This is a genomic window from Streptomyces sp. NPDC001514, from assembly GCF_053597075.1.
This window is the reverse complement of sequence record NZ_JBSFHO010000034.1, coordinates 1-96,989: the sequence shown is the minus strand read 5'-3', so window position 1 is coordinate 96,989 and position 96,989 is coordinate 1. Positions and strand designations below refer to the sequence as shown.

Genomic DNA, 96,989 nt, shown 5'->3' with positions numbered 1-96,989 from the left:
CCGCCGAGTCCTGGCGGTCCAGCGTGCGCGCGGCCAAATGGGCGGCGTTGGCCGGGAACACGGCGGGCCTGGCCTCGCAGATCGCGTTCCTCACGGTCCTCGCCGTCGGCGGCTCACGGGTGGCTTCCGGGGCGATCGACGTGGGCACGCTGATCGCCTTCCTGATGTACGTCTTCTATCTGATGCCGCCGATCCAGCAACTCGTCGGTGCCCTCACCGAATACCAGGTCGGCGCCGCGGCGGTGGGCCGCATCCAGGAGGCCCAACGGCTGCCGACCGAACCGGTGAGCGCCCCTGCGGCACTGCCGGCGTCCGGGGCCGAGCCTGCTCGACTGGCCTTCCGGGACGTGCACTTCCGTTACGCACCGGATCTGCCCCCGGTGCACCACGGGGTGAGTTTCACCGTTCCGCCCCGCGGAATGACCGCCTTCGTCGGCCCGTCGGGGGCGGGCAAGACCACGGTCTTCTCCCTCATCGAGCGGTTCTACGAGCCGACGTCCGGCACGATCCTCCTCGACGACCGGGACCTGATGTCCTGGAGGATCCCGCACCTGCGGGCCGCGATCGGTTACGTCGAGCAGGACGCGCCCGTGCTGTCGGGGTCGCTCCGCGACAACCTGCTGCTCGGCGCGCCGGATGCCGCCGACGACGATCTGCGGGAGGTCCTGCGTACCACCCGTCTCGACGGCCTCGTCGCCCGGCTGCCCAAGGGCCTCGACACCCTGGTCGGCCACCGCGGCACGAAACTCTCCGGGGGCGAGCGCCAGCGTGTCGCCATCGCCCGCGCCCTGCTGCGCCGTCCGCGACTGCTCCTCCTCGACGAAGCCACGTCGCAGCTCGACGCCGTCAACGAGGCCGCCCTGCGGGACACCGTCGCCGAGGTCGCCCGCACCACGACGGTGCTCGTGGTCGCGCACCGGCTGTCCACGGTGACGCTGGCCGACCGGATCGTCGTCATGGACGGCGGCACGGTCCAGGCCATCGGCACGCACTCCGAGCTGGTCGGCTCGGATCCGCTGTACGCCGAACTCGCCACGACCCAGTTCCTGGCCGCCGCCGACTGAGCGGACCCGAGAGCGTCGCGCCGCACAGCACGCCGCTGCGGATCGGTCAGCTGCCGGTGACCGGTTCGGGCAGGAGCTCCTCGACGCGACCGATCCGCACGCCGAGCGCGGCGAGCTGCTCCAGTGCCGCACGGTGCTCGTCCTGGCTGCGGCTCGCGGTCGCATCGGCGGCGACAGCCACCTGGTAGCCGAGCGCCTTCGCCGTCGCGGCGGTCGCGGCGACCCCGTGCGCGGTGGAAAGGCCGGCCAGGACCAGCTTGGTGACGCCGGTTCCGCGCAGGTGGTCGTCGAGGCCGGTGCCCTCGAAGGCGTCCAGCCCGTTCTTGGTCACCAGATGGTCCCCTGCGCGGGGTTCGAGGCCGGGGACCAGCCGGTTGGGAGCGGCGCCGACACCACCGTCGGCGCCGTCGGCCCGTACGTACCGGACGAGGATCACGTCGGAGGAGCCGGCGTTCGCGTAGTGATCGCGCAATTTCCTGCAGGCGCCGGCCACGATGTCTCCCGCGACCGGCTCCCACGGCATGTCGACGATCCACTGCTGCAGATCGATCAGGACAAGTGCCGTGCGTGCGCTGGTCATTCTTCCCCCGTGGCCGATGATCGGCGGTCCCACGGCACGTTATCAGGAGGGGAAGGCACAGCCCGGTGCGCCGACCCGGCCCTTCTCGTCAGGCGTTGGGGTCGAAGGGAATGCCGGCCGGCTTGGCCTCCGCGAGGTGGGAGTTGAAGTTGCCGTCCTTGAGGCCGAAGTGGGCACTGCCGAAGTCGGTCTGGCTCAGCTTGTCGCGGAGACCCGCGGGGTAACCGTTCCAGCCGACCAGCGTGGGGAACTGCCAAGCGTGGAGGTGGTTCTCCGGCGGCTCGTCGTTGGAGTTCGCGGGGCGGAAGCAGTGGGTGCTCAAGCCGTCCTTGTGGTACACGATCTTGGGGTGCGTCCCGTCCCACCGGATCTGGGCACGGCCGTAGATGTTGAAATCGCCGTGCGCGGACGTGGAGACGTACTGGGCCTGGTTGTTCTGCACCCACACCACGACGTGCTCCCAGTCGTGGCGGTGTCCACCGAGGCTGATGCCGGGCACGGCCTGGTCCTTCTCGAAATAGAGGCCGTAGATGATCGCGCACCAGCCGTTGTTGCACTTGTAGCGTGCGTATCCGTTGGTGTTGCCGAGGTCCCATGAGTCGCGGCACTGGCCGTTGAGGGCCCCGGTCGGGTTGAGACCGGGGTTGATGGTCCCGTCGGGGCCGATGGCGGGAGTGGAATAGCAGCCGTCCGTGTCGTAGTCGTAGGCCGGTTGGAACGTCTGCTCCAGACCGTCGGCGTTGGCGGGCAAGCCCGGCGGAGGGGCGGCGAAAGCGCTGCCCGGAAAGGCGATGACCAGCGCGACGGCGCTGCCGACGACAAGCGAGGCCTTGCGTATGCGCGAGCTTCTCTTCACTGCGTCCTCCTGATCGACCGCGGCGTGGGACACACGGTCCGTCCGGCTGGCATGCCCACCTCAACCTCTAGACCCTCGTGTACGCACCGTGCGCGGGCAAGTGTCAGAGCGATGAAAGGTCGGCCAATACACGGGAGTTGCTGAGCGCGGCCACGACGAAGGGCCCGACTCCGGCGAGTCGGGCCCTTCGCCCCGGGCCTCCTGAGGCGGCGTCAGCCAGCTGCCGCGGCCGCCCGGTAGGCCGCGGTGAGCCTGGCCACCGCACCCGTCAGGTCGCCCGTCAGCAGCAAGTGGTCGGCCTCCGCGAACGGCTTGGCCACCGCGGGGGTGATGTTCTGGCCGATCCGGTGCTGGGCGATCTCGCGCGCCTTGGTCGCGATGACGCGGCCCGCATCCGACCCTGCGCCCCCGCCCGCCCTCTCGACGAGCTCGGCGGCGGCCGCCAGGGCCTTGAGGGTGCGCTCACCGCCGGCCGGGGCCGGGGCGAGCGTCGTGAGTCCCCAGCCGTACGGGAACTGCGGGTCGTACGCCGTGTCCCCGACGTTGATCGGGAGCTGGGCCTGGGACCTGGGCCAGGTGACCGGGAGTTGGCCGGTGAAGGCGCGCTTTCCGTACAGCACGTCCGCCACACCGTCGCCCTCGGTGCCCGGCAGCCAGGAGGCGACCAGGGCGTCGATGGTGCCGAGGCGGTCGCCGATGAGCTGCGGGCGGCCGGAGACCACGAGGACGACGCACTTCATGGCTGCGCACACCTTGTCGACGGCGGCCTTGTCGGCGGCCGACAGTTCCAGGTCGTGGCCGTTGCCGACATCGCCGATGCCCTCCGCGTACGGGGTTTCGCCGACCACGACGACGCCCACGTCATGGCCGTCGAGGGGTGCCGAGGCGTCCTTCGAGAACGTGACGGTGTCGGGCGCGGCCTTCTTCATCGCGGCCAGGATCGTCGTGCCGTCGGTGGTCGTCCCCGAAGAGCCCTGCCAGGTGATCGTCCAGCCGCCGGCCTGGTTGCCCAGGTCGTCGGCGTTGGACCCGGCCACGTACACCTTCTGTGAGGGCCTCAGCGGAAGCACGCCGCCGGCGTTCTTCAGCAGTACCTGGGACTTGGCCGCCGCCTCCCTGGCCACCGCCCGGTGCTCCGCCGAGCCGATCTTCGCCATTCCCGATGTGTCGGCGTAGGGCGTCTCGAAGAGACCGAGCGCGAACTTCTGCTCCAGGATGCGGGACACCGCGTCGTTCACCCGGGACTCCGGGATACGGCCCGCCTCGACCTCCGCGACGAGCGTGCGGTGGAAGTCCTGGTACGCCGTCGGCACCATGATCATGTCGAGGCCGGCGTTGACCGACGTGCGCACATCGCTCGCGTAGTCGCCCGGGATCTGGTCGATGGCCTGCCAGTCGCTGATGACGAAGCCCTTGAAGCCCATCCGGTCCTTCAGGACACCGTTGATCAGCTCGGCGTTGGCGTGCATCTTCACCGGGCCCGCGTCGTCGCCGACGATGTCGACGGAGGAGTACGAGGGCATGACGGTGCCCACCCCGCGCTTGACCGCATCGGCGAACGGGGCGAGATGGACGGCCTCCAGCTCCGCGCGCGTGACCTTGGTTATGCCCTGGTCGATCGTGTACGAGCCGGTGGTGGACGAGCCGAACTCGGTGCCACCGTCCCCGGCGTAGTGCTTGGCCGTGGCCAGGACCTTGTCGTTCCGCTTCAGGTCCTTGCCGTTCGCGGCGCCCTGCATTCCGCGGATGACGGTCTCCATGGCGGTGACCAGCGCCGGGTCCTCGCCGTAGGCCTCGTACGACCGGCCCCAACGCTCGTCGCGGGTCACGCACAGGCAGGGCGCGAAGTCCCAGGGGATGCCGGTGGCGCGCACTTCCGCGGCCGTGACGGCGCCCGTCCGCTCGGCGAGGCGGGGGTCGCGGCCTGCTCCGATGCCGATGTTGTGGGGCATGATCGTGGCGCCGACAACGTTGTTGTGGCCGTGGACGGCGTCCACCCCGTAGATCAGCGGGATCTGGAAGCGGGTGGCCTGCGCGCGCAGCTGGTACGCGTCGATCATCTTCGCCCAGGCCTCGGGGGCGTTGGGCGTCGGAACCGAACCGCCGCCGGAGAGCAGCGAGCCGAGGTCGTAGGCCGCGATGTCGCCCTGTGCCTTGAGCGCGTTGCGCTCGGCCTGGGTCATCTGACCGGCCTTCTCGGCCAGGGTCATACGGGAGAGGAGGTCGGCGACCCGCTTCTTCACGGGGAGCCGCGCGTTCAGGTACGGCAGACCGTGCGCGTCGATCACGACCTGCGGGTTCTCGGCGGGTGCCTTGGCCCCGGAGACCGTCAGCTTCAGCGGGACCGTCTCCGCGGCCTCGGCCGAGCCGTCCTTCAGGGTGGGGACGGTGACGGTGCGGGAGGTCCCGGAGGGCGTACCCGCGGGGAAGGTGACCGTACCGGTCACCGCTCGGTAGTCCTCGCCTGCGGTCGCGGTGCCACCGTCGGTGGCGTACTCGACGGTCACCGGCTCCTCGAGGGGAGCGGAGCCCGTGGTCGCGACTCCGATCCGGACATCGGCCGAGCCGCCCTCCTGTACCGGGTGAACGGCGGCGTCGGTGACGACCTTGGCCGTGAGCACCGGGTCGGCCTTGCCGTACAGCTCCACACCGTCGACGGCGAACTCGCCCTGCTGCCCGACCGGGAGGGTGAGGGCGTAGCCCCAGATCTCGTTCAGGCCGAGCACCTGGTCGATGCCGCCGACGGGCTGGTAGTCGGTGCGGTACTCGAACTGGGAGAAGGGGATCTCCACGAGGTGCCAGCCCTCCCAGTCGTCGGTGAAGGACGTGGTCCAGAGCTCGGACGCCTCACCGTTGGCACCCCCGTCCTTGAGCTCGAAGTTGATGCGCTTGCCGGAGCCGGGCGGCAGGGGCGCGGTGTTCTGGCCGTACCACCAGAAGCGGATGCCCTTGTGGGCGGTCCAGTCGTGGGCGGGCTTGTCGAAGGCGAAGTCGTGGGTGAATCCGCCCCAGCCGCTGATGTTGTACGAGCCCTTGAGGACCTTGGCGCCCTCGGGGGCGTCGGAACGCTCCTCGAAGGCCAGTTGCGGACGGTCGTCGGCGTCGCTGCCCCAGGTGAAGATGCCGTCGGCGGGCGGATCGGCGAAGGGCACCTCGCCCTCGAAGCGGTCGACCGGGACGGGGGGCGGCTCGTCCGCCGCGGCCGTGGCCGCGGCGGCGAGCGGGAGCAGTCCGGTGAGGACACATGCGGACACGAGCATGGCGGTTCTCCTGAACCGGGGTCTTGCCTGGTGCATGAGGCTTCCTCCGAGGACGACGCCGGCTTGGCTACACGGGGCGTGAGTCAACTGGCCTGGACCAGTGACGTCAAGACTTCACACCAAACCCGCGAGTAGACCAACTCCCGGGGGGCTGTGCGCAGTTGTCCGTTCAGCACTTGAACACACGGCCTGTCCAGCGGGTCCGTCCGTCGAAAGACCGACAAGCCGGGAACCACTCGCCGAGCTGTTCCGACTCATGAAGCGCAGCGCGCCGGAGCTGCCGGAAGACCGGCCGCACCGCGCTGACCCGAGCACGGAAAGGCGGGACATGGGCGGGCTGGACGTACACATGCGGCAGGTCGCCTGCCGTCACGGCCGGGTGGCGGCCGTCGCCGGGGTCGATCTGCGGATCGCCGCCGGCGAGCGTGTGGCGCTGACCGGTACGAACGGTTCCGGCAAGTCCACACTGCTGCGGGCGGTCCTCGGCCTGCACCGGCAGGTGTCAGGCTCCGTCGAGGTCGGGGGGCGCGGCACCCGCTCGGCGGCCGACTGGGCCTGGCGGCGCCGGGTCTGCGCCTGGATACCGCAGAAGCCGGCCGCCGGACGCTTCCCGCTGCTCGGCGGTGAGCTGCCGGTCAGCAGCACGGCACCACGCGAAGCGACGGAGGCGGCGGAGCGGCTGGGGCGTGCGCTCGCTGACCGGGCGTCCCCTGCACACCCTCTCCGGCGGTCAGCTGCAGCGGATGTACCTGGCGCGGGCGATCGGCAGCGTCGCCGCGGAGCCGGCCTGCTGCTCACGGACGAGCCGACCGCCACGCGCGACCAGCCGTTCCTCGGTCCGCGACAGGGCGGCCTCGCCGCCGCGCACGAGCGCGGCGTCGATGTTGATCTCGCTCATGTCGTTGACGTGACCGCGACGCGCAGGCCCTCGCGGTTGCTCAGGACATGGTTGAGCAGAGTGGTCTTGCCCGCCCCGAGGGAGCCGGACAGGACCGTGACGGGCAGTCGGTCGCTCATGCCCGTCAGCCTTCAGGGCGCAGCAGACCGCGCTCGTAGGCCTTGGCCAGCCGCTGCGGCACCAGATGGGAGGTGCCGTCGACGGTGACCGGCACCAGCTGCGGCGTGGTGGCCTTCCACTGGGCGCGGCGGTGACGGGTGTTGCTGCGGGACATCTTCCGCTTGGGTACGGCCATGGTTCCTCGGTCCTCTCTGGGCGGTGCAACGACGAGGCTATATGAAAATGGATCCCATTTCCAATACGCCCCCGGCGCACCTCGGGAGGCACGGGCCTCGCGCACGGAGAAGCGATGCACCGTCAGATGACAATGAAAACGATTGTCGATAACGTGTGGTGCGCGTCGAGGCGGACAGCCCACCGGGCGAGTGCCGACGACGTGTCAGGAATCCAACGCGCGCCGTGAGAAGGGGAAGCCGTGGCCCGTCTGCTGATGGTCGAGAGCTGGGTCGGATCGATGAGCAGACTGCTCCCACGTGCGATCCGCGAGGGCGGGCACGAGTTCACCTTCCTCACCCGAGATCTGCACCACTACCTGCGTTCCGCTCCTGAGGGCACCGCGCACCCGCTGCTCTCGGCGCACAACGTGCTCACCAGCGACACCAACGACGTCGAGGCACTGCTGCCCTTCGTCGAGCGCGTTCACAGCGCCCTGGGCTTCGACGGGGTGATCACCTCCTGCGACTACTACCTCCCGACGGCCGCGCGGATCGCCGGCCGTCTGGGGCTGCCGGGGCCCGATTCCCTGTCGGTCGAGAACGCCTGCCGCAAGGACGCGACCCGCCGTGTCCTGGCCGACGCAGGAGTACCGGGGCCGCGCTTCGCCGTCTGCGGGGACCGGGCCGAGGCCGTCGAAGCGGCGCGGGAGATCGGCTATCCGCTCGTGCTCAAGCCCCTGGACCTGTGCGCCGGGATGTTCGTACGACGCGTCGACGACGAGTCGGAACTGGTCCGCGCCTACCGGGCGGCGGCGAACTTCCCCGTCAATGCGCGGGGGCAGCGCCGTGCCCCTGGCGTCCTGCTCGAAGAACTTCTCCCAGGGCCGGAAGTCAGCGTCGAAACCGTGTCGTTCGCCGGGACGGCGCACGTGGTCGGGGTGACCGACAAGAGCGTCGGCGGGGCACCGGCCTTCATCGAGACCGGCCATATGTTCCCCGCAGTGCTCGCGGCCGCGGACGCCGAGGCGGCCGCGGACACGGCACTTCGGGCACTGAAGGCCCTCGGCCTGGACGGGGTCGTGGCCCACACCGAGATCAAACTGACCGCCGACGGACCACGTGTGGTGGAGGTCAACCCCCGCCCCGCCGGCAATCGCATCACCGAACTCGTCCGGCACGTCACGGGGATCGACCTCGCCGCTGCCTGCGTCGACGTGGCCCTCGGCCGCAAACCCGACCTGCGCCGACGGGCCACCGGTCTGCGCAGCGCGGCCATCGGGTTCCTGGTGCCGGACACCGGAGGAGTACTCGAGTCCATAGGCGGTGCCGACGAGGTACGCAGGGCGGCAGGTCTGCTGGAGCTCCAGCTTTCCGAGCCCGGCACGGTGGTCAGGGCCGCAGGCAGCAACAACGAGTACCTGGGCCATGTCATGGCCGGTGACGCCGAGGGCCTCGGGGCCCGCGGCCGGGTCGAAGGCCTGCTCTCGGCGCTCTGTCCGCGGGTGGTGCGCCGATGACCGCCCTCACCGGTACGGACACCACGGCGTCCTCGTACGACGAACTCGTCGACCGCGTGCGCGGCGGCCTCCTCGGCCCGGATCCGAAGACCCAGCGGATCGCCGTGGCGTTCACCACGCGCCAGGCCGTACGCCATGACGGACGCAGCGGCGGCTACCGGAACGAGGTGCTGAGCCTGCGTCTGGCCGAAGCCGTGGGCTCGTGCGCGGTCGAGCCCGGCGGGCTGCCCGACGGTGCCGTCGACGACTGCGTCGGAGCGGACGTCGCCCGGCTGCTGGAGCACGAACTGCTGCCGGTACGGGTGGCCGCGCTGGACGCCTACCTGATGCATGTCCTCCCCCATGGGCCGGCGAGCGGCGCAGTACCCCGTCCGCTGCCCGCCGGCAGTTCGCTGGAGAAGTCCCGGGCGAGGGCAAGGGCCGTCGTGGATCTGCTCGATGCCGCCCCGGGCTGCACGGTGCTCGTCGTGGGCGTCGTGAACTCCCTGCTGGAGGCGCTGCGCGCCCGTGGTCTGGCGTACGTACCGTGCGACCTCAAAGGCGGCATGACGGAGTGGGGCGAGCCGGTACGGACCGACGCGCCGACGGAACTGGACGGCTGCGACGCCGTCCTCGCCTCCGGCATGACACTCGGCAACGGAAGCTTCGAGCCGCTGCGGCGGCACGCGTTGCGGCACGGCAAGCCGCTGGTGATGTTCGCCCAGACCGGCAGCGCGGTGCTGCCCCGTCTCATCGGGGCCGGGGTCAGCGCGGTGAGCGCCGAGCCGTACCCCTTCTTCTGGCTCGACGGCGGTCCGGGGACCGTCCACTGCTACGGCGGCCATGAGCGCGGGGCCGCCCTGTGACCACGGCCGTTCTCAGCCCCGCGGGCAACCGGGAACTTCTCGCCCTGCTCGGCCGGACCCCGCTCGCCCGGATCACCGTCGATCTGCCCTGCCCGCAGCCCGGCTTCTGGGGCAAGCTCGAAGGGCTCGGCGTCGGCGGCATGAAGGCGCGTGCCGCCGTGTCGATGCTCCTCGGAGCCAGGGAACGCGGTGAACTGCGGCCCGGGGCCCCCGTGGTGGAGTCCACGTCCGGCACACTCGGCATCGGGCTGGCCTTCGCCGGTCAGGCCCTGGGGCATCCGATCGTGCTCGTCGGTGACGCCGAACTGGAGCCCCCGATGCGGCAGCTGCTGCGCGCGTACGGCGCCCGGCTGGAGCTGGTCGACCGCCCGGCGGCCGAGGGCGGATGGCAGGCCGCCCGGCTGACCCGGTTGCGCGAACTGCTGGCATCGCTGCCGGACGCCTATTGGCCCGATCAGTACAACAACCCCGACAACGTCGCCGGTTACGCGTCACTCGCCGCCGAACTGGCCGTACAGCTCGACCATCTCGACGTGCTGGTGTGCAGCGTCGGCACGGGCGGCCACAGCGCCGGTGTCGTCGGCCCCCTGCGGCGGCACTGGCCCGGTCTGCGGCTGATCGGCGTCGACGCCACCGGCTCGACCATCTTCGGCCAGCCCGCGAGGCCCCGGCTGATGCGCGGCCTGGGCAGCAGCATCCATCCGCGCAACGTCGCCTACGAGGCGTTCGACGAGGTCCACTGGGTCGGCCCGGCCGAGGCCGTCGACGCCTGCCGCAGGCTGGCCCGGGGCAACTTCGTCAGCGGTGGCTGGAGCACCGGAGCGGTCGCTCTCGTCGCGGCCTGGGCCGCCCGGATCCACTCGGGAGCCGTCGTCGCAGCGGTCTTCCCCGACGGACCGCACCGCTATCTCGGCAGCGTCTACGACGACGACTTCGTCGCCACCCATGGCCTCGAACCGGCCACCGCCGCCACCCGGCCGGTCGAGATTCCGCACCCGAGGGCCGTGGAGGCCTCCGGCTGGGCCCGGTGCCGGGCGGTGGCCGACCCCTTGCGGCAGCACACCCCGGCCACAGAGGCAGGGGACCACGCGGGCCCCGCCGACGATCAGACCGCCCGGCGGAACGACCAGCAGCACGACCAGGAAGAGGTCCGGTGAAGATCAGCCGGCGCACCGTACGGCTCGAACTCTCCGAGCCCCTGCGCATATCCCGCTCGACGATGACGGCCCGCGACGCCGTCTGGCTGTCCATCGAGCACCAGGGCCGGCGCGGCCACGGCGAAGTCGTCGCAAGCGTGTACTACGGCCTCGACGCCACAACCATCGCGCGGCTGCTGGACGAGGCGGCCCTGGACCTGGCCAGGTTCGGCGATCCGGAGACCGCCCTTGACGCCCTGCGCACCGGCGCGTTGCCGGCGAACGGCACTCCCCCCGCCGTGACCGCGGCGATCGAGTCGGCCCTGTTCGACCTGGCCGGCAAGCGCGCGGATCTCCCGGTCCACCGGCTCCTCGGCACATCCGCCGCGCCCTCCGCGGCGACCGCCCGCACGATCGGCATCACCTCGCCGGGGCAGGCCGGGGCCCACGCCGGCCGGCTGGTACGCGACGGCTTCACGATGCTCAAGATCAAGGGCGGCTCCCCCGACCCCGAGGACGACCTGGCACGCGTACGGGCCGTGCGTGCCGCGGCCCCCCACGCACGGCTGCTCCTCGACCCCAACGGGGCCTGGACCGTCGCCACGACGGAGCGGCTGCTGCCCCGCCTCGCGGAGCTGGGAATCGAGGCCGTCGAGCAGCCCCTCGCACCCGGTGACCCCGAGGCGCTGGCGAAACTCGCCGAACGCTCGCCGCTGCCGGTCATCGCCGACGAGGACGCGGTGGGCGAGGAGGACGCCCGCCGCCTCGCCGGCCGTGTGCAGGGCATCAACGTCAAGCTCGCCAAGTGCGGCGGCGTCACCGCGGCCCTGCGGATCGCCGAACTGATCGCCGGCACCGGCACCGAGCTGATGCTCGGCTGTCTGACCGCCAGCACGCTCGGCATCGCACCCGCCGTGCATCTGGCCGACCGCGCCCGGTGGACCGACCTCGACGGGCATCTGCTGCTCGCCCACGACCCCTGGACCGGCATCGGTGGCACCGACGGCACGGTACGGACGAGCGCGCGCCCTGGTCTCGGCGTGCGCCCGCGCACCGAGGAGGACCGCGCGTGAAGACGTGGCACGAGATACGCGGCTTCCCCCTCGCGATACGGCTCCTCCTGGTCAACCAGCTCGGCGTCAACACCGGCTTCTACCTGCTCGTCCCCTATCTCGCCGTACATCTGGGCAAGGACCTGGGGCTGTCGGCCGCTGTCGTCGGCATCGTGCTCGGCGTGCGCAACCTCAGCCAGCAGGGCCTGTTCCTCATCGGCGGAACGGCGTCGGACCGGCTGGGAGCGCGCGGCGTCATCATCGCCGGATGCGCGCTGCGCACCGTCGGCTTCGGGCTCTTCGCACTCGGCGACGGGCTGACGGTCCTGCTGGCCGCCTCCGTGCTCAGCGGACTGGCCGGGGCGTTGTTCAATCCGGCCGTGCGGGCGTATCTCGCCCTGGAGGCGGGAGAGCGCAAGGCCGAGGCATTCGCCCTGTTCAACGTCTTCGCGACCACCGGCGCGCTGGTGGGGCCGCTGCTCGGCAGCGCCCTGCTGCTCGTCGACTTCCGTGCTGCCGCACTCACCGCGTCCGGGCTCTTCGCGGTGCTCACGATCGCCCAGGCCATGGTGCTTCCGACCCGCGCGGTCGCACCTTCCGCGAACAGTGTCCTCGCGGACTGGCGAGAGGTGGTGGGCAACCGCCGCTTCGTGGGGTTCGCCCTGGCCATGGTCGGCATGTTCACCATGGAGAACCAGCTGTATCTGCTGCTGCCCGAGGGCGCGCGCCGGGCCACCGGCTGGGACGGCGCGGCGGGCATCGTCTTCCTCGTCGGCACCCTCACGAACCTCTGGCTGCAGCTGCGCATCACGCAGGCGCTGAAGAAGCGGGGCAGCCGGGCGCGGTGGATCGGCGCCGGTCTCGCTCTGATGGGGCTGGCCTTCGTCCCGCCGATGGTGGTGGCCGATGCCGTGGCGGCGGACGCCGGCCTCGCCGGCGTGGTCGTCCGCTCGCTCCCCGTTCTGACCGGTGCGCTGCTGCTCCACCTGGGCGTCATGATCGCCCAGCCGTTCGTGATGGAGCTGATCCCCCGCTTCGGCCGCCCGGAGCTCACCGGCACCTACTTCGGGCTGTTCTACGTGGTCTCGGGCATCGCGGCGGCTGTGGGCAACGCGATCGTCGGCTGGGCCATGGACACCGGTGAACACACCCGGGCTTCCTGGCTGCCCTGGGCGTGCTGCCTGGTCTTCGGGCTCGCCTCGGCCGCGGGCGTGGCGTGGCTGCACCGCCTCCGGGTCCTTCCCGCCCCCGTGGCGCCCGTACCCGTACGGGCGTGAGGAGACAGTGATGAGCAACGCAAACCTGCTGACCGACAACCCGGCCCTGTACGAGGCACGCTTCCCCGACGAGAGGCGGTTGGCCGGCCGCTGGGCCGAGGACTGCCTGCGCCGGCACGGGGCCGGTCCCCGGGTCCTGGACCTCGGCTGCGGCACCGGCCGGGACGCCGCGTACCTGCACGGGGCCGGCCGTACGGTCGTGGGCGCCGACCTGTCCGAGGCGATGCTGGAGCACGCCCGTGCGCACCACCCCGGTCCGGAGTACGTACGCGCCGACCTGCGCCGCTTCGACCTCGACGAGCGTTCCTTCGATGCCGTGGTGTGCCTGGACAGCGCCCTGCTCTACTGCCACACCAACGAGGAGCTCGACGGCTTCCTGGCCTCCTGCCGCCGGACGCTGGCGCCCGGCGGGCTGCTCGTCGCGGAGATGCGCAACGGGGCCTACTACCTCGGCCGTACCGATCTGCTCGACACCGCCACCGTCCACGACGTCACCTGGCAGGGCATCACCTACCGCTCCACCACCACCCTGCGCCTGGACCGGACCGCGCAACTGCTGCGCCGCACCCGGGTGTGGACCGCCGACGGCGGGGCGCCGCCCGTCGAGCAGTACTCCGCATGGCGGCTGCTGTTCCCCCAGGAGCTGCGGCATGTCCTCGCCGCCCACGGCTTCGACGTACTCGGCCTGTACGAACGGCCGGGTCCGCGCACGGAGCCGCCCTGGCGGGAGGGGGACCCGCCCGCCGCCACAGCCGACGCCGACCGACTGCATCTCGTCGCCCGTCTGCGGCACTCCGACCCACCCCTGCCATCCCCCACGCCGACAACCGCTCGCACAACAAGGACACCCTCATGAACGACGTCCCCGTCAACGACTCCCGCTTCCCCGGCCTGCACCGCCGGGGCTTCCTCTCCGCCGCCGGAGGTGCGGCCGGCCTCGGTGCGCTCGCCCTCGCCGGCTGCGCCGGCTCCGGAACCCCGGCAGCCGACTCCGCCAAGGGCGACGGCAAGCCCAGGCACGGCGGGCGCCTGCGCGCCGCCTTCGCAGGCGGCGGCGCGAGCGAGACCCTCGACCCGCACCTGGCCAACCTCTTCGCCGACGCGGCCCGCGCCAAGGCCCTCTTCGACAAGCTCGCCGACTACGGACCCGATCTCTCCGCCCGGCCCAGGCTCGCCGCCGGCTGGGTGCCGAACGCCGGCCTGGACCGCTGGAAGATCACGCTCCGCAAGGCCTCCTTCCACAACGGCAAGCCGGTGACCGCCCAGGACGTCCTCTACAGCTACCGCCGTATCACCGACCCCGGGAAGGCGTACCGCGCCAAGGCGTCGCTGGAGCCCATCGACCTCAAGGCCAGCCGTGCCCTGGACGAGCTGACCGTCGAATTCGTCCTCAAGCGCCCGACCGCCGAATTCCCCAACGTGCTGGCCACGTTGGGCGCGTACATCGTCCCCGACGGCGCCGAGGAGTTCGACAGGAAGCCGATCGGCAGCGGGCCGTTCCGCTTCGTCTCCTTCGCCCCCGGCAAGTCCGCCGTGTTCAAGCGCAACGACGCCTACTGGGACGGCGCCCCCTACCTCGACGAGCTGGAGTTCATCGTCGCCAACGAGGAGTCCGCGCGCATCAACGCCCTTCTCGGCAGACAGGTCGAGTACGCCCACGAGCTGGCCCCTGCCACCGCACGCGCCCACGAGAACCAGGGCCGGATCCAGATCGTCCGGCTGCGCAACAGCGCCATGCAGGGCTTCGTGATGAAGACCGACCGGCCGCCCTTCGACGACAAGCGGGTCCGTGAGGCGTTCTTCCTGATCGCCGACCGCAGGGAACTGGTCGACGGCGCACTGTCCGGCGCGGGTGAGATCGGCAACGATCTGTTCGGCAGGGGCTACGAGTACTACGCCGACAGCCTGCCGCAGCGCGAACAGGACCTCGACCGCGCCCGCACGCTGCTGAAGCAGGCCGGCGCCGAGAAGCTGAAGGTCACCCTCGACACCTCCCCGGTCGCCGCCGGGTTCACCGAAGCCGCGGCGATCTTCCGCGACCAGGCGGCCGAGGCAGGAGTGACCATCGAGATCAGGACCGGGAGCAAGGACAGCTACTGGAAGGACATCCTCGACTCCGGGACCTTCGCCTCCTACCGCTCCGGCGCCATGCCCATCGAATCCCACATCTCCCAGCGCCTCCTCACGGGTTCGACCACCAACGCGACCCACTGGCGGCACAAGGACTTCGACGCCCTCTACCAGCAAGCACAGTCCACCAAGGACAAGAAGGCCCGCGCCGCCGTCTACGAGCGCATGCAGCGCCGGCTGCACGCCGAGGGCGGCTTCCTGATCTGGGGCTTCGCCGACTGGATCCTCGGCACCGCCCGTAACGTGCGTGGCGTCGAACAGAAGGCACCCGCCAACAGCCTCGACTGGGCCCGCTTCGACAAGGTCTGGCTCGCGTGACCGGACTACGGTCCTGGGTCGCCCGGCGGCTGCTGCTCGGCGTGGCGCAGACGGCAGCCGTCGTGCTGCTCGTCTTCGCCCTCACCGAGGCGCTGCCGGGTGACGCCGCCGTGGCGCTCGCCGGGGATCAGCCCGACCCCGAGCGGATCGCGGCCATCCGCGAGGCGATGCACCTGGACCGGCCGGCGCACGAACGTCTCGCCGACTGGGCTTGCGGGCTGTTCCGCGGCGACTTCGGCACATCCCTGGTCTCCGGGCGGCCCGTCGGCTCGTACATCGGGGCCGGCTTCGGACCGACCCTGCTGCTCGCGACCCTGACCGTCGCGCTGCTGGTACCGGCCGGAGTCGGCCTCGGCGTCCTGGCCGCCCGGCGCGTCGGGCGGCTCGCGGACCGGCTCGTCAGCTCGGTGACCCTCGGCGTGTACGCGGTCCCGGAGTTCGCCTTCGGCGTTCTGCTGGTCACGGTCTTCGCCCTGCGGCTCGGCTGGCTGCCTCCGACGGCCGTCGGATACGGCACGGACCTGCTCGCACACCCCGCGGCACTGGTGCTCCCCGTCCTCGTCCTGCTGTCCCGTCCTGTGTGCTCATTGGCCCGCCTTGTACGGGCCGGCATGATCGACGCGCTGGCCTCGCCGTACGTCACCCAAGCCCGCCGCTACGGAATCTCCGGCGCGCGCATCCGTTACGCGCACGCGCTGCCCAATGCGATCGCGCCCGCCGCCCAGCAGCTCGCCCGCACGGTCGACTGGCTGCTGTGCGGGGTGATCGTCGTGGAGGCCCTCTTCGTGATCCCCGGGCTCGGCACCGTACTGATGAACGCCGTCGCGGAACGGGACGTCCCCGTGGTGCAGGGCCTCGCAGTGGTCTTCGGGCTCACCGCCGTCGTCCTCAACCTCGGCGCCGACCTGGTCACCCACCGCTTCGCGCCCCGGGCGGGGGTGGCGGCATGAGACCGCGTCTCACGCTCGGTGTGGTCGTCGTCGGCGCACCGCTCGCCCTCGCCCTCCTGGGGCCGCTGTTCGCCGGTGATCCCGGGCAGCGCTCCGCCTCCTTCACCCTGGGCGGCGGGCACTGGCTCGGCACGGACTTCGTCGGCCGGGACGTATGGCGACAGGTGCTGCTCGGTGGCCGGTCGGTGGTTCTCGTCGCGCTCGCCGCGACGGCCCTGACCTATGTGGTGGCGCTGCCGGCCGGGCTCATCGGCGCGCTCACCCACCGGACGTGGCTCGAAGAGCTGCTGATGCGGCCCCTGGATGTGCTGCTCGCCGTGCCGTCGCTGCTGCTGATCCTGCTGGTGGCCTCCGTCATGTCGCCCGGGGCGGTGGGGCTCGCACTGCTCGTCGCGCTCGTCAACATCCCCGACGCCGCGCGGATCGTGCGCGCCGCAGCGGCGGAGGCGGCCTCCCGACCGGCGGTCGAGGCGCTGCGCATGCAGGGCGAGACGTGGTGGCGCATGGCCATCGGGTACGTCGTCAGGTCGGTCGCCCGCACGCTCACCGCCGACGCGGGCGTACGGCTGACGGGCGTGCTGTACCTCGTGTCCACGGCGGCGTTCCTCGGCGTCGGCGTCGCCCCGGACGCCTCCGACTGGGCGGTGATGGTGGACCGCAACCGCACGGGGCTGATCGTGCAGCCGTGGGCCGTCGTCGTGCCCGCTCTGCTCATCGTCGCCCTGACCATGGGCGGCAACCTGCTCTTCGACGCCGCACTCGAAAAGAGGAAACGGACGTGACCGCGGTTGCGGAGATCAAGGACCTGCGCGTCGAGATCGGGGGCCGGGCGATCGTCGACGGAGTGAACCTCACGGTCCTGCCCGGCAGGGTCACCGCACTGGTGGGCGCGTCCGGAAGCGGCAAGACGACCACGGGCCTCGCACTGCTCGGCGAATTCCCGGCGGATGCGCGGGTGACCGGCGACGTACGCGTGACGGGCGACGTACGGATGACGGGCGACGTACGCGCGACCGGCGACGTACGCGCGACCGGCGACGTACGCGCGACCGGCGGCCTCGTCGGATACGTACCCCAGCACCCGGGCGCCGTCCTCAACCCCGCCCGCCGGGCAGGCGCCCTGCTGCGGGACATCGCCCGGAACCAGGTGCGGCACCTGCCGCGCACCGAGCGCCGGGCCGCGGCCACGGACCGCATCCGGCAGGCCCTTTCGTCGGCCCAGCTGCCCGACGGAGAGAACCTGCTCGGCCGCTATCCGCATCAGCTCTCGGGCGGCCAGCAGCAGCGAGTCGTCCTCGCCCAGGCATTACTGCTCGGCGCCAGGGTGATCGTCGCGGACGAACCGACCACCGGGCAGGACGTGGTGACGAAACGGCGCATCGTCGACCAACTCGCGGCCCTCGCCCGGCAGGGCATCGCCGTGGTCCTGCTCAGCCACGATCTGGACGTCGTCCGTGCCCTCGCCGACGAGGTGCTGGTCATGCATGGCGGCCGAGTGGTGGAGTCGGGTCCTGCGGAGCGGGTGTGGCTCACCCCCCGGCATCCGTGGACCGTCCAACTCCTCGCAGCGGGCAGAAGGGTGGGTGACAACCCGTCGGCGCGTAAAGGGGACGCGGTACTTCAGGTACGTGACCTCGCCGCGCGTCACCACGACACGACAGTGCTGCGCGTCCCTGAACTCATCGTCCGTACGGGCGAGTGCCTGGCCGTCATCGGCCGCTCCGGCAGCGGCAAGACCACCCTCGCCCGCTGCCTGGCCGGACTCCACCGGAACTACAGGGGCGATGTCCTGCTGGGCGGCACCCCGCTCCCGCGCAGCCTGCGCGCCCGGACCCGTGAACAACTGTCAGCGGTCCAGTACGTCTTCCAGGACGCGAAGGCCGCCTTCGACGACCACCGACCGGTACTGGACCAGGTGGCACGCACGGCGGTGCGGCTGCGCGGGACGGACCCGGCGGAGGCTCGGCACGAAGCCCTGAGCACCCTGAACGACCTCGGCCTCGGCGAGGAGCAGGTACGGCGCAGACCCGGTCGGCTGTCCGGCGGCGAACTCCAGCGGGCCGCACTCGCCCGGGCACTGCTCGCCCGGCCACGCGTGCTGATCTGCGACGAGATCACCTCCGGTCTTGACACGGTCTCCCGGCGCAGCCTTCTCGACCTGCTCGCCGACCTCCTGCGCGACCGTCAGGATCTGGCCCTGGTCCTGATCACCCACGACCTCGACACCGCGGCGGATGCCTCCCGGATCGTCGTACTGGACACCGGCGAGCTCATCGACCAGGGACCGGCGCAGCAGGTGCTCACCTCATCGCGGCACGATGCGAGTGCCGAGCGCGAGCAGGGCAGCCGACGCGGACAGCGCGGCCGGCAGGAGGAAGAGCTGCGGGTGGCCGCCCAGCGGTACAGCGAGGGCGGCGGCGATCGTGGCGGGGACCGCCGGGAGGGCCGAGACGGCGATGAGGACGAGTAGCGGAAACGGCCGGGGCACCACGGCGAGCGCCGCGGTGGCGGCACCGCCTGCCGCGATGAGCCCCGCTGCTCGGGCGGTGACGTCGGTGCGGCGGGCGACGCCTGCGTAGAGAGTGCGGCCGAGGGACTGCCCGGCGCCGCCGAGGCCCAGGGCCCACGCCGCGGCTGTCGTACGCGCGCCGCGTTCGGTGAGCAGAGGAACGAGGGCGATGACGACGGCGTACATTGCCGCGAGGGAACGCACCTGCTCGTAACCGGTCAGGGCGAGGAACGTCGGGGCGCGGCCGTACGACTTCATCCCCACCGGATAGACGCCCTCCTCAAGGTGGGAGAGCTCGTTCACGCCGTGCGGATGGACGGTGCCGGTCGGGTACGCCGCCGCGTCCGGGCGGACCCAGCCGATGGGCGCGAGCAGCTTCTCGGCCGCCGGGTCGACGACCTCGCCCCAGGGACGCGCACTCTCTCCACTTTGATTCGACATGTGTCAACATAGATGTATGTCGAATGTCGAGATGCTGCCACTGCTGGAGTCCGAGGCCCCCGCGGCCGTGGCCCCGTGCTGCCCGCCGCTGACCGAACGCCCCTTCACGGCGGAGGAGGCCGAGCGGACGGCGAAGATGTTCAAGGCGCTCGGCGATCCGGTCCGGCTGCGCCTGTTCTCCGCGGTCGCGTCCCACGAAGGCGGCGAGGCGTGCGTGTGCGACATCTCCGACGTCGGCGTCTCCCAGCCCACCGTCTCGCACCACCTGAAGAAGCTGAAAGAGGCCGGACTGCTGACCTCCGAGCGCCGTGGGACATGGGTGTACTACCGCGTCGAGTCGTCCGTGCTCGCCGCGATGGGGCGTCTGCTCGCGACCGCCTGACTGCCACCGCAAGCGCCACCGCGAGGCCGGTGTTACGACACCTACTGTTCGCCTCGACTTCGCCCTGGGATTCCGCATATCGCTGAATATCTATACGTCTGGCGAAGAGGCATCGCATCGGCGCGCCGATCTGCCCGGCGCCTCAGCATCGGTGGCTCGCATGCCATCACGGGAGACCAGGAGTGCAGCGTGCAGCATCGACGCGCGGACCGCAGACGATTCCGACCGATCGGAGCGGCTGTTGCTGCGGCCGCGTGTGCGGTGACCGGCGCGGTGGCATTCGTCGTCAGCGAGGTCGGTGACTCCGCCGACAGCAAGGACCCCGCCGTCACGCTGCCGCCCCCGGCTCGGATCGCATGTGCCGAAGCGGGGCAGGTGTCCGGTTCCGGTTCGACGGCACAGAAGAACGCGATGGAGCGCTGGATCAAGGAATACCGGCGGGCGTGTCCGTCGGTGCAGATCGCCTACAACCCCTTGGGCTCCGGCGCAGGCATTGCCCAGTTCATGCGACAGGCCACCGCATTCGGCGGCACCGACGGCGCACTGAAGCCCGCGGACGTCGAGCGGTCGAAGAAGCAGTGCCCGGGCGGCAAGGCGATCGATCTGCCGATGGTCGGCGGTCCGATCGCCATCGGCTACAACCTCTCCGGCGTGGGCGATCTCGTGCTGGACGCCGGGACGCTGGCGAAGATCTTCGATTCGGAGATCACCAACTGGTCCCACCCGGCGATCAAGAAGCTCAACCCCCGGGTCCGACTGCCCGACCTGCCGATCCAGGCGATCCATCGCTCCGACGACTCGGGCACGACGCAGAACCTCAACGCCTATCTGTCCGGCGCCGCCCCGGACGAATGGCCGTACCCGAAGGAGAAGGCCTGGCAGGGCAAGGGCGGCCATTCCGCGGCCGGCTCCGACGGAGTGGCAACCGGTGTACGCAACGCCGAAGGGACGATCGGCTACTTCGAGCTCTCCTTCGCCACCAAGCTGAAGATCCCCACCGTCAGGATCGACACCGGAGCCTCGCACCCCATCGAGGCCAGCCCCGACACCGCGTCGGCCGGCATCGCCAGCGCCGAGTTCGTGGGCAAGGACGACGACCTGACGCTGAAGTTCGACTACGCGACAAGCGCCGAAGGCGCCTATCCCATCGTCCTGGTCACCTACGAAATCGTCTGCGACAAGGGCAACCCGCCGGATTCGCTGCCGGCGCTGAAGTCCTTCCTCGCCTACACGGCCAGCGAGGAAGGGCAGAAGATCCTTCCCAGCATTCACTACGCGCCGCTGCCCGAGAACGTCGTATCGCGGGTACGGGAGGTCATCGCCACGCTGTCCTGAGACGGCGTCGGCCACGGCACTCATGCCGTCGGACCGTTCGACACCGTCGGCGGCGAGCCCGGACCGCCCGCCGCCGATCACGACCACCTGGGTTGCGGCGGTCACGCCTCCCGCTGGGAACCGGCCTTGCCGCGCATGAAGATGAGCGCCACCAGCGCCAGCCCCACGAGCCCACCGGCCAGTTGGGCGGCGACGAAGCCCGGCACCGATGCGGGCGCGATGCCTGCGAAGGTGTCGGTGAAGGCGCGGCCGACGGTCACCGCCGGGTTGGCGAAGGACGTGGACGACGTGAACCAGTAGGCCGCGCCGATGTACGAGGCGACCGCGACCGGCGCGAAACGGAGCCGGTCGGTGCGGGCGAGGCCGAAGATCAGCAGGACGAGTCCGGCGGTGGCCACGACCTCGCCCAGCAGCAGATTTCCGGCCGAGCGGTCGTGCGTGGACCATTTCACGAGCGGCTCGCCGAACATCGCATCGGCCAGCAGGGCACCCGCGATCGCCCCGGCAATCTGCGCGGGTATGTACACGGCCGCTTCGCGCGCGGTGACGCCGGCGCCGCCACGGCGGGCGGTCCACCACTCGGCCAGCGTGACAGCGGGGTTGAAGTGGGCTCCGGAGACCGGGCCGAGCAGGGTGATCAGTACGCCGAGCCCGAAGACGGTGGCGATCGAATTCGCGAGCAGCTGGAGGCCGACGTCCTGGGTGAGCTCGGTCGCCTGGATGCCGGAGCCGACCACGACCGCGACGAGGGCGGCGGTGCCGACGAGTTCGGCGGCGGCACGGGCGACCAGCGGCGCACCAGGCGGCGTCGCGCCCGGGGCGGACTGCGGTTCGGCCGACGGCTCGCCGGATTCCGCGAGGGTCTTGGGTACGGCCTCAGCGGTGCTCAACAGGACTCCTCGATACGTGCAGCGGCGACGGGCGCGGGGATCAGGGGCAGGACCGCTTGATGTTCGCTTCGGCAGTGGCGCGCGCGGTCTCCGCGAGGTCAGTGAACTGGCCGGCGAGTGACGCGATGACGTCGGGGCGGAGCCGGTAGTAGGTGAAGCGTCCGCACGGCTCCGTCTCCACGACACCGGCCTCGCGCAGCACTCTCAGGTGGTTGGAGAGGTTGGTCTGCCTGGCCCCGGTCTCTTCCACGAGGTGTGTGGTGCAGAGGGTCTCGTGGGCGAGCAGGGTCACGATCTGGAGCCTGAGCGGGTCGGCCAGCACCCGGATCAGTTCAGTGTCGACTGACGTCAGCATGGACTGATACTGTCACATCAGCGATGGATGACACCACCACGTACTGATTTCATGCGTGCCTGATTCGTCATGCGACCTCCTCCATGAGACAAGAAGGACCTGCGATGGCCGAGAAGCCCTCAGTCCTGTTCGTCTGCGTCCACAACGCCGGCCGTTCCCAGATGGCTGCCGGGTGGCTGACCCACTTGGCCGGCGACCGTGTCGAGGTCCGCTCGGCGGGCTCCGCTCCGGCCGACCAGGTCAACCCGGCCGCGGTCGAGGCCATGCGCGAGGTCGACATCGACATCTCCGCAGAGACCCCGAAGATCCTGACCGTGGACGCGGTCAAGGAGTCCGACGTCTGCATCACCATGGGCTGCGGCGACACCTGCCCGGTCTTCCCCGGCAAGCGCTACCTGGACTGGAAGCTGGACGACCCTGCGGGCCAGGGCGTCGAGGCCGTACGCCCGATCCGCGACGAGATCAAGAAGCTCGTCGAGGGCCTCGTCGAGGAGCTTGTCCCGGAGAAGTCCGCATGAGCGAGCAGACCGGGACCGGCGAGATCCGGGACGTCCTCGTCATCGGCTCCGGCCCTGCCGGCTGAACCGCCGCCCCCTGCACGGCCCGCGCGCAGCTCAGGCCCCTGGTCTTCACCGCCTGACCGGCGCATCCACAGGCCGTCGACCGGGACCTCGACGGCGTCATCGGCTGACCCGTCGTACCGGCGGCGGTCCTGCACGAAAGCCCAGGAGGGGCGGGCATCGGACGGCGTACGTCAGCCGAAGCGGCCGGAGATGTAGTCCTCGGTCCGCTGGTCGGACGGGTTGCTGAAGAGATTGCCCGTCTCGTCGTACTCGACCAGACGGCCGTGCCGCACTCCGTTCGCGTCGACGTCGGCGGTGAAGAAGGCGGTGCGCTCCGAAACGCGCGCCGCCTGCTGCATGTTGTGGGTCACGACGACGATCGTGAACTCCTGTGCCAGATGCTCCATGAGGTCCTCGATCTTCGCGGTGGCGATCGGGTCGAGGGATGAGCAGGGCTCGTCCATGAGGATCACCTCGGGCTTGACCGCGATGGTCCGGGCGATGCACAGCCGCTGCTGCTGGCCGCCGGAGAGCGCGAGCGCGGAGGTCTTCAGCTTGTCCTTCACCTCGTCCCACAGCGCGGCGTGGGTGAGGGTCTCCTCGACCAGGTCGTCCAAGTTGCCCTTGAAGCCGCCCACCCGGGGGCCGTAGGCGATGTTGTCGTAGATGGACTTCGGGAACGGGTTGGGCTTCTGGAAGACCATGCCGATGCGCCGGCGGACCTCGATGGGGTCGACCTGTCGGCCGTAGAGATCCTCGTTGTGGTAGCGGATCTTGCCGACCACGCGGGCGGTGGGCAGGAGGTCGTTCATCCGGTTGAAGCAGCGCAGCACGGTGGACTTGCCGCACCCCGAGGGGCCGATCATCGCGGTGATCTGGCGGGGCCCGATGGTCATGTTGACGTCGCGTACGGCCTCGTGATCGCCGTAGAAGACCGAGAGGCTGCCGACTTCGAAGACCGCGCCGGCCACGGGCGGCGGCGCGGCGGGGTGGGCGACGTGCGGGGGCCTGGTGCCGCCGGAGGCGTGGGAGGGAGGGGTCATGGTGGTCTCCACCTCGGAGTCAGCGGTCGCTTCTGAGGGGTCGGGGATCGGCTGATCGGGCATCGGCTGATCGGGTATCGGTGACACGGCGCGCTCACCAATGGCGGGAGAAGTGGTTGCGCAGCCAGATCGCCAGGGAGTTCATGGCCAGCAGGATCACGAGCAGAACGACGATCGCTGCGGAGGCGAGTGCGGTGAACTCGGCGCGGGACTGGCTGATCCAGTTGAAGATCTGGATCGGCAGGACGGTGAACGGGCTCTGCACTCCGGTCGGGTTGAACGTGATGAAGGTCAGCCCGCCGAGCAGCAGCAGCGGTGCGGCCTCGCCGATGGCGCGGGACAGCGCGAGGATCGAGCCTGTCGCCATGCCGGGTACGGCCGCGGGCAGTACCTGGCGCCAGACGGTCTGCCACTGGGTGGCGCCGAGGGCGAGGGACGCCTGACGGATGGACTGCGGTACGGCGCGGATCGCCTCCCGGGAGGAGATGATCACAATGGGCAGGACCAGGAGCGACAGCGTCAGGGACGCGGTCAGCACGGTCTGGCCGAAGCCCAGGCCGCGGGAGATCACGCCCAGACCCAGGATGCCGTAGACGATCGAGGGAACGGCCGCCAGGTTCTGGATGTTGATCTCGACGGCCCGGTTCCACCACCGGTCGCGGTCGGCGTACTCCTCCAGGTAGATCGCGGTGAGAACGCCGGTGGGCAGGCAATAGAGCGCCGTGAAGGCGATGACCCAGATCGTGCCGGTGATCGCCGACTGGGCGCCGGCGTTCGACGGATCGATGATGTCGGGGAAGTTGGTCAGGAGCTTCAGATTCAGCCGGGGCCAGCCCTCCACGATCACGTAGAGGAGCAGGCCGACGAGGAAGACCACACCGATGGCCAGCGACGCCCACAGGCTGAGCTGGAAGAACTTCTCCCGCAGGGGCGTTCCGCGCCCCTTGAGCCGCGGCACGCCAGGAGCGGGGGCGTTCGTCGTGGTGGCGGTGTCGGAGTTCATTCGTACACCTCGCGGTACCTGCGGACCAGGCGGATGCTGATCAGGTTCATCACCAGCGTGATGACGAACAGCAGCAGGCCCACCGCGAAGATCGTCTGATAGCCGGTGGAGCCGGTGGGCAGGTCCCCGATGCCGGCCGCGGCGATGAACGCGGTCATGGTCTGCATGCCTTCGAGCGGATTGAACGACAGGTTCGGACGTCCGCCGGCCGCGATGGCCACGATCATCGTCTCGCCGATCGCCCGTGAGATCCCGAGCACGATGGCGGCCACGATGCCCGAGAGCGCGGCGGGGAAGACGACGCGGGTCGAGACCTGCATACGCGAGGAGCCGAGAGCGTAGGCGCCGTCGCGCAGGGCGTGGGGCACGGCGTTCATGGAGTCCTCGGCGAGCGAGGCGATCGTCGGGATGATCATGATGCCCATGACGAAGCCCGCCGACAGGGCGTTGAAGACCTGCGGGCCCCGGCCGCCCGGCCAGATCTCCTGCAGCAGTGGCGTAATGGCCTTCAGGGCGAAGAAGCCGTAGACGACGGTGGGGATGCCCGCGAGCACCTCCAGCACCGGCTTGAGGATGCCACGGACCCGGCGGCCCGCGTACTCGCTCAGGTACACCGCCGAGCCCAGCCCGAGCGGCACGGCCACGAACAGGGCGATGAACGTGACCATCAACGTGGCCGTCACCAGTGGGATGACGCCGAACTGCGGCGGCTGGAACAGCGGCGCCCAATCGGTACCGGTGATGAAGTCGCCGAAGTTCACCTTGCCGAAGAACTCGACGACCGGCGGGATCAGGGCGATGACGATACCGACGGTGGTCAGCACCGAGACCAGGGAGGCGGCCACGAGCAGGACGCGGATGGCCCTTTCGCCGTGGCGCGGCTGGGCCCGCTTCAGGAAGCCGGGACTCCCCGCAGCGGCCCGCCGCCCGAAACCCCGGGAGGTCATGACGCGTGCTGCTTCCGCAGCGTCGCCAGGTCCTTCTTCAGCTCGGCCTCCTGCTGGGAGTTGAGCGGCACGAACTGGGCGGCCTTGGCGATGTCGGCGTTGTTCTCGACGTAGTACTCGACGAACGCCTCGACTTCCTTCCTGTCGAGCGCGGCGGCGTTGGGGTAGATGAACAGCGGGCGGGACAGCGGCTTGTAGGTGCCGTCCTGGACGGTGGTCCGGGTGGGCTCGACGCAGCCGTCGCCGCCGTCGATCTTCAGGACCTTCAGCTTGCCCTTGTTCTCCTCGTAGTACGACAGGCCGAAGTAGCCCATGCCGCCCTTGGAGCCGGACACGCCCTGGACGGTGACGTTGTCGTCCTCACTGGGCGAGTAGTCGGTACGGGACCTGCCCTCTTCACCGTTGACGGCCTGAGTGAAGTAGTCGAAGGTTCCGGAGTCCGTCCCGGGGCCGAACAGCTCCAGCTCGACGTCCGGGAACGCGGGGTCGACCTGCTTCCAGTTGGTGACCTTGGAACCGGGCGCCCAGATCTTCTTCAGCTGCTCGACGGTGAGGCAGTCGGCGAAGTCGTTGTCCTTGCTCACGACCACCGACAGGCCGTCGTTGGCGACCTGGAACTCCTCGTACTTGATGCCGTTCCTGGCACAGAGGTCCTTCTCCTCGTCCTTGATCGGACGGGAGGCGTCGGAGATGTCGGTCTCGCCGGCGCAGAACTTCTCGAATCCGCCGCCGGTGCCGGAAGTGCCGACCGTGACCTTGACGCCGCGGTTCTCCTGCTGGAAGAGCTGGGCCGCCGCCGTGGAGAGCGGGGCCACCGTGCTGGATCCGTCCACCGTGATCGTGCCGGCGAGCTTGTCGCCATCGCCGCCGCCCTGAGAGCCCGCGTCGGCACCGCCGCACGCGCTCGCAGCCAGCATGACAGCCGCCGCCAGAGCCACGGGAGCCGCGGCCCGGCGCACTGATGGGGGGAGGTTCACGTCGACTCTCGATCCTCGTGTCTGCCGGCGGGACCGGCCGTGCGGATGAGGTGGGGTGGGCGGAACGGTTCGGACGTCAACCGAAGCTCGCCGCTGTGCATGCCAGGTCCACGGACGTCCGCCCGGCAATGGTCACGGCCATTTCTTCGACTGCCTATTTATGGACAAACTGCCCCATAACTTCACGCCACAATACTTGCCTGCATCCAGGCGGCCGGAACCATTGCTCCCGGAATTTCGCGAATCCGGGCATGTCGGGTCGGTGCGGTGACTCCCCGTCGCCGGAACGCCGGCCTCGGCGTCGGCCGATGGATCCCGCGTCAGACGGTTGCGGGGTCGATGATGTCGCGCACCCGGCGCAGCCCGTCCAGGTTCACGGAGTACCAGACCCATGTGCCGCGGCGTTCGCGGTCCAGCAGCCCGGCCTCCGTCATGAGCTTCAGATGATGGCTCACGGTCGGCTGGCGCAGGCCGAGGCACTCGGTCAGATCGCAGACGCACGCCTCGCCGCCGGGCGCCCTCTCGATCAGCCTCAGCAGCTGCAGCCGGGTGGGGTCGGCGATGGCTTTCAGCATGACGGCGAGCCGCTCGGCTTCCCCCCGGTCGATGAGCAGGCAGGAGAGCCCGGGACCGCACGCCTCCGCGTTCTCCACCGCCGTCTCCACAGCCGTCTCCGCCGCGCCGTACGCAGTGATAGCCATCTATTCACCATAAGGGCCTTGGGGGTACGCGCCCGATGCCCGAAGAGGCGATCGGCCGGCCGTTCACCGAGGGTTCACCTGCCTTCCAGCCCGGGCAGGACATAGATGGATGCCTATGATCCGAGGTGGGGTCGGGTGGTGCGGTGATGGAGCGCATCACCCGGCGGCTGTGCGCGCGGTACGGGCATGTGCACTCCCGACAGACCGCCGAGGCATACGTCGACGACTGCGCACTGCTGCTGAGGTGCCCGCACGGATGGGTACGCACGTGCCCGTACCGATCGAACGCTTCGCCGACCAGCGCCTCGGCGCTCTGGCCAAGGCGTCCGGGCTGAGTGCGAAGCCCGTGCCCGGTGTGCTGTTCGTCTGCGCCGAGAACGCCGGCCGGTCCCAGCTCGCCGCGGCGTGCTGCGCCGACGGGCCGGAGCGGCGGTGTCGGTGCACTCGGCGGGATCCGCGCCGGGGCGCGACATCTCCCCCGTCGTACGGAAGCGGGGTCGGTGGCCGACGGCCCGACCTGGACATCGCGGCCGGCCATCATTGATCAGCCCATGACACATTGCCTGATCTCGAAACCGGCTCCCGTGAGCAGTGACTCACGGATAATGACGATCAGCCGAGTGGCGAAGCGGATGCAACCACCCACAGGGATCGGTGGCCGATGACGTCCGTGTCGACTGAGGGACGAACCATGCATATAGGGGTGTACCTCGCACACCCGCGTCCGGGGAGCTTCAACCACGCCGTATTCGATGCCGTGGTGGAGGAGTTGCGCGGGCGAGGGTGCCATGTCTCGGCGCATGACCTCTGCGCCGAAGGATTCACACCGCTGCTGACCGCCGACGAGACGGGCACGGTCCGGTCAGCGCCACCCGCGCACGACTCACAGGTGGCGCTGCACCGAGCAGAGGTGGCCACACTCGATGCCATGGTGTTCGTCCACCCGAACTGGTGGGGTATGCCACCCGCTGTCCTCACCGGCTGGGTGCAGCGCGTACTTGCGCCCGGCGTCGCCTACAAGCTGGGTACCGCGGAGGGCGAGCCCACGGGGCTCCTGAAGGCAGGCAGAGCCCTCGTCCTGAACACCTCCGACACCCCCGCCGACCGTGAAGAGAGCGAGTTCGGCGACCCGCTGCAAAGGATCTGGTCGGCCTGCGTCCTGCCCTACGCAGGAGTTGACGATGTGCGCCGGGTCGTCTTCCGGACCGTCACCGACTCGACCGATGAAGCACGCGCGGCGTGGCTGGACCAGGCACGCCGGCAAGCGGCCGCGCTGCTGGTCTGAACTGTGCCGTACGGGGCGCCGTGCACCGCCACGGCGGCCACTGCCGTGCCCTCAGGGCAGCAGAGCCGAAATCGTCGAGGAGGCGACATAGGCGAGCCCGTCGTACTCTCGGCCCAGCACAGTAGGGGTCATATCGAAGCGGTACGTCACGCGGGGGACCGATGCGCCGAACGACCGCATGAACTGTCGCTCGTAGAGCCACTGCCTGACCGCGGGCAGCGCCCGGCCGGCGCGGAGGTCGATCAGGTGGTCCTCGGGTGTGGCCGCGGCGAGTTGGGCCTCGACGGACTTCGGGCCCGCCGAGCCGATCCTGTGCCTCCGGGGCGGCCGCGTCGCAGAGTTCCCCGGTCGGGCACGAAAGGCCCCCTCGCCGAACAGCAGACCGAGGGCGTAGTAGCGCTCACCGTAGTGCTTCCTGAGGTACTGCCCCATGGCCGACACGTCTGTGGCGTAGCGACCGTTCGCAATATGGCTGTTATGGGCCCATACGGCCACCTTTCCCGCGGACCGCTCCTTGAGGGAGATCACGTTCTCCGCCATGTAGCGGTCCCGGGTGGCCAGGGCGCCAGCCTCCGCAGTGTCGCCGCGCAGGGGTCGGGTGGCGACGTCAGCCGCTGCCACGATGATGCGCGCATGGCCGAGCGCACGATCGACCGTGTCGGCACCCACGCGTCCGGTGAGTTCGGGCTTGTGCTCTTCGAGGAACCGCGCCAGTTCACGCGCCTCGGCGAGGGTCTCCTTCCCGTGGATCACCCAGGCTCCCGGCCTGGCGTCCACCAGTGCGGCGAGGCGGCCGCTCATGATGTCCGCCCGTTCGGACGCCATCGTGCGCAGCAGTGCGCTGAGCGCGACGAGGGAGGGTGCGCATCGCTGCGGGTCGATACCGACGAAGCGCACGGCACCTTCCCGCGGTGACGTGCGGTTGTGTTCGCGCATCCACTCGACGACGGCGAGCATTTCGCGGGTCCGCCATGTCCAGAAGCCGAGGCCTGCGAGAGCGTCGGCGGCGTCACCGATGCCGTGCAGCACATGGTCGTTCACCGCCTGCGCGGCCGAGACGCTGGCTTCCATGGCCAGGGCTGTGAATCCCATTTCCCGGACGAGGAACCGCAGTATTCGGTGCTTGAGCTGAAAGAACTCGGCAGTCCCGTGCGTGGCCTCGCCCATGCCCAGGACGCACACGTCATTCAGTACGTCCCGCAGCGGCTCGAGATCGTGGTCCGATGTCCCGGCGTGAAGGCTCTCCAACGGTAAAGCGTTCTCTTTGAGCCACCGTTGCACTTCTTCAGCCATCACATCTTCCATCCGCGTCACCTCTGGCTCCGCGATGCCGCGGAGAGGTTCCGTCTTCCGTACCGGTCCGGCAGGGCGGCACGAGACTATTGCTGGTCGGGGGCTGTGTCGACGATCCGGGGTGGGGGCCGGTGTCGAGCGTCGAGGCAGTCCCTCACCCGGACACCAGCGGAAGGTGCCCGTGGGGCTCCAGGCCGAACGCCACCACGGCGCCGACGTCGGTCACCAGCCAGTTCTCCGCGTGGGCGTCGCGGCCCGGGACGGTCCCCGACCCCGCCGCCATCCGGACCCGCTCCCACCAGGCCCGCGAACCAGCTGCCGGCCCTCGCCGAGGCCGGACGGCCGTAGAGGCGGCAGTGGCCAAGGCCGCGCCTCTCAGGGAGAGGCCCTACACCGGCCCGCTGCAGACGCGGTGCACATCTACTACTACGCCCGCCGAGCGGGCACTGCGGCGGTGGGTGACCCGTCGAACCGGGACAGACGGCCGACGGATATGTTCCCCCTGAAGGCGTCTCCTCGTCGGCAGCGGCTTACCGGGTTCGAAGGCAGGCACTGCGAGGGAGTGCGCCGACGCGTTCGGCGAGGGGATGGGAGAGGGACAGCATGCTGGAGACGGTGGGCCTTTCGGCCGCCGAGGCCGACGTGTACCGCGCGCTCGTCGTCGCTGTCGCAATGTCGGCGCGGGAGATCTCCGCCACGACGGGCCTGGACGAGGGGACCGCCGAGCGGTTGCTCGTCGCCTTGGACGAGAAGGGCCTGGCCCGCGGTCTGGAGGGAGAGCCGGGACGGTTCGCCGCCAACCCGCCCGATGTGGCTCTACTCCCGCGGCTCGAACGCCGCGTCGACGACCTCGAGAAGGCGCGCACCGCCATCTCCGAGCTCATGGAGACCTACCGCCGCAGCGCCTGGGCGCGCGGCGCGGGCGAGGTGGTCGAGATCGTCACGGGAGCCGCGGCGCTGCGCCAGCGCCTGCGGCAGGTCCAGGACAGCGCCCGCCACGAACTTCTGTGGTTCTGCAAGGCGCAGTACGTCGCGATGCCGTCGGGTACGAACCAGGCCGAGTTCGACGCCCTGGCCCGTGGCGTCGGCTACCGCGTCCTGTACGAGCAGGCGTTCTTCGACGACTCCGGCTCCGTTGACAACGTAGTCAGAGCCGTGCGCGCCGGGGAGGACGCCCGCGCAGTGCCCGCACTGCCGCTGCGGATGGCGATCGCCGACCGGTCCGTCGCCATCTGCCCCCTGGCACCGGCGGGTTCCGCGGGCAGCCCGCGCGATGTGACGGCGGCCGTCGTCCGCGGCAGCAGCCTGCTGGAGGCGCTCGTCGCCCTCTTCGAGCGCTACTGGGAGGTCGGGGCACCGCTGCGGGTGACCCCGGAGGGCCAGATCGGCGAGACCGGTCTGACGGCCGACGACGCCTCGATCACTCCCGAGGACCAGCACCTGCTGTCGCTGATGGTCGCGGGCATCACCGACGAATCGATCGCCGGACAGCTCGGCGTCAGCAAGCGCACCGTCCAGCGGCGCATCCAGAGCCTGATGAACCTCGCCGGCGTCGCGACCCGTATGCAGCTCGGCTGGCAGGCCGCCCGCCGCAACTGGATCTGAGAACGGCGGTGCGGCCGGCGTGCTTCGCCGGCCGCACCTCCTTCCGGACGGTGCCGCGATCCCCACCCCCACGCGGGCGATCGCGTCACCACACACCGTCCGGGGCCCTCGGCTACCGCACGCCGAACGCGCGGACCACCGTCTGCTCGACCTCGTTGCCCGCGCCGTCCCAGGCCTCGACGCGCAGCGACACGAAATCCGCGTGATGTGTCAGAGCACGGTCCAGCCGCACGTCGTACGTGCCGTTCCCGCGCGGGGAGACGTGCACGGACGTCCAGTGCGCACCGTCGTCCGTCGACGCCCGGACCCGCATGCCCGCGATGCGCGCACCCGTCCAGCCGTCCTGGTGACGCGCCGTGACCTGCAGCGTCGTCGACGACGAACCAGCCACCTGGTTGAGGGTGCTCACCGGGACGTCGTAGTCGAGCAGCACCAGCGGCAGCAGCGCCTCCTGGCCTGCCGCAGGCGGGGCGGACCGGAACGACCAGGACGTGTCGGTCCGCGTGGAGAAGGCCCAGGCCGGCGAGTTCCTGGCCGTCTCCAGCCGCAGCCGGTAGGAGCCCTCGCCCGGCGCGGCCGGGAAGCTGCCCCACGGCTGGGCCTGGTCCGCGACCTGCGTGCCGTCGTGATACAGCCGCGTGCGCACCTCGTCGGTTTCGTCGTCACCGGCGAAGCCGTAGTGACGCCCGTCGCCGTCGGCCAGCTCCGCGAGCCGCAGTGCGAAGGTGTCGCCCGCGCGCACCGAGCGGAAGGCGGGCTTCCCGGCGGGTGCGGTCGGGCGGACCACCGACCCGTACCAGTCCTCCCGCAGCCGCTGACCGGCGGTGTACTGGTGCAGCCCGCCCGTCATCCCGCCGCCGAGGGAGAACATGGTGTTCCACGGCGACTTGTGCGTGACCCTCTCCTGCCACAGTGTGTCGCCCGCGCTGACCGTCTCCACCCGGGTGGAGGCCAGCTTCACGAACGACTGGTTGTCCAGCGTGAACGACGTCATCTGCCAGGGGCGCCAGGCGAAACGCTGCTCGCTGCTCCAGGCCTCGGCTCCGGGCCGGTGGTAGCGGGACTCCACCGTTGCCGTTCCGGACGCCTCCACCGCGTAGGACAGACGGTCCGACACGGCGTCCTTCTCGGTGCACACCAGGTCGTACAGGTAAGGGCTGGACGAGGTGCCCGACAGCTCCAGCGTCGCCGTCGGCTGCCGCTTCAGCCAGGTCACGAGCGCCTCGCCCTGCTCCTGCGGTAGGTGCATCGTGATGAGCGGGTCGCGCTCGCCCGTCGGGTTCCACGGCTTCCACACCGGTCCCGGGAACTCGTTGATGATCAGCAGTGCCGCGGCCCCGGTCTTCGCCACGTCCGCCACCTGCTCGGGGAATCCCCCGGAGGTGCGCATCAGCACGGCCTTGCCGCGCAGGTCCTTGCCGGGCAGAGACTCCGGCTCGGCGAAGACGACCGGCAGTCTGCGTGTGCCGTCCACGGCGGGGGAGTTGTTGAACAGCACGGGGTTCAGCTCGGGGGCCTCGGCCCCCTGGACCCGGGCCGTCAGCCTGGGGGCGACCATCCGCCACCGGGAGTAGAACTCGAAGCTTCCCTTCGCGGGCTTGGCGGTCGGCGTGGCGAACACCGTGCGGACCGAGTCGAAATCGATGGTCGTACTGGCGATCTTCCGGGACCCGAAGGCCCGGTAGGCGCCGAAGTGGATCATCCCCTGCTGCTCGGCCGCCTTGGGGGTACGGACCTGGATGGGCTTCGCCGTACGGGCGTCGAGGACGATCTCCATGTCGGAGTCGAGCTTCAGCTCGGGCCGCATCACGTCGGTGAGCTGCCAGCCCTTGACGTCGAGGCCCGGCACCAGGGCCTTGAGGAAGTACGTGTCCTCGGGGAGCGTCACCCGGGCCGTGCCGTTCATCCACGGAGCGATGAAGCCCAGCACGTCGTAGCGCCGGTCGGAGCCGTACATCTCCAGCCCCGGCACGACAGCGGGGCGCCCTTCGCGGTCGACGAAGTGCATCGTCAGCGTGCGCATCGCGCCCCGGACCGTCATGGCGACGCTGGTGTGCACGGCGGCCGTGCCGTCGTCCGGCACCGCCGTCAGATAGCCGGACCAGCGGCCCTTGGCCGTGTCCGCCGTACGCGCCGTCAGTGGGACCCGCACGGTCTCGCCCGCGGCGACGGTGACCGACGACGAGCCGGCCGTGAAGACGCCGGCGGGCGCCGGCGAGCCGTCGGCGTCCTTCATCTCCAGCGACAGCGCCAGCCGGACCGGCTGCGCGGAGACGTTGGTGTAGGCGATCTCCTTCGTCGCAGTGTCGCCGTCGGCTCCGAGCACGCCGAGGTCCAGCGTCCCGGTGGGGACGACGCTCCGGTCGAACGCCGCGGCCACGTCCATCCGGCCGCCGCCCTGCTCGTCCACGCCCTGACCCGCGACCACCTTCGCCGAGCCGACGAGCGCGTTCTTGATGGCGGCCGCCGTCCACGACGGGTGACGCTGGGCCAGCAGCGCGGCCGCACCGGCAACGTGCGGGGTGGCCATCGACGTCCCGGACGCGGCGGTGTAGAGGTCGTTCTCCGGGGTACCCATCGCCGTGCCCGCCGCTCGCGCGGCGAGGATGCCGACGCCCGGCGCCGTCAGATCGGGCTTGATCGCGTCGTTCGCACCGACGGGGCCACGGCTGGAGAACACGGCGAGCGAGTCGTCCCGGTCGACGGCACCCACGGTCAGGGCGCTCGGGGCCGTGCCCGGCGAGCCGACCGTCTGCGTGCCAGGACCCTCGTTGCCCGCCGCGACGACGAACAGTGTGCCGGTCTCCGCCGTCAGCTCCTCCACCGCGGTGACCAGCGGATCGTCGTCTGCCGCCGGACCGCCGAGGCTCATGTTGACGACCCGGGCACCCGAGTGGGCCGCCCACTCCATGCCGGCCAGGACGTCGGAGTACGTACCGGAACCGGAGTCGTCCAGCACCTTGCCGACGAGCAGCTCGGCGTCGGGCGCGACCCCCTTGCGGGTTCCGTTCGCCGCGGCGCCCGACCCCGCGATCGTCGCCGCCACGTGCGTACCGTGGCCGACGAGGTCGCGGGTGCTGTCGCTCGCACTGAAGTTGCGTGTCTCGCCCAGCCGGCCCGCGAGGTCGGGGTGGGTGGCGTCGACGCCGGTGTCCAGCACCGCGACCTTGACGCCCTTGCCGGTCACCCCGGTCTTCCAGACCTCCGGGGCGCCCACCTGCGGCACGCTGCGGTCCAGCGACACCCGCACCCGGCGGTCGAGCCAGATCTTCTTCAGGCCGCCGGCCAGGCTCGGTGCGGTCGGGACGGTCTGCGCCTTCTGTGCGACGCGGGCACCCGCGCTCCGCGAGGCCTTGTCCGCAGGGCCGCTCACGGCGTCCCAGAAGTGGTCGAGCTCGCCCTTCGTGGCGTCGACGGCCATGCCGTCGACGCTGTTGAGCACCCGTCGGCGCTCCACGCCGACCGGGGCCTGCCGTGCGGACGGACGGGCCGACGCGCCGTAACGCAACAGCAGCGGCAGCGCCTTGGCATGGGAGTCGTCGTACCCCTGCTCGATCAGGCCCGTGACGTCGAAGAGCGCGGCGTCCAGTTGCCCCGAGGAGACGTAGGGAACGGCGAGGAGCGGTGTGACGTGGATCCGGCCGTCGATCTCGCGGGTGCTGAACCCGCCGCCCTCCTCTCCGCGTGCCGGACGCACACTGGCCACCTGGCGGCCGTCCGGGTAACGGCTCACCGTGACACGGTCTCCCGTGATCAGCGTGACGGTGTGGACGGACGGGCGCGGGGCGGCCGTGGCACGGGCCGGTACAAGCTCCTGGGCGACGCCAGGTGCGGCCATGCCCACCAGGACCGCTGTGAGGGTGGCGACGGCCACCGGGCGGTGGTGCGGCGAGGATGGCGCCGGCCGCCACCATCTGTTCGTTGATCTCATGAGGGGAAGAGTGGCGGGACCGGCCCGGCCCGTCAGCACCTGCGCCTGTCCAGCCTCCGCCAAGTCACCTTTACGACACAGCCCCTGGCTGCCGGTCCCGGCGCGGGCCGCTGCCCGCCCCGCCGGCCGGCGGCCTCGTGAGTCGGCGCAGGCGGGAGCCGGCGGGCCTTGGACTCTCCTCGGCCCGTCGACTCCCGTGTGGTGCGATCAAGTGGCCATCAGTGCTTGGTCAGTTCCTTGAGGGCGATGTTGAGCTCGAGGACGTTGACCCGGGGCTCACCCATGAAGCCGAGGATCCGGCCGTCGGTGTGGTCGGCGACGAGCTTCTCGACCTGCTCGACGTCGAGGTTGTTCTTCTCGGCGACCCGGTGGACCTGGAGCTTCGCGTACTCCGGGGAGATGTGCGGGTCCAGGCCGGAGCCGGAGGAGGTGACGGCGTCGGCCGGCACGTCCGAGGGCTTGACCTTGTACGAGGCGGTGGAGTTGTCCTTGATCACGGCGGCCTTGGCGTCCTTGACCCACTGGATCAGTTCCTCGTTGTCGCCGGACCGGTTGGTCGCTCCGGAGAGGATGATCGAGTACTGGGTGTTGACGCTGTTGCTGCCGAGGCCGTTGGAGGGGCGCGGCTGGAACCACTTCAGGTCCGGGACCGCCGCCTCCTCCGGGTCGTTCGGGTTCTTCTTCGGCAGGTTGTAGGTCTGGCCGATGAGTGCGGAGCCGACGACCTTGCCATCGGCCTTGATCTCCGAGCCGTTCGCCTTGTCGCTGAACAAGCCCTGGGCCACTCCCGTGACCAGCAGCGGGTAGATGACGCCGCAGACGACGGTCAGGACGAGGAGGGCGCGGAGCCCGGCCCCGAGCAGCCGTGCAGCGTTTCCGAAGGAGTTGTTCATGGCGATCAGCCGATTCCGGGGATGAGGGAGATGAGCAGGTCGATGAGTTTGATGCCGATGAACGGGGCGATCAGGCCGCCGAGTCCGTAGATCCCGAGGTTGCGGCGGAGCATCCTGTCCGCGCTCATCGGCCGGTACTGCACGCCCTTCAGGGCGAGCGGCACCAGCGCGATGATGATCAGCGCGTTGAAGATGACCGCGGACAGGATCGCGGACTCCGGGGAGGCCAGACCCATGATGTTGAGCTTGTCCAGGCCCGGGTAGGCGATCGCGAACATCGCGGGGATGATCGCGAAGTACTTCGCCACATCGTTGGCAATGGAGAAGGTCGTGAGCGCGCCGCGGGTGATGAGGAGCTGCTTGCCGATCTCGACGATCTCGATGAGCTTGGTCGGGTTGGAGTCGAGGTCCACCATGTTCCCGGCCTCCTTGGCGGCCGAGGTACCGGTGTTCATCGCCACGCCGACGTCCGCCTGGGCCAGCGCCGGGGCGTCGTTCGTACCGTCGCCCGTCATCGCGACGAGCTTGCCGCCGGCCTGCTCACGCTTGATGAGCGCCATCTTGTCCTCGGGAGTGGCCTCCGCGAGGAAATCGTCGACGCCCGCCTCCTCGGCGATCGCCTTCGCGGTCAGCGGGTTGTCACCCGTGATCATGACGGTCTTGATGCCCATGCGGCGCAGCTCGTCGAACCGCTCGCGCATGCCGTCCTTGACGACGTCCTTGAGGTGGATGACGCCGAGCACACGGGCGCCCTTGTCGTCCTCGACGGCGACCAGCAGCGGCGTACCGCCCGCTTCGGAGATCCGGTCGGCGATCGAGTCGGCGTCGTCGGAGACGACTCCGCCCTGCTCCTTGACCCACGTGATGACCGAACCGGCTGCGCCCTTGCGGACGCTGCGGCCGTCGACGTCCACGCCGGACATACGGGTCTGGGCGGTGAAGGCGATCCACTCGGCGTGGGCCAGCTCGCCCTGGTGGCGCTCACGCAGCCCGTACTTCTCCTTCGCCAGAACGACGATGGAACGCCCCTCGGGGGTCTCGTCGGCGAGCGAGGAGAGCTGGGCGGCGTCCGCGAGTTCGGCGGCGGTGGCGCCGTCGACCGGGACGAACTCGGCGGCCTGGCGGTTGCCCAGGGTGATGGTGCCGGTCTTGTCGAGCAGCAGCGTCGACACGTCACCGGCGGCCTCGACCGCCCGGCCCGACATGGCCAGCACGTTGCGCTGGACCAGGCGGTCCATGCCCGCGATGCCGATCGCCGAGAGCAGCGCGCCGATGGTGGTCGGGATGAGGCAGACCAGCAGGGCGACAAGGACGATCATCGAGGTCTGCTCGTCGGCGCCCGCGTAGATCGCGAACGGCTTCAACGTCACCACGGCCAGCAGGAAGACGATGGTCAGCGAGGCGAGCAGGATGTTCAGCGCGATCTCGTTGGGCGTCTTCTGCCGGGCCGCACCTTCGACCAGGTTGATCATCCGGTCGATGAACGTCTCACCCGGCTTCGTCGTGATCTTGATGACGATCCGGTCGGACAGCACCTTCGTACCACCGGTGACGGCCGAGCGGTCGCCGCCGGACTCGCGGATGACGGGGGCCGACTCGCCGGTGATCGCCGACTCGTCCACCGACGCGACGCCCTCGACGACGTCACCGTCGCCGGGGATGATGTCGCCGGCCTCACAGACGACCAGGTCGCCGATGCGCAGCTCGGTGCCGGGCACCCGCTCCTCGGTCTTCCCGTCCTTGGTCAGGCGGCGGGCGACGGTGTCGGTCTTGGCCTTGCGCAGGGTGTCCGCCTGCGCCTTGCCGCGGCCCTCGGCCACGGCCTCCGCCAGGTTGGCGAAGATCGTGGTCAGCCACAGCCAGGCGGCGATCGCCCAGCCGAACCAGTCCTCCGGGTCCTTGATGGCCAGCGCGGTGGTGACCACCGAGCCGATCAGGACGACGAACATCACCGGGGACTTGATCATCACCCGGGGGTCGAGCTTGCGGATCGCGTCCGGGAAGGACTTGACCAGCTGCTTGGGGTCGAAGAGGCCGGCGCCGACGCGCCCGGCGTCGGGCTTGTGGCCGGTCGGCACATCGCTGTGGGGCGCCCGGGTCGGGGTGGCGGTGGACATCGAGTCCTCTGGCTTCTTTACGTTGGTGGTCATGACGCCAGCCCTTCGGCGAGCGGGCCCAGCGCGAGGGCCGGGAAGTAGGTCAGACCGGTGATGATCAGGATCGTGCCGACCAGCAGACCCGCGTAGAGCGGCTTATCGGTGCGCAGGGTGCCCGCGGTGGCGGGGACGGGCTTCTGCTCGGCGAGCGAGCCGGCCAGCGCCAGGACGAACACCATCGGGAGGAACCGGCCGAGCAGCATGGCCAGACCGATGGTGGTGTTGAACCACTGCGTGTCGGCGTTGAGACCCGCGAAGGCCGAGCCGTTGTTGTTGGCGCCCGACGTGTACGCGTAGAGGATCTCGGAGAAGCCGTGCGCGCCACTGTTGGTCATGGAGTTCGCCGGGGTCGGCAGGGCCATGGCCGCGGCGGTGAAGCAGAGCACCAGCGCCGGGGTGATGAGGATGTAGAGGGCCGCCAGCTTGATCTCGCGGGTGCCGATCTTCTTGCCCAGGTACTCGGGCGTACGGCCGACCATCAGACCGGCGATGAACACGGCGATGATCGCCATGATCAGCATGCCGTAGAGGCCGGAGCCGACGCCGCCGGGCGCGATCTCGCCCAGCATCATGCCGAGCATCGTGATGCCCCCGCCCAGGCCGGTGAACGAGGAGTGGAACGAGTCCACCGCTCCGGTCGAAGTGAGTGTGGTGGAGACCGCGAAGATCGACGAGGCGCCGATGCCGAAGCGGGTCTCCTTGCCCTCCAGGGCGCCGCCGGCGATCTCGAAGGCCGGGGCGCGGCCCGCGAACTCGGTCCACCACATCAGCAGCACGAAGCCGACCCAGATGGTGGCCATCGTGGCCAGGATCGCGTAGCCCTGCTTGACCGAGCCGACCATCTTGCCGAAGGTGCGGGTCAGGGCGAACGGGATCAGCAGGATCAGGAAGATCTGGAAGAGGTTCGTGAACGCGTTCGGGTTCTCGAAGGGGTGGGCCGAGTTGGCGTTGAAGTAACCGCCACCATTGGTGCCCAGCTCCTTGATGGCCTCCTGGGAGGCGACGGCGCCGCCGTTCCACTGCTGCGAGCCGCCCATGCCGTGCCCGTTCAAGAATTGGCCGACCTCGTGGATTCCGGCGAAGTTCTGGATGGCACCGGCCGCGACCAGGACGATCGCTCCGACGACGGAGATCGGGAGCAGGATGCGGACGGTGCCACGGACCAGGTCGGACCAGAAGTTGCCCAGTTCACCGGTGCGGGAGCGGGCGAAGCCGCGGACGAGCGCCACCGCGACCGCGATACCCACGGCGGCGGAGACGAAGTTCTGCACCGCGAGGCCGCCGGTCTGGACGACGTGGCCCATGGCCTGCTCGCCGTAGTACGACTGCCAGTTGGTGTTCGACACGAACGACGCGGCGGTGTTGAACGCCTGGTCCGGGTCGATGGAGGAGAAGCCGAGCGAGCCGGGCAGGCTGCCCTGGACGCGCTGGAGCAGGTAGAGAAACAGGACGCTCACGGCGGAGAAGGCGAGGACACCGCGCAGATAGGCGGGCCAGCGCATCTCGGCGTTCGGGTTGGCGCCGATGCCCTTGTAGATCCACTTCTCGACGCGCAGGTGCTTGTCGGAGGAGTACACGCGGGCCATGTAGTCGCCGAGCGGGCGGTACGCCAGAGCGAGCGCGGCGATCAGCGCGAGCAGCTGGAGCACGGCGGCGAGGAGGGGGCTCATATCTGTGCTCAGAACCTCTCCGGCTTGACGAGGGCGAGGACGAGGTAGCCCAGCAGGGCGGCGGCAACGATCAGGCCGACGATGTTTTCGGCGTTCACAGCTTTGCCACCCCCTTGGCGATGAGAGCCACCAGCGCGAAAACCGCGATCGTGGTGACGACGAAGGCCACGTCGGCCATCGTGAGCTCCTGGATGAGATTCGGATTCTCGGACCAGTAGAGAAAACCGCTTTTCAGCCACGACTCGGCTTCCGTTAACGGGCCTCTTACGGGCTCCCCTGCGCTCTTGACGCATCCCGTACGACCTCGCGCGTCGGGCGGCGACCCGCCTTGACGGTCAGGGCAGATCGGACAGCCGGAAGCGCAGTCGGCAGATCACGGCGTTCGTCTCGCGGCGGACGGCGTGTGCGACGACCGCGCCCCGCTGGTTCTGCAGCATCCGCTGCCACAGACGGGCCGGCTCGACCTCGGGGATGAGCACGGTGATGCGGGTGCCAGGGTCGGCGGCTGCCAGTTCCCGGACGTACGCCGCCAGCGGTCGGCCGATGGTGCGCCGGGCCGAGGGAACGCGGACGAGCGGGACGCCGGGATTCCACAGGTCCCAGTCCCGGGCCAGTGCTTCGGTCTGCGCGCTGTCCTCGGGGTCGGGGTGGCACACGGTCACCGCGCGCACCTCGTCACCGAGTGACACCGCGGCGGTCAGGGCCTCACTGGTGAGCCGGGTCAGTGAGGAGACCGGGACCAGAACCAACGAACGGTCACGGTGTGGGGGTTCGGGGATGCGGCCGAGCCCGAGGCGCTCGCCGATCCTGCCGTAGGCGCGGTGGACACACTCGAACCCGGCGACCATCAGCGGTAGTGCGACGACGATCAGCCAGGCGCCGTCGTGGAACTTGGTGGCGGTGACGATGACCGCGCTGACACCCGTGAGCAGCGCGCCCAGTCCGTTGAGTACCGCCTTGCCGGCCCATGACCGGCCGCGGACGCCGAGCCAGTGCAGAACCATTCCGGTCTGGGCGATGGTGAAGCCCACGAAGACGCCGATCGCGAAGAGCGGCACGAGGGTGTTGGTGTCGCCGCCGGAGAAGAGCAGCAGCGCGGCGGAAACGGCAGCGAGGGCGAGCACGCCGTGCCGGTGGACCTGACGGTCGGCCTTGAGGCCGAAGACGTGCGGCAGGTAGTTGTCGCGGGCCAGGAGTTTCAGCAGGACGGGCAGTCCGCCGAAGGACGTGTTCGCCGACAGGGCCAGCAGCACCATGGTGGCGAACTGGATCACGTAGAAGGCGAGGTTGTGGCCGAGGGACGCGTCGGCGAGCTGCGCCAGCACGGTCACGCCCTCGACCGGCTGGAGCCCGAAGCGGGAGATGAGTACGGACAGGCCGATCAGCATCACACCGAGGAGCGCACCGAGCGCGACCTCGGCGCGCTGGGCGCGGCGGACGGCCGGGGCACGGAAGGAGGGGACGGCGTTGGCGATGGCCTCGACGCCCGTCAGCGCCGAGCAACCCGAGGCGAAAGCTTTCAGCAGGAGCAGCGCGCCGACGGTGGTGGCGCTGTCCGCGAGTACGGCGGCGTGGCCGGCGGCCGCCTCGGTGCTCGCCGGGGCGTCGCGGAAGAGGCCGACCACAATGAGCACCAGGATGGAGCCGATGAAGACGACCGTCGGCACGATGAACGCCTTCGCCGAGTCGACGATGCCCCGCAGGTTCACTGCGGTGATCAGTACCAGCACACCGAGGCACAGCCACAGCCGGTCGTCGTACACCTCGGGGAAGGCCGAGGTCAGCGCGGCCACGCCGGCGGTGACGGCGACGGCGACGTTGAGGACGTAGTCCAGGACCAGGGAGGCGGCCGCGACCAGGCTGGTACGGCGGCCCAGGTGTGCCTTGGCGACCGCGTAGCTGCCGCCGCCGTCGGGGAAGGCGGCGATCACCTGCCGGTACGAGGCGACCAGCACGGCCAGCAGTCCCGCGATGGCCAGTGTGACGGGGAGCGTGAAGCCGAGCCCGTGGCCGCCCGCGGCGGCCAGGACCAGGACAATCGCTTCGGGCCCGTATGCGACCGAGGCCATCGCATCGAGCGAGAGCGCGGCCAGGCCGGTGACGGCGGTGAGCTTGTGGCGTGCGCCGGTATCCGGGGGTTCCTCTGCGCTGGGCGCAATGCCGGTCTCGGTGGTCAGGACGGACATGGCGGGTGAGCTCCTTTGTTCCAGGTCCGCTCAGGGTGTCCCCGTATCCGGTCGGCTCTGCTTGGCTCTGGCGGGTTCTCGGCGCGAATCGGCAATGTCTTCACGCGTTCTTGACGAGGGCCGTCAGGAGGGCATCAAAGCTGGCCGACACCACGTCAGTGCTTCATCAATGCACCCGGGCGCGAACCCCTGGTGCCCTTAGCGTCGGCTGCATGGAACGGGGCACACGATCCGTTCCGGGGCGCGACGCCGACCGTGTGGAGCCCCCCCCGGACAGCACGCTTCGGATACCGACTCGACCGGTGAACTACGGGCCACGATCGGCTGCGCCGCACTGCTCCTTGCCCTGCTCCTGCTGATCGACGGCGCTGCAGGCGGCCTCACCGCCCCACGTGCCCTCCTGTGGATGGGACTCGCCACCCTTCTGTTCGTGGTGCTGCTGCCGCCACGAGTGACGGCCGGCGAGGGCTGGCTCGCCTCGCGCACCCTCCTGAGGAAGCGGCGCGTGAGAACCGACCAGTTGGTAGCCGTCCGCTGGTCCGACGGTGTCGCGCAGCGACTGGTCCTGCGCGGTCTGGACGGCGGACGGGTCGAACTGGACCCACGGGTACTCATCGCGAGTCCTCAGCTGTGGCGTCAGCTGGACGCGGGCGCCCGCACCTCTCTCGGCCGGGGAACGCTGCTGTGCGGGGCGACCGCGTTGAAGGTGTTGTCGCGGCGGATCGACGGCGAGACCGCCCAGACGGTCTTCAAGGTCCCCGGCCTGGACTGACGGCAGCGGCAGCTATGAGCGTGATTGCGCCATATGTGAGATGCCGTAGGAATCCCTAACGCTTTCTTGACGCCCCTCCGAGACACCGGAGCTGTGCGGCCCGACGAGGCGTGCACGCATCCCCGCGGGCAGCCATTCACGTCTGCCATGCCGGGCTTGAGTGGATTCGGGGGCCTCCGCGTCCTCTCCCGCACGCGTCTGCTCCGTCACGCACCGTCTCGACGGACCCTGACACCCGCCTCTTGGCGCGCGGGGACCGAGTGGGCCGGCGGGTCATTCCTGCATACGCTGATCGCGCCGTCTCTGTGATGGCCGGAATCGTTCACCGTAAATCAGGAGCACAGATGGCCACCCCCGTCCAGGCCCGTACGAGCCGCCTGCGCGCGTGGATGCTGGAGGGCCTGTCCGACATGGCCAGGCACCAGAAGGGGGCGCACGCCGAGCCCGAGCCCGCGCACAAGGGGCAGCGGTGGTGGCGGGTCATGTGCCTGACCGGCGTCGACTACTTCTCCACCCTGGGCTATCAGCCCGGCATCGCCGCGCTCGCGGCGGGACTGCTCTCCCCGGTGGCCACCATCGTGCTGGTGATCGTCACCCTGGCCGGCGCGCTGCCTGTGTACCGGCGGGTGTCCGAGGAGAGCCCGCACGGTCAGGGCTCGATCGCCATGCTGGAGCGCCTGCTGTCGTTCTGGAAGGGCAAGCTGTTCGTCCTGACCCTGCTCGGCTTCGCCGCCACCGACTTCCTCATCACCATCACCCTGTCGGCGGCGGACTCCTCCATCCACCTGCTGGAAAACCCGCACGTGCCCGGCTTCCTCCACGGACAGCAGATGCTCGTCACCCTGCTGCTGATCGCACTGCTCGGGGCGGTCTTCCTCAAGGGCTTCCTGGAGGCCATCGGCGTCGCCGTCGCCCTCGTCGGGGCCTACCTGGCCCTGAACGCCGTCGTCGTGGCCGTGGGCCTGTGGCACATCGCCACCGAGGCACACGTCGTCACCGACTGGTCCACCGCCCTGACCACCCAGCACGGAAACGTTGTGGCCATGATCGGCGTGGCACTCCTGGTCTTCCCCAAGCTGGCCCTCGGCCTGTCCGGCTTCGAGACCGGCGTGGCGGTCATGCCTCACGTCGAGGGCGAACCCGGCGACACCCACGAGAAGCCCGCCGGACGCATCCGCGGCACCAAGAAGCTGCTGACCACCGCCGCACTGATCATGAGCGTCTTCCTGATCGCCACCAGCTTCATCACCACCCTGCTCATCCCGGCCAAAGAGTTCGAGCCGGGCGGCCAGGCCAACGGACGCGCCCTCGCCTACCTCGCGCACGAATACCTCGGAAACGTCTTCGGCACCGTCTACGACGTCGCCACCATCGCCATCCTCTGGTTCGCCGGCGCCTCCGCCATGGCCGGACTGCTGAACCTGATGCCCCAGTACCTCCCCCGCTACGGCATGGCCCCGCACTGGGCGCGCGCCGTGCGGCCCATGGTGATCGTGTTCATCCTGGTGGCGTTCCTCGTCACCTGGATCTTCAACGCCGACGTCGACGCCCAGGGCGGCGCCTACGCCACCGGCGTCCTCGTCCTGATCTGCTCCGCGGCGATCGCGGTGACCATCGCCGCCAACCGCGCCGGGCAGCGAGGCTGGACGATCGCCTTCGCCGCCATCTCGGCAGTCTTTCTCTACACCACCGTCCTCAACGTCATCGAACGGCCCGACGGTGTGAAGATCGGCGCCTGCTTCATCGCCGGCATCATCATCCTGTCCCTGGCCTCCCGCCTCGCCCGCGCCTTCGAGCTGCGCGTCACCGGCGTGGCCCTGGACGACATGGCCGAGCGCTTCGTCCGCGACATCTCCCACCGCACGATCCGCTTCATCGCCAACGAGCCCGACCAGCGCGACGTCGCCGAGTACCGCGACAAGATCCACCAGATCCGGGCCGACAACGACGTCCCGACAGGAGACGACTTCGTCTTCGTCGAGGTCACCGTCGGCGACCCCTCCGAGTTCGAGGCCGGCATGAACGTACGCGGCGAGGTACTGCACGGCCGCTACCGCGTCCTGACCCTGGAAAGCTCCTCCATCCCCAACGCCCTGGCCGCACTCCTCCTCCACGTACGCGACGCCACCGGCCAGCGCCCCCACATGTACTTCGAATGGTCCGAGGGCAACCCCTTCGCCAACTTCCTCCGCTTCTTCCTCTTCGGCCAGGGCGAGGTCGCCCCCGTCACCCGCGAGGTCCTGCGCGAAGCCGAACCCAACCGCGCGAACCGACCCCGCGTCCACGTCGGCTGAACGGCTCGAGGTCGCCGCTGGAGACGGCCACTGATCCAGACAGGCGCAGGGCTCCGCCCGGGGCGATGTCCTCGCCCCGGGCGGAGCCCTGCTCTGGCGTTGCCGTTCGTCCGCGAGGTCAGGGCGCGGTGGCGGTCCCCTGGGTCCCTGCCTGGGCCCGGGGAGCGGGGGTGGCTGCGCTCGTGGCCTGCGATGCGGCGCGCTGTTCAGCCAGTTTGCGCTGCCCGTAGCCGGTGCGGCCTTGCGGCTTGTACACCGACAGGACCGTTGCCACCAGGAGCACCAGTGCAGCGGCGGCAGACTGGATCACGAGCTGGGTCCTCAAACCGTTGAGTTCGACACCGGTCCAGTCCGCTCCCGCCGCCATGTCGGCGAGGTGGCTGACGGGCTGCATGTGCACCAGGAGCACGATCGTGGAGAGAACCGTGATCACGAGTTTCACCACGACCCAGTAGTACCGGAACAGGCCCCAGGTGGAGCCCAGGGCCGAGACGACGCCGGTCAGCAGGGATGCGAGGGCCAGCGGCACGATGACCGCCCAGCCCGTGAGGTCCATCGCGACGTACGCGGAGCGCGCCGTCTGGGCGTCCTGGCCGGTGAGGCCGATCACGGCGAGGGCAAGGAAGACGGCGACAGCACCGAGCCAGCCCACCGAGGCCGTCACGTGCGCGGTGAGCGCGAGCTTGCGCAGCCGGGGCGGCATGGCCATCAGTGCATGCCCTGCATGCCGCTACCGGTCAGGTGCATGACGACGAAGGCCACGACCAGGACGATGCCGATCGCAATGAACGTCGTCACCCATCTCGGCCTGCTTGTCTGCGTCTCGTCGGCCGGGTGGGCAGAAGGGGGAAGTTCAGCCATGAGCGTGTCCTTCGCTGTCGCGCGTGGTTACCGGGTCCTTCACGGCGACCAACTGTTTGCGAGACACTGTGTCTCTGTCAAGTCATAGTGTCACGCAAGTGTCGTCCCGTACACTCAGGGGATGCCGAAGCTGTGGAGCGAGACGATCGAGGCACACCGCAGCGCCGTGCGCGACGCGGTCCTGGACGCCGCCGCGGAGCTGGTGGCCGAGCACGGGCTGCTCTCGGTGACGATGTCGCGCATCGCCCAGGAGACCGGCATCGGACGGGCGACGCTCTACAAGTACTTCCCGGACGTCGAATCAGTGCTGACCGCCTGGCACGAGCGCCAGATCACCGGGCATCTCGAACACCTCACCGCGGTGAGGGACCAGGCCGGCGACGCGGGCGAGCGACTCGAAGCCGTACTGACGGCCTACGCGTTCATGACCCACAAACGGCACGAGCATCACGGCAGCGAGCTCACGGCCCTTCTGCACCAGGGTGAGCATGTCGCCCGCGCGCATCAGCAACTCCGGGACCTCATCAGCGGCCTTCTCGCGGAGGGCGCCAAGGCCGGCCGGCTACGGGACGATGTCGCGCCCGACGAGCTCGCCGCCTACTGCCTGCACGCACTCAGCGCGGCCGGCACTCTGCCCTCTCAGGCCGCGGTCCGACGACTCGTGGCGGTCACCGTATCCGGGCTGCGCCCGACGGCCGAAACCGCCGACGGGTCCTCCGCGGACGCGGAAGCGGATGGCGGGACGCACCACCGCCACCGCCGGCACCGAGCCCACTGACCGCCGCACGCGCGCCACAGGTTCCGACCGGTGAGCAGGGCATACCCACGCCCCCGGCGCCGAGTTGACGCGGCGCCGAGGGCGGGCAGCGAGCGAAGCGTGACGTCACAGGTGTCGGGGGCAGGCGCACCCTTCGCCCCTTGACGGCACCGGTGCGTGTCAGTGCACGTGGGGGCCGCCGGTCAACTGCGGCTTGCCACGCGGTACGAGCGCCAGGGCAACCGCTGCGCTCGCCGCCGCGGCGAGGGCGCAGACCGTGAAGGCATCGGTGAAACCGCCGACGGTGCCGCGCTCGATGCCGGCTGCGGCGACGGTGGAGACAACGGCCACGCCGATGGAACCGCCTACCTCGTGGAAGGTGTTGACGACGCCGGACGCGAGGCCTGCCTCATGGTGTTCCACCATGGCGAGCGCGGTGGTGGTGGCGGTGACGAAGACCGCGCCGAGACCGAGGGACGCGATCACGAAGCCGGGCAACAGACCTGTGTACACGCTGGTGTCGGCGGAGAGCCGGGTCAGCGGGATGGTTCCGGCGGCCGCGATCACCATGCCGGCCACGGCGGTGGTGCGGCTGCCGATCCGTCCGACGAGCCGGGACCCGAGATGGGCGCCGATGCCGGTTGCCACGGCCACCGGCAGGAACAGCAGGCCGGTCTCGAGCGGGCTGAAGCCCCGTACGTGCTGCAGATGGACCGACCCGAGGAAGAAGAACGCGATCAGCAGTGCAGTGGCGATCAGCATCAGGAACGCGCCCGCCAGAACCGGCCGCCGGGTGAACATCCGCAGGTCCATCAGCGGGGCCCGGCCGGTTCGCTCGACCACGGCGAACGCCGCGTACAGCACCACCGCGGCGGCCAGCGGCAGCAGCGTGGCGGCGTCACCCCACCCGGCGTCGCCTGCCGTGACCAGGCCGTAGATGAGGGAGCCCGTGCCTGCGGTGACCAGCAGCGCCCCTGGCACGTCGAGCCGGGCGGGCTGCGGCGCGCGGGCCGGAATCAGCGCGGGCACGGCGGCCAGGACGGCGAGGCCGACCGGCACATTGACGTAGAAAACCCACTGCCAGCCGGGGCCGTCGGTCAGCGCGCCACCGATCAGCACGCCGGCGGCCGCGCCGGTCCCGCCGATCGCCGCCCATACGCCCAGGGCCTTGTTGCGCTCTTCCCCGTGGAAGGAGGTGGTGACGATGGAGAGCGCCGATGGGGAGAGCAGCGCTGCGCCCACGCCTTGGGCGATGCGTCCGCCGAGCAGCATGGGCGCGTTGACGGCGAGTCCGGTGACCAGCGAGGCGCCGGTGAAGACCAGGAGCCCGGCGAGCAGGGTCCGGCGGGCGCCAAGGGCGTCGGCGAGTCGGCCACCGAGCAGCATCAGACCGCCGAAGCACAGGGTGTACGCGGTGACCGCCCAGGTCAGCGTCGCCCGGCCGAGGTCGAGGTCGGCGGCCATGTCCGGCAGTGCGACGTTCACGACGGTGACGTCGAGGATCAGCATGAACTGCGCGACACAGATGATCACGAGGGCCGCCCAGCGGCGCGGGTCGGCGGATGGCAGAGGGTGCGACGGCGCATGCTGCGCACCGGCAACGGGGTGGGTCATGACGACTCCTCACGACGGAGGGCTGAGCCGGACGCCAGCCCATCTGAACTGTACGGTTCAGTTCAACTGAACTCAACTGTTCAGTTCAGTTGACTGCTAGGATCCGTCCATGAGCGCGGAGATCGTCAAGCACCCCACCGGCGCCCGCGCCGAAGCCAAGCGGCGGGCCATCGTCCAGGCGGCGCGCGAGCTGTTCCTCCGGGAGGGCTTCGGCGTCGGCATGGACGCCATCGCCACCGGGGCGGGTGTGTCCAAGGTGACCGTCTACAACCACTTCGGCAGCAAAGAGGCCCTCTTCACCGCCGTGATCACGAGCGCGCTCGACGAGCCCCTCGGCAGCGCCTCATCCGCCGCGCTCGACGGCCTGGCCGAGGCCGAAGAGCTGCGCGACGCGCTCATCGACGCCGCACGCGCCTGGGTGGCCGGCGTCCGGAACAACCCCGAGGTCACCGCCCTGCGCAACCTCATCGCGGCCGAGGTGCACCGCTTCCCCGAACTCGGCCGCGCCTGGCAGGGGCACGGCCCCGAAGGCCACCACCCCGCCGTCGCCGGCGCGCTGCGCACACTCGCCGACCAGGGCCGGCTCGTCATCCCCGATCTCGAAGTCGCAATCATCCAGCTCTACGCGCTTCTTGTCTTTCCCCACATGGTCTTCAGCGGCTACGGCACCCACATCGACGACGACCTGACGGACCGTCTCATCACCAGCGGCGTCGACATGTTCCTGAGCCACTACGCACCACAGCGCGCATAGGAACCATTCACGGCGCCGAACCCGCCTCGGAGAAAGACGCAGCCACCTACGAGGCCCTGCACTCGCATAGCTCCAGCGAAGGGACCACGGAGGTCAGCGTGGCGCTCAGCTCGCGGGATCGCCGACCTTGCCCTCGATGATCGCGCAGGCGGTCACGGACTGTTCGTGAGGGCCGTACGCCACGGGGCCATCGCGTCCATACGCGCCCTTGACGCCGCGCCCCCGAAATTCGGGCGATGGCGCCACGAGGCACACCATGCGTCGCCACGAGGCGCCATTGGGTGCCATGCGGCGCCACAATGACTTGCAATGGCGCCATTCTGGTGCCACTATCTCTCCATGGACCTGACCCCCTACGTCGATCACCTCCGCCGCGAGCTCGCGGTTGCCGCCAACGCCGGTGGGGACGAGGCGCGCGCCCTGGCCGAGCGGCTGACCGCGCCGCTGGAGTCGGCCGCCCGACTGACCCTCCTGAATGCGTTGTCCGCCGCGTCGGACGAGATCACCTGCGAGTTGGCGCCGGGCTCGGTGGACGTACGGCTGCGGGGTCTCGACCCCGAGTTCGTGGTGACGGCGCCGCCCGCGCCCGAGGCGCCCGGCGAGCGCGCGGCCGAGGCGGCCGCACCGATGGCGCCATCGGTGGCACCGATGGCACCACCCACGGCGGACGGCGACGAGGGCGGTACGGCCCGCATCAACTTCCGACTCCCGGCGCCCCTCAAGGCCCGGGTGGAGGACGCGGCCGGCCAGGAGGGCTTGTCCGTCAACGCCTGGCTCGTACGTGCGGTTGCCCTCGCCCTGGAGCCGGGCGCACCGGCCCAGCCCACCCGCGCCACGCGCCACGGCAAGAGCTACCGGGGCTGGGTCCGCTAGCCGGATCTCCCCACTGCCGCATCACCACTCCACCACCGCCCCACCTGCGCAAACACACTCCAGAGCCAAGAGGACGGGACAGCCATGCCTTCTTACGAAACCCTCGGACCCATCACCGCGACCCTCGAATTCGACATCGGCAACGTGCAGATCACCGCGAGCAAGCGCACGGACACGGTCGTCGAGGTGCTGCCGAGCAACGGCGCCGAGGAGGCCGACGTACGGGCGGTGCAGCAGACCAAGGTCACCTACGCCAACGGCGTCCTGACCGTGAAGGGGCCCAGGAAGCGCTCCCTGTTAGGCAAGCACGGATCGATCGACGTGACCGTCGAACTGCCCGCCGGCTCGCACATCCAGGGCACCTCCCCCATGGGGGACTACACCTGCGAGGGGCCGCTCGGGGAGTGCCGGGTCAAGACCTCGCTCGGCGACATCCGGCTCGACGAGGCGAGTATCACGAACCTGCGTACGGACCACGGGGACATCCGCGTCGACCGTGCCGTGGGCGACGCCGAGATCCACGGGGCCGGCCGGATCGAGATCGGCGAGATCGCGGGCGCGGCAACCGTCAAGAACGGCAACGGCGAGACCGCGATCGGCGAGATCACCAGTCATCTGAAGGTCAACTCTTCCAACGGCCGTATCACGGTCGGCGTCGCCCACGCGTCCGTGGAGGCCAAGTCCGCCAACGGCGCCATCCGTATCGACGAGGTGGCCCGGGGCGTGATCCAGCTCCAGACCGCCGCGGGCGATGTGGAGGTCGGCATCCGCGAGTCCACTGCGGCCTGGCTGGACGTCAACTCCCGCGTCGGCACCTTCCGCAACTCGCTCGGTGCCGCCGAGAGCCCCGACACGTCCGACGAGACCGTCGAGATCCATGCCCGTACCGGCGTCGGCGACATCGCGATCCGTCGCGCCTGAGCTCCCTCGACCGCCGAGAGACGCCCGACGCCACCGCCGTCGAGTGGATCGCCGCGATCGCCCTCCTCACGCTGCTCACCCTGGCGCTGACCTGGCTGTCGGCCGGCATCGGCCTGGTCGCCCACCCCGGCCACATCCAGATGAAACCGCACGTCACAGTTCACCGCACGTCACTCTCCACGGAGGACACCATGCAGCACGAACCGTCGACCCGACCCGAGACCACAGAGCCCGTCACTTTCCCCACGCAGCGCGCCGCCGGCTGTCCCTTCGACCCGCCCGCCGGCCTGACCGAGCTGCGCGAGGCGAGCCCGCTGACCCGGATGACGTACCCCGACGGGCACGTCGGCTGGCTGGCCACCGGCTACTCCACGGTCCGCGCGATCATGGGGGACAGCCGCTTCAGCTCGCGGTACGAGCTGATGCACTACCCGTTCCCCGGCGGTCCTGAGGGCCCGCTCCCGCCCGCGCCCGTCGGTGACATGACCGGGATGGACGCGCCCGAGCACACCCGCTTCCGGCGGCTCCTGATGGGCAAGTTCACCGTCCGCCGGATGCGGCAGCTCTCCGATCGCGTCGAGGAGATCACCGCCGAGCACCTGGACGCGATGGAGCGCCGCGGCCCGGGTACCGACCTGGTCGAGGCGTTCGCCCGCCCCCTCCCCGCGCTGATGATCTGCGAGCTGCTCGGCGTGCCCTACGCCGACCGTGAGCGTTTCCAGGAGCACGCCCACACGATCATGTCCATGGATGTGACGCCCGAGGACCAGTACGCCGCCTTTGTCGGACTCCAGGAGTACATGGCCGAGTTGGTCGCCGCCAAGCGCGCCGCACCCTCCGACGACGTGCTCGGCGACCTGGCCCAGGACTCCGACCTCACCGACGAGGAGCTGATCGGCGTCGGGGGCTTCCTGCTCGCCGCCGGGCTCGACACCACCGCCAACATGATCGCCCATGGGACGTTCGCGCTCCTCACCAACCCGGCACAGGCCGACGCCCTGCGGACGGACCCGGACCTCGCCCCCCAGGCCGTCGAGGAGCTGATGCGCTACCTGACCATCGCCCACACCAGCGTGAAGTCCGCGCTGGAGGACGTCGAGCTGGAGGGTCGGCTCATCAAGGCGGGTGAGAGCATCACCATCTCGCTGGAAGCCGCCAACCGGGACCCGGATCGGTTCCCCGACCCGGACGTCCTGGACCTGCAGCGCAAGGCCACGGGACACCTGGGCTTCGGACACGGCATCCACCAGTGCCTGGGCCAGCAACTGGCCCGCGTCGAGATGACGGTGGCCCTGCCCGCGCTGCTGAGGCGGTTCCCCACGCTGCGGCTGGACGTGCCGGCCGAGGAGGTGCCGCTGCGGACGAACATGAACATCTACGGCGTGCACCGGCTGCCGGTCACCTGGGACGAGGACTGATCCCATGGACGTCCGCGTCGACCGCGACCGCTGCCTCGGGGCCGGAATGTGCGCCCTGACCGCCCCGCAGGTCTTCGACCAGGACGAGGACGAGGGCCTGGTCGTCCTGCTGAACGCCCGACCGCCGGAGGAGCAGCACGCGGCAGTCCGCGTCGCCTCCGGTGTGTGCCCGGCCTCGGTCATCACCGTCACGCAACGGGGCTCCTCCCCCGCCTCGTAACCGCGGCGGCCTCTCCATCAGCGTCGCCTCCGAGCGACCGCCCCGTCGCGGGCAACTCCCCATCAGCGGCCCTGAGTCATGGCGGTTCCCAAACCTGCCCTGCCTGACGCCGCCCGCTCACCACCGCCCCACGCGGCTCCCCCGCCGACACCGGTTCGGCCCTGCGCGTGGCGCCCCTGGTGCCCGATGAGCACCGTTCCTCACCTGCAAAGACCCGGTCCGTCGCCGACGGCACCTCTGGTGTGCCCTCGGCGACGCGACCGCCTCACAGAACAGGACTCCTCCACTGTGGCTACGTTCCTCTCCAAACTGGGCCGCTTCGCCTTCCGACGGCGCGGCCTGGTCGTCCTCCTGTGGCTCCTGGCCCTCGTCGGCGCGGGCTTCGCGGCCTCCACCGCCGCTGCCCCGCCCGCCGACACCTTCTCGATGCCCGGCACGGAGTCGCAGAAGGCGTTCGACCTCCTCCAGGAGAAGTTCCCGGACGCCCGCGCGGACGGTGCCGCCGCCCGCGTCGTCATCCGCGCCCCCGGCACCGAGAAGATCACCTCCCCTGCCCGCAAGGAACAGGTCGAGCAGTTCGTCGCCGACCTGGCCAAGGCGCCTCAAGTCGAGCGCGTGGCCGACCCGTTCAAGGCGAACGCCGTGAGCGGCGACCGTACGACCGCGTACGCCTACGTCACGTACGAGGCGAAGGCCACCGAGCTGACCGACGCGGCGCACGACGGTCTCGCCAAGGCGATGGAGCGGGCCCGGAACACGGGCCTCGCCGTCGAGGCGGGCGGCGACGCCGTCGAGATCGAGCAGGCGATGAGCGGTACGGGTGAGAAGATCGGCATCCTCGTCTCCGCCGTCGTCCTGCTGCTCACCTTCGGCTCCCTGGTGGCCGCCGGAATGCCCCTGCTGACGGCCATGATCGGCGTCGGCATAGGGATCAGCTGCATCACCGCGCTCGGCAGCACCTTCGGTCTGTCGTCCACCACCTCGATGCTCGCGATGATGATCGGCCTCGCCGTGGGCATCGACTACGCCCTGTTCATCGTCTCCCGCTACCGCTCCGAGATCGCCGAGGGACGCGAGCGCGCAGAGGCCGCCTCGCGTGCCGTGGGCACCGCCGGCTCGGCCGTCGTGTTCGCCGGGCTCACCGTGATCATCGCCCTGGCGGGGCTCGCGGTGGTGAACGTCCCGATGCTCACCAAGATGGGGCTGACCGCGGCCGGAACGGTCGCCGTCGCCGTGCTCGTCGCGATCACGTTCGTGCCCGCGCTGCTCGGCTTCGCCCCCGTCAGGGTGCTCGCCCGCAGGGTCCGCAAGCAGCACACCGGCAAGCCGCTGTCGAAGCGTCAGCAGCGCAGGGCCGCCAAGCGCGAGGCCCGTCGCAAGCCGAACCTCGGCGCCCGCTGGGCCTCTCTCGTCCTGCGCCACCCCGTCGCCGTCCTGCTGCTCTGCGTCGTGGGCCTGGGTGCCGTCGCCGTGCCCGCCGCAAGCCTCGAACTGGGGCTGCCGGGCGAGGGCAGCATGGCTCCGCACACCACCCAGCGCAAGGCGTACGACATGCTGTCGGACTCCTTCGGCCCCGGCTTCAACGGGCCCCTGACGGTCACCGTCGAGGCGAAGGACTCGAAGAAGGCGGCGGAGCAGGTCCGTACAGCTCTCGAAGGGGTCCACGGAGTCGACGCCGTCTCCCCCGTCACCACCAACCCGTCGGGCGACACCGCCCTCGTCACCGTCGTCCCCGACACCGGTCCGACCGACACCAGGACCGAGGACCTGGTGCGCTCCCTGCGCGACATGGCGGGCGGCCTGGAGTCCCGGACGGGCGCCTCCGAGATCATGGTCGCCGGCCAGACCGCGATGTTCATCGACTTCTCGCAGACCCTGGACGACGCACTGCTCCCGTACCTCGGCCTGGTCGTCGGCCTGGCCTTCCTCCTGCTCATGCTGGTCTTCCGCTCGGTGCTCGTGCCTCTCAAGGCGGCGCTCGGCTTCCTCCTGTCGGTGAGCGCGGCCCTCGGTGCCGTGGTGGCCGTCTTCCAGTGGGGCTGGCTCGCCGACCTCGTCGGCGTCGACCAGCCGGGCCCGGTCATGAGCACCCTGCCGATCTTCATGATCGGCGTGGTCTTCGGCCTGGCGATGGACTACGAGGTCTTCCTGGTGTCCCGGATGCGTGAGGCGTACGTCCACGGCGCCCGTCCCGGCGAGGCGGTCGTCACGGGGTTCCGGTACGGAGGCCGGGTCGTCAGCGCGGCCGCGATCATCATGACCAGCGTGTTCTCCGGCTTCATCGTGGAGGACAACGACTTCGTGAAGATGATCGGCTTCGGCCTCGCTGCCGCTGTCCTCTTCGACGCCTTCGTGGTCCGCATGGCCATCGTGCCCGCCCTGTTCGCCCTGCTCGGCAAGTCCGCCTGGTGGCTGCCGAAGTGGCTCGACCGGCTCCTGCCGAACATCGACGTCGAGGGCGAGAAGCTGACGAACCACCGCGCGACGCCCTCGGCGCACTCCGCACGAGAGAACCACCTCGTGGGCTGACCGCCCAGCAACAGTCCTGAGGCCCCGGGAACCCACACCGGGGGCGATCCCGGGTCAGTTACGTGATGTGTTCGCCGGGCCGATGTCACCATCGCGTCTGGGAAGCGGTCGCAGCCCGAACAACTACGCAGAAAGCCGCCCCGCCGGCCTGGATACGGGCCGACGGGGCGGCTTTCCGGCAATGACGCGGACGCCTTGCGCGCAGCCGCCCTGCAGCGAGCCGACATGCGGAGAGGTGGCATCCCTCGGAGCACGACCGCGGCTATCGACGCGCGCACGACTTCTGGCCAAACTTTGACTGAAAGCCAACGCTATCTGCACTGGTTCTCTACATGTCTCACACATGTAACTCCGGGTATGAGCTTGGCATTTGCCGTGCTGCGCCACGAGATCCGGCGCAACTGCTTTCCACGGCACGACCAGGGCGCCGAGGCCAGCCCTTGCCGGGTCCTGTTGACCTGTGGCTAAGGTGAACGCCGCGCGCCCGGGAGGGGCCTAGACCACCCCGCCATGACGCGCGCACGTCATTCGGCGGCCGGGGGAACAGTGCCGCCGCGGGGGAGGGATGCATTCATCATGCCGCGATACCGGCTCACCGTGAACGCCGCAGCGGTCGCCGCTGCCTGCCGCCCCTGTCTCCGCGCCGGGACAGCGGGCTGACCCGCGCGTACCGCCACCGCCTCTCCGGGCGGTCACCCCCGCTTGCCTTCGTTCGCTGTGAAGGATGCCCCTCTTGCGATTCAGACCGGGGTTGTTCAACCCCAGATCTCGATCATCCACCCCCCTCACCACCGCCATCACTTCCGTCGCCGCCCTGGCCGTCCTCGGTGGTCTGGCAGTCCAGCCCGAACTGGCCGGCCGGAACACCGAACCGCGCATGGCCACGGTGAGCGACTCGTACGACGGCTACAACACCAAAGCGGCCGAACAGCTGCGTGAGGATCAGTGCGTGGCCGCTGAAGCCCTGCGCATGGGCGGACCCAACATGTTCGCCCTTGCGCAGGAAGCCATCGAACTGCCGCCCGATCAGCTCCACAAGAAGCTCGAACGGGACATCTTCAACGACAAAACCCCGCTGCACCAGGCCCACAACGCGGACAGCGACAACACTGACCAGTGGGTCGACAAAGTCAAAAAGCAGGGCTACGCGTGGTCCGACACCGTCAGCGGCCTGGAGACCTACCCCGGCGAACCGCGAGACCCGGGCAAGATCTTCGACCAGACCGGGCTGCTCCCTTGGCTGTACCAGGCGTACGGGGCTCCGCTCGAGGTGTTCAACCCGTTCTACGACCCGTCGCCCACCGCTGACGACAAGACGAAGGCCGCCGCGCTCGCGATCGGCGACCCGCTGTACACCACCGGAGGGACGCCGAAAGAGCAGGAGGCGTGGGCGCTGTGGAAGAAGAACTCCGGGAAGATCGAACCCAACCAGCTCTTCGTTCCCAGGGTGTTCGCCGATGATGCCCGCATCTTCCTCGCCGCCGGCGGCTTCCCCCGCACAGCCCCGGCCCCGGACACCCCGGAGTTCCGCATCGCGGTCGAGGACCTGAAGACCCGCTTCGCGTCCTGCGCCTGGCACGACCCGATCGACCCGAACCGGGTTCTGGGCAAAGAGGTAGCGCAGGCATCCGCCGAATGGCAGCAGGAGATCGCCGCCCAGGCCACACAGAGGCAGCAGATCCTCACTGCCAACCTCACCGCCACGAAAACGCTTCAGGACGGCTCATTCGCCTTGGGCCAGGTCCTCGGCCAGTCGTGGCTCGCCGACTACTACACCCGCTGGCAGGACCACTGGTCCGCGGGTGGTGTGGGCTGGATCGGTGACAGCTATGTGACGATCGAGGTGCCGGGCGCCAAGGGCAACTGCCTGGATGTCCAGGGCGGTGCCAAGACCAACGGCACGCCGGTCCAGATCTACACCTGCAACAACGGCGCCGCCCAGCAGTGGACGATCGAGGGCAGCGAGGACGACCTCCACATCCGCAACGTCGGCTCGCTCAAGTGCCTGGATGTGGCCGGGAATGCGTCGGCCAACGGCACGAAGATCCAGATCTCGGACTGCTACAAGTCCAAGGGGCAGTCGTGGAAGGGCGATGTCCGGGCCACCTCGCCGCTGAAGAGCGTGTCCACGGGCAAGTGCCTGGACCTGAGTTCGTTCACCAAGAGCACGGACGCGCGGCTGTGGGACTGCAAGGACGCCAGTGCGCAGAAGTTCCTGATCAAGCCGTCCGGGCACAAGGGCACGGACAGCCTGTCGTACCCGGACAAGGCTCAGTTCGACAAGGCGAAGAAGGGCGTCACCGACACCCAGGCGGCGGCGAAGAAGCAGCTGGCGGCGCTGAAGACGCAGCTGGAGAACGCCAAGAAGTCGGGCACCACGTCGGACGCCGCCGAGCAGGCCGCGTACGGGATCGCGGACGGCGCTGGTGCGCCGCGTGGTCGGGGCCTTCTGGTCGGTCAGCAGAAGGCGCAGGTCACCAAGGGCATCGTCGCTGCGCTGACGGCGATGGTGAAGGCCGCTGAAACCGCCGAGGCGGCGACGCGGGCGTCCGCGGGTGACAGCGAGACAATCGCGCAGCGTGCGCTGGCGCAGGCGGCGCAGGTCAATGCGGAGTTCCGCAAGGAGGCCGCGCACAAGGCGGAGTTGCAGGCGAAGGCGGCGGCGGATGCGGCCAAGCTGCATCGGGACAACGCCAAGAAGGACAAGGAGACGGCGGAGGCGAAGCTCGCGGTCGCGCTGAAGGCTGAGGCGGACGCGAAGGCGGCTGCAGCTGACGCGCACGCCAAGCGGCTTGCGGCCGAGGCCGAGGAGAAGACGGCCAAGGCGGAGAAGGAGACCGCCGCGGCCAAGCAGGCCGAAGCGGCCCAGCACAAGCAGAACGCCCAGGCTGAAGCAGGCAAGGCGGAAGACGCCAAGAAGAAGGCCGAAGCCGCCGAGGCCACCGCCGTCGAGAAGAAGAACGGCGCGGTCAAGGCCCGGGACAACGCCAAGGCCAAGCGGGACGACGCCTGGGACGCCGAACAGAAGGCGGATGCGGCTCGTGCCAAGGCGGATGCCAAGGAGGCCTACGCCCATTCCCTGGACTCCGGCGCCGAGGCCGAGGCCGCACGCGCCGCCGCCGATGAGGCGGACAGGCACGCGGACGACGCCGAGGCGGCCGCCGGCCGGGCCAGGTCCGAGGCCAACGCCGCCACCCAGGCAGCGGCCGACGCGGACGCGGCGGCCACCCGTGCCGAGGCGGCCGCCAAGCGCGCCCGCTCCGATGCGGACGCCGCCCAGGCCGCCAAGCTGAAGGCCGACGCCGCGGTAAAGACCGCGACCAGCGCCGCGGCCGACGCCATCAAGGCCTCCGAACACGCCTCCGTCGAGGCCAAGACCGCCGTCAAACTCGCGGAAGAGGCGGAGAAGCTGGCCAAGGCCGCCAAGACGGACGCGGACGAGGCGAACAAGGAGGCCGCCAAGGCCCTCGTGGCCTCGGCGAAGGCCGCGGGCTTCGCCCATGTCACCGCGCAGGCCGCGGCCGACGCGGGCAACGCCGCCGCACAGGTCGCCAAGCCGGCCAACGACGCGATCCAGCTCGGCTCCCCCTACGTCACCACCGACTCGGCCGCCGGCCTGGTCGTGCTGACCGGGCAGGCGTCGAAGTCGATCGCCGACCAGCAGAAGGCCGTCGCCGACGCCCACGCCAAGAACGCGCAGGCCGAGGCCGCCGCGGCCAAGAACCTCGCCGAACAGGCACAGGGCGACGCGAAGATCGCCTACCAGTACGCGGCCAACGCCGCCACGCACGCCGCGAACGCCCGCACCTACTCCAAGGAGGCCCTGGGCTACGCGGCCGACGCCGCCAAGGCCGCCTCGCAGGCATCGGCGTCCCTGGCCCGCACGATCGAGTACGACCGCCAGGCCACCGCGGACGCCGCTGCCGCCGACCAGGCGGCCGGGCGCGCCGAGGGCTACGCCAAGCAGGCCCGCGAGTCCGCCGACCAGGCCGCCCTCGACGCCCAGGCCGCCCGCGACGCCGCTACCGCGGCCGAGCAGGCCGCCAAGGACGCACGGGCCGCCGCCGACCGCGCCGACGCCGCCGCCACAGAAGCCGAACAAGCCGCGAAGGACGCCGCCAAGTACGCCAAGGAAGCCCAGGAAGCGGCCGACAGGGCGGAGAAGGCCGCGAAGGCGAAGCAGATCGACGCCGGAACCGTCGTCGACGAGGCCGGTGGCTCCATCGGCAACATGTTTTATGTCGTCGACCACATCGAGAAGGTCGGCGATCCCGAGACCGTAAAGAAGACGGACGGCTGCGACGGCTGGATCGACAAGCTCTTCTACAAGGGCGACTGCACGATCACCGCGAAGATTCGGTACAAAGCAGTCCTCGACCTGTACCTGTGCACCGCGCAGGATCTGGACCCGTCGCAGTTCACGTGTCCCGCCAGTGCGACGACGTACCTGGGCGAGTACCCGACCAAGGAACTGTCCCAAGAGGTCACGCACACCATCACGATCGCCGAGTACCAGGCGAACATCGACCCGGTCGACATCCTCTTCGGCAGCTGGATCAAGTGCGCCCAAAAGCTCACCCCCGGCGGTGAAAACGGAAGCTGGGGCGGATGCGCCTGGGCAGCCGTGGATGTCGCGGCACTGTTCGCAGGCAAGATCCTCAGGCCCATCGCGGACGCCGTCAGGGCGGCCGACGCCGCCGTGAGAACCGGCATCGGAGTCGCGGACGCCTACAAGGCCCTGCGGACTCTTGGTCTGACCGAGGCAGCCATCGAGGGCATTGGCGCGAGGGCGCTCCGCGCTCTGGTGGAAACGTGCACCAAGCCCAAAGCCACGACTTTCCGTGCGGCGGCCGCGCACAGCGTCAATCCCTGTGAGGGGATGATCGCCTACCTCAGCACCGAACTCAGCCGCATGGCGTACAAGGCCAGAACCGCAGCCGGAATCACTACCGGCCGAAATGTCGCGGTCGCGAGGGTTCCCGGGTGGAATGACCCCAAGACCGGTGATCTAGTGGTCGGCTTCAGCAAGGGTGGCGGCTACCACGCGGAGAACCACATCATGGACCAGTTGAGCGCGAAGGGGTTCAAGCCGACTCAGATCACCGAACTGTACAGCGAGCGAAGCCCCTGCCCCGTGTGTGCGCCCATGCTGGCAGATGTCCTGAAGCCGGGGACCCCGATCTCCTGGTCCGTCCCCAACGGACCTGGTTCGAGTGATCTCCTCTACAGCATTATCCGAGCATTCGGGGGGAGATCCGCTTTCAGTCGATCCGCTGAGGAATAGGGAACGCAATGGGGTGTGGTGGACTCCTCGCGATGTCCACCACACCCCACCGGGAGAAGTGAAGAAATATCATGACCGAGTACGGATTCCCCCGTGCCTCTGATGAATTCATCGCCCTTCGCATCGAGCTGGCCGACCAGGTCGTCCGGGCACTCCGGCGTGCCGGTCTGCCCGCCTTCCGCGACGGGGAATCCGGCAGCCCAGACCAGTCGGGCGCGGTGGTTTACGTCGATCGCGACGCCGAGACGGCTTCAGCACCCGTGTCCGTGGGATGGAGGTGCGATGCCGGCCTGGCCCAGGCAGCTGTGGACGCTCTCGCGTCTGGAATTCCTGACGCACCGGCCGTCCGCCATCACGGAATGATCGGTCTCCATATGCAGAGTGCGCTGATCAGAATCCTGTTGTCGGCTGGGATCATCGCGACTCTGGAGAACGACAACATGAATCCGGATCATGTGCTCGTATTCGGGAAGGTGTCCGACCTGCCACCCGCACTGCGGCCCACGTTCGTTCCACCAGGAAGCTAGCCGGGACATTCCAGAACGGTCCGTTGGTTCTTCCAGCGGACCGTTTCGGCTATTCGGGGCGGACGCATGGTCCGCCGCATCCGGGACGCCGACCTTGACAGCACCCTGCCTGCGGCCCGCGAGCCCAAGCATCCGGCCCGACCGACAACCGCAAACAGGTCGAGCAGATCTACCGGATCCACGAATATGCAGGTCAGAGCCCCTTTGCTGCGGGCTCCAGGATCGCCACGCACTCCACGTGGTGCGTCATCGCCAACACGTAGATCAAAAACATGTGAATGAAAACCGCAGGTCAGCGACACGTCAAGAGCGAGCCGGACCAGAGGCCACGTGCATTGCGCGCACCATGGGCTCTACGTGCGATCTCCTTACGCTCGTCGTAGCGCACGATCCCGTTCTCGCGGGCTGACGCCGGTGGACGACCAGTTGCGCCTACAGAGCACGCCTCGAACGTTCTGTACAACGACGCCGGCTGGCAACCACTGGCGCTGGAGCTGCGGTTCGGCTCCGGGCAGACCAGCTGGCACCGGCTGGACCGGTGGGGGTGACACCTCGCCTCACCCGACATGCGCGCCCATGCCGGTGACCTGTGGTTCAGCCGCGCGCCGAGCGGGAGGTGAGCGCACTCACCCGGCGGGACCACCGGCGGCCTCGCGCCGCACTGTCTCGGCGACGCTGGACAGTGCCGCGCCGAAGTGGCGGCGCTGTGCAGCGGTAAGAGGGTCGAACACGAGTCGCCGCACCTGCGCGACATGCCCCGGCGCGCTGTCGACAACCTTCTGCCGACCACTGTCGGTCAGCGTGGCCAGGGTGTAGCGACCGTCGCTCGGGTCAACTCGACGAACGATCCACTCCCGCGCCTCGAAGCGGTCCATCAGCTTCGACAGCCGCGGGAGAGCACTGTTGCAGTCCCGGGCCAACTCGCTGAACCGCATGGTGACCTGATCTGCCATCGACAACCGGGCGAGCACGCCGTACTCGAAGTTCGAGATGCCCGCGTCGCGCTGCAACTGACGGTCCAGGGCCGCAGGCAGCGCGATCACGACGGTGAGAAGGTCCTGCCAAAGTTCCTGCTGCTCGGCGTCGAGCCACGGTGACGGTGCATCCATGCGATCCATCCTACTTGCCCAGGCAAGAGATATCTATTGCCTGGGCAAGTCAGCCTCGTTTAGCTTATGAGTTGCCCAGGCAAGTCAAGCTCGGCTTCAAGGAGTCATCTGTGATCAAGATCAGCATCTTCCTGACCCGGCGGGCAGGCCTCACCCATGAGGAGTTCTCGGACTACTGGCAGAAGCACACCGCGCTGATCACGAGCCTGCCCGGCGGAGAGGTCCCGGTCCGGCGCTACATCCAACTCCTGCCCACCGACGACGAGATCCCCGGCATCAGTACAGCCGTCTACGACGGTGTCGCCGAGGTGTGGGTCGACGGCATCGCCGACGCCGCCCGCTGGTTCACCTCCGACACCTACACCACGACCGTCGCCGCGGACGAGGAGAACTTCCTCGACCGCTCCAAGACCCGTTTCCTCTACGCCACCGAGAGCCCGATCTTCGGCTGAGCACCGCCGTCGGAGACGACTCGCCCCGGGGCCGGCAGCCGGCCACAGGTGAATAGCGCGGAACGCGGCCCGGGCGACCTGACGATGAGGCCGCCCGGGCCGGGCCCGCCCCAACTGGCAAGGAGTGACACGCTATGACCACCCTGCACACGCCCCGCATCCCGGCCGGGGCCTACGACGATCACCTCGCCCGGGTCCTCCCTCGGGCCCACGAACAGCGACTCTGGGACCCTGCCGATGGGGCGCTGCCGAGCCTGTTCATCAGCCACGGAGCGCCCTTCACCCTCGACGATCCGCGATGGCTCGACGACCTGTTCACCTGGGCGCAGTCCCTGCCCAAACCGAAAGCCATCGTGATCATCTCAGCGCACTGGGAGGACGCACCGGCCACGATCTCGTGCGCGGCGGCGGGCACCCCGCTCTACTACGACTTCAGCGGCTTCCACCCCCGCTACAAGACCCTGCCTTACGCGACCCCGGACGCGACCGACCTCGCCCGTCGGCTCGCAGCCACGCTCAGTCCGGCGACCACGGTGCACGAGCACCCTGATCGAGGTCTCGACCACGGCGCGTTCATCCCTCTCATGGCCATGTATCCAGCGGCCGACGTTCCCGTCGTCCAGCTGTCGATGCCCAGCCTTGACCCCGCTGCGCTGCTCGAGTTCGGGGCACGTCTGCGACCCCTGCGCGATGAAGGCATCCTGGTCATCGGCTCGGGCTTCATGACCCACAGCTTCGCGGTCTTCCGCCGCCCGGACCTCGCCGCACACACCAAAGCCTTCGATGAGTGGGCCGTCGACGCACTCGGGCGAGGCGACGTCGATGCCCTCACCGACTACCGGCGCAAGGCACCCGGCGCCTCGGTCGCCCACCCGACGGCCGACCACTACGTGCCCCTGCTGGTCGCAGTCGGCGCCGCGAGCGACCCCAGCAGCGCCACCAGCACGATCAACCGCATGAATCATGGGAAACTCCACCCGCTCGGTGCAAATGAACTGAGGGACAGACCACCCAGGCGGCGCCGTCACCGGGCCCGACGGATCGAGTTCCGCAATCAGCGACACGGCTCATCGGGCGCGGCCCGCCCTGTTCCCAGGCTGGGCGGCTGTCCGTCGGCCCGACCATGTGGCGGCCGCGCAGCCGGCCTCGTTGATCGTGCGACCGGTCAAGGTGCGGCACATCGTCGAGGTGGAGCGATCCCGGCCCGGCGGCCCCGCGCCCGCTCGCCGACCGGCCCACCGGAGGGTTGTCCCCTCGCCGTGCCTGGCCGACCACCCACGCATCGACAGCGGGCGCCGACCCCCAAGTCCTTGGCCGGCGCACTGCCGGTCGCGGTGGGTGACCCCGTGTCGCACACCTTTCGACGCAAACGGGCCGGAGTCTCGTGTGGGGCACCGCGATCCGCAGGACGACGACGCCCACACTCCGCCCGGGCGCTCACGCCCCTAAGGGGCCCGGCGGTCAGAGGCGTGGCCGCGTCGGTAGATAGTACGGGCGGTTGCGGGCGGCCACCGGGGAAGATTGGTACGTCCAGCCCCCTCCGATCGCTCAGAGGATGCCCCTGCCCGACTGACCCCTGGTTTCATGGAGTGGACCCATCAGGCGTGCCCCGCGGGGACAGGTAGCGAACATCCCGGGTAGCGGCAACGGTACGAACGAGGAACCGTCCCGTGTTCGCGGCCACCGCCCGGCGCATGGCGCCTCGGCCGGCGGCGTAAACGAGGAACTGGTGGAGCAGGTAGCCGTTGGCGCTGTGGACCTCGACCCCGGCGAAGCCGGCGTCGACGGCGCGGCGGGCCGCGGCGGCGAAGTCGCTGATGGTCTGCCGGATGTCGTCGGTCGTCATCTCGCGCGGGGTGACCGCCTGCTGGAAGCCGGACGGGGTGTAGACCGCCAGCGTCGGGCTGCCGAGTTGCTCTCGACGCCCTGCCCTGGTGGTTCGGCGCCGCGACAGGAGCATGGTAGGTGTCGACTCCTCACCGGGATGAGCCGGTGAGGAGCCGACTGTCCGTCCGCCGCACGAGAACAGGCACGGGTCATGAACTGTGCCGAGTTCGTGGAGCTGTGACCGAGTTCCTCGACGGCTCCATGGGCGAGCCGACCGAGCTGCGTTGTCTCGTGCACCTGGCGGGGTGCGAGGGCTGCGACACATACCTCGACCACCGGCAGACCGTCGTGGCTGTGGGCGCGCTGTCCGGCCCGAACCTGCCCTCTGCGGCACGCGATCAACTCCTCGGGGCGTTCCGCTGCTTGCCGCGCACCTGACCTCAGCGGCCGCCGGCCGTGAAGGTTCTTACCGAGAGATGAACGAACGCACCCCGCGGATGTCTGCACTTGTCTCGCTGCCCTAGGCTGGCGCTTCCAGTTGACGTCCGGCAAGGAGAGAAGAATGGCGGGCCCACGCGAACTGCCCCCGGACGAGGTCCTGGTGCAGCGCCTCCGCGCCGGTGACGAGGAGACGTTCGCCTTGGTCCTGGACTCCTGGTCGGGCGGCATGCTCCGGCTCGCCATGTCGTTCGTGTCGACCAAGGACTCCGCCGAGGAGGCCGTCCAGGACACCTGGCTGGCGGTCATCAGGGGCATCAACGGCTTCGAGGGCCGCGCGTCCCTGAAGACGTGGGTGTACCGGATCCTCGTCAACACCGCCAAGGCGCGCGGCACGAAGGAGAGCAGGACCGTCCCCTTCGCCAGCCTGCTGCCGGAGGAGGAGGAAGGGCCGACGGTCGACGCCGAGCGCTTCCGCGCCCCCGGCGAGCGGTACGCCGGGCACTGGGTCGCCGGGCAGGAACCGCGTCCCTGGCACATCCCCGAGGACCACGTGCTGCGCGGTGAGGTCCGCGAGGTGATCGCGGGGGCGATCGACGAGCTCCCGCCCCGCCTCCGTACCGTGATCACCCTGCGCGACGTCGCCGGGTACGGATCCGACGAGGTGTGCTCTCTCCTTGAGATCTCGCCGGGGAACCAGCGTGTCCTCCTCCATCGGGGCAGGGCCCTGCTGCGCCGTAAGCTGGAGTCGTACTTGTTCAGTGCCTACGGCGTCGAGGGCGGGAGGGGACGCGCGTGAACTGCAACGACTTCGTGGAGCTGGTGACCGAGTTCCTCGACGGCGCGTTGTCCGAAGGGGACGAGCGGCGCTTCATCGAGCACCTGGCGGAGTGCCCCGGGTGCGAGAACTACCTCGACCAGTTCCGCCAGACGATCGCCACCACGGGCGAACTGACCCCGGACGGCATCTCGTCGGACGCCAGGCAGCACCTCCTCTCCGCCTTCCGGGACTGGCAGCGGGACGTGTAACGCTCGTGCGGCGCGCCCGCTCTGAACGTGCATGACTCTGCTCAGAAGACTCTTGTTCGGCGTCGTCGCCGGACTGCCCGGTGGCGTGGTCGTTGCGCTCGCGACGGACCCGCCGTGGGTCCAGTGGGCCGGGCACACGGTGGTGCTGGGGGCCGTGCTCGGCCTCCTCTTCGGCGAGCACCGGCAGAGCAACGGCTCGGCCTTCTCCGTCGGTCTGCTCATCGGCCTGCTCGACTGGGTGACCTGGACCCTCACCCTCGCCCCCGTCCTTGAGGGGGACAAGCTGTCGTGGTCGATCGCGGTGGCCGTGGCGCGCTTCCCTGAGCTCGTCGGCGCTGCCCTGTTCGGCGCGATCACCGGACTCGTGTTCCACACCCTCTCGACCTGGCTCCCCCCGCGCCCGGCACCCCAGCGGGCCAAACCCCATGTGGTGATCGTCGGTGGTGGCTTCGGCGGGGTCGGGGCCGCGCGCGAACTGGACCGGCGAATCGGCCGTGGGCTCGACGCCCATGTGACGCTGATCAGCCAGACGAACTTCCTGCTCTTCACCCCGCTCCTCGTCGGCGTCGCCTCCAGCGCGGTGGAGGCCAGGCATGTCAGCGCCCCGGTGCGTGTCGGGCTCGACCACGCCTCCTTCCTGCACGGGCGGGTGGCCTCCATCGACACGCAGGCGCGCAGCGCGTACGTCTCCGTCGGCAAAGAGGGGATGCTCCGCGTCCCGTACGACCATCTGGTCCTCGCGGTCGGCGGGGTGCCGCACTTCTTCGACCTGCCGGGAGTGGGCGAGCACGCCTTCCCGATGAAGTCGGTGGAGGATGCGACGGTGCTGCGCAGCCAGGTCCTGGGCGCGCTGGAGCGGGCCGATCTGGAGCCGGACCCGACCGAGCAGGCCCGGTTGTTGACGTTCGTAGTGGCGGGCGGTGGATTCGCCGGTACGGAGCTGGTAGCCGAACTCTTCGACCTCGTCCATGACGTGCTCCACCTCTACCCGCGCCTGCAAGGGCTGCGGCCCAGGTTCGTGATCGTGCACGCGGGGGAGCGGCTGCTGCCGGAGCTGTCGCCCGAGATCGGCCTCTACGCGCAGCGCAAACTCGGCGGGCGGGGCATCGAGTTCCGTCTCGGCGCGCGGGTGAGCAGGGCCACCGCCGAGGACATCACGCTGAACTCCGGCGAGACCATCCCCACCCGGACCCTGGCCTGGACGGCGGGCAACCGGCCGAACCCGCTGGTGCGGCAGGTCGCGCAGGGGACCGGGGGGCCGGTCGCGGTGGAACCCACCTTGCAGGTCCCCGGCGCACCCGGGCTGTGGGCGCTGGGCGACTGCGCGCGGATCCCCGACCCGGCGGGCGGCTTCTACCCGCCGACCGCGCAGCACGCGATCCGCGAGGGCAAGGCGGTGGCGCGGAACATCGCCGCGGTCCTCGGTGGCCGCCGCCCCGTCCCGTTCCGCTTCGGCGGGCTCGGCGTGCTGGTCTCGCTGGGGCAGCGTACGGCCGCCGGCGAGATCGGCGGGCGTCGGGTCTCCGGCTTCCTCGCCTGGGTCCTGTGGCGAGGGGTCTATCTGAGCAAGCTGCCCGGTGTGGAGAAACGGCTGCGGGTTCTCGCCGACTGGACCCTCGACCTCGTCTTCCCCAGGGACATCGCCCTCTCGACCACCTCGACCGACCCGACCGTTTCGAAGAAGGAGGACCGTCATGCGTAACGCTGGATTCGGAGCCCTGGCCGGCCTCGTGGGAGGACTGGTCTTCGGCGCGGTGATGGTGCGGATCGGATTCCTGCCCACCGTCGCGGCCATCGTCAGAACCGACTCTTCGATCGTGGGCTTCGCCGTCCACCTGCTGATCGCCGCGATCGTCGGGGGCGTCTTCGGGCTCCTCGTGGCGCGCCAGCGCGAGCTGCTGTTCTGGGGGCTTGCGTACGCCGTGCTGTGGTGGTTCCTCGGGCCGCTGACGCTGCTACCGCTCCTGCTCGGCAGGCCGGTGGCCTGGGACGTGGCCACGGCGCAGGCGCTGATCCCCAGCCTGCTCGGCCACCTGGCGTACGGAGCGGTCACGGCCGCCGTCCTCGCCCTGATGGCACGCGGGAAGCGCCGGATCGGGCCCGGAATCCTGGTGCGCGCGTCGGTCGCTGGGCTGGTCGTCGCCCCGGTGCCGGGGCTCGGCTGGAACGGGCTGATCGTCGGGGTGATGCTCGGCGCCTCGTACGCGGTGATTTTCGGCGACCCCGGCGAGGGCGGTGGCCCGGACCTGGTGCGCGGAACCTCCTTCGGCTTCGCGTGGTGGGTGCTCGCGTCCGTGACGGTCGCGCCCCTGCTGGCCGGCCGGGGCCTGGAGTGGACGCCGGACGCGGTGCGTACCGCGGTGGTGTCCCTGCCCGGCTTCCTGCTGCTGGGCGCCGGTACGGCCCTGCTCACCGGCTGGCTGGGCGGCCTGTCGCGGGCGGTGTTCTCGGACGACGTACGGCACGCGCTGGAAGGGCGCCTGGCCGGTGGGCGGGTGATCTCGGTCTGGCACGGCGTCGTCGCCGGGCTGGCCGGAGGCGCGATCTTCACCGGGGTCATGGTCGCCGTGGGCTTCCTGCCGACCGTCGCCACCCTGGTCGGCTCGGAGTCCGAGGCCGTGGGCCTCGTCATCCATCTGCTGATCTCCCAGGTCGTAGGCGTCACGTACGCGGTCTTCTTCCGCCGACGCAGCTTCGACCCAGCCTCGGGAATCGGCTGGGGGGTGTCGTACGGCTTCCTCTGGTGGATCCTGGGCAATCTGACGCTGCTTCCCGTACTGCTCGGCGAGGCACCCCGGTGGGGCGCCGCCGCGCTGGCCGAGTCCTTCCCCTCACTCGTCGGCCACCTCGCCTACGGCGCCGTACTCGGCCTGGTGTACCAGCGGTTGGAGGAGCGGGTCGGCCCGTGGCACCAGTCCCGCAGCGAGGCGGCCGCGGCGCGGGCGGCGGCGCGTCACGAGCAGACGCTGAGCGCGGCGCCCGCGCTGTGGAGCCTGACCGCGTGCGTGGCGCTGCTCATCCCGATCCTGGTGTCGTAGGGGCTGTTGGTCCGGCAGGATCCGGAAAGCCGAGGAGCGGGTGGCGACATGCCACCCGCTCCTCGGCTTTTCCGTGCGACCCGACTCCGTCAGGCGCGCTGCTTCAGCTCGGCCGCACCGAAGGAGACGCTGAAGCGCTCGCACCAGATGGTCACCGTGGAGAACGTGTTCAGGTCGGTGCCGGCGGGTATCGCGTAGTTCTGGTTGCCCTCGTTGCCCTTGAGGTCGCCGAGGTCGATGTGCTTGCCGTCGTCGAGGTTGCCGCCGCCGTCCTTGTTGACCGGCTGGTCGCTGAGCCACACGTGCAGGGCCGGACCGTCGGAGGTGCGCAGGTTCGTCAGACGTAGGGTCGCCTTCCCGTCGGCGAGCTGCTGGATCTCGACCGAGCCGTTGGTCTCGTGCTCGTGCGAGATGAACGCCCCGTTCGCTACCTGCTTGACCGTGCCCGCCTGCTGGCCGGCGGCCGCGGGAGGCGCCTCGTCCACACGGTCCGTGGTGAACAGCTTCCAGGGCTGGAAGAGGTACAGCCCGACGGCTGCCACGACGACGACGGCGGCGGTGGTGATCCAGAGGGCGTTGCGGCGCTTGCTACGGCACATGAGGGTTTCCGTTTCTTCTCGGGTGTTCGTGGGCGCGGAAGCGGCATCGGCAACTGCCTCGGCGCCCTGGGCACTGGGCATTCAGAGACAGAAAGAGCGGCGAACGTTACAGATGAACGTCCGCCGCTCCGGTCCGTCTACGACTTTCAGCAGCTCTCGGCGGGGTGCTGCGCCTGCTCAGCAGGCGTGGCCGGGGAGCTCGTGGCTCCGGGAGCGGCCACGCGGGCGCGGCGCAGCTCGTCGGCCTCGTCGCGGACGGCGTCGAGCCGGACTTCGAGCATGCCGACGCGCTCGCGGTAACGCTCCAGCTCGGCCCGGACGAACTCGGCGTCGGCGACCTTGTGCGCGGCCTCCTCGCGGATCGCGGTGGTCTCCTGGGCGAACTTATGGGTCGCGGCGTCGAGCGCGGCGACGGCCATGTCGGCCGCCTCCTCGGCGAGCGTGGCGCGCTCCTCGGCGGCAAGGATGCGCTGCGCGGAGGCGCGAGTGACCGTCTCGATGCGCGCCTCGGCCGCCGCGGAGTCGGTGATGATCGCCAACTCCTCGATGTAGGCGGGGAGATCGGCGGAGAGCTGCTTGATGAGCGCGACGACGGTGTCGCGGGACTGGGCGCCGTCGCCACAATCGGCCATCGCCATGGAAGCCACGGCCTCCATCGCCTCCATGGCCTCCTCCATCGAGCCCATCTCACCGTGCACGGCTTCCGTCGGCGCCGGGGCCAGGGCCGGGGCCACGGCGGGCTCGGGCGCCTCGGCGGCGGGGGCGTGTCCGTGCTCCTGGGACACGACCTCGGCCCCGGGGACGGAGGAGGTGGGCCACGACTGCCCGGCGACCGGTGCCGCCTGAGCGGCTCCCTTCGCCTCCTCCTTGGCCGCCTTCTTGGCGTCGGCCGCCGCGCGCTTGTCCTCCTTGCGCTGCTGCCGCTTGGCGCGGAACTTCCGGAACGCGCCGAGCGCGTTGTGGTCGGGGTGGTCGCAGTAGCGGGAGGCCGGTCCCTCCTCGCCGGGCGCCTTCGGCTCGGGCCCGTGGGTGCAGCCCGGGTAGGCGCAGGTGGGAACGGTCTCGACAGTGTCGACAGTCATGATTCTCAGCCTTTCGTTGCTGATGTCAGCGGTATTCCGGGTTCTCGAAGTCGAAGCGGCAGCCGGCGTCCCACTCCGACCGCTGGTTCCCGTGCGCGGGGATGCCACCGGCGTCCTTGAGCAGCCGGGCCATGTGGAGCAGGTTCCACGTCATGAACGTGGTGTTCCGGTTGGTGAAGTCGTTGGCGGGACCGCCGGAGCCCGGATCGAGATACGAGGGGCCGGGACCGGCCTCTCCGATCCAGCCGGCGTCCGCCTGCGGCGGGATGACGTACCCCAGGTGCTGGAGGCTGTAGAGGACATTCATGGCGCAGTGCTTGGCGCCGTCCTCGTTGCCGGTGATCAGACAGCCGCCCACCCTCCCGTAGTAGGCGTACTGCCCGGCCTCGTTGAGCAGGCCGGAGCAGGCGTAGAGCCGCTCGATGACCTGCTTGGCGACGGAGCTGTTGTCACCCAGCCAGATCGGCCCGGCGATGACGAGGATGTCGGCGGCCATCACCCGCTGGTAGATCGCCGGCCACGCGTCGCGCTCCCAGCCGTGCTCGGTCATGTCCGGCCACACCCCGGTGGCGATCTCATGGTCGATCGGCCGCAGGTGCTCGACCTGCACGCCCTGCTTTTCCATGATCCGCGAGCTGAGGTCGATCAGGCCCTGCGTATGGCTCCGCTCCGGGCTCATCTTCAGCGTGCAGTTGAGGAACAGCGCACGCAGGTCGTCATGGCTCATACCTGTCAGTGCCGCCAAGCGGCCGAACGTTACATGCGGATTCGGCGGGAGCGCGACCGGGCAGTTCAGCCGGCCGGTGTGAGCGCCGCGGCAGGCGGACCCGACGGGCGGTAGAGGCCGTCGGGGTCCGCTACCGCCCGCCCACCACCGGGCTCTACCAGCTCAACGCGCCGCAAATATCGGCGGTGACAGCAGCCGCGTCATCATCCCTTCCCTGTCCGTCTCTTGCTGCCGAGCGGCAGGTGCCGGGCGCAGGTAGGCACGCGGCCGTACATCCGGCCCGTCTGCCCACGCCGCCAGATACTCAGCTGTGACACTGCTTGCGAGCAACTTCGCACAGTGGGGGGCAGGTGCCGCGTCAGTTGAACGAGCGTCAACTGCAGGTGCTGCGGTAGGTCGGACAGGGCTGCCCTGACGGTGCATGGGAGGGAGAGACACACAAACTCAGCTGCCAGGCGCTACAGAGCCGAGGGCTGGTCAAAGTCTCCAAGGGGAAGGGCAATGGTCCGCGACACTCACGACCGCCGGCCGGCATTTCCTCGACCACAGCAGCTTTCCATCGACAAGCCTCGCACCAGAGGTACCGCGCCAGTCCAGAAGGCTGCAACGCAGCCGGCGGCCGTCTCCGGCCGGCAGAGGGCCAGCGAGGGGGCTGCCACGCCGACACCTCGACGGAGCAGCTCATGGATTCTCTTCAAGTTCCCGCAAAGCCAGCCCTCGGGAAGTGCGCCTCCCACGCAGCATGACCTGCACGATCAGCCGGGTGACGCACCGTCAGAACGAGCGTCTTTTCAGCGTCAAGATATCGCCCGTAACGCCCACAGTGCACATAACGCACACCAGCCGAACCTGCAGGTCAGAGCCCCTTTGCTGCGGGCTCCAGGATCGCCACGCACTCCACGTGGTGCGTCATCGGAAACAGGTCGAACGCCCGCAGCGTCCGCGGCTTGTACCCGTTGTCGCGGAAGTACGCGAGGTCCCGGGCGAGCGCCGCCGGGTCGCACGCCACGTACGCGATGCGGCGCGCGCCGAGGCCCGACACGTGGGCGACCGTCTGCTTGCCGGCGCCCGCGCGGGGCGGGTCGAGGACGACAAGGTCCGCCTCGGTGATGCCGGTGCGCGGGAGGACGGATTCGACCTTGCCCTGTTCGATGCGGACGCGCGGAAGGTCCTGGAGGTTGTGGCGGGCGTCCTCGACGGCGCGCTTGCCGGACTCGATGCCGAGGACCGCGCCCTTCTCGCCGACGCGCTGGCCGATGGCGCCCGCGAAGAGGCCGACGCCGCAGTAGAGGTCGAGGGCCGTGTCGCCCTTGCGGGGCATCAGGCCCTGCATGACGGCCTGGACGAGGACGTCCGCCGCCTTCGGGTGGACCTGCCAGAAGCCGCCCATGCCGACGCGGTAGGTGCGGTCGTCGGCGCGCTCGCGGACGAAGGGGCGGCCGTGGACGCGGTGGACGCTGCCGTCCTTCTCATGGATGCGCAGGACGGAGACGGGCTTGTCGAGCTCCACGATCGGCAGCCGGGCGCCGGGTCGCGGAGTGAGGATCACCTGGCGGTCGCCGGAACCGGTGGCGGCGATGGCCTCGATGGAGGCCATGCCCTCCCAGGTGCGCTTCTCGATGCCGAGTTCGCTCACTCCCGGGGCCGCGATCATGCAGTGCTCGATGGGCTCGACCTCGTGGGAGCGGTGGCGGCGCAGACCCGCGCGGCCCTCGACGTCGACGGCGTACTGGACGCGGGTGCGCCAGGCGGGCACCTGGCCCGCGGGCAGCTTGTCGCCCTCCGCCGGCATGACCGTGCCGTCCCAGCCGGCCTCCTCCGGGGTGAGGCCCGCGAGTCGCTTCAGCTGCTCGGCGATGACCTCGCCCTTGAAGCGTCGCTGGGCGCCCGGCTTGGCGTGCTGCCAGTCGCAGCCGCCGCACTTGCCGGGGCCGGCGTACGGGCAGGGCGCCTCGACGCGGTCCTTGGACGGCTCCAGTACGCGTACGGCGTCGGCGCGCAGATAGCGCGAGCTCTCCTCGCCCTCGGTTACACGGGCGACGACCTTCTCGCCGGGCAGCGCGTGGCGCACGAACAGGACACGGCCGCCCTCGGTGCGGGCGATGCAGTGGCCGCCGTGCGCGACGGGTCCGACCTCGACCTCGTACTCCTCCCCGACCAGCGAAGACTCAGAAGCGTTCTGCATGACGGGGTGACTCCAGGGATACGAGAGGGGGGCGTCGTCCGTGTGCGGACGACAGCCCCCCAGTCTACGTGGGTGCCACGGGCCCTCAGCTCCTGCCGCTGGGCTCCTTCGGCCGCTCGGTCACGGGCCCGCGGCGTACCGAGCCCGGTGCGTTCCACTCCTGGCGCTTCCTGGCCCGCTTCTTGGCGACCTCGGAGGACTGCAGCTGGTACGGCACGGAGGTCACCATGACGCCCGGGGTGAACAGCAGACGGCCCTTGAGGCGCAGGGCGCTCTGGTTGTGGAGCAGATGCTCCCACCAGTGGCCGACCACGTACTCGGGGATGATCACGCTGACCGCGTCCCGCGGGCTCTCGCGCCGCAGGCCCTTCACGTACTCGATGATCGGGCGCGTGATCTCGCGGTACGGCGAGTGGAGGATCTTCAGCGGCACGTTGATGCCGCGCCGCTCCCACTCGGCCTTGAGCGCCTTGGTCTCCGCCGGGTCGACGTCGATACTGAGCGCCTCCAGCGTGTCGGAGCGCAACAGCTTGGCGTAGGCGACGGCGCGCAGGGTCGGCCGGTGGACCTTGGAGACGAGCACGATGGAGTGGACCCGGGAGGGACGTACGGTGTCGTCGGTCGGCTCGTCGGGGGCGGCGATCTCATCGGCGACGCGGTCGTAGTGCCTGCGGATCGCCGTCATGGTCCCGTAGAAGATCACCATGCCGAGCAGGGCGACCCACGCGCCGTGCGTGAACTTGGTGACCAGGACGACGACCAGCACCAGGCCGGTGAAGAAGGCGCCGAAGGCGTTGATCGCACGCGAGCGGATCATGTGGCGGCGGGCGGCCGGGTCGCGCTCGGTCCTCAGATGCCGGTTCCAGTGCCGGACCATGCCGGTCTGGCTGAGCGTGAAGGAGACGAAGACACCGACGATGTAGAGCTGAATCAGCTTGGTGGAGTCGGCTCCGTACACCCAGACCAGCAGCACGGCGGCGCCGGCCAGCAGCACGATGCCGTTGGAGAAGGCGAGCCGGTCGCCGCGGGTGTGCAGCTGGCGTGGCAGGTAGCGGTCCTGGGCGAGGATCGAGCCGAGCAGCGGGAAGCCGTTGTACGCGGTGTTCGCGGCCAGGAACAGGACGAGGGCGGTGGCGGCGGCGAGGAGTACGAAGAAGAACGTGCCGTCACCGAAGACGGCCGCCGCGACCTGCGAGATCACCGGGTCCTGGACGTAGCCCGAGCCGACCGGGGCGCCGTTGCTGAGCAGGTCGTGGGCGGGGTTCTCGGCCATCTTGACGTCGGTGGCCATGGCGAGGCCGATGATGCCGCAGAACATCGTCACGGCGAGGCCGCCCATGAGCAGCAGCGTCGTGGCGGCGTTCTTGCTCTTCGGCTTGCGGAAGGCGGGGACGCCGTTGCTGATGGCCTCGACGCCGGTGAGCGCGGCACAGCCGGAGGAGAAGGCGCGCAGCAGCAGGAAGACGAGCGCGAAGCCGGCCAGCCCCTGCTCCTCGGGCTTGATCTCGAAACCGGCGGTCGGGGCCTGCATGGTGTCGTCGAGGACGAGGCCCTTGAAGGCGCCCCACGCGATCATGATGAAGACGCCGGCGACGAAGACGTAGGTCGGGATCGCGAAGAGCTTGCCCGACTCCCTCACGCCCCGCAGGTTCATCAGCGTGAGCAGCACGATGATGACGACGGCGCTGAGCACCTTGTGCTCGACGACGAAGGGGATCGCGGAGCCGAGGTTCTCCACGCCGGAGGAGATCGACACGGCGACGGTGAGGACGTAGTCGACGAGCAGCGCACTGGCGACGGTGAGACCGGCCTTGGGGCCGAGGTTGGTGTTCGCCACCTCGTAGTCGCCGCCCCCGCTGGGGTACGCGTGGACGTTCTGCCGGTAGGAGGCGACGACGGTGAACATCAGGACCACGACGGCGACCGCGATCCAGGGGCTGAAGTGGTACGCCGACACACCCGCGATGGAGAGAACCAGCAGGACTTCTCCCGGGGCGTACGCCACCGAGGACAGCGGGTCGGAGGCAAAGACGGGAAGTGCGATGCGCTTCGGCAGGAGCGTTTCTCCCAGCCTGTCGCTGCGCAGCGCCCTGCCGATCAGGATCCGTTTGGGGATGTCGGTCAGTTTGGACACGCAAGGGATCGTAAGGGTTTCCTCTTGACGAAGCCCACCCGCAGCCCCCTACGGCGCGGAATCCCACCGTCCCGTCATGCTGCGGCCACCGGGCAGCAATCGAACGAGCACGCAACGCTACGTGCGCCAACGCCCGCGGCCGCCGTCCCCCGCATTCCCACCGCGGATGAGGGCAACCCCGGCCACGCGTCATAAGCTCGTCAAGGGCAACAACTGCACACGATGCCCCGTCGTTGCCCGGCAGAGCCGAGAGAAAAGAGTCAGCAGGGTGTTTGTGCAGGTCAGCGGGATGACCAGGACTGCGGGGTAAGTAGGTGCACATCGTCATCATGGGCTGCGGGCGAGTGGGAGCGGCGCTCGCGCAGACCCTGGAGCAGCAGGGGCACACGGTCGCCGTCGTCGATCAGGACCCCACGGCCTTCCGTCGTCTGGGCTCCGGTTTCGGAGGCCGCCGCGTCACCGGGGTCGGCTTCGACCAGGACACGCTGCGCGAGGCGGGGATCGAGGACGCCGGCGCGTTCGCGGCGGTGAGCAGCGGCGACAACTCGAACATCATCGCGGCGCGGGTCGCGCGCGAGATGTTCGGGATCGAGAACGTGGCCGCCCGGATCTACGACCCGCGGCGCGCCGAGGTGTACCAGCGCCTCGGCATCCCGACCGTGGCCACCGTCCGGTGGACCGCCGACCAGATGCTGCGGCGGCTCCTGCCGTCCGGGGCCGAGCCGCTGTGGCGGGACCCGAGTGGTGGCGTACAGCTCGCCGAGGTGCACACGTCCCCGGCCTGGATCGGCCACAAGATCAGCAGGCTGCAGGACGAGACGGGCGTGCGCGTCGCGTTCCTCACCCGGCTCGGCGAAGCGGTCCTGCCGACGTCGCAGACGGTGCTGCAGGAAGGCGATCTGGTCCACGTGATGATGCGTACGGACGAGATCGAGAAGGTCGAGGCGGCGTTCGCCCAGGGTCCCGAGGAGGGTGGTCACTGATGCGGGTCGCGATTGCAGGGGCCGGCGCGGTGGGGCGGTCCATCGCGGGAGAGCTGCTGGAGAACGGGCACGAGGTGCTCCTGATCGACAAGGCGCCCACCGCCATCTCGGTGGAGCGGGTGCCGCAGGCGGAGTGGCTGCTGGCCGACGCCTGCGAGATCACGTCGCTGGACGAGGCGGCGCTGCAGCGCTGCAACGTGGTGATCGCGGCGACCGGTGACGACAAGGTGAACCTGGTCGTGTCGCTGCTGGCGAAGACCGAGTACGGCGTGCCGCGGGTGGTCGCCCGGGTCAACAACCCCAAGAACGAGTGGCTCTTCAACGAGGCCTGGGGCGTCGATGTCGCGGTGTCCACGCCGCGTCTGATGTCGGCGCTGGTCGAGGAGGCGGTGAGCGTCGGCGACCTGGTCCGGCTGCTGCGCTTCAGCCACGGCGACGCGAACCTGGTCGAGCTGACGCTGCCGCCGGAGTCGGCGCTGGCGGGCACGCAGGTCGGGGATGTGGCCTGGCCGGAGGACACGTCGCTCGTGACGATCATCCGCGGGCCGCGGGTGCTCACGCCGCACGGCGAGGAGACGCTCGAGCCGGGGGACGAACTCCTCTTCGTCGCGGCGCAGGCCCGGGAGGAGCAGCTGGAGGACCTGCTCTCGGTCCGCCGCGAGGACACGACGACGAGCTGACGCTCGCGCAGGCACGGGACGGGCCCGGGACCGTGTGGTCCCGGGCCCGTCCCGTAACCGGGTGGCAAGCCCCCGGGCTCCTGTACCGTCCGCTCGGCCCGGTGTCCGTCCTCAAAAGTCGGACGGGCTCAAGTGCCTACGCCTCGTGGTCGCGGGCGGCCGCGGCCTTGCGGGCCTCCTCCTCGCGCTCCTGCGCCTCCATCTCCGCGAAGACATCGATCGGCGGCGGCGCCTTCGCCAGGAAGACCCAGGTCAGGTACACCGCAAGGAGGAACGGCGGGATCTTGAGGGTGACCAGGACCCAGCCGAACTGGGTGGTGTCCGCCCACCAGTAGAGGGGGAAGAGGATCGCGCACTTGGTGAGCAGGATCAGTCCCCAGGCCCAGCTGGCCTTGGCGTAGGCCTTCTTGCGGCCGGGGTTGCGGGTGCGCCAGGAGAGGTTCTCCTTGAAGACCGGGCCGAGGATCAGGCCGATCAACGGGACGCCCGCGATCGTCGTGATGATGTACGCGAGGGCCAGGCCCAGCGTGTACAGCATGCCCGGCAGATAGAAGTCCTTGGCATTGCCCGTCATCATCGCGAAGACGACACCGAAGGCGACCCCGAAGACCCCGCTGAACGCGTGCTTCACGGTGTCCCTGCGGATCAGCCGTACGGCGACGAGCACCAGCGAGACGCCGAGTGCCGCGATCGCGGAGAGATGCAGGTCCTTGTTGATCGTGAAGATCGTGACGAAGAGCAGCCCGGGCAGGACCGTCTCCACCATGCCCCGGAGCCCGCCGAAGGCTTCGAACAGGGCCGCTTCCGTGACGGCCTTGGCGTCGTGGTGGCCGCCGTCTTCCTGTTCCTGCGTGGTCGGCTTGTCGAATGACGTCACCGGCTACTCCTGTCCGAGCGGTCGGAGCTCGTATTTGGGATTGAACAGCACCCGCCGGCCGTGGCTCATCGCGATCCGGCCCGAGGCGATCATCTTGCGGCCCGGCTCTATGCCCACGATGGAGCGCCGGCCCAGCCACACCACGTCCAGGGCGGCGGAGCCGTCGAACAGCTCGGCCTCCAGGGCCGGCACTCCGGCCCTCGGTCGCAGGGTGACCGTGCGCAAGGTACCAGTCACCTTGACGATCTGGCGGTCGCCGCAGTCGGAGATGCGTGTGCAACCCGACGCCTGCGAGTCCTCCTGGAGCTCCTCGGACTCGAGGTCCTGCTGGGAGCTGGACAGACGGTCGAGCATCCGCCGGAAGCGGCCTGCCGGCTTCTCGGCCTTCTCGGATCGGGGTGCAGCACTCATACAGAAAGCGTACCGGGGTGTCACCCGGTGCCGATCACGTGCGGGGCACGTGCCGATCAGGCCTCGGACGGGACACCCCCGGCGCCGGCGCCGATGCCGATGCCGTTGAACCCGATGCCGATGCACCCGATGCCGATGCCGTTGCCGGAATTCAGCGCTCGAAGCGGTAGCCCATCCCGGGCTCCGTGACGAAGTGCTTCGGGTGCGACGGGTCCGCCTCGAGCTTGCGCCGCAGCTGCGCCATGTACACCCGAAGGTAGTTCGTCTCGGTGCCGTACGAGGGCCCCCACACCTCCTGGAGCAGCTGCTTCTGGCTGACGAGCCGCCCGGTGTTGCGGACCAGCACCTCCAGCAGGTGCCACTCGGTCGGCGTGAGCCGTACGTCCTTGCCGTCCCGGTTGACCTTCTTCGCGGCGAGGTCGACGGTGAAGCCCTCGGTCTCGATGATGACGATCTCGTCGTCGCCGCCGCCCGACGGCTCGGCCCTGCGCACCGCGGCCCGCAGCCTGGCCAGCAGCTCGTCCATTCCGAACGGCTTGGTCACGTAGTCGTCGGCACCCGCGTCCAGCGCCTCGACCTTCTCGTCGGAGGTGTGCCGGGCGGAGAGGACCAGGATCGGCACGCGTGTCCAGCCGCGCAGGCCCTTGATCACCTCGACGCCGTCCATGTCCGGGAGGCCGAGGTCGAGGACGACGACATCAGGGTGGCGCGCTGCGGCGAGCTCCAGCGCGGTCGTCCCGTCGGGGGCCGCGTCGACCTCGTACTTGCGCGCCTTCAGGTTGATCACCAGGGCGCGTACGATCTGCGGCTCGTCGTCGACCACGAGCACTCGGGTCATGGGTGCCTTCCTTTCGTCTCTCGTCCGTGCGTCGGGTGGCCAGGGGCCGGTGATCAGGGGGCCGGGTCAGCCGGTGATCCGGGCGGGGATTTCATGGTCGGCCGGAGCGAGCGCGGGTGTGGCCGCCCCGAGGGTGAGGACCATCGTCAGTCCGCCGCCGGGGGTGTCCTCGGCGTTCAGGGTGCCGCCCATCGCCTCGACGAAGCCGCGGGCGACGGCGAGGCCCAGACCGACGCCGGAGCCGCGCGGGGCGTCGCCGTAACGCTGGAAGGGCTCGAATATCCGTTCCTTCGCCTCGTCCGGCACGCCGCTGCCGCGGTCCACGACCCGTACCTCGACGCGGTCGCCGAGCGCGCTGGCGGACACCACGACGGGTGTCGCGTCGGGGCTGTACTTGACGGCGTTCTCGACGACGTTGGCGACGACCCGCTCCAGCAGCCCCTTGTCGACGCGCACCATCGGCAGCGTCTCCGGGATGTCCAGCTCGACGGCGGTGTCGGGGACCCCGACGAGCGACATGGGCACGACCTCGTCGAGGTCGATGGCGCGGATCAGCGGGGTGACGGTGCCGGTCTGGAGGCGGGACATGTCGAGCAGATTGCCGACGAGGTTGTCGAGCCGGTCGGCGCCGTCCTCGATGCCTTCCAGAAGCTCGGCCCGGTCCTCGTCGGACCATTCGACGTCGTCGGAGCGGAGCGAGCTGACGGCGGCCTTGATGCCGGCGAGCGGGGTGCGCAGGTCGTGGCTGACGGCGGCGAGGAGCGCGGTACGTATGCGGTTGCCCTCGGCGAGCTTGCGGGCCTCCTCGGCCTCGCCGACGAGGCGCTGACGGTCCAGTACGACGGCGGCCTGGGCGGCGAAGGCGCCGAGCACCCGGCGGTCCTCGGCGGGCAGGACCCGCCCGGACAGGGCGAGCGCCATGTGCTCGCCGACGGGCATGTCCACATCAGCATCTTCCGGGCGGTCGGCGGGGGCGGGTCCCACGCTGCCCGCGCACACCCAGGGGTCGACATCGCTCGAGCGCTCCAGCATGGCCGCGGACTCCATGCCGAACGTCTCACGGACCCGCTCCAACAGAGCTTCCAGACTCGTCTCGCCGCGCAGCACGCTGCCGGCGAGGAACGAGAGGATCTCGGACTCGGCGCGCAGCCGAGCGGCCTGCTGGGTGCGGCGCGCAGCGAGGTCGACGACGGAGGCCACCGAGACGGCGACGGCCACGAAGACCACGATGGCGACGATGTTCTTCGGGTCGGCGATCGTGAAGAGGTGGACCGGCGGGGTGAAGTAGTAGTTGAGCAGCAGTGAGCCCACCGCGGCCGAGGCCAGGGCCGGGAACAGCCCGCCGAGCAGGGCGGCGGCCACGGTCAGCGACAGGAACAGCAGCATGTCGTTGGCGAGGCCGAGGTCGGCGTTGATGTGCGTCAGCAGCAGCGTGAGCAGCGCCGGGCCCGCCACGGCGACGAGCCAGCCCCAGATGATCCGGGAGCGGCCGAGCCGGGCGCCACGGGTGACGGGGAGGCCCCGGCCGCGACCCACCTCGTCGTGCGTGACGATGTGGACGTCGAGATCGGGTCCCGACTCGCGGGCGACGGTCGCGCTGACGCCGGGTCCGAGGACGTACTGCCACGCGCGGCGGCGGCTGGCGCCGAGCACGATCTGGGTGGCGTTGACGCCGCGCGCGAAGTCCAGCAGCGCGGCAGGGATGTCGTCGCCGATGACATGGTGGAACGTGCCGCCGAGGTCCTCGACCAGGGTCCGCTGGACCGCCAGCTCCTTGGGGGAGGCCGAGGTCAGTCCGTCGCTGCGGGCGATGTAGACGGCGAGCACCTCGCCGCCGGCGCCCTTCTCGGCGAGCCGGGCGGCACGGCGGATGAGCGTACGTCCCTCGGGGCCACCGGTGAGGCCGACGACGATGCGCTCACGGGCCTGCCAGGTGGAGCGGATGTTGTGCTCACCGCGGTACTGCTGGAGGTATTCGTCGACGCGGTCGGCGACCCAGAGCAGGGCCAGCTCGCGCAGGGCGGTGAGGTTCCCGGGACGGAAGTAGTTGGACAGGGCCGCGTCGACCTTGTCCGGCTTGTAGATGTTGCCGTGTGCCATGCGGCGGCGCAGCGCCTGGGGCGACATGTCGTTCAGTTCGATCTGGTCGGCGCGCCGGACGACCTCGTCAGGGACGGTCTCCCGCTGCCGTACGCCGGTTATCGACTCGACGACGTCACCGAGCGACTCGAGATGCTGGATGTTGACGGTCGAGACGACGTCGACGCCGGCGGCGAGCAGCTCCTCGACGTCCTGCCAGCGCTTGGCGTTGCGCGAACCCGGTACGTTCGTGTGGGCCAGTTCGTCCACCAGGGCGACGGCGGGCCGGCGGGCCAGCACCGCGTCCACGTCCATCTCCGTGAAGGTGGTGCCGCGATAGTCGATCACGCGGCGCGGGATCTGCTCGAGGCCGTGCAGCATGACCTCGGTCCGCGGCCGGTCGTGGTGCTCCACGAAGCCGACCACGCAGTCGGTGCCTCGCTCGACGCGACGGTGTGCCTCGGCGAGCATGGCGTACGTCTTGCCTACGCCCGGTGCCGCTCCGAGGTAGATCCGTAGCTTGCCGCGTCCCATGGCCCCATTGTCCTTGAATGACAGCCACGCAAGGCTGCTGCGTCCGCTGTGGACGTTTCGTCGAAGCTACAGCCATCAAAACCGGCAAATCGGGCAGGGTGCGCTGCTGACGGACGTATTGACGGGATTCTTATGCACTGCCGCGCTGTCTAGGCTGTCCGCCCGGTCTGCTCGGTGATCTCGCCGTCGCTCAGTTCGAGCACCCGGTCGGCGAGGCCGAGCAGCTGGGCGTCGTGCGTGGCGACCAGGGCGGTCACGCCCTCGCTGCGGACCACGGCGCGCAGCAGTTCCATCACCGCGAGCCCGGTCTCGGCGTCCAGCTGGCCGGTGGGTTCGTCGGCAATCAGCAGGGCCGGGCGGTTGGCGAGCGCGCGGGCGATGGCGACGCGCTGTTGCTGGCCGCCGGACAGCTCTCCGGGCCGCTGGGCGGCGTGCTCGGCCAGGCCGACCAGGGAGAGCAGCAGCTCGACGCGCTCCTCACGCTCGCGCGGATCGGTCTTGCGCAGCCGCATCGGTACGCCGACGTTCTCGGCGGCCGTGAGGATCGGGATGAGCCCGAAGGACTGGAAGATGAACCCGATACGGTCGCGGCGCAGCTCCAGCAGCCCGTTCTCGCCGAGCGCGGACAGGTCCGTGCCGTCGACGGTGATCCGGCCCTCGTCCGGGCCGTCGAGGCCGCCGACCAGGTTGAGCAGCGTCGTCTTGCCGGAGCCCGACCGGCCCTTGAGGGCGACGAGCTCACCGCGCGGAATCTCGAAGGACACCCCGCGCAGGGCGTGGACCGCGGCGGCTCCGGTGCCGTACGAGCGGTGCAGGTTCTCGACGCGGACCATGGGCCCGCGGGCCGGGCCCTCCGCGACGGCCGTGCCCCCGGCGTACGTCGAGTGTGCGGCCGTGCTCTCCGTCATACGGTCCCCCCGTGGTGAAGCGATGCGGCGCCAGTATGTGCAGGCGACACCCGTTCGGACAATGTCCGGGCACCGTCGGCGCGCACGGCCGCCCCGGAACGCCGATGGGCCGCACCCCGTCAACGGAGCGCGGCCCAACCGGACCGTATTTCTCGGGGGACGACCCCCGAACTCCGGCCGAAGGCACGGAGGCCGGCCCGCACGCGAGGAGCGGGCCTCAGCGCACCTCGGTGATCTCCGGCCCGCGCTGCAGCTGCCCCATGCCACCGGAGAAGCGGGACGTTTCCTGCTCCTCCTGCTGGACGCCTTCGGGCACCATCTGGGCATCGTTCGGCAGCTTGAGGACGATCGGGTCGCGAGGCGCCATCGGGCCCTCGCCGCGCACCACGACGGTGTCCCTGAAGATCTGCTCCAGCAGACCGGCCGCCTGCGGCTGCACCGCGCCCTGCCCGGAAATCACACCGCGCAGGAACCAGCGGGGCCCGTCGACGCCGACGAAGCGCACCAGCTGCACGCCTCCGGTGCCGTCCGGAAGCTGGACCGGGACCTGGGCCCGCAGCTCCCAGCCCAGGGGGCCCTCGACCTCGTCGATGACACCGCCCTGCCGGGTGATGCCCGAGGCGATCTCCTCGCGGACCTCGCCCCAGATGCCCTCCTTCTTGGGCGCTGCGAACGCCTGCAGCTGGACCGCGCTGTCCCGCAGCACGACCGTCGCCGCGACGATGGCGTCGCCCGCGACCTCCACGCGCAGCTCCATGCCCTCGACTCCGGGCACGAAGAGACCACCCAGGTCCACCCGGCCCTCGCCCGGCCTGGAGACCTCGGAGACGTCCCACGGGCCGTCGGGCCGGGGCGCCGGCGGAAGGTTCACCCGGCGCGGCGCGTCCTGCTCCGCCGCCGCGTCCTCCGTGTCGAGCTCGTCGACGACCTGCTCGGCCTCGCCCGCCACGTCCTTGGCGGTACCGCTCTTCTTGCGACGTCCGAACACGTCACTGTCCTTCCCGGTCGGATACGACCGAAGCGTATCGATTCCCACCCTGTGCGCTGCCCACGGCCGACCCGCCAACGGCGGCATGGCCGCCGGTGGACCCGAAGCCCCCCTCGGCCCGCGCCGAGCCGGGAAGCTCCGCCACCTCGTGGAAGCGCACCTTCTCGACCTGCTGGACGACCAGTTGAGCAATCCGGTCGAACCGTTCGAACCGCACGCTCTCGCGCGGGTCCAGATTGACCACGATCACCTTGATCTCCCCACGGTACCCGGCATCCACCGTCCCTGGGGCATTCACGAGGGCGAGACCACAGCGGGCCGCCAGCCCCGAGCGGGGATGCACGAAGGCCGCATACCCGTCAGGGAGGGCGACAGCCACTCCCGTGGGCAGAATCGTGCGCTCTCCGGGTGCGAGTTCCGCTGCCTCGGTGGTCACCAGATCGACACCGGCATCGCCCGGATGTCCGTATGACGGAATCGGTACTTCCGGGTCCACGCGCCGGATCAGTACGTCGACAGGGTTGCGCATCAGGGATTCACCTCGAAGGCGCGGGCGCGCCTGACCTGGTCGGGATCGGCCATGGCTGCCTGGATCTCCTCCGGGCGGCCGTTGTCGATGAAGTGGTCGACCTTGACCTCGATGAAGAGGGCTTCGGCGCGGACGGCAACGGGGCCCTCGGGGCCGCCGATCCGGCCGGTGGCCCTGGAGTAGATCTTGCGGCCGCTGACCGCGGTGACCTCGGCCTCCAGGTGGAGGACCGTGTCCACGGGCACGGGCGTGACGAAGTCGGTCTCCAGCCGCCCGGTCACGGCGATCACCCGCAGCAGCCAGTTCAGCGAGCCGAGCGTCTCGTCGAGCGCCGTGGCCAGTACACCGCCGTGGGCGAGGCCCGGCGCGCCCTGGTGGGCCGGGGTGACGGTGAACTCGGCGGTGAGACTCACGCCTTCACCGGCCCGCGCCTCCAGGTGCAGCCCGTGGGCCTGTCCTCCGCCGCAGCCGAAGCAGTACTCGTAGTGCGCGCCGAGGAGCTCGCCCGGGGCGGGCGCGTCGGGGTGCCGTACCGGCGGTATGGCGTCGGCGGGAGGGGTCAGTGCAGTACTCACAGGCGCAGACCTTACCCGCGCGGGTAGCCGCAGGTCGCACCGTGCCAAGCTTGGATTCATGCAGCCTCCCGCCACGCCCTCCGGCTCGCCGTCCGCGCCGTCCTCCGCGTCGGGCTACGACGAACGCCTGACCGCCCCCCGCTCGTGGTGGGTGATCACCGCCCTGGTCGCGCTGTCCGGCGGTCTCGTGCTGCTTCCGCTGGGCCCGGTGCCGATGCTGGGCGGGCTGATCGGCGCGGGCGCGCTGGCGGCGGCCGCCGTGAGTTCGTACGGCTCCGCCCGGATCCGGGTGGTGGCGGGCTCGCTGGTCGCGGGCGATGCGCGGATCCCGGTGTCGGCGCTCGGCGAGGCCGAGGTGCTGGACCCGGAGGAGGCGCGGGCCTGGCGCTCGTACAAGGCGGATCCGCGCGCGTACATGCTGCTGCGCAGCTATGTGCCGACGGCGGTGCGGGTGGTGGTCACGGATCCGGAGGACCCGACACCGTACGTGTACATCTCGACCCGGGATCCGCGCGCGCTGGTGGCCGCTCTCGACGCCGTACGGGCGGACTGACACGGCCTACGAGCGGACACGGCGTACGGGCGAACCGGCGACCGCGAGCGCGCGTGACGGCGGGTGGGCCCGCGAGGGGGTCAGCCTTCCAGCTGACTGCGCAGCTCGGGCGGAAGCTCCTCGGGCAGCTCCCCCTTCGGCTTCTCCAGCCGGGGCAGCTCGGGCAGCGCGTCCCAGGGGACCTGGCGGGCACGCAGGTCCTTCCTGATGCGCGCGGCGAGTTTCCGGGTGTCCCGCCGGTTCATCACGGCTCCGACGGCAGCGCCGACCATGAACGGCATCAGGTTCGGCAGGTTGCGGACCATGCGCTTCATGATCTGCTGGCGCAGCTCGCGCTTCATCTGGCCGCCGAGTGCGGCGTTGATCGTCATCGGCTTGGTCACGTCGATGCCGCGCTCCTCCGACCAGGAGTTCAGATACGCGGTCGCGCGTTCCTTGATGTTGCCCGGTGGCCGCTGCCCGTAGACCTCGTGCAGCTCGGCGATGAGTTTCAGCTCGATCACGGCGACGCCGACGATCTCCGTGGCCAGCTCGGCGGGCAGAGCGGGCGGAACGGGCATCATGGCCGCCGCCCCGATACCGGCGCCCACGGCGGACGTGCCGTTGGCCGCGCCCGTGATCAGCTTGTCGGCGAGCTGCTCGGGGCCGAGGCCGGGGAACTGCTCGCGCAGTGTCGCGAGATCGCGCACCGGGATGCGGGGCGTGATCTCGATGAGGCGGTCGGCCACGAAGCCGAGCGCCGCCTTGGCGGCCTGACCGCTCCTGCGCACGCCGGCCCGGACCGCGTCCAGGCGCCCGGCCTTGGCCGGGGGTCCTTCCTGTGCGGCTGCCTCGAGCGAGGCCGGGAGGCCTCGCTCGTCGTCACGTGCGTCGCCGGGAAGGGGCAGGTGGCCGGTGTGCCCTTGCCCGAGTTCGTCGGGTGCCCGGGCAGCCTCCAGCGGGCCGGGAGCGCCCTGGAGCGCTTCCGGCTCCAGGGAACCCTTCCGCCACCGGCGCAGCTTCCCGGGTTTCCTGGGCGGTGTCCCGCCTGCCACGGCCGACGGACCTCAGTCGCAGTCTCGGCAGATGGGCTGGCCGTTCTTCTCGCGGGCCAGCTGGCTCCGGTGGTGCACGAGGAAGCAGCTCATGCAGGTGAACTCATCGGCCTGCTTGGGCAGCACCCGGACGGCCAGCTCCTCGTTCGAGAGGTCCGCTCCGGGCAGCTCAAGACCTTCGGCGGCCTCGAACTCGTCGACGTCGACGGTCGACGTCGTCTTGTCGTTCCTCCGAGCCTTGAGCTCTTCGATGCTGTCCTCGTTGAGGTCGTCATCGGTCTTGCGTGGGGTGTCGTAATCCGTTGCCATGTGCCTCTCCCCCTCTGGGTGTCTGCGGTGTCTCCAGCGCACGTAACGCGTGAGAGGCCGGACTTGTGCCCGACCCGAGGCGGAGATTTTGCCTCACATCAAGGTCTGTTACTCAATCGACACCCAACCGGACCCCTCAAGAGTGATCGGGTTGGATGGCGATCGGGACCGTACACGGTCCGAATGTCGCACTTCACGGGCGCCACCCCGTGTACTTCCCGTGATCTGGACCCCTGAAAACCCGGACTTTTACCGGCTTTCCGACAGTGCCTTGATCACGGAGAGTAGATGGCCGAAAATTCGCTTCTGTGATCGATCACACACGGACTTCGCGGGCACGAGTCCCGAAAATTCCGCGTAAAGCGAACACAAAAAATCTTCGACCGTTGCCGCCCCCCACCGGCCGACGAGCGGCCGGCAGCGGTGGGGGCGGCATCGGGACCGGCACGTCAGACCGGCATGGTCACACGCATCACGAGCCCGCCGCCCTCGCGCGGCTCCGCGATGATACGGCCACCGTGGGCGCGCGCAACTGAGCGCGCGATCGACAGGCCGAGACCGACGCCCTTGTCGCTGCCGGTCCGCTCCTGCCGCAGCCGCCGGAACGGCTCGAACAGGTTGTCGATCTCGTACGCCGGGACGACCGGTCCTGTGTTGGACACCACCAGCACCGCCTGGCCGTGCGCGGCCTCGGTGGTGACTTCCACCCAGCCTCCCTCCGGCACGTTGTACCGAACGGCGTTCTGTACGAGGTTCAGGGCGATCCGCTCCAGCAGGACGCCGTTGCCCCGGACGATGACGGGTGCGCGGCGCCCCCGGAACTCCACGCCCTTGGCCTCGGCCTCACCACGGGCCTGGTCGACGGCCCGGGTGGCGACCTCGGCGAGGTCGACGGGCTTGCGCTCGACGATCTGGTTCTCGCTGCGGGCGAGCAGCAGCAGGCCCTCCACGAGCTGCTCGCTGCGTTCGTTGGTGGCGAGCAGGGTCTTGCCGAGCTGGCGCAGCTCGTCCGGGGCGGAGGGGTCGGAAAGGTGGACCTCCAGCAGGGTGCGGTTGATCGCCAGGGGCGTACGCAGCTCGTGCGAGGCGTTGGCGACGAACCGCTGCTGCGCCGTGAACGCCCGCTCGAGCCGCTCCAGCATCTCGTCGAAGGTGTCGGCGAGCTCCTTCAGCTCGTCGTCGGGGCCGTCCAGCTCGATCCGCCGGGAGAGGTCGGAGCCGACCACGCGGCGCGCGGTGCGGGTGATCTTGCCGAGCGGGGAGAGGACACGGCCTGCCATGGCGTAGCCGAAGGCGAACGCGATCACGCTGAGGCCGAGGAGAGCGAAGAGGGAGCGGGTGAGGAGGTCGTCCAGGGCGGCCTGGCGCTGATGGGCGATGCACGTCTTGAGCGCGTCGTTGAGCTGTGTGTTGTTGACGGCCACGTCCAGGCCCGGGCAGGTAGGGCTCGTGATCTTGACGTCGGCGCCGGGGTTGGCGGAGATCGTGAACGCCTGCTGGCTTCCGTCGTGGAGCGCCTGCGCGGCCAGCAGATAGATGATCGACAGCAGCAGGATGCCGGCGATCAGGAACATCCCGCCGTACAGCAGCGTGAGTCTTATCCGGATGGTCGGGCGCAGCCAGGGGAACGCGGGCTCCGCAGGGTGTGGGTCCCACGTGGGTTTCGGGGGCGCCGTGGGGGGCGCGGGTGTTGCCGCCACGGGATCAGATCCGGTAGCCGGAGCCGGGGACCGTGACGATCACGGGCGGCTCGCCGAGCTTGCGGCGCAGCGTCATGACGGTGACCCGTACGACGTTGGTGAACGGGTCGGTGTTCTCGTCCCAGGCCTTCTCGAGCAGCTGCTCGGCGGAGACGACCGCGCCTTCGCTGCGCATGAGCACCTCCAGCACGGCGAATTCCTTCGGGGCGAGCTGGATCTCCTTGCCCTCGCGGAAGACCTCGCGGCGGTTCGGGTCCAGCTTGATGCCGGCGCGCTCCAGAACGGGCGGCAGCGGGACGGTCGTACGCCGGCCGAGAGCCCGGACACGAGCGATGAGCTCGGTGAACGCGAACGGCTTCGGCAGGTAGTCGTCGGCACCGAGCTCCAGGCCTTCGACGCGGTCGCTGACGTCGCCGGACGCCGTGAGCATGAGGACGCGGGTAGGCATGCCGAGTTCGACGATCTTGCGGCAGACGTCGTCGCCGTGGACGAACGGCAGATCACGGTCGAGGACGACCACGTCGTAGTCGTTCACCCCGATACGCTCCAGGGCGGCGGCGCCGTCGTACACGACGTCGACGGCCATGGCCTCCCGGCGCAGTCCGGTGGCCACCGCATCGGCGAGCAGCTGCTCGTCCTCGACGACGAGTACGCGCACGTGGCTGTCCTTCCTCTGGGCCTGCCCGACCCCGTGATCAGGGCAGGTGTGTAGTGATGGCGGGCATCTGTGTGCCTCCATCCTGCCCCTTACGCGCGTAAACCGGCTGTAAGGCGGCGTCATCCCTCGGGGGCACCGGAGGGGACGCGGTGGGGGCACCGGGAATTCACCGGATTCCCGGTGGAGTTGAGGTTTCTCTGAGGGTGTGCCTGGGGAGGTGGACTGCACACCCGCGATCACGCCATGTATGTGGCTTGCCACACCCCGCTCTCTGTTCCCCCAGGGAGGCGGCGTGATCAACCCGCCGTAGGCACACCCCCGTGCCACCGACCCACGACGAGGGGGCGCAACCATGGACGCATTCACCGCAGGACTCCTGCAGCGCATCAGGGCCACGGAGACCGACCTCACGCGGGCTCGCGAAACGGGCGACGACTTCCTGGCAGATGTCGAGCAGGCCGAGCTGGACGACCTGCACCGCCTCGCCGCCGAGCACGGCGTGGAAGTCAGCGCCGCGAGCGCCTGACAATCCCCGGAAGGGCCCGGCACCGACGCCTCGGTGCCGGGCCCTTCCTGTGCGGGTCCGCGTCGGGGGCGGGGCGGGACCGGGGATTTTTCCCCGCCCCGCCCCGCCCCTTCCCGAACTGGGGGCGTCGCCCCCGCGCCCTGCGGGCGCCGAGGCCGGCTTCCTGGCTCCGCCCGGGACCGTGCCCCTACGCCCTTCGGGCGTCGGGACGTCGGCTCGACGGGAGCCCGTCCGGCATTCGAGGACGGACCTGCGGGCCGGCCCGTCTGCCCGTACCGGGCACGCATCTCAAGCACATCCGGCGCATGAGGACGCACCTGCCGGTTCCGGGCACGCGTGTCAAGCCCGTCCGGCGCTCGATGACGGACACATGGGGCCACCCCCGCGGTACCGGCTCACCCATGCGCGCCCACCGAAGGTCAGTCGTGCCAGGCACCCAGGTCGTCGAGCAGCCGCTGCAGCGGCTCGAAGACGCCCGGCGACGCCGCGATCGCGAGGTCGCCGGACGGCGGCTCGCCCGGGCGGGAGCCGGTGAGGGCGCCCGCCTCTCGGGCGATGAGGTCACCGGCCGCGAGGTCCCAGGGGTTGAGGCCGCGCTCGTAGTAGCCGTCCAGCCGGCCCGCGGCGACGTCGCACAGGTCGACGGCCGCCGAGCCGCTGCGGCGGATGTCGCGGAGGCGCGGGATCAGCTGCTGGGCGACGTCCGCCTGGTGGCTGCGCACCGACTGCACGTAGTTGAAGCCGGTCGACACCAGCGCCTGGTCCAGCGGCGGCGCGGGCCGGCAGCGCAGCCGCCGGTCGCCGCAGAAGGCGCCGCCGCCGAGCACCGCGCGGTACGTCTCGCCCCGCATCGGCGCCTCGACGACCCCGACGACCGTCTCGCCGTCCCGCTCGGCCGCGATGGACACGGCCCAGGTCGGCAGCCCGTACAGATAGTTGACGGTGCCGTCCAGCGGATCGATGACCCAGCGGACCCCGCTCGTGCCCTCCGTGGACGCGCCCTCCTCGCCGAGGAAACCGTCGTCCGGGCGGTGCCCGGCCAGGAAGCCGGTGATCAGCTTCTCGGCCGCGATGTCCATCTCGGTGACGACGTCGATGGGGCTCGACTTGGTCGCGGCCACGGCGAGGTCGTCGGGCCGCCCGTCGCGCAGCAGCTCTCCGGCCCTGCGCCCGGCCTCCAGGGCCAGGGCGAGGAGTTCGTCCAGCAGTCGGTCGGTCACGACGCTCCTTACGCGTACGGGCTGTCGGCGCCCGCGGCCGCGGGGCGCTCGCTGCGGGCCGGGCAGCAGCCGATGGGGCACAGGTCGTGCGAGGGGCCGAGCGATCCGAGCGCGCACCGCTCGACGACGGCCCCGCGCGCGGTCGCCGCGCGCTCCAGCACCAGCTCCCGGATCGCGCCCGCGAACCGCGGGTCCGCGCCGACCGTCGCCGAGCGCCGCACCGGCAGCCCCAGCTCGGCGGCCTTGGCCGTGGCCTCCGTGTCCAGGTCGTACAGGACCTCCATGTGGTCCGAGACGAACCCGATCGGCACCATCACGACGGCCGGAGCCCCGGCCCCGTGCAGGTCCTCCAGGTGGTCGCAGATGTCCGGCTCCAGCCACGGAATGTGCGGCGCCCCGCTGCGCGACTGGTACACGAGCTGCCAGGGGTGCTCGATCCCCGTCTCGTCCCGCACCGCCTCGGCGATCACGCGTGCCACGTCGAGGTGCTGCTTCACGTACGCCCCGCCCTCGCCGTGCTCCCACACCGGCCCGGAGGCGTCCGCGGCGGACTCGGGGATGGAGTGGGTGGTGAAGGCGAGGTGCGCCCCGGACCGTACGTCCTCGGGGAGGTCCGCGAGCGAGGCGAGCACACCGGCCACCATGGGGCCGATGAACCCCGGGTGGTTGAAGTAGTGCCTCAGCTTGTCGACGCGCGGCAGTGGCAGCCCTTCCGCCTCCAGCGCCGCGAGCGCGTCCGCCAGGTTCTCCCGGTACTGCCGGCAGCCCGAGTACGAGGCGTAGGCACTGGTCGCGAGCACCGCGACGCGTCGGCGCCCGTCCAGGACCATCTCCCGCAGCGTGTCGGTCAGATACGGCGCCCAGTTCCGGTTTCCCCAGTAGACCGGCAGGTCGAGGCCCGCGCCCGCGAAATCCTTGCGGAGCGCGTCGAGCAGCGCGCGGTTCTGGCCGTTGATCGGGCTGACCCCGCCGAACAGGAAGTAGTGCTGACCGACTTCTTTGAGCCGTTCCTTGGGGATGCCGCGGCCACGCGTCACGTTCTCCAGGAACGGGACGACGTCGTCCGGGCTCTCGGGACCACCGAAGGAGAGCAGCAGCAGGGCGTCGTAGGGAGCTGGGTCGCGGGGAGCGGGATCGAGCTGTTCGGCCATGGTGCCGATCCTCCCACCAGCCTCCGACAGGCGGGAAACCGCACTGGAGTAAGGGTTACCTAACCCGTAAGCTGTACCGGCCACTCACATTCCTTACGGAGCGCCCCCTTGCCCAGTCCCTACCGTGCGATATTCGCCGCCCCCGGCACCGTGGCGTTCTCCGCCGCAGGCTTCCTCGGCCGGTTGCCGCTGTCCATGATGGGCATCGGCATCGTGACCATGATTTCCCAGCTGACGGGGCGTTACGGCCTGGCCGGAGCGCTCTCCGCGACCCTCGCGCTCTCGGCGGCGGTGCTCGGCCCGCAGGTCTCCCGGCTGATCGACCGGCACGGCCAGCGCCGGGTGCTGCGCCCGGCCCTGCTGGTCACGGTCGGGGCGGTCATGGGTCTGCTCGTCTGCGCCCAGCAGGGCGCCCCCGACTGGACCCTCTTCGCCTTCACCGCCTGCGCGGGCTGCATCCCGGCCGTCGGCGCGATGACCCGGGCCCGCTGGGCCGAGATCCATCGCGGCTCCCCGCGCGAGCTGCACACCGCGTACTCCTTCGAGTCGATCGTGGACGAGGTGTGCTTCATCGTGGGCCCGATCGTGTCCATCGGGCTGTCCACGATCTGGTTCCCCGAGTCGGGCCCGCTGCTCGCCACCGCGTTCCTCGTCATCGGCGTGCTGTGGCTGACGGCCCAGCGCGCCACCGAGCCCGTACCGCATCCGCGCGAGGAGCACTCCGGCGGCTCCGCGCTGCGCTCCCCCGGGCTGCAGGTGCTCGTCGCCACTTTCGTCATGACGGGCGCGATCTTCGGCTCGGTGGACGTGGTGACGGTGGCCTTCGCCGAGGAGGAAGGGCACAAGGCGGCGGCGAGCCTGGTCCTCGCGGTGTACGCGCTGGGCTCCTGCCTGGCCGGAGCGGTCTTCGGGCTCCTCCAACTCAAGGGCGAGCCGTCCCGCAGGTGGGTACTGGGTGTCTGTGCGATGGCCGTGAGTATGATCCCCCTCCAACTGGCCGGGAACCTGCCGTTCCTGGCCGTGGCGCTCTTCGTCGCAGGCCTGGCCATCGCACCGACGATGGTGACCACGATGGCCCTCGTCGAAGCGCACGTACCGCGCACCAAGCTGACCGAGGGCATGACCTGGACGGGCACCGGGCTCGCGGTCGGCGTGGCGCTCGGCTCGTCGGCCGCCGGCTGGGTGGTCGACGAGCGCGGCGCCGGTGCGGCGTACGCGGTGCCCGCGGTGGCGGGAGCGCTCGCGGCCGTGGTGGCGTTCCTGGGGTACCGCCGGCTGCGCAGGCCGGTGCCGACGCGGGAGGGGCAGGATGACCAGCACGTCCAGGACGGGGAACGCGTGGCGTAACTGGGCCGGGACGGTGACTTCCCGCCCGGTGCGGGAGGTCTCCCCCGCCACGGCCGACGAGCTGGCCGCGGCCGTGCGCCGGGCGGCCGAGGAGGGCCTGCGGGTCAAGACGGTCGGTACGGGCCACTCGTTCACCTCGATCGCCGCGACCGACGGCGTACTGATACGGCCCGATCTGCTCACCGGCATCCGTGAGATCGACCGTACGGCGATGACGGTGACCGTCGAGGCGGGTACGCCCCTGAAGCGGCTCAACGCCGCGCTGGCCCGTGAGGACCTGTCGCTCACGAACATGGGCGACATCATGGAACAGACGGTCGCCGGCGCCACCAGCACCGGGACGCACGGCACCGGCCGGGAATCGGCTTCGATCGCCGCGCAGATCAAGGGCCTTGAGCTGATCACGGCGGACGGCTCTGTGCTGCACTGCTCCGAGAAGGAGAATCCGGAGGTCTTCGCGGCCGCGCGGATCGGGCTCGGCGCGCTGGGTGTCGTCAGCGCGATCACGTTCGCCGTGGAGCCGCTGTTCCTGCTGACGGCCCGCGAGGAGCCCATGCCCTTCGACCGCGTCACGGCCGAGTTCGACGAGCTGCACGCGGAGAACGAGCACTTCGAGTTCTACTGGTTCCCCCACACGGGCAACTGCAACACCAAGCGCAACAACCGAAGCGCCGGCCCCGCCGCTCCGCCGGGAGCGGTCAGCGCCTGGATCGAGGACGAGCTGCTCTCCAACGGGCTGTTCCAGGTGGTCAATTCGCTCGGCCGGGCGGTGCCCGCGACCATCCCGTCCATCGCGAAGCTCGCCAGTCGGGCCCTGTCCGCCCGTACGTACACGGATATTCCCTACAAGGTCTTCACAAGTCCCCGCAGGGTGCGCTTCGTCGAGATGGAATACGCGCTTCCGAGGGAGGCAGCGGTCGAGGTCCTGCGCGAGGTGAAGGCCATGGTCGATCGCTCTCCGCTGCGGATCAGCTTCCCGGTGGAGGTGCGGACCGCCCCGGCGGACGACATCACGCTGTCGACGGCCTCGGGCCGCGAAAGCGCGTACATCGCGGTGCACATGTACAAGGGCACGCCGTACCGCTCGTACTTCACCGCGGTCGAGCGCATCATGATCGCGCACGGCGGCCGGCCGCACTGGGGCAAGATCCACACGCGCGACGCGGAGTACTTCGAGAGCGTGTATCCGCGCTTCGGCGAGTTCACCGCGCTGCGGGACCGGCTGGATCCCGAGCGGCTGTTCGGGAACGACTACTTGCGGCGGGTGTTGGGCGCCTAGGTCCTGTCCGGTCGATCAGGCCGGATCAGCGAGCGGGGTCTGGTGCCGTACATCGTAAGGCGGAGGAGGAAATCGACGCGGAGCGTCGGTGACCGACGACAACGCAGCGAGGTGCGGCACCAGGGCACGCGAGCCCGGCAAGATCGGCCGGACAGGACCTAGGGGACGTCCGATTGCCGCGGAAGCGGACGGAGTCGGCGGGGAGTCGCCGCGTACGACAGAGCCGACCGTCGTGCCCGCTCCGCCGCCGTACGTCGTCGCCTCGGCGAACTCCCCGACGGGAGAGGCCTCGTGCGGTGCACGCCGGTGGACGGGATTCGCGGCGTCGCGGAGCTGTTCACCGGTCCGCCGGAACGGCTGCGAATAGTTCCAAATCAGGCGATTCTATGAAGCTCACCACCATCGGACCCCCGGCACACGGACCCAACTCCCACCCCCTGCGACAAGTTCGGCGGCGCGCCGGTCCACCCCCGTGGCCCGAATGGAGTACTGTGGCGAGCCCTGGGACCGGTCTCCCTCACGGGTGTCCGGACTTACGGGAGGGGGCCGAAAGCGGCACTCGAACCGGCGGCGCCGCGGCACCGCACGGGCACCTGCTGCACAGAGTGACCAACCGTCACTATGCGTGGCGAATAGGTAACCGTGCCATAACGGCGATCAAGGGCGCATGCCCGACACGCCGGAGGAACTCGGCAAGGTTGTGGCAGGCTGCACCCGGGCAGGCCACACTCGACTAGCGGAAGCAGCGACGCACGTGACGTCGGCAGGCACCACCCGGGAGGTCCCCATGCCCGAACTGCGTGTCGTGGCCGTCTCCAACGACGGCACACGACTGGTGCTGAAGGCTGCGGACAGCACGGAGTACACGCTTCCGATTGACGAGCGGCTGCGCGCTGCCGTGCGCAACGACCGCGCCCGTCTCGGCCAGATCGAGATCGAGGTGGAGAGCCATCTCCGCCCCCGCGACATCCAGGCGCGTATACGGGCAGGCGCCTCCGCCGAGGAAGTCGCCCAGCTCGCCGGAATCCCGGTCGACCGGGTGCGGCGTTTCGAGGGCCCTGTGCTCGCGGAGCGCGCGTTCATGGCGGAGCGGGCGCGCAAGACTCCCGTGCGGCGTCCCGGGGAGAACACGGGACCCCAGCTCGGCGAAGCGGTCCAGGAGCGGCTGCTGCTGCGCGGCGCCGAGAAGGACACCGTGCAGTGGGACTCCTGGCGCCGCGACGACGGCACCTGGGAGGTCCTGCTGGTCTACCGGGTGGCGGGCGAGCCGCACTCGGCGAGCTGGACGTACGACCCGCCGCGGCGGCTCGTCCAGGCCGTCGACGACGAGGCGCGCGCGCTGATCGGTGAGACCGACGACGCCATCGCGATCGCGCAGGAGCCGAGCTTCCCGTTCGTGCCGCGCATCGCCCGGCTGCCACGGGACCGGGCGCTCGACCGTGGGCTCGATCGTGCGCTCGACCGTGCCCTGGAGCGGCCCTCGCCGGTCCCGGCGCCCGAGCCGGACGAGAGCGAGCGCGACTCCCTGACCAGCCTCCTGGAGGCGGTCCCGAGCTTCCGCGGCGACATGGTGGTCCCGGACCGCCCCGCGCCGGTCGACCCGCCCGCGACCGACCCCGCCGCCCAGGAGCCCGACTCCGAGGAGCCGCCGGCCCCTGCGGCCTCGGCCGGTGCGGGTTCGGCGTACGCGGACGTGCTCATGCCCCGTTCCGTCAGCGGCCACCGCGACCGTCTCACCGGCACGACCGACCGCCAGGCCGAGGCGGACGGCGTCCGTCCGGGCCGCCGGGCGGCCGTGCCGAGCTGGGACGAGATCGTGTTCGGCACGCGCCGCAAGAAGCAGGAGTAGCGGGGCTCCGCCCCACGGCCCCGGGACCGCGGTCCACCCGGGTGGGGCGGGTCCGGAGCCTTGCCGGGATGCGGTGTGCCTCCGGCGGGGGTGCGGTGTTGCCCGGTGCCGCGGGCGTGCCCGGTGTGTCCGTCCTCAAGCGCCGGACGGGCTTGGTGCGGCTGCTGTGGGTGGGTGGTGGTGCGGTGCCCCTC

83 protein-coding genes and 4 pseudogenes are annotated in these 96,989 nt (G+C 70.2%); 43 read left to right on the top strand and 44 right to left on the bottom strand.

Annotation, left to right across the window (positions count from 1 at the left end):
- Positions 1–1,064: ABC transporter ATP-binding protein (locus ACWCXB_RS29370; protein WP_450726772.1), on the top strand; the 1,064-nt coding region annotated here is incomplete at its 5' end.
- Between the two features lie 46 nt (positions 1,065–1,110).
- Here ACWCXB_RS29370 and ACWCXB_RS29365 read toward each other — a convergent pair.
- The 3 genes from ACWCXB_RS29365 to ACWCXB_RS29355 form a co-directional block, all read right to left on the bottom strand.
- Positions 1,111–1,644, bottom strand: a complete 534-nt coding sequence (locus ACWCXB_RS29365; protein WP_450726771.1) for a cysteine hydrolase family protein — start codon at positions 1,642–1,644, stop codon at positions 1,111–1,113.
- An 88-nt stretch (positions 1,645–1,732) separates the two neighbouring features.
- Entirely contained in the window at positions 1,733–2,500 is a 768-nt protein-coding gene (locus tag ACWCXB_RS29360; RefSeq protein WP_450726770.1) for an NPP1 family protein, read from the bottom strand.
- 212 nt (positions 2,501–2,712) lie between these two features.
- Positions 2,713–5,796: a glycoside hydrolase family 3 protein gene (locus ACWCXB_RS29355; protein ID WP_450726769.1), complete on the bottom strand. Its 3,084-nt coding sequence runs from the start codon at positions 5,794–5,796 to the stop codon at positions 2,713–2,715.
- A 292-nt stretch (positions 5,797–6,088) separates the two neighbouring features.
- Here ACWCXB_RS29355 and ACWCXB_RS29350 point away from each other — a divergent pair.
- Positions 6,089–6,583, top strand: a pseudogene (locus ACWCXB_RS29350) (ATP-binding cassette domain-containing protein); the annotation flags it as partial.
- Here the strand turns inward: ACWCXB_RS29350 and ACWCXB_RS29345 are convergent.
- Together ACWCXB_RS29345 and rpmF are read right to left on the bottom strand one after the other, a co-directional pair.
- Positions 6,581–6,777: pseudogene (locus ACWCXB_RS29345) on the bottom strand (GTP-binding protein); the annotation flags it as partial. The pseudogenes ACWCXB_RS29350 and ACWCXB_RS29345 sit on opposite strands and share 3 nt — an antisense overlap.
- A 5-nt stretch (positions 6,778–6,782) precedes the next feature.
- On the bottom strand, positions 6,783–6,953 hold the full coding sequence (rpmF, locus tag ACWCXB_RS29340; RefSeq protein WP_450726768.1) for a 50S ribosomal protein L32: 171 nt from the start codon (positions 6,951–6,953) through the stop codon (positions 6,783–6,785).
- Between the two features lie 240 nt (positions 6,954–7,193).
- Here rpmF and ACWCXB_RS29335 point away from each other — a divergent pair, with 240 nt between their 5' ends.
- From ACWCXB_RS29335 to ACWCXB_RS29290, 10 genes are read left to right on the top strand one after another with little or no spacing between them, the layout of a single operon-like run.
- Positions 7,194–8,450: an ATP-grasp domain-containing protein gene (locus ACWCXB_RS29335; protein ID WP_450726767.1), complete on the top strand. Its 1,257-nt coding sequence runs from the start codon at positions 7,194–7,196 to the stop codon at positions 8,448–8,450.
- Positions 8,447–9,295 (top strand): Rossmann-like domain-containing protein, encoded by an 849-nt coding sequence (locus ACWCXB_RS29330; protein WP_450726766.1) that lies wholly within the window; start codon positions 8,447–8,449, stop codon positions 9,293–9,295. Before ACWCXB_RS29335 ends, ACWCXB_RS29330 begins: the two co-directional genes overlap by 4 nt.
- Positions 9,292–10,452 carry a PLP-dependent cysteine synthase family protein gene (locus ACWCXB_RS29325; RefSeq protein ID WP_450726765.1) on the top strand — a complete coding sequence of 387 codons (1,161 nt, stop codon included), beginning with the start codon at positions 9,292–9,294 and terminating at the stop codon, positions 10,450–10,452. The genes ACWCXB_RS29330 and ACWCXB_RS29325 overlap by 4 nt, the downstream gene beginning before the upstream one ends.
- The gene (locus ACWCXB_RS29320; protein WP_450726764.1) at positions 10,449–11,504 is read left to right on the top strand and encodes a mandelate racemase/muconate lactonizing enzyme family protein; all 1,056 of its coding nucleotides are present in this window, start codon (positions 10,449–10,451) and stop codon (positions 11,502–11,504) included. Before ACWCXB_RS29325 ends, ACWCXB_RS29320 begins: the two co-directional genes overlap by 4 nt.
- The gene (locus ACWCXB_RS29315) at positions 11,501–12,760 is read left to right on the top strand and encodes an MFS transporter (protein WP_450726763.1); all 1,260 of its coding nucleotides are present in this window, start codon (positions 11,501–11,503) and stop codon (positions 12,758–12,760) included. Before ACWCXB_RS29320 ends, ACWCXB_RS29315 begins: the two co-directional genes overlap by 4 nt.
- Positions 12,761–12,770: 10 nt before the next feature.
- The gene (locus ACWCXB_RS29310; RefSeq protein WP_450726762.1) at positions 12,771–13,616 is read left to right on the top strand and encodes a class I SAM-dependent DNA methyltransferase; all 846 of its coding nucleotides are present in this window, start codon (positions 12,771–12,773) and stop codon (positions 13,614–13,616) included.
- A complete protein-coding gene (locus tag ACWCXB_RS29305; RefSeq protein ID WP_450726761.1) occupies positions 13,613–15,208 on the top strand; it encodes an ABC transporter substrate-binding protein in 1,596 nt (531 codons plus the stop codon). Before ACWCXB_RS29310 ends, ACWCXB_RS29305 begins: the two co-directional genes overlap by 4 nt.
- Positions 15,205–16,158 (top strand): ABC transporter permease, encoded by a 954-nt coding sequence (locus ACWCXB_RS29300; protein ID WP_450726760.1) that lies wholly within the window; start codon positions 15,205–15,207, stop codon positions 16,156–16,158. Before ACWCXB_RS29305 ends, ACWCXB_RS29300 begins: the two co-directional genes overlap by 4 nt.
- Positions 16,155–16,940: an ABC transporter permease gene (locus ACWCXB_RS29295; RefSeq protein ID WP_450726759.1), complete on the top strand. Its 786-nt coding sequence runs from the start codon at positions 16,155–16,157 to the stop codon at positions 16,938–16,940. Before ACWCXB_RS29300 ends, ACWCXB_RS29295 begins: the two co-directional genes overlap by 4 nt.
- The gene (locus tag ACWCXB_RS29290; protein WP_450726758.1) at positions 16,937–18,628 is read left to right on the top strand and encodes an ABC transporter ATP-binding protein; all 1,692 of its coding nucleotides are present in this window, start codon (positions 16,937–16,939) and stop codon (positions 18,626–18,628) included. Before ACWCXB_RS29295 ends, ACWCXB_RS29290 begins: the two co-directional genes overlap by 4 nt.
- A gap of 216 nt (positions 18,629–18,844) precedes the next feature.
- Here the strand turns inward: ACWCXB_RS29290 and ACWCXB_RS29285 are convergent.
- Positions 18,845–19,048 (bottom strand): annotated as a pseudogene (locus ACWCXB_RS29285) (flavoprotein); the annotation flags it as partial.
- Between the two features lie 76 nt (positions 19,049–19,124).
- Here ACWCXB_RS29285 and ACWCXB_RS29280 point away from each other — a divergent pair.
- Both ACWCXB_RS29280 and pstS read left to right on the top strand, forming a co-directional pair.
- Complete coding sequence (locus tag ACWCXB_RS29280) at positions 19,125–19,490, top strand: ArsR/SmtB family transcription factor (protein ID WP_450726757.1); 366 nt, start codon at positions 19,125–19,127, stop codon at positions 19,488–19,490.
- Positions 19,491–19,679: 189 nt separating this feature from the next.
- The gene (gene pstS / locus ACWCXB_RS29275) at positions 19,680–20,825 is read left to right on the top strand and encodes a phosphate ABC transporter substrate-binding protein PstS (protein WP_450726756.1); all 1,146 of its coding nucleotides are present in this window, start codon (positions 19,680–19,682) and stop codon (positions 20,823–20,825) included.
- Between the two features lie 101 nt (positions 20,826–20,926).
- Here pstS and ACWCXB_RS29270 read toward each other — a convergent pair whose 3' ends face one another.
- Together ACWCXB_RS29270 and ACWCXB_RS29265 are read right to left on the bottom strand one after the other, a co-directional pair.
- Positions 20,927–21,715, bottom strand: a complete 789-nt coding sequence (locus tag ACWCXB_RS29270) for an aquaporin (RefSeq protein ID WP_450726755.1) — start codon at positions 21,713–21,715, stop codon at positions 20,927–20,929.
- A gap of 40 nt (positions 21,716–21,755) precedes the next feature.
- The gene (locus tag ACWCXB_RS29265) at positions 21,756–22,070 is read right to left on the bottom strand and encodes an ArsR/SmtB family transcription factor (protein ID WP_450726754.1); all 315 of its coding nucleotides are present in this window, start codon (positions 22,068–22,070) and stop codon (positions 21,756–21,758) included.
- A 104-nt stretch (positions 22,071–22,174) separates the two neighbouring features.
- On the opposite strand from ACWCXB_RS29265, the gene ACWCXB_RS29260 reads away from it, so the two are divergent.
- Positions 22,175–22,588: an arsenate reductase ArsC gene (locus ACWCXB_RS29260; RefSeq protein WP_450726753.1), complete on the top strand. Its 414-nt coding sequence runs from the start codon at positions 22,175–22,177 to the stop codon at positions 22,586–22,588.
- A gap of 236 nt (positions 22,589–22,824) precedes the next feature.
- Here ACWCXB_RS29260 and pstB read toward each other — a convergent pair whose 3' ends face one another.
- From pstB to ACWCXB_RS29235, 5 genes are all read right to left on the bottom strand, one after another.
- Entirely contained in the window at positions 22,825–23,676 is an 852-nt protein-coding gene (gene pstB, locus ACWCXB_RS29255; RefSeq protein WP_450726752.1) for a phosphate ABC transporter ATP-binding protein PstB, read from the bottom strand.
- A gap of 94 nt (positions 23,677–23,770) precedes the next feature.
- A complete protein-coding gene (gene pstA / locus ACWCXB_RS29250) occupies positions 23,771–24,679 on the bottom strand; it encodes a phosphate ABC transporter permease PstA (protein ID WP_450726751.1) in 909 nt (302 codons plus the stop codon).
- The gene (gene pstC / locus ACWCXB_RS29245) at positions 24,676–25,626 is read right to left on the bottom strand and encodes a phosphate ABC transporter permease subunit PstC (RefSeq protein WP_450726750.1); all 951 of its coding nucleotides are present in this window, start codon (positions 25,624–25,626) and stop codon (positions 24,676–24,678) included. Before pstC ends, pstA begins: the two co-directional genes overlap by 4 nt.
- On the bottom strand, positions 25,623–26,564 hold the full coding sequence (locus ACWCXB_RS29240; protein ID WP_450726774.1) for a PstS family phosphate ABC transporter substrate-binding protein: 942 nt from the start codon (positions 26,562–26,564) through the stop codon (positions 25,623–25,625). Before ACWCXB_RS29240 ends, pstC begins: the two co-directional genes overlap by 4 nt.
- 359 nt (positions 26,565–26,923) lie before the next feature.
- On the bottom strand, positions 26,924–27,304 hold the full coding sequence (locus ACWCXB_RS29235; protein ID WP_450726749.1) for an ArsR/SmtB family transcription factor: 381 nt from the start codon (positions 27,302–27,304) through the stop codon (positions 26,924–26,926).
- A gap of 256 nt (positions 27,305–27,560) precedes the next feature.
- On the opposite strand from ACWCXB_RS29235, the gene ACWCXB_RS29230 reads away from it, so the two are divergent.
- Both ACWCXB_RS29230 and ACWCXB_RS29225 read left to right on the top strand, forming a co-directional pair.
- The gene (locus ACWCXB_RS29230) at positions 27,561–27,848 is read left to right on the top strand and encodes a hypothetical protein (protein ID WP_450726748.1); all 288 of its coding nucleotides are present in this window, start codon (positions 27,561–27,563) and stop codon (positions 27,846–27,848) included.
- Positions 27,849–27,995: 147 nt separating this feature from the next.
- Positions 27,996–28,589, top strand: coding sequence for an NAD(P)H-dependent oxidoreductase (locus ACWCXB_RS29225; RefSeq protein ID WP_450726747.1), 594 nt, complete (start codon positions 27,996–27,998; stop codon positions 28,587–28,589).
- 51 nt (positions 28,590–28,640) lie between these two features.
- Here the strand turns inward: ACWCXB_RS29225 and ACWCXB_RS29220 are convergent, their stop codons facing one another.
- Entirely contained in the window at positions 28,641–29,837 is a 1,197-nt protein-coding gene (locus ACWCXB_RS29220) for an erythromycin esterase family protein (RefSeq protein ID WP_450726746.1), read from the bottom strand.
- A 199-nt stretch (positions 29,838–30,036) separates the two neighbouring features.
- Positions 30,037–30,165, bottom strand: coding sequence for a hypothetical protein (locus ACWCXB_RS29215; protein WP_450726745.1), 129 nt, complete (start codon positions 30,163–30,165; stop codon positions 30,037–30,039).
- A 320-nt stretch (positions 30,166–30,485) separates the two neighbouring features.
- On the opposite strand from ACWCXB_RS29215, the gene ACWCXB_RS29210 reads away from it, so the two are divergent.
- The gene (locus ACWCXB_RS29210; protein WP_450726744.1) at positions 30,486–31,487 is read left to right on the top strand and encodes a helix-turn-helix domain-containing protein; all 1,002 of its coding nucleotides are present in this window, start codon (positions 30,486–30,488) and stop codon (positions 31,485–31,487) included.
- 112 nt (positions 31,488–31,599) lie between these two features.
- Here ACWCXB_RS29210 and ACWCXB_RS29205 read toward each other — a convergent pair whose 3' ends face one another.
- From ACWCXB_RS29205 to ACWCXB_RS29180, 6 genes are all read right to left on the bottom strand, one after another.
- Entirely contained in the window at positions 31,600–35,361 is a 3,762-nt protein-coding gene (locus ACWCXB_RS29205) for a S8 family serine peptidase (protein WP_450726743.1), read from the bottom strand.
- A gap of 275 nt (positions 35,362–35,636) precedes the next feature.
- Positions 35,637–36,311 (bottom strand): potassium-transporting ATPase subunit C, encoded by a 675-nt coding sequence (locus ACWCXB_RS29200; protein WP_450726742.1) that lies wholly within the window; start codon positions 36,309–36,311, stop codon positions 35,637–35,639.
- A gap of 5 nt (positions 36,312–36,316) precedes the next feature.
- Positions 36,317–38,461: a potassium-transporting ATPase subunit KdpB gene (kdpB, locus tag ACWCXB_RS29195; RefSeq protein ID WP_450726741.1), complete on the bottom strand. Its 2,145-nt coding sequence runs from the start codon at positions 38,459–38,461 to the stop codon at positions 36,317–36,319.
- Entirely contained in the window at positions 38,458–40,137 is a 1,680-nt protein-coding gene (kdpA, locus tag ACWCXB_RS29190; RefSeq protein ID WP_450726740.1) for a potassium-transporting ATPase subunit KdpA, read from the bottom strand. Before kdpA ends, kdpB begins: the two co-directional genes overlap by 4 nt.
- A gap of 8 nt (positions 40,138–40,145) precedes the next feature.
- Positions 40,146–40,235 carry a K(+)-transporting ATPase subunit F gene (gene kdpF / locus ACWCXB_RS29185; RefSeq protein ID WP_329869792.1) on the bottom strand — a complete coding sequence of 30 codons (90 nt, stop codon included), beginning with the start codon at positions 40,233–40,235 and terminating at the stop codon, positions 40,146–40,148.
- A gap of 237 nt (positions 40,236–40,472) precedes the next feature.
- Positions 40,473–42,323 (bottom strand): APC family permease, encoded by a 1,851-nt coding sequence (locus ACWCXB_RS29180; RefSeq protein WP_450726739.1) that lies wholly within the window; start codon positions 42,321–42,323, stop codon positions 40,473–40,475.
- Between the two features lie 406 nt (positions 42,324–42,729).
- Between ACWCXB_RS29180 and ACWCXB_RS29175 the strand changes: the two genes are divergently transcribed.
- Positions 42,730–43,095, top strand: a complete 366-nt coding sequence (locus ACWCXB_RS29175) for a hypothetical protein (protein WP_450726738.1) — start codon at positions 42,730–42,732, stop codon at positions 43,093–43,095.
- Between the two features lie 344 nt (positions 43,096–43,439).
- Positions 43,440–45,389: an amino acid transporter gene (locus ACWCXB_RS29170; protein WP_450726737.1), complete on the top strand. Its 1,950-nt coding sequence runs from the start codon at positions 43,440–43,442 to the stop codon at positions 45,387–45,389.
- 118 nt (positions 45,390–45,507) lie between these two features.
- On the opposite strand, the gene ACWCXB_RS29165 is transcribed toward ACWCXB_RS29170, so the two are convergent.
- Positions 45,508–46,098 (bottom strand): hypothetical protein, encoded by a 591-nt coding sequence (locus ACWCXB_RS29165; protein ID WP_450726736.1) that lies wholly within the window; start codon positions 46,096–46,098, stop codon positions 45,508–45,510.
- A gap of 273 nt (positions 46,099–46,371) precedes the next feature.
- Between ACWCXB_RS29165 and ACWCXB_RS29160 the strand changes: the two genes are divergently transcribed.
- Positions 46,372–47,028: a TetR/AcrR family transcriptional regulator gene (locus tag ACWCXB_RS29160; protein ID WP_450726735.1), complete on the top strand. Its 657-nt coding sequence runs from the start codon at positions 46,372–46,374 to the stop codon at positions 47,026–47,028.
- Between the two features lie 159 nt (positions 47,029–47,187).
- Here the strand turns inward: ACWCXB_RS29160 and ACWCXB_RS29155 are convergent, their stop codons facing one another.
- Positions 47,188–48,621: an MFS transporter gene (locus ACWCXB_RS29155; protein ID WP_450726734.1), complete on the bottom strand. Its 1,434-nt coding sequence runs from the start codon at positions 48,619–48,621 to the stop codon at positions 47,188–47,190.
- 109 nt (positions 48,622–48,730) lie between these two features.
- Between ACWCXB_RS29155 and ACWCXB_RS29150 the strand changes: the two genes are divergently transcribed.
- From ACWCXB_RS29150 to ACWCXB_RS29115, 8 genes are all read left to right on the top strand, one after another.
- A complete protein-coding gene (locus tag ACWCXB_RS29150; RefSeq protein WP_450726733.1) occupies positions 48,731–49,375 on the top strand; it encodes a TetR/AcrR family transcriptional regulator in 645 nt (214 codons plus the stop codon).
- A 339-nt stretch (positions 49,376–49,714) separates the two neighbouring features.
- Positions 49,715–50,248: a hypothetical protein gene (locus tag ACWCXB_RS29145; protein WP_450726773.1), complete on the top strand. Its 534-nt coding sequence runs from the start codon at positions 49,715–49,717 to the stop codon at positions 50,246–50,248.
- Positions 50,249–50,332: 84 nt separating this feature from the next.
- Entirely contained in the window at positions 50,333–51,169 is an 837-nt protein-coding gene (locus tag ACWCXB_RS29140) for a DUF4097 family beta strand repeat-containing protein (protein ID WP_450726732.1), read from the top strand.
- A 191-nt stretch (positions 51,170–51,360) separates the two neighbouring features.
- The gene (locus tag ACWCXB_RS29135; RefSeq protein ID WP_450726731.1) at positions 51,361–52,587 is read left to right on the top strand and encodes a cytochrome P450; all 1,227 of its coding nucleotides are present in this window, start codon (positions 51,361–51,363) and stop codon (positions 52,585–52,587) included.
- Between the two features lie 4 nt (positions 52,588–52,591).
- On the top strand, positions 52,592–52,807 hold the full coding sequence (locus ACWCXB_RS29130) for a ferredoxin (RefSeq protein WP_450726730.1): 216 nt from the start codon (positions 52,592–52,594) through the stop codon (positions 52,805–52,807).
- A gap of 288 nt (positions 52,808–53,095) precedes the next feature.
- Positions 53,096–55,336, top strand: a complete 2,241-nt coding sequence (locus ACWCXB_RS29125; protein WP_450726729.1) for an MMPL family transporter — start codon at positions 53,096–53,098, stop codon at positions 55,334–55,336.
- A 724-nt stretch (positions 55,337–56,060) separates the two neighbouring features.
- On the top strand, positions 56,061–60,620 hold the full coding sequence (locus ACWCXB_RS29120) for an RICIN domain-containing protein (RefSeq protein WP_450726728.1): 4,560 nt from the start codon (positions 56,061–56,063) through the stop codon (positions 60,618–60,620).
- 71 nt (positions 60,621–60,691) lie between these two features.
- Positions 60,692–61,147, top strand: a complete 456-nt coding sequence (locus ACWCXB_RS29115; protein ID WP_450726727.1) for a hypothetical protein — start codon at positions 60,692–60,694, stop codon at positions 61,145–61,147.
- Positions 61,148–61,773: 626 nt separating this feature from the next.
- On the opposite strand, the gene ACWCXB_RS29110 is transcribed toward ACWCXB_RS29115, so the two are convergent.
- Positions 61,774–62,256: a MarR family winged helix-turn-helix transcriptional regulator gene (locus ACWCXB_RS29110; protein WP_450726726.1), complete on the bottom strand. Its 483-nt coding sequence runs from the start codon at positions 62,254–62,256 to the stop codon at positions 61,774–61,776.
- A 110-nt stretch (positions 62,257–62,366) separates the two neighbouring features.
- On the opposite strand from ACWCXB_RS29110, the gene ACWCXB_RS29105 reads away from it, so the two are divergent.
- Together ACWCXB_RS29105 and ACWCXB_RS29100 are read left to right on the top strand one after the other, a co-directional pair.
- Positions 62,367–62,708 carry an EthD domain-containing protein gene (locus tag ACWCXB_RS29105; RefSeq protein WP_450726725.1) on the top strand — a complete coding sequence of 114 codons (342 nt, stop codon included), beginning with the start codon at positions 62,367–62,369 and terminating at the stop codon, positions 62,706–62,708.
- Between the two features lie 134 nt (positions 62,709–62,842).
- Positions 62,843–64,333: a DODA-type extradiol aromatic ring-opening family dioxygenase gene (locus ACWCXB_RS29100; protein ID WP_450726724.1), complete on the top strand. Its 1,491-nt coding sequence runs from the start codon at positions 62,843–62,845 to the stop codon at positions 64,331–64,333.
- A 91-nt stretch (positions 64,334–64,424) separates the two neighbouring features.
- On the opposite strand, the pseudogene ACWCXB_RS29095 reads toward ACWCXB_RS29100, so the two are convergent.
- Positions 64,425–64,593: pseudogene (locus ACWCXB_RS29095) on the bottom strand (oxidoreductase); the annotation flags it as partial.
- Between the two features lie 179 nt (positions 64,594–64,772).
- Between ACWCXB_RS29095 and ACWCXB_RS29090 the strand changes: the two are divergent.
- The 5 genes from ACWCXB_RS29090 to ACWCXB_RS29070 all read left to right on the top strand — a co-directional run bounded on the left by ACWCXB_RS29090 (position 64,773) and on the right by ACWCXB_RS29070 (position 69,040).
- Complete coding sequence (locus ACWCXB_RS29090) at positions 64,773–64,973, top strand: hypothetical protein (RefSeq protein ID WP_450726723.1); 201 nt, start codon at positions 64,773–64,775, stop codon at positions 64,971–64,973.
- A 124-nt stretch (positions 64,974–65,097) separates the two neighbouring features.
- Positions 65,098–65,772 (top strand): RNA polymerase sigma factor, encoded by a 675-nt coding sequence (locus tag ACWCXB_RS29085; protein ID WP_450726722.1) that lies wholly within the window; start codon positions 65,098–65,100, stop codon positions 65,770–65,772.
- Complete coding sequence (locus ACWCXB_RS29080; RefSeq protein ID WP_450726721.1) at positions 65,769–66,002, top strand: anti-sigma factor family protein; 234 nt, start codon at positions 65,769–65,771, stop codon at positions 66,000–66,002. Before ACWCXB_RS29085 ends, ACWCXB_RS29080 begins: the two co-directional genes overlap by 4 nt.
- A 31-nt stretch (positions 66,003–66,033) precedes the next feature.
- Complete coding sequence (locus ACWCXB_RS29075; RefSeq protein WP_450726720.1) at positions 66,034–67,704, top strand: NAD(P)/FAD-dependent oxidoreductase; 1,671 nt, start codon at positions 66,034–66,036, stop codon at positions 67,702–67,704.
- Positions 67,697–69,040: a hypothetical protein gene (locus tag ACWCXB_RS29070; protein WP_450726719.1), complete on the top strand. Its 1,344-nt coding sequence runs from the start codon at positions 67,697–67,699 to the stop codon at positions 69,038–69,040. The genes ACWCXB_RS29075 and ACWCXB_RS29070 overlap by 8 nt, the downstream gene beginning before the upstream one ends.
- Positions 69,041–69,129: 89 nt before the next feature.
- Here the strand turns inward: ACWCXB_RS29070 and ACWCXB_RS29065 are convergent, their stop codons facing one another.
- The 5 genes from ACWCXB_RS29065 to ACWCXB_RS29045 all read right to left on the bottom strand — a co-directional run bounded on the left by ACWCXB_RS29065 (position 69,130) and on the right by ACWCXB_RS29045 (position 75,767).
- Positions 69,130–69,639 carry a DM13 domain-containing protein gene (locus ACWCXB_RS29065; protein ID WP_450726718.1) on the bottom strand — a complete coding sequence of 170 codons (510 nt, stop codon included), beginning with the start codon at positions 69,637–69,639 and terminating at the stop codon, positions 69,130–69,132.
- Between the two features lie 146 nt (positions 69,640–69,785).
- The gene (locus tag ACWCXB_RS29060; protein ID WP_450726717.1) at positions 69,786–70,721 is read right to left on the bottom strand and encodes a hypothetical protein; all 936 of its coding nucleotides are present in this window, start codon (positions 70,719–70,721) and stop codon (positions 69,786–69,788) included.
- Between the two features lie 25 nt (positions 70,722–70,746).
- Complete coding sequence (locus tag ACWCXB_RS29055) at positions 70,747–71,448, bottom strand: flavodoxin family protein (protein WP_450726716.1); 702 nt, start codon at positions 71,446–71,448, stop codon at positions 70,747–70,749.
- Between the two features lie 856 nt (positions 71,449–72,304).
- The gene (locus ACWCXB_RS29050) at positions 72,305–73,633 is read right to left on the bottom strand and encodes a class I SAM-dependent RNA methyltransferase (protein ID WP_450726715.1); all 1,329 of its coding nucleotides are present in this window, start codon (positions 73,631–73,633) and stop codon (positions 72,305–72,307) included.
- An 85-nt stretch (positions 73,634–73,718) separates the two neighbouring features.
- Entirely contained in the window at positions 73,719–75,767 is a 2,049-nt protein-coding gene (locus ACWCXB_RS29045) for an APC family permease (protein ID WP_450726714.1), read from the bottom strand.
- 314 nt (positions 75,768–76,081) lie between these two features.
- On the opposite strand from ACWCXB_RS29045, the gene ACWCXB_RS29040 reads away from it, so the two are divergent.
- Together ACWCXB_RS29040 and ACWCXB_RS29035 are read left to right on the top strand one after the other, a co-directional pair.
- The gene (locus ACWCXB_RS29040; RefSeq protein WP_450726713.1) at positions 76,082–76,750 is read left to right on the top strand and encodes a potassium channel family protein; all 669 of its coding nucleotides are present in this window, start codon (positions 76,082–76,084) and stop codon (positions 76,748–76,750) included.
- Positions 76,750–77,430, top strand: a complete 681-nt coding sequence (locus ACWCXB_RS29035) for a potassium channel family protein (RefSeq protein WP_450726712.1) — start codon at positions 76,750–76,752, stop codon at positions 77,428–77,430. Before ACWCXB_RS29040 ends, ACWCXB_RS29035 begins: the two co-directional genes overlap by 1 nt.
- Before the next feature lie 136 nt (positions 77,431–77,566).
- On the opposite strand, the gene ACWCXB_RS29030 is transcribed toward ACWCXB_RS29035, so the two are convergent.
- The 8 genes from ACWCXB_RS29030 to ACWCXB_RS28995 form a co-directional block, all read right to left on the bottom strand.
- Positions 77,567–78,307, bottom strand: a complete 741-nt coding sequence (locus ACWCXB_RS29030; protein WP_450726711.1) for a DUF3159 domain-containing protein — start codon at positions 78,305–78,307, stop codon at positions 77,567–77,569.
- A 3-nt stretch (positions 78,308–78,310) separates the two neighbouring features.
- The gene (locus ACWCXB_RS29025) at positions 78,311–78,718 is read right to left on the bottom strand and encodes an OB-fold nucleic acid binding domain-containing protein (protein WP_450726710.1); all 408 of its coding nucleotides are present in this window, start codon (positions 78,716–78,718) and stop codon (positions 78,311–78,313) included.
- 151 nt (positions 78,719–78,869) lie between these two features.
- A complete protein-coding gene (locus tag ACWCXB_RS29020; RefSeq protein ID WP_450726709.1) occupies positions 78,870–79,556 on the bottom strand; it encodes a response regulator in 687 nt (228 codons plus the stop codon).
- Between the two features lie 66 nt (positions 79,557–79,622).
- Positions 79,623–82,169, bottom strand: coding sequence for an ATP-binding protein (locus ACWCXB_RS29015; protein ID WP_450726708.1), 2,547 nt, complete (start codon positions 82,167–82,169; stop codon positions 79,623–79,625).
- 149 nt (positions 82,170–82,318) lie between these two features.
- Complete coding sequence (locus ACWCXB_RS29010) at positions 82,319–83,077, bottom strand: ABC transporter ATP-binding protein (RefSeq protein WP_450726707.1); 759 nt, start codon at positions 83,075–83,077, stop codon at positions 82,319–82,321.
- 217 nt (positions 83,078–83,294) lie between these two features.
- Complete coding sequence (locus ACWCXB_RS29005) at positions 83,295–84,065, bottom strand: DUF3710 domain-containing protein (RefSeq protein ID WP_450726706.1); 771 nt, start codon at positions 84,063–84,065, stop codon at positions 83,295–83,297.
- Between the two features lies 1 nt (position 84,066).
- The gene (gene dut, locus ACWCXB_RS29000) at positions 84,067–84,594 is read right to left on the bottom strand and encodes a dUTP diphosphatase (protein WP_450726705.1); all 528 of its coding nucleotides are present in this window, start codon (positions 84,592–84,594) and stop codon (positions 84,067–84,069) included.
- Positions 84,594–85,169: a PaaI family thioesterase gene (locus tag ACWCXB_RS28995; protein ID WP_450726704.1), complete on the bottom strand. Its 576-nt coding sequence runs from the start codon at positions 85,167–85,169 to the stop codon at positions 84,594–84,596. Before ACWCXB_RS28995 ends, dut begins: the two co-directional genes overlap by 1 nt.
- A 58-nt stretch (positions 85,170–85,227) precedes the next feature.
- Here ACWCXB_RS28995 and ACWCXB_RS28990 point away from each other — a divergent pair, with 58 nt between their 5' ends.
- Positions 85,228–85,722 carry a DUF3093 domain-containing protein gene (locus ACWCXB_RS28990; RefSeq protein WP_450726703.1) on the top strand — a complete coding sequence of 165 codons (495 nt, stop codon included), beginning with the start codon at positions 85,228–85,230 and terminating at the stop codon, positions 85,720–85,722.
- An 80-nt stretch (positions 85,723–85,802) separates the two neighbouring features.
- Here the strand turns inward: ACWCXB_RS28990 and ACWCXB_RS28985 are convergent, their stop codons facing one another.
- From ACWCXB_RS28985 to ACWCXB_RS28970, 4 genes are all read right to left on the bottom strand, one after another.
- Positions 85,803–86,756 carry a hypothetical protein gene (locus ACWCXB_RS28985; protein WP_450726702.1) on the bottom strand — a complete coding sequence of 318 codons (954 nt, stop codon included), beginning with the start codon at positions 86,754–86,756 and terminating at the stop codon, positions 85,803–85,805.
- Positions 86,757–86,768: 12 nt separating this feature from the next.
- Complete coding sequence (locus tag ACWCXB_RS28980; RefSeq protein WP_166632484.1) at positions 86,769–87,065, bottom strand: DUF4193 domain-containing protein; 297 nt, start codon at positions 87,063–87,065, stop codon at positions 86,769–86,771.
- Positions 87,066–87,514: 449 nt separating this feature from the next.
- Complete coding sequence (locus tag ACWCXB_RS28975; protein ID WP_450726701.1) at positions 87,515–88,765, bottom strand: sensor histidine kinase; 1,251 nt, start codon at positions 88,763–88,765, stop codon at positions 87,515–87,517.
- A gap of 4 nt (positions 88,766–88,769) precedes the next feature.
- A complete protein-coding gene (locus ACWCXB_RS28970; protein WP_450726700.1) occupies positions 88,770–89,423 on the bottom strand; it encodes a response regulator transcription factor in 654 nt (217 codons plus the stop codon).
- Between the two features lie 352 nt (positions 89,424–89,775).
- Between ACWCXB_RS28970 and ACWCXB_RS28965 the strand changes: the two genes are divergently transcribed.
- On the top strand, positions 89,776–89,949 hold the full coding sequence (locus tag ACWCXB_RS28965) for a hypothetical protein (protein WP_450726699.1): 174 nt from the start codon (positions 89,776–89,778) through the stop codon (positions 89,947–89,949).
- A gap of 419 nt (positions 89,950–90,368) precedes the next feature.
- Here ACWCXB_RS28965 and ACWCXB_RS28960 read toward each other — a convergent pair whose 3' ends face one another.
- The gene (locus ACWCXB_RS28960) at positions 90,369–91,169 is read right to left on the bottom strand and encodes an inositol monophosphatase family protein (RefSeq protein ID WP_450726698.1); all 801 of its coding nucleotides are present in this window, start codon (positions 91,167–91,169) and stop codon (positions 90,369–90,371) included.
- 8 nt (positions 91,170–91,177) lie between these two features.
- Positions 91,178–92,320 carry a ferrochelatase gene (locus ACWCXB_RS28955; RefSeq protein ID WP_450726697.1) on the bottom strand — a complete coding sequence of 381 codons (1,143 nt, stop codon included), beginning with the start codon at positions 92,318–92,320 and terminating at the stop codon, positions 91,178–91,180.
- Positions 92,321–92,428: 108 nt separating this feature from the next.
- Here ACWCXB_RS28955 and ACWCXB_RS28950 point away from each other — a divergent pair, with 108 nt between their 5' ends.
- From ACWCXB_RS28950 to sepH, 3 genes are all read left to right on the top strand, one after another.
- Entirely contained in the window at positions 92,429–93,667 is a 1,239-nt protein-coding gene (locus ACWCXB_RS28950) for an MFS transporter (RefSeq protein ID WP_450726696.1), read from the top strand.
- Complete coding sequence (locus ACWCXB_RS28945) at positions 93,630–94,946, top strand: D-arabinono-1,4-lactone oxidase (protein WP_450726695.1); 1,317 nt, start codon at positions 93,630–93,632, stop codon at positions 94,944–94,946. The genes ACWCXB_RS28950 and ACWCXB_RS28945 overlap by 38 nt, the downstream gene beginning before the upstream one ends.
- Before the next feature lie 787 nt (positions 94,947–95,733).
- Positions 95,734–96,795, top strand: a complete 1,062-nt coding sequence (sepH, locus tag ACWCXB_RS28940; protein WP_450726694.1) for a septation protein SepH — start codon at positions 95,734–95,736, stop codon at positions 96,793–96,795.
- Positions 96,796–96,989 lie beyond the last annotated feature (194 nt).

Coding starts and splice junctions, on each gene's coding strand:
- ACWCXB_RS29365 (WP_450726771.1), bottom strand. CDS start 1,644: ATGACCAGCGCACGCACGGCACTTGTCCTGATCGATCTGCAGCAGTGG.
- ACWCXB_RS29355 (WP_450726769.1), bottom strand. CDS start 5,796: ATGCACCAGGCAAGACCCCGGTTCAGGAGAACCGCCATGCTCGTGTCC.
- rpmF (WP_450726768.1), bottom strand. CDS start 6,953: ATGGCCGTACCCAAGCGGAAGATGTCCCGCAGCAACACCCGTCACCGC.
- ACWCXB_RS29330 (WP_450726766.1), top strand. CDS start 8,447: ATGACCGCCCTCACCGGTACGGACACCACGGCGTCCTCGTACGACGAA.
- ACWCXB_RS29310 (WP_450726762.1), top strand. CDS start 12,771: ATGAGCAACGCAAACCTGCTGACCGACAACCCGGCCCTGTACGAGGCA.
- ACWCXB_RS29305 (WP_450726761.1), top strand. CDS start 13,613: ATGAACGACGTCCCCGTCAACGACTCCCGCTTCCCCGGCCTGCACCGC.
- ACWCXB_RS29295 (WP_450726759.1), top strand. CDS start 16,155: ATGAGACCGCGTCTCACGCTCGGTGTGGTCGTCGTCGGCGCACCGCTC.
- ACWCXB_RS29280 (WP_450726757.1), top strand. CDS start 19,125: ATGTCGAATGTCGAGATGCTGCCACTGCTGGAGTCCGAGGCCCCCGCG.
- ACWCXB_RS29265 (WP_450726754.1), bottom strand. CDS start 22,070: ATGCTGACGTCAGTCGACACTGAACTGATCCGGGTGCTGGCCGACCCG.
- ACWCXB_RS29260 (WP_450726753.1), top strand. CDS start 22,175: ATGGCCGAGAAGCCCTCAGTCCTGTTCGTCTGCGTCCACAACGCCGGC.
- pstB (WP_450726752.1), bottom strand. CDS start 23,676: ATGACCCCTCCCTCCCACGCCTCCGGCGGCACCAGGCCCCCGCACGTC.
- pstA (WP_450726751.1), bottom strand. CDS start 24,679: ATGAACTCCGACACCGCCACCACGACGAACGCCCCCGCTCCTGGCGTG.
- pstC (WP_450726750.1), bottom strand. CDS start 25,626: ATGACCTCCCGGGGTTTCGGGCGGCGGGCCGCTGCGGGGAGTCCCGGC.
- ACWCXB_RS29235 (WP_450726749.1), bottom strand. CDS start 27,304: ATGGCTATCACTGCGTACGGCGCGGCGGAGACGGCTGTGGAGACGGCG.
- ACWCXB_RS29230 (WP_450726748.1), top strand. CDS start 27,561: ATGGGTACGCACGTGCCCGTACCGATCGAACGCTTCGCCGACCAGCGC.
- ACWCXB_RS29225 (WP_450726747.1), top strand. CDS start 27,996: ATGCATATAGGGGTGTACCTCGCACACCCGCGTCCGGGGAGCTTCAAC.
- ACWCXB_RS29215 (WP_450726745.1), bottom strand. CDS start 30,165: ATGGCGGCGGGGTCGGGGACCGTCCCGGGCCGCGACGCCCACGCGGAG.
- ACWCXB_RS29210 (WP_450726744.1), top strand. CDS start 30,486: ATGCTGGAGACGGTGGGCCTTTCGGCCGCCGAGGCCGACGTGTACCGC.
- ACWCXB_RS29200 (WP_450726742.1), bottom strand. CDS start 36,311: ATGAACAACTCCTTCGGAAACGCTGCACGGCTGCTCGGGGCCGGGCTC.
- kdpB (WP_450726741.1), bottom strand. CDS start 38,461: ATGACCACCAACGTAAAGAAGCCAGAGGACTCGATGTCCACCGCCACC.
- kdpA (WP_450726740.1), bottom strand. CDS start 40,137: ATGAGCCCCCTCCTCGCCGCCGTGCTCCAGCTGCTCGCGCTGATCGCC.
- ACWCXB_RS29180 (WP_450726739.1), bottom strand. CDS start 42,323: ATGTCCGTCCTGACCACCGAGACCGGCATTGCGCCCAGCGCAGAGGAA.
- ACWCXB_RS29175 (WP_450726738.1), top strand. CDS start 42,730: ATGGGACTCGCCACCCTTCTGTTCGTGGTGCTGCTGCCGCCACGAGTG.
- ACWCXB_RS29170 (WP_450726737.1), top strand. CDS start 43,440: ATGGCCACCCCCGTCCAGGCCCGTACGAGCCGCCTGCGCGCGTGGATG.
- ACWCXB_RS29165 (WP_450726736.1), bottom strand. CDS start 46,098: ATGGCCATGCCGCCCCGGCTGCGCAAGCTCGCGCTCACCGCGCACGTG.
- ACWCXB_RS29160 (WP_450726735.1), top strand. CDS start 46,372: ATGCCGAAGCTGTGGAGCGAGACGATCGAGGCACACCGCAGCGCCGTG.
- ACWCXB_RS29155 (WP_450726734.1), bottom strand. CDS start 48,621: ATGACCCACCCCGTTGCCGGTGCGCAGCATGCGCCGTCGCACCCTCTG.
- ACWCXB_RS29150 (WP_450726733.1), top strand. CDS start 48,731: ATGAGCGCGGAGATCGTCAAGCACCCCACCGGCGCCCGCGCCGAAGCC.
- ACWCXB_RS29145 (WP_450726773.1), top strand. CDS start 49,715: ATGGACCTGACCCCCTACGTCGATCACCTCCGCCGCGAGCTCGCGGTT.
- ACWCXB_RS29140 (WP_450726732.1), top strand. CDS start 50,333: ATGCCTTCTTACGAAACCCTCGGACCCATCACCGCGACCCTCGAATTC.
- ACWCXB_RS29135 (WP_450726731.1), top strand. CDS start 51,361: ATGCAGCACGAACCGTCGACCCGACCCGAGACCACAGAGCCCGTCACT.
- ACWCXB_RS29130 (WP_450726730.1), top strand. CDS start 52,592: ATGGACGTCCGCGTCGACCGCGACCGCTGCCTCGGGGCCGGAATGTGC.
- ACWCXB_RS29120 (WP_450726728.1), top strand. CDS start 56,061: ATGCCCCTCTTGCGATTCAGACCGGGGTTGTTCAACCCCAGATCTCGA.
- ACWCXB_RS29115 (WP_450726727.1), top strand. CDS start 60,692: ATGACCGAGTACGGATTCCCCCGTGCCTCTGATGAATTCATCGCCCTT.
- ACWCXB_RS29110 (WP_450726726.1), bottom strand. CDS start 62,256: ATGGATGCACCGTCACCGTGGCTCGACGCCGAGCAGCAGGAACTTTGG.
- ACWCXB_RS29100 (WP_450726724.1), top strand. CDS start 62,843: ATGACCACCCTGCACACGCCCCGCATCCCGGCCGGGGCCTACGACGAT.
- ACWCXB_RS29085 (WP_450726722.1), top strand. CDS start 65,098: ATGGCGGGCCCACGCGAACTGCCCCCGGACGAGGTCCTGGTGCAGCGC.
- ACWCXB_RS29075 (WP_450726720.1), top strand. CDS start 66,034: ATGACTCTGCTCAGAAGACTCTTGTTCGGCGTCGTCGCCGGACTGCCC.
- ACWCXB_RS29070 (WP_450726719.1), top strand. CDS start 67,697: ATGCGTAACGCTGGATTCGGAGCCCTGGCCGGCCTCGTGGGAGGACTG.
- ACWCXB_RS29065 (WP_450726718.1), bottom strand. CDS start 69,639: ATGTGCCGTAGCAAGCGCCGCAACGCCCTCTGGATCACCACCGCCGCC.
- ACWCXB_RS29060 (WP_450726717.1), bottom strand. CDS start 70,721: ATGACTGTCGACACTGTCGAGACCGTTCCCACCTGCGCCTACCCGGGC.
- ACWCXB_RS29055 (WP_450726716.1), bottom strand. CDS start 71,448: ATGAGCCATGACGACCTGCGTGCGCTGTTCCTCAACTGCACGCTGAAG.
- ACWCXB_RS29050 (WP_450726715.1), bottom strand. CDS start 73,633: ATGCAGAACGCTTCTGAGTCTTCGCTGGTCGGGGAGGAGTACGAGGTC.
- ACWCXB_RS29035 (WP_450726712.1), top strand. CDS start 76,750: ATGCGGGTCGCGATTGCAGGGGCCGGCGCGGTGGGGCGGTCCATCGCG.
- ACWCXB_RS29025 (WP_450726710.1), bottom strand. CDS start 78,718: ATGAGTGCTGCACCCCGATCCGAGAAGGCCGAGAAGCCGGCAGGCCGC.
- ACWCXB_RS29020 (WP_450726709.1), bottom strand. CDS start 79,556: ATGACCCGAGTGCTCGTGGTCGACGACGAGCCGCAGATCGTACGCGCC.
- ACWCXB_RS29015 (WP_450726708.1), bottom strand. CDS start 82,169: ATGGGACGCGGCAAGCTACGGATCTACCTCGGAGCGGCACCGGGCGTA.
- ACWCXB_RS29010 (WP_450726707.1), bottom strand. CDS start 83,077: ATGACGGAGAGCACGGCCGCACACTCGACGTACGCCGGGGGCACGGCC.
- dut (WP_450726705.1), bottom strand. CDS start 84,594: ATGCGCAACCCTGTCGACGTACTGATCCGGCGCGTGGACCCGGAAGTA.
- ACWCXB_RS28990 (WP_450726703.1), top strand. CDS start 85,228: ATGCAGCCTCCCGCCACGCCCTCCGGCTCGCCGTCCGCGCCGTCCTCC.
- ACWCXB_RS28980 (WP_166632484.1), bottom strand. CDS start 87,065: ATGGCAACGGATTACGACACCCCACGCAAGACCGATGACGACCTCAAC.
- ACWCXB_RS28965 (WP_450726699.1), top strand. CDS start 89,776: ATGGACGCATTCACCGCAGGACTCCTGCAGCGCATCAGGGCCACGGAG.
- ACWCXB_RS28955 (WP_450726697.1), bottom strand. CDS start 92,320: ATGGCCGAACAGCTCGATCCCGCTCCCCGCGACCCAGCTCCCTACGAC.
- ACWCXB_RS28945 (WP_450726695.1), top strand. CDS start 93,630: ATGACCAGCACGTCCAGGACGGGGAACGCGTGGCGTAACTGGGCCGGG.
- sepH (WP_450726694.1), top strand. CDS start 95,734: ATGCCCGAACTGCGTGTCGTGGCCGTCTCCAACGACGGCACACGACTG.